The organism is Duganella aquatilis, from assembly GCF_009674565.1.
In the GTDB taxonomy this organism is placed as follows: domain Bacteria; phylum Pseudomonadota; class Gammaproteobacteria; order Burkholderiales; family Burkholderiaceae_D; genus Rugamonas; species Rugamonas aquatilis.
On record NZ_WKJL01000024.1, the window covers coordinates 1 to 93,572 of the forward strand.

91 protein-coding genes and 1 other RNA gene are annotated in these 93,572 nt (G+C 64.0%); 40 read left to right on the forward strand and 52 right to left on the reverse strand.

The genetic code is table 11. The features are described from left to right. The 4 genes from GJ698_RS24250 to GJ698_RS24265 all read left to right on the forward strand — a co-directional run. On the forward strand, positions 1 to 524 hold a 524-nt coding region (locus tag GJ698_RS24250), incomplete at its 5' end, for a DUF58 domain-containing protein (protein ID WP_154360441.1). Next, positions 521 to 2,530 (forward strand): transglutaminase TgpA family protein, encoded by a 2,010-nt coding sequence (locus GJ698_RS24255; protein WP_154360442.1) that lies wholly within the window; start codon positions 521 to 523, stop codon positions 2,528 to 2,530. The genes GJ698_RS24250 and GJ698_RS24255, both read left to right, overlap by 4 nt. After that, entirely contained in the window at positions 2,521 to 3,672 is a 1,152-nt protein-coding gene (gene mltB / locus GJ698_RS24260; RefSeq protein ID WP_154360443.1) for a lytic murein transglycosylase B, read from the forward strand. Before GJ698_RS24255 ends, mltB begins: the two co-directional genes overlap by 10 nt. A 420-nt stretch (positions 3,673 to 4,092) precedes the next feature. Continuing rightward, complete coding sequence (locus tag GJ698_RS24265; protein WP_154360444.1) at positions 4,093 to 4,440, forward strand: hypothetical protein; 348 nt, start codon at positions 4,093 to 4,095, stop codon at positions 4,438 to 4,440. Positions 4,441 to 4,589: 149 nt separating this feature from the next. Here GJ698_RS24265 and cysM read toward each other — a convergent pair whose 3' ends face one another. Then, positions 4,590 to 5,492 (reverse strand): cysteine synthase CysM, encoded by a 903-nt coding sequence (gene cysM / locus GJ698_RS24270; RefSeq protein ID WP_154360445.1) that lies wholly within the window; start codon positions 5,490 to 5,492, stop codon positions 4,590 to 4,592. 147 nt (positions 5,493 to 5,639) lie between these two features. Here cysM and GJ698_RS24275 point away from each other — a divergent pair, with 147 nt between their 5' ends. Further along, positions 5,640 to 7,415: an FAD-dependent oxidoreductase gene (locus GJ698_RS24275; RefSeq protein ID WP_154360446.1), complete on the forward strand. Its 1,776-nt coding sequence runs from the start codon at positions 5,640 to 5,642 to the stop codon at positions 7,413 to 7,415. On the opposite strand, the gene GJ698_RS24280 is transcribed toward GJ698_RS24275, so the two are convergent. Continuing rightward, entirely contained in the window at positions 7,401 to 8,678 is a 1,278-nt protein-coding gene (locus GJ698_RS24280) for a hypothetical protein (RefSeq protein ID WP_154360447.1), read from the reverse strand. The genes GJ698_RS24275 and GJ698_RS24280 overlap by 15 nt on opposite strands. Before the next feature lie 242 nt (positions 8,679 to 8,920). On the opposite strand from GJ698_RS24280, the gene GJ698_RS24285 reads away from it, so the two are divergent. Next, positions 8,921 to 9,526, forward strand: a complete 606-nt coding sequence (locus tag GJ698_RS24285; RefSeq protein ID WP_154360448.1) for a hypothetical protein — start codon at positions 8,921 to 8,923, stop codon at positions 9,524 to 9,526. 2 nt (positions 9,527 to 9,528) lie between these two features. Here the strand turns inward: GJ698_RS24285 and GJ698_RS24290 are convergent, their stop codons facing one another. The 19 genes from GJ698_RS24290 to gyrA all read right to left on the reverse strand — a co-directional run bounded on the left by GJ698_RS24290 (position 9,529) and on the right by gyrA (position 29,838). Next, positions 9,529 to 10,440 (reverse strand): polysaccharide deacetylase family protein, encoded by a 912-nt coding sequence (locus GJ698_RS24290; RefSeq protein WP_154360449.1) that lies wholly within the window; start codon positions 10,438 to 10,440, stop codon positions 9,529 to 9,531. After that, positions 10,437 to 11,747: an MBL fold metallo-hydrolase gene (locus GJ698_RS24295; protein WP_154360450.1), complete on the reverse strand. Its 1,311-nt coding sequence runs from the start codon at positions 11,745 to 11,747 to the stop codon at positions 10,437 to 10,439. Before GJ698_RS24295 ends, GJ698_RS24290 begins: the two co-directional genes overlap by 4 nt. Before the next feature lie 173 nt (positions 11,748 to 11,920). Continuing rightward, entirely contained in the window at positions 11,921 to 12,901 is a 981-nt protein-coding gene (locus GJ698_RS24300) for a hypothetical protein (RefSeq protein WP_154360451.1), read from the reverse strand. Positions 12,902 to 12,995: 94 nt separating this feature from the next. Continuing rightward, positions 12,996 to 13,655 carry a hypothetical protein gene (locus GJ698_RS24305; RefSeq protein ID WP_154360452.1) on the reverse strand — a complete coding sequence of 220 codons (660 nt, stop codon included), beginning with the start codon at positions 13,653 to 13,655 and terminating at the stop codon, positions 12,996 to 12,998. Between the two features lie 69 nt (positions 13,656 to 13,724). After that, positions 13,725 to 14,021, reverse strand: a complete 297-nt coding sequence (locus tag GJ698_RS24310; protein ID WP_154360453.1) for a ComEA family DNA-binding protein — start codon at positions 14,019 to 14,021, stop codon at positions 13,725 to 13,727. Positions 14,022 to 14,258: 237 nt separating this feature from the next. After that, on the reverse strand, positions 14,259 to 15,182 hold the full coding sequence (gene rfaE1, locus GJ698_RS24315) for a D-glycero-beta-D-manno-heptose-7-phosphate kinase (protein WP_371865430.1): 924 nt from the start codon (positions 15,180 to 15,182) through the stop codon (positions 14,259 to 14,261). 10 nt (positions 15,183 to 15,192) lie between these two features. Next, on the reverse strand, positions 15,193 to 16,560 hold the full coding sequence (locus tag GJ698_RS24320) for a UDP-glucose dehydrogenase family protein (protein WP_154360454.1): 1,368 nt from the start codon (positions 16,558 to 16,560) through the stop codon (positions 15,193 to 15,195). A 15-nt stretch (positions 16,561 to 16,575) separates the two neighbouring features. Then, the gene (gene lapB / locus GJ698_RS24325) at positions 16,576 to 17,751 is read right to left on the reverse strand and encodes a lipopolysaccharide assembly protein LapB (RefSeq protein ID WP_154360455.1); all 1,176 of its coding nucleotides are present in this window, start codon (positions 17,749 to 17,751) and stop codon (positions 16,576 to 16,578) included. Between the two features lie 14 nt (positions 17,752 to 17,765). After that, complete coding sequence (locus GJ698_RS24330; RefSeq protein ID WP_154360456.1) at positions 17,766 to 18,068, reverse strand: LapA family protein; 303 nt, start codon at positions 18,066 to 18,068, stop codon at positions 17,766 to 17,768. 108 nt (positions 18,069 to 18,176) lie between these two features. Next, on the reverse strand, positions 18,177 to 18,482 hold the full coding sequence (locus GJ698_RS24335) for an integration host factor subunit beta (protein ID WP_072787195.1): 306 nt from the start codon (positions 18,480 to 18,482) through the stop codon (positions 18,177 to 18,179). 10 nt (positions 18,483 to 18,492) lie between these two features. Next, complete coding sequence (rpsA, locus tag GJ698_RS24340; protein ID WP_267874839.1) at positions 18,493 to 20,271, reverse strand: 30S ribosomal protein S1; 1,779 nt, start codon at positions 20,269 to 20,271, stop codon at positions 18,493 to 18,495. Continuing rightward, entirely contained in the window at positions 20,247 to 20,915 is a 669-nt protein-coding gene (cmk, locus tag GJ698_RS24345; RefSeq protein ID WP_154360458.1) for a (d)CMP kinase, read from the reverse strand. The genes rpsA and cmk overlap by 25 nt, the downstream gene beginning before the upstream one ends. Positions 20,916 to 20,920: 5 nt before the next feature. Continuing rightward, on the reverse strand, positions 20,921 to 22,234 hold the full coding sequence (gene aroA / locus GJ698_RS24350) for a 3-phosphoshikimate 1-carboxyvinyltransferase (RefSeq protein WP_154360459.1): 1,314 nt from the start codon (positions 22,232 to 22,234) through the stop codon (positions 20,921 to 20,923). A gap of 105 nt (positions 22,235 to 22,339) precedes the next feature. Next, a complete protein-coding gene (locus tag GJ698_RS24355; RefSeq protein WP_208023877.1) occupies positions 22,340 to 23,257 on the reverse strand; it encodes a prephenate dehydrogenase in 918 nt (305 codons plus the stop codon). Continuing rightward, the gene (hisC, locus tag GJ698_RS24360; RefSeq protein ID WP_154360460.1) at positions 23,258 to 24,367 is read right to left on the reverse strand and encodes a histidinol-phosphate transaminase; all 1,110 of its coding nucleotides are present in this window, start codon (positions 24,365 to 24,367) and stop codon (positions 23,258 to 23,260) included. 19 nt (positions 24,368 to 24,386) lie between these two features. Next, positions 24,387 to 25,460, reverse strand: coding sequence for a prephenate dehydratase (gene pheA / locus GJ698_RS24365; RefSeq protein WP_154360461.1), 1,074 nt, complete (start codon positions 25,458 to 25,460; stop codon positions 24,387 to 24,389). 3 nt (positions 25,461 to 25,463) lie between these two features. Next, entirely contained in the window at positions 25,464 to 26,561 is a 1,098-nt protein-coding gene (gene serC, locus GJ698_RS24370; protein ID WP_154360462.1) for a 3-phosphoserine/phosphohydroxythreonine transaminase, read from the reverse strand. 22 nt (positions 26,562 to 26,583) lie between these two features. Further along, positions 26,584 to 27,126, reverse strand: a complete 543-nt coding sequence (locus tag GJ698_RS24375) for a DUF2059 domain-containing protein (protein ID WP_154360463.1) — start codon at positions 27,124 to 27,126, stop codon at positions 26,584 to 26,586. A gap of 81 nt (positions 27,127 to 27,207) precedes the next feature. Next, positions 27,208 to 29,838 carry a DNA gyrase subunit A gene (gene gyrA / locus GJ698_RS24380; RefSeq protein ID WP_154360464.1) on the reverse strand — a complete coding sequence of 877 codons (2,631 nt, stop codon included), beginning with the start codon at positions 29,836 to 29,838 and terminating at the stop codon, positions 27,208 to 27,210. Positions 29,839 to 30,241: 403 nt separating this feature from the next. On the opposite strand from gyrA, the gene ompA reads away from it, so the two are divergent. The 5 genes from ompA to GJ698_RS24405 all read left to right on the forward strand — a co-directional run bounded on the left by ompA (position 30,242) and on the right by GJ698_RS24405 (position 34,845). Continuing rightward, on the forward strand, positions 30,242 to 30,955 hold the full coding sequence (gene ompA / locus GJ698_RS24385) for an outer membrane protein OmpA (RefSeq protein ID WP_154360465.1): 714 nt from the start codon (positions 30,242 to 30,244) through the stop codon (positions 30,953 to 30,955). Positions 30,956 to 31,048: 93 nt separating this feature from the next. Then, entirely contained in the window at positions 31,049 to 31,750 is a 702-nt protein-coding gene (ubiG, locus tag GJ698_RS24390; protein ID WP_154360466.1) for a bifunctional 2-polyprenyl-6-hydroxyphenol methylase/3-demethylubiquinol 3-O-methyltransferase UbiG, read from the forward strand. Further along, complete coding sequence (locus GJ698_RS24395; protein ID WP_154360467.1) at positions 31,747 to 32,436, forward strand: HAD family hydrolase; 690 nt, start codon at positions 31,747 to 31,749, stop codon at positions 32,434 to 32,436. Before ubiG ends, GJ698_RS24395 begins: the two co-directional genes overlap by 4 nt. A 179-nt stretch (positions 32,437 to 32,615) precedes the next feature. Further along, positions 32,616 to 33,644, forward strand: coding sequence for a hypothetical protein (locus GJ698_RS24400; protein WP_154360468.1), 1,029 nt, complete (start codon positions 32,616 to 32,618; stop codon positions 33,642 to 33,644). Between the two features lie 106 nt (positions 33,645 to 33,750). Next, on the forward strand, positions 33,751 to 34,845 hold the full coding sequence (locus GJ698_RS24405) for a hypothetical protein (protein ID WP_154360469.1): 1,095 nt from the start codon (positions 33,751 to 33,753) through the stop codon (positions 34,843 to 34,845). On the opposite strand, the gene GJ698_RS24410 is transcribed toward GJ698_RS24405, so the two are convergent. Beyond that, positions 34,842 to 36,113 (reverse strand): O-acetylhomoserine aminocarboxypropyltransferase/cysteine synthase family protein, encoded by a 1,272-nt coding sequence (locus GJ698_RS24410; RefSeq protein ID WP_154360470.1) that lies wholly within the window; start codon positions 36,111 to 36,113, stop codon positions 34,842 to 34,844. The two genes, GJ698_RS24405 and GJ698_RS24410, sit on opposite strands and share 4 nt — an antisense overlap. 141 nt (positions 36,114 to 36,254) lie before the next feature. On the opposite strand from GJ698_RS24410, the gene GJ698_RS24415 reads away from it, so the two are divergent. The 4 genes from GJ698_RS24415 to GJ698_RS24430 all read left to right on the forward strand — a co-directional run bounded on the left by GJ698_RS24415 (position 36,255) and on the right by GJ698_RS24430 (position 38,395). Next, complete coding sequence (locus GJ698_RS24415) at positions 36,255 to 37,127, forward strand: RNA polymerase sigma-70 factor (RefSeq protein WP_154360525.1); 873 nt, start codon at positions 36,255 to 36,257, stop codon at positions 37,125 to 37,127. An 87-nt stretch (positions 37,128 to 37,214) separates the two neighbouring features. Further along, entirely contained in the window at positions 37,215 to 37,679 is a 465-nt protein-coding gene (locus GJ698_RS24420; RefSeq protein WP_154360471.1) for a carboxymuconolactone decarboxylase family protein, read from the forward strand. Positions 37,680 to 37,930: 251 nt separating this feature from the next. Further along, positions 37,931 to 38,176 (forward strand): hypothetical protein, encoded by a 246-nt coding sequence (locus GJ698_RS24425; protein WP_154360472.1) that lies wholly within the window; start codon positions 37,931 to 37,933, stop codon positions 38,174 to 38,176. After that, entirely contained in the window at positions 38,177 to 38,395 is a 219-nt protein-coding gene (locus GJ698_RS24430; protein ID WP_154360473.1) for a hypothetical protein, read from the forward strand. Positions 38,396 to 38,458: 63 nt separating this feature from the next. Here GJ698_RS24430 and ssrA read toward each other — a convergent pair. Together ssrA and GJ698_RS24440 are read right to left on the reverse strand one after the other, a co-directional pair. Next, positions 38,459 to 38,819: a transfer-messenger RNA gene (ssrA, locus tag GJ698_RS24435) on the reverse strand. 170 nt (positions 38,820 to 38,989) lie between these two features. Next, positions 38,990 to 39,619 (reverse strand): hypothetical protein, encoded by a 630-nt coding sequence (locus tag GJ698_RS24440; RefSeq protein WP_154360474.1) that lies wholly within the window; start codon positions 39,617 to 39,619, stop codon positions 38,990 to 38,992. 170 nt (positions 39,620 to 39,789) lie between these two features. Here GJ698_RS24440 and GJ698_RS24445 point away from each other — a divergent pair, with 170 nt between their 5' ends. Genes GJ698_RS24445 through GJ698_RS24455 form a run of 3 tightly spaced genes read left to right on the forward strand, consistent with a single transcriptional unit; the run spans position 39,790 to position 41,108 of the window. Continuing rightward, positions 39,790 to 40,434, forward strand: a complete 645-nt coding sequence (locus GJ698_RS24445) for a TetR/AcrR family transcriptional regulator (RefSeq protein ID WP_154360475.1) — start codon at positions 39,790 to 39,792, stop codon at positions 40,432 to 40,434. Between the two features lie 27 nt (positions 40,435 to 40,461). After that, a complete protein-coding gene (locus tag GJ698_RS24450) occupies positions 40,462 to 40,761 on the forward strand; it encodes an antibiotic biosynthesis monooxygenase family protein (protein WP_154360476.1) in 300 nt (99 codons plus the stop codon). A gap of 44 nt (positions 40,762 to 40,805) precedes the next feature. Continuing rightward, entirely contained in the window at positions 40,806 to 41,108 is a 303-nt protein-coding gene (locus GJ698_RS24455) for a hypothetical protein (RefSeq protein WP_154360477.1), read from the forward strand. Positions 41,109 to 41,114: 6 nt separating this feature from the next. On the opposite strand, the gene pncB is transcribed toward GJ698_RS24455, so the two are convergent. The 3 genes from pncB to GJ698_RS24470 form a co-directional block, all read right to left on the reverse strand. Next, positions 41,115 to 42,308: a nicotinate phosphoribosyltransferase gene (gene pncB / locus GJ698_RS24460; RefSeq protein WP_154360478.1), complete on the reverse strand. Its 1,194-nt coding sequence runs from the start codon at positions 42,306 to 42,308 to the stop codon at positions 41,115 to 41,117. Further along, positions 42,305 to 43,210: a cysteine hydrolase family protein gene (locus tag GJ698_RS24465; RefSeq protein ID WP_154360479.1), complete on the reverse strand. Its 906-nt coding sequence runs from the start codon at positions 43,208 to 43,210 to the stop codon at positions 42,305 to 42,307. Before GJ698_RS24465 ends, pncB begins: the two co-directional genes overlap by 4 nt. A gap of 68 nt (positions 43,211 to 43,278) precedes the next feature. Continuing rightward, entirely contained in the window at positions 43,279 to 43,890 is a 612-nt protein-coding gene (locus tag GJ698_RS24470; RefSeq protein ID WP_154360480.1) for an FMN-dependent NADH-azoreductase, read from the reverse strand. Positions 43,891 to 43,990: 100 nt separating this feature from the next. Between GJ698_RS24470 and GJ698_RS31450 the strand changes: the two genes are divergently transcribed. Genes GJ698_RS31450 through GJ698_RS24500 form a run of 6 tightly spaced genes read left to right on the forward strand, consistent with a single transcriptional unit; the run spans position 43,991 to position 49,132 of the window. Next, positions 43,991 to 45,406, forward strand: coding sequence for a LysR substrate-binding domain-containing protein (locus GJ698_RS31450; protein WP_154360481.1), 1,416 nt, complete (start codon positions 43,991 to 43,993; stop codon positions 45,404 to 45,406). 11 nt (positions 45,407 to 45,417) lie between these two features. Beyond that, the gene (locus tag GJ698_RS24480; protein ID WP_154360482.1) at positions 45,418 to 46,083 is read left to right on the forward strand and encodes a thiol:disulfide interchange protein DsbA/DsbL; all 666 of its coding nucleotides are present in this window, start codon (positions 45,418 to 45,420) and stop codon (positions 46,081 to 46,083) included. A gap of 2 nt (positions 46,084 to 46,085) precedes the next feature. Next, a complete protein-coding gene (locus GJ698_RS24485) occupies positions 46,086 to 46,883 on the forward strand; it encodes an SDR family oxidoreductase (RefSeq protein ID WP_154360483.1) in 798 nt (265 codons plus the stop codon). A gap of 8 nt (positions 46,884 to 46,891) precedes the next feature. Then, entirely contained in the window at positions 46,892 to 47,689 is a 798-nt protein-coding gene (locus GJ698_RS24490; RefSeq protein ID WP_154360484.1) for a biotin--[acetyl-CoA-carboxylase] ligase, read from the forward strand. Then, on the forward strand, positions 47,686 to 48,435 hold the full coding sequence (locus GJ698_RS24495) for a type III pantothenate kinase (RefSeq protein WP_154360485.1): 750 nt from the start codon (positions 47,686 to 47,688) through the stop codon (positions 48,433 to 48,435). The genes GJ698_RS24490 and GJ698_RS24495 overlap by 4 nt, the downstream gene beginning before the upstream one ends. A 10-nt stretch (positions 48,436 to 48,445) precedes the next feature. Continuing rightward, a complete protein-coding gene (locus tag GJ698_RS24500; RefSeq protein ID WP_371865431.1) occupies positions 48,446 to 49,132 on the forward strand; it encodes an SPOR domain-containing protein in 687 nt (228 codons plus the stop codon). Between the two features lie 9 nt (positions 49,133 to 49,141). Here the strand turns inward: GJ698_RS24500 and GJ698_RS24505 are convergent, their stop codons facing one another. The 8 genes from GJ698_RS24505 to GJ698_RS24540 all read right to left on the reverse strand — a co-directional run bounded on the left by GJ698_RS24505 (position 49,142) and on the right by GJ698_RS24540 (position 59,301). Then, a complete protein-coding gene (locus GJ698_RS24505; RefSeq protein WP_154360486.1) occupies positions 49,142 to 50,311 on the reverse strand; it encodes a septal ring lytic transglycosylase RlpA family protein in 1,170 nt (389 codons plus the stop codon). Beyond that, on the reverse strand, positions 50,295 to 52,214 hold the full coding sequence (mrdA, locus tag GJ698_RS24510) for a penicillin-binding protein 2 (protein WP_154360487.1): 1,920 nt from the start codon (positions 52,212 to 52,214) through the stop codon (positions 50,295 to 50,297). The genes GJ698_RS24505 and mrdA (GJ698_RS24510) overlap by 17 nt, the downstream gene beginning before the upstream one ends. After that, positions 52,211 to 53,323, reverse strand: coding sequence for a rod shape-determining protein RodA (rodA, locus tag GJ698_RS24515; RefSeq protein ID WP_154360488.1), 1,113 nt, complete (start codon positions 53,321 to 53,323; stop codon positions 52,211 to 52,213). Before rodA (GJ698_RS24515) ends, mrdA (GJ698_RS24510) begins: the two co-directional genes overlap by 4 nt. Further along, a complete protein-coding gene (rodA, locus tag GJ698_RS24520) occupies positions 53,323 to 54,438 on the reverse strand; it encodes a rod shape-determining protein RodA (RefSeq protein ID WP_154360489.1) in 1,116 nt (371 codons plus the stop codon). The genes rodA (GJ698_RS24515) and rodA (GJ698_RS24520) overlap by 1 nt, the downstream gene beginning before the upstream one ends. A gap of 13 nt (positions 54,439 to 54,451) precedes the next feature. Further along, positions 54,452 to 56,500, reverse strand: coding sequence for a penicillin-binding protein 2 (gene mrdA / locus GJ698_RS24525; protein WP_154360490.1), 2,049 nt, complete (start codon positions 56,498 to 56,500; stop codon positions 54,452 to 54,454). A gap of 15 nt (positions 56,501 to 56,515) precedes the next feature. Beyond that, complete coding sequence (mreD, locus tag GJ698_RS24530) at positions 56,516 to 57,028, reverse strand: rod shape-determining protein MreD (RefSeq protein WP_154360491.1); 513 nt, start codon at positions 57,026 to 57,028, stop codon at positions 56,516 to 56,518. Continuing rightward, the gene (gene mreC / locus GJ698_RS24535) at positions 57,025 to 58,164 is read right to left on the reverse strand and encodes a rod shape-determining protein MreC (RefSeq protein ID WP_154360492.1); all 1,140 of its coding nucleotides are present in this window, start codon (positions 58,162 to 58,164) and stop codon (positions 57,025 to 57,027) included. Before mreC ends, mreD begins: the two co-directional genes overlap by 4 nt. 93 nt (positions 58,165 to 58,257) lie before the next feature. Then, the gene (locus GJ698_RS24540) at positions 58,258 to 59,301 is read right to left on the reverse strand and encodes a rod shape-determining protein (protein WP_072789105.1); all 1,044 of its coding nucleotides are present in this window, start codon (positions 59,299 to 59,301) and stop codon (positions 58,258 to 58,260) included. 255 nt (positions 59,302 to 59,556) lie between these two features. Here GJ698_RS24540 and gatC point away from each other — a divergent pair, with 255 nt between their 5' ends. The 9 genes from gatC (at position 59,557) to GJ698_RS24585 (ending at position 66,352) form a co-directional block, all read left to right on the forward strand. Then, complete coding sequence (gene gatC, locus GJ698_RS24545; protein ID WP_154360493.1) at positions 59,557 to 59,859, forward strand: Asp-tRNA(Asn)/Glu-tRNA(Gln) amidotransferase subunit GatC; 303 nt, start codon at positions 59,557 to 59,559, stop codon at positions 59,857 to 59,859. A gap of 54 nt (positions 59,860 to 59,913) precedes the next feature. Then, entirely contained in the window at positions 59,914 to 61,386 is a 1,473-nt protein-coding gene (gene gatA / locus GJ698_RS24550; RefSeq protein ID WP_154360494.1) for an Asp-tRNA(Asn)/Glu-tRNA(Gln) amidotransferase subunit GatA, read from the forward strand. A gap of 91 nt (positions 61,387 to 61,477) precedes the next feature. Then, a complete protein-coding gene (gene gatB / locus GJ698_RS24555) occupies positions 61,478 to 62,938 on the forward strand; it encodes an Asp-tRNA(Asn)/Glu-tRNA(Gln) amidotransferase subunit GatB (protein ID WP_154360495.1) in 1,461 nt (486 codons plus the stop codon). A gap of 97 nt (positions 62,939 to 63,035) precedes the next feature. Continuing rightward, on the forward strand, positions 63,036 to 63,398 hold the full coding sequence (locus tag GJ698_RS24560) for a hypothetical protein (protein WP_154360496.1): 363 nt from the start codon (positions 63,036 to 63,038) through the stop codon (positions 63,396 to 63,398). A 19-nt stretch (positions 63,399 to 63,417) separates the two neighbouring features. Next, on the forward strand, positions 63,418 to 63,795 hold the full coding sequence (locus GJ698_RS24565) for a hypothetical protein (RefSeq protein ID WP_154360497.1): 378 nt from the start codon (positions 63,418 to 63,420) through the stop codon (positions 63,793 to 63,795). A gap of 83 nt (positions 63,796 to 63,878) precedes the next feature. Beyond that, positions 63,879 to 64,274 carry a DNA-binding protein gene (locus tag GJ698_RS24570; protein WP_154360498.1) on the forward strand — a complete coding sequence of 132 codons (396 nt, stop codon included), beginning with the start codon at positions 63,879 to 63,881 and terminating at the stop codon, positions 64,272 to 64,274. Then, a complete protein-coding gene (locus GJ698_RS24575; RefSeq protein WP_154360499.1) occupies positions 64,271 to 64,669 on the forward strand; it encodes a hypothetical protein in 399 nt (132 codons plus the stop codon). Before GJ698_RS24570 ends, GJ698_RS24575 begins: the two co-directional genes overlap by 4 nt. Before the next feature lie 58 nt (positions 64,670 to 64,727). Continuing rightward, positions 64,728 to 65,099, forward strand: coding sequence for a BlaI/MecI/CopY family transcriptional regulator (locus tag GJ698_RS24580; RefSeq protein WP_154360500.1), 372 nt, complete (start codon positions 64,728 to 64,730; stop codon positions 65,097 to 65,099). After that, positions 65,096 to 66,352 carry a M56 family metallopeptidase gene (locus GJ698_RS24585; RefSeq protein WP_154360501.1) on the forward strand — a complete coding sequence of 419 codons (1,257 nt, stop codon included), beginning with the start codon at positions 65,096 to 65,098 and terminating at the stop codon, positions 66,350 to 66,352. The genes GJ698_RS24580 and GJ698_RS24585 overlap by 4 nt, the downstream gene beginning before the upstream one ends. A 12-nt stretch (positions 66,353 to 66,364) precedes the next feature. Here the strand turns inward: GJ698_RS24585 and GJ698_RS24590 are convergent, their stop codons facing one another. The 3 genes from GJ698_RS24590 to pyrE all read right to left on the reverse strand — a co-directional run bounded on the left by GJ698_RS24590 (position 66,365) and on the right by pyrE (position 68,332). Further along, a complete protein-coding gene (locus GJ698_RS24590; protein WP_154360502.1) occupies positions 66,365 to 67,210 on the reverse strand; it encodes an alpha/beta fold hydrolase in 846 nt (281 codons plus the stop codon). Continuing rightward, entirely contained in the window at positions 67,210 to 67,581 is a 372-nt protein-coding gene (locus GJ698_RS24595; protein WP_154360503.1) for a hypothetical protein, read from the reverse strand. The genes GJ698_RS24590 and GJ698_RS24595 overlap by 1 nt, the downstream gene beginning before the upstream one ends. Before the next feature lie 73 nt (positions 67,582 to 67,654). Continuing rightward, a complete protein-coding gene (gene pyrE, locus GJ698_RS24600; RefSeq protein ID WP_229260153.1) occupies positions 67,655 to 68,332 on the reverse strand; it encodes an orotate phosphoribosyltransferase in 678 nt (225 codons plus the stop codon). A 76-nt stretch (positions 68,333 to 68,408) separates the two neighbouring features. Between pyrE and GJ698_RS24605 the strand changes: the two genes are divergently transcribed. Continuing rightward, the gene (locus tag GJ698_RS24605; RefSeq protein ID WP_154360504.1) at positions 68,409 to 69,182 is read left to right on the forward strand and encodes an exodeoxyribonuclease III; all 774 of its coding nucleotides are present in this window, start codon (positions 68,409 to 68,411) and stop codon (positions 69,180 to 69,182) included. A gap of 143 nt (positions 69,183 to 69,325) precedes the next feature. Next, positions 69,326 to 72,136 (forward strand): beta strand repeat-containing protein, encoded by a 2,811-nt coding sequence (locus GJ698_RS24610; protein WP_154360505.1) that lies wholly within the window; start codon positions 69,326 to 69,328, stop codon positions 72,134 to 72,136. 6 nt (positions 72,137 to 72,142) lie between these two features. On the opposite strand, the gene GJ698_RS24615 is transcribed toward GJ698_RS24610, so the two are convergent. The 13 genes from GJ698_RS24615 to GJ698_RS24675 all read right to left on the reverse strand — a co-directional run bounded on the left by GJ698_RS24615 (position 72,143) and on the right by GJ698_RS24675 (position 84,623). Beyond that, positions 72,143 to 73,033, reverse strand: coding sequence for a pseudouridine synthase (locus tag GJ698_RS24615; protein ID WP_154360506.1), 891 nt, complete (start codon positions 73,031 to 73,033; stop codon positions 72,143 to 72,145). Position 73,034: 1 nt separating this feature from the next. After that, positions 73,035 to 73,916: a M48 family metallopeptidase gene (locus GJ698_RS24620; RefSeq protein WP_154360507.1), complete on the reverse strand. Its 882-nt coding sequence runs from the start codon at positions 73,914 to 73,916 to the stop codon at positions 73,035 to 73,037. Next, positions 73,903 to 75,147, reverse strand: coding sequence for an AmpG family muropeptide MFS transporter (locus GJ698_RS24625; protein ID WP_154360508.1), 1,245 nt, complete (start codon positions 75,145 to 75,147; stop codon positions 73,903 to 73,905). The genes GJ698_RS24620 and GJ698_RS24625 overlap by 14 nt, the downstream gene beginning before the upstream one ends. Then, positions 75,147 to 75,755: a methionine biosynthesis protein MetW gene (metW, locus tag GJ698_RS24630; protein ID WP_154360509.1), complete on the reverse strand. Its 609-nt coding sequence runs from the start codon at positions 75,753 to 75,755 to the stop codon at positions 75,147 to 75,149. The genes GJ698_RS24625 and metW overlap by 1 nt, the downstream gene beginning before the upstream one ends. Further along, on the reverse strand, positions 75,752 to 76,900 hold the full coding sequence (gene metX, locus GJ698_RS24635; RefSeq protein ID WP_154360510.1) for a homoserine O-succinyltransferase MetX: 1,149 nt from the start codon (positions 76,898 to 76,900) through the stop codon (positions 75,752 to 75,754). The genes metW and metX overlap by 4 nt, the downstream gene beginning before the upstream one ends. Before the next feature lie 77 nt (positions 76,901 to 76,977). After that, positions 76,978 to 78,726 carry a phosphoenolpyruvate--protein phosphotransferase gene (ptsP, locus tag GJ698_RS24640; protein WP_154360528.1) on the reverse strand — a complete coding sequence of 583 codons (1,749 nt, stop codon included), beginning with the start codon at positions 78,724 to 78,726 and terminating at the stop codon, positions 76,978 to 76,980. A 44-nt stretch (positions 78,727 to 78,770) separates the two neighbouring features. Next, positions 78,771 to 79,040 (reverse strand): HPr family phosphocarrier protein, encoded by a 270-nt coding sequence (locus GJ698_RS24645; RefSeq protein WP_154360511.1) that lies wholly within the window; start codon positions 79,038 to 79,040, stop codon positions 78,771 to 78,773. 42 nt (positions 79,041 to 79,082) lie between these two features. Then, positions 79,083 to 79,490, reverse strand: coding sequence for a PTS sugar transporter subunit IIA (locus GJ698_RS24650; protein WP_110847503.1), 408 nt, complete (start codon positions 79,488 to 79,490; stop codon positions 79,083 to 79,085). 46 nt (positions 79,491 to 79,536) lie between these two features. Beyond that, positions 79,537 to 80,481, reverse strand: a complete 945-nt coding sequence (gshB, locus tag GJ698_RS24655; RefSeq protein WP_154360512.1) for a glutathione synthase — start codon at positions 80,479 to 80,481, stop codon at positions 79,537 to 79,539. Positions 80,482 to 80,532: 51 nt separating this feature from the next. Then, positions 80,533 to 81,834, reverse strand: a complete 1,302-nt coding sequence (gene gshA / locus GJ698_RS24660) for a glutamate--cysteine ligase (RefSeq protein ID WP_154360513.1) — start codon at positions 81,832 to 81,834, stop codon at positions 80,533 to 80,535. 128 nt (positions 81,835 to 81,962) lie between these two features. Next, entirely contained in the window at positions 81,963 to 83,513 is a 1,551-nt protein-coding gene (locus GJ698_RS24665) for an ammonium transporter (RefSeq protein ID WP_154360514.1), read from the reverse strand. 13 nt (positions 83,514 to 83,526) lie between these two features. Beyond that, a complete protein-coding gene (locus tag GJ698_RS24670) occupies positions 83,527 to 83,865 on the reverse strand; it encodes a P-II family nitrogen regulator (protein WP_154360515.1) in 339 nt (112 codons plus the stop codon). An 11-nt stretch (positions 83,866 to 83,876) separates the two neighbouring features. Next, on the reverse strand, positions 83,877 to 84,623 hold the full coding sequence (locus tag GJ698_RS24675; protein ID WP_154360516.1) for a TorF family putative porin: 747 nt from the start codon (positions 84,621 to 84,623) through the stop codon (positions 83,877 to 83,879). A gap of 276 nt (positions 84,624 to 84,899) precedes the next feature. Here GJ698_RS24675 and GJ698_RS24680 point away from each other — a divergent pair, with 276 nt between their 5' ends. The 5 genes from GJ698_RS24680 to GJ698_RS24700 all read left to right on the forward strand — a co-directional run bounded on the left by GJ698_RS24680 (position 84,900) and on the right by GJ698_RS24700 (position 89,543). Next, entirely contained in the window at positions 84,900 to 85,139 is a 240-nt protein-coding gene (locus GJ698_RS24680) for an accessory factor UbiK family protein (protein ID WP_154360517.1), read from the forward strand. 96 nt (positions 85,140 to 85,235) lie between these two features. Continuing rightward, complete coding sequence (locus tag GJ698_RS24685) at positions 85,236 to 86,744, forward strand: YifB family Mg chelatase-like AAA ATPase (RefSeq protein WP_154360518.1); 1,509 nt, start codon at positions 85,236 to 85,238, stop codon at positions 86,742 to 86,744. A gap of 121 nt (positions 86,745 to 86,865) precedes the next feature. Beyond that, entirely contained in the window at positions 86,866 to 88,566 is a 1,701-nt protein-coding gene (locus GJ698_RS24690; protein ID WP_154360519.1) for a M1 family metallopeptidase, read from the forward strand. Continuing rightward, on the forward strand, positions 88,563 to 89,048 hold the full coding sequence (locus GJ698_RS24695; protein ID WP_154360520.1) for a hypothetical protein: 486 nt from the start codon (positions 88,563 to 88,565) through the stop codon (positions 89,046 to 89,048). The genes GJ698_RS24690 and GJ698_RS24695 overlap by 4 nt, the downstream gene beginning before the upstream one ends. 153 nt (positions 89,049 to 89,201) lie before the next feature. Beyond that, positions 89,202 to 89,543, forward strand: a complete 342-nt coding sequence (locus GJ698_RS24700) for a DUF1840 domain-containing protein (RefSeq protein WP_154360521.1) — start codon at positions 89,202 to 89,204, stop codon at positions 89,541 to 89,543. Here the strand turns inward: GJ698_RS24700 and GJ698_RS24705 are convergent. Next, positions 89,540 to 93,427 (reverse strand): two-component regulator propeller domain-containing protein, encoded by a 3,888-nt coding sequence (locus GJ698_RS24705; protein WP_154360522.1) that lies wholly within the window; start codon positions 93,425 to 93,427, stop codon positions 89,540 to 89,542. The two genes, GJ698_RS24700 and GJ698_RS24705, sit on opposite strands and share 4 nt — an antisense overlap. Between the last annotated feature and the right edge of the window lie 145 nt (positions 93,428 to 93,572).

Sequence of the window (93,572 nt, forward strand, 5' to 3'; positions counted from 1 at the left end):
GGCTGGCGGCGCCGCGCGTGCGGCTGGTGACGCGCTTTCCGCTCGGGCTGTTCCGCGCCTGGAGTTACTGGCAGCCGGATGCGCGGGTGCTGGTGTATCCGGCGCCGGAGCTGCCGGCGCCGCCGCTGCCCGCCGCCGGCGCGGCCAGCGAGGATGGGCATGGCACGGTGGGGCTGGATAATTTCGCCGGCATCCGCAGTTATCAGGCCGGCGATCCGCTGCGGCATCTGGCTTGGCGGCAGATCGCGCGACTCGATCCGGCGCTGGGCGGGCAGCTGGTGACCAAGCATTTCGAGGGCGGTGCGGTGGCCGAGCTGACGCTGGATTTCGCCGCGCTGCCCTTGCAGCTGGACCTGGAGCGCAAGCTGGCGCGCCTGGCGCGCTGGGTGCTGGAGGCCGAGCAGCGCGCGCTGCCCTACCGCTTCCGCCTGGCGCAGCACGACTACGGCCCGGCCCTCGGCGACGCCCACCGCGCCGCCTGCCTGCGCGCACTGGCCCTGTTCGGCCAGCCGGAGCAGCCATGAGCGCCACGCCGCTGGCGCAAGGGCTGACGCGCGACAAGGCCGACACGCTGCTGTTGCTGGCCGCCGCGCTGATGGTGCTGGCGCCGCATTTCGGCCATCTGCCGCCGTGGATCGGCGCGCTGGCCTGCGCCACGCTGCTGTGGCGCGCCGCCCTCACCTGGCTGGGCAAGCGCCTGCCGCCGGTGTGGCTGCTGCTGCCGATCGCGCTGGCCGCCATGGCCGGCGTCTACCGCAGCTACCACACGCTGCTGGGCCGCGACGCCGGCGTCGCCATGCTGGTGCTGCTGCTGGCCTTCAAGCTGCTGGAGATGCACGCCAAGCGCGACCTGTTCGTGGTCACCTTCCTCGGCTTCTTCGTGCTGCTGACCAGCTTTTTCTATTCGCAGTCGATCCCGGCCGCGCTGTGGGTGGCGCTGACGCTGGTGCTGCTGCTGACGGCCCAGCAGTCGTTCCAGTACACCGGCGCCGTGCCGCCGCTGGCGCGCCGCCTGCGCGCCACGGCCAGGCTGGCGGCGCTGGCCACGCCGCTGGCGCTGCTGCTGTTTGTCGGCTTCCCGCGCATCCAGGGCCCGCTGTGGGGCCTGCCGGGCGACGCCGCCGGCGCCAGGACCGGTCTGTCCGACAGCATGGCGCCCGGCACGCTGTCGTCGCTGGCGCAGTCCGACGAAGTGGCGTTCCGCGTGCGCTTCTTCGGCGCCGTGCCGGCGCAATCGCAGCTGTACTGGCGCAGCATCGTGCTGGGCGACTACGACGGCCGCACCTGGACCCGCGTGCCGCGCAAGCGCGGCCTGCAGCGGCTCGACGTGGCGGTCAGCGCGCGCGGGGCGCCGCTGCGCTACGAAACCACGGTGGAGGCCAGCAATACGCGCTGGCTGGCGCTGCTGGAGCTGGCCGGCCCCACGCTGCAAGTGCCCGGCCACCGGCTGCGCGATTCCGACGAGATGGAGCAGTTCACCGCCGATCCCATCACGCGCCGGGTGCGCTTCGAGGCCAGCGCCTACCTGGATTTCACGCTGCAGGCCGGCGAGCGGCCGCAGCGCATGACGCACTGGCTGGAGCTGCCGGCCGGCTTCAATCCGCGCACGCTGGCGCTGGCGCAGCAGCTGCGCGCAGCCGCCGCCGGCGCCGACGCGCCGCAGCAACTGAGCAACGCCGTGTTGCAACGCTTCCGCCGCGACGGCTACCGCTACACGCTGGAGCCGCCGCTGACCGGCGCCAACGCGGTCGACGATTTCCTGTTCGGCAGCAAGGCCGGCTTCTGCGAACACTACGCCGGCGCCTACGTGGTGCTGATGCGCGCCATGGGCGTGCCGGCGCGGGTGGTCACCGGCTACCAGGGCGGCGAGCGCAATCCGGTCGACGGCTATCTGACCGTGCGCCAGTCCGACGCCCACGCCTGGGCCGAGATCTGGACCGCGGCCGGCGGCTGGCGGCGCGTCGATCCCACCGCCGCGGTCGCCCCCGAGCGCGTCGAGCGCAACCTGGCGCGCGCGCTGCCGCGCCCCGCCGCCTTCGGCCTGGCGCCGCTGCTCGACCTGCAGAACGATGCGGATTCGTGGCTGGCGCAACTCAGATTTGCCTATGCCGCGTTGAATAATTCTTGGAATCAATGGGTACTCGATTACAATCCTGAGAGGCAGCGAAGTTTCCTTGAAGAACTAGGCGCGGCGGTCGGCACCTGGCGCACGGCACTCGGTGCGGCGCTGGTCGCCGGGCTGCTGTGGCTATTACGCTGGCAGCGCCGGCGCCAGCCGGCCGATGCGCTGGCGGCGCTGTACGCGGCGTTTGGCCGGCAGCAGGCCCGTCACGGCTACGCGCGCGGGGCGGCCGAGGGGCCGCGCGACTACGCGGCGCGGCTGCGGACGATGCCGGCCAGCGCGGAAAAACACGCTGCCATGGACCAGTTTTTGCACCTGTACGGCCAGCTGATGTACGGCGCCGGCGGGACCGAATCACGCAAGGCGTCGCTGGCGACGCTGAAAACCTTGTTATCCTTATGCCGATGAAGACTTTGATCACCGCCCTGCTGCTCAGCGCAGCCACCGTCAGCCACGCCGCGCCGGTCGACCCGTACGGCTACAAGCTGCCGCCAAGCATGCAGAAAAAGAAAAAGGCCGCGCCGCCCAAGAAGAAAGCCGCGCCGGCCGTCGACTATGTCGGCGAGTTCGTCAACTTCGGCGACTGGAAAGAGGTGCGCGCCTTTCTGGACGACCTGGCCGCGCGCGACGGCTTCGACCGCGCCGAGCTGGGCGCGCTGATCAACCAGGTGCGTTATGTCGACGCCGCCGTGCAGCTGGTCAAGCCGGCGCCGCCCGGCAAGCCGAAGAACTGGCAGGCCTACAGCAAGCTGATGATCGATCCGGTGCGCATCGACGCCGGCGTCAAGTTCTGGAACGATAACGCCGAAGCGCTGGCGCGCGCCGAGTCGCTGTACGGCGTGCCGGCCGAAGTGCTGGTCGGCATCATCGGCATCGAGACCGTGTACGGCCGCAACACCGGCCGCTTCCGCGTGCTGGACGCCATCACCACGCTGGCGTTTTCCTATCCGGAGGCGCCGCAGCGGCGCGAGCGCATGGAGTTCTTCCGCGGCGAGCTGGAGGCGACCTTGCTGTTCGCGCGCCAGGACGGCGTCGACCCGCTGTCGCTGAAAGGCTCGTTTGCCGGCGCCATCGGCATGCCGCAGTTCATGCCGAGCAGCCTGATGAAATATGCGGTGGACTTCGACGGCAGCGGCAAGATCGACCTGCAGAATTCCGCCAGCGACGCCATCGGCAGCGTGGCGGCCTTCCTGGCCGGTCACGGCTGGCAGCGCGACGTCGGCGGGCCGGTGGTGTACGCGGCGGCGGTGTCGCCCAACCGCGCCTGGGAGGGCATGCTGAACCAGGGACTGGCGGCCAAGTACCGCAGCGCCGAACTGGCCACGGCCGGCGTCACCAGCGCCGTGCCGGCGCCGGATCAGTTGTACGGCCTGGTGGATTTGCAGAACGGCGCCGAGCCGACCGAGTACTGGCTGGCCAACAACAACTTCTTTGCCATCACGCAATACAACCGCAGCTACTTCTATGCGATGTCGGTGGTGGAACTGGGACGGGCCGTGCGCCTGGCCAGGGCGCCGAATCCGGCGTCAATATCCGCTTCAGGGATGTAAGCAAGCGTAAATCGGCTTGTACCGTGCGGTCCGACACGGTATTGTTTTGTTGACACTTGGAAATATTTTGTACACACTTGCGGCAGCAGCTCAATTAAATAGGCTGCTTTACAACGCAATTGTTATACAACTAACTTTAATCGTTACACAAAGTGCGCACGAATGAGGTTAGCACAAAAGTCGGTGTATAATTCTCACACAATGTTGCAGACCGACAACAATACCCTGCGGGAAGAGCTTTTTTGTATTGCTGCTGAGTATTAGATTGCGGAGTGTTGTACAATTGTGTATATATTATGAAACTTGTTATCCTGGAATCCGTGTCCGTGTGTGACTTCTCCTGTTAAGGATTGGACATTGGCGCAGCAAAGCTCCGAGTGTTGTACTTTGCAGGACAACTTTACAGAAGGAAAAGACGACATGACAAACCAAGTCGGCATAGACATGAACAACGATGCGGATGGCGATGATCTGCTGCAGTACAATCCCAACCGCCTGCTCGATACCCTGATCGAGAACCTGCGCCTGAAAAACGACGCAGCCCTGTCGCGCGCGCTGGAAGTGGCGCCGCCGGTGATCAGCAAAATCCGTCACCACCGCCTGCCGGTGGGCGCCTCGCTGCTGATCCGCATGCACGAAGTGAGCGACCTGAGCATCCGCGACCTGCGTTACTTGATGGGCGACCGCCGCAACAAGTTCCGCATCAGCGACAAGCAGTTCAAGCCTAAAGAAGGCGAAACCCCAGGCGGCGGCAGCAACCAGGGCTGATCCAGCCCCTGTTGTACCGCCCTGACGCAGCGCCCTCCTCCCTTTGACCAGGGGATGAGGGCGTTGTTGTTTTAAACCGGGGTCAGTGCCGACATTCGGACATTTCGCTCGCGAAATGTCCGAATGTCGGCACTGACCCCGGTTGGGGTTTACGCCGGGAACACGCCGGTCGACAGGTAACGGTCGCCGCGGTCGCAGACGATGAATACGATGGTGGCGTTTTCCACCGTCTGCGAAATGCGCAGCGCGATCTCGCAGGCGCCGGCCGCCGAAATGCCGCAGAAGATGCCTTCCTCGGCCGCCATGCGGCGCGCCATCCTTTCGGCCGCCGCCTGCGACACCGATTCCACGCGGTCGACGCGCGAACGGTCGTAGATCTTCGGCAAATACGCCTCCGGCCACTTGCGGATGCCGGGAATCGACGAGCCTTCCTCCGGCTCGGCGCCGATGATCTGGATCGCCGGATTCTGTTCTTTTAAATAGCGCGAGGTGCCCATGATGGTGCCGGTGGTGCCCATGGCGCTGACGAAGTGGGTCACGCGGCCCTCGGTGTCGCGCCAGATCTCCGGCCCGGTGCCCTCGTAGTGGGCGCGGGCGTTGTCCTGGTTGGCGAACTGGTCGAGGATGATGCCCTTGCCGTCCTTTTGCAACTGCTCGGCCATGTCGCGCGCGTACTCCATGCCGCCGGTTTTCGGCGTCAGCAGGATCTGGGCGCCGTAGGCGGCCATGCTCTGGCGCCGCTCGACCGACAGGTTTTCCGGCATCAGCAGCAGCATCTTGTAGCCGCGGATGGTGGCTGCCATCGCCAGCGCGATGCCGGTGTTGCCGCTGGTGGCCTCGATCAGCGTGTCGCCCGGCTTGATGTCGCCGCGCTCCTCGGCGCGCAGCAGCATCGACAGCGCGGCGCGGTCCTTGACCGAGCCGGCCGGATTGTTGCCTTCCAGCTTGCCGAGGATGATGTTGTTGCGGGCGGCGGCATCGGCGCCAGGCAGGCGCGTCAGCTGCACCAGCGGCGTGTTGCCGATCGTATCTTGCAGGGTCTTGTAAGCCATCGTCTTCTTGTTTGAGGTCGCCAAAACAACCATTTTAGCCGAGTTGCCGCAAAGCGGCCCGCTACCCCCTAAGACTTTGGACGGGCGGCCCGGCTTGCGCTAGACTGGCAACATTCGTGCAACCAGCTTCATTACCCCGAAACCGCCATGGCTACCCCCTCCTCCGAACTGCTGCCGGAAGAAACCCCGGACGAACCGACGCCGTCCAGCGACGTCTTCAACCTGGAGCAGCGTCGCCACCAGATGTTCCCGACCCTGAGCGCGGCCGACATCCGCCACATGCACCGCTTCGGCCATGTGGTGTGCTTCAAGAACGGCGAAATGATCTTCGAGGCCGGCAAGACCAGCTTCGGCCTGATGCTGGTGCTCCAGGGCGGCATCGAAGTCAACCGCTATGACGGCCTCGGCAACACCTCCTACGTGACCACCCACCAGCGCGGCCAGTTCAGCGGCGAGGTGGCGCAGCTGTCGGGCCGCCCGGCGCTGGGCAATGGCCACGCCGTCGGCGATGTCGAGGTGCTGGTGGTGCCGTCCGATTCGCTGCGCCAGCTGCTGGTGGCGCACGCCGAGCTGGGCGAACGCATCGTGCGCGCGCTGATCCTGCGCCGCGTCGGCTTGATCGAGCACGCCTCGGGCGGCCCGGTGATCGTCGGCCCGCGCGGCCACGGCCGCATCCACACGCTGCAAACTTTCCTGCAGGCTAACGGCTATCCGCACCTGGTGCTCGATCCGGAACATAACCAGCAGGCCGCCGACCTGATGCAGCACTATCAGCCGGTGGCCGATGAGCTGCCGCTGGTGGTGTGCCCGGACGGCGCCGTCAAGAAGAATCCGAGCGTGGTCGAGATCGGCCGCTGCCTGGGCATGCTGCCGCCGCTCGACACCGACAAGGTGTGGGACGTGATCGTGGTGGGCGCCGGTCCGGCCGGGCTGGCGACGGCGGTGTATGCGGCCTCGGAAGGCTTGTCGGTGCTGGCGCTGGAAACGCGCGCCTACGGCGGCCAGGCCGGCGCCAGCGCACGCATCGAAAACTACCTGGGCTTCCCGACCGGCGTCTCGGGCCGCGCGCTGGCCGGCCGCGCCTACGTGCAGGCGATGAAGTTCGGCGTCGAGGTGGCGATACCGGCGCCGGCCGGCCGCCTGGTGTGCGACACCTATCCGCTGCAGGTGGAAATGTGCGGCAGCCTGCAAATGCTCAAGGCCAAGACCGTGGTGCTGTCCTGCGGCGCGCGCTACCGCCGGCCGTCGCTGGCCAACCTGAAGCAGTTCGAGGGCAAGGGCGTGTACTACTGGGCCTCGCCGGTCGAGGCCAAGCTGTGCAAGACGGAAGAGATCATCCTGGTTGGCGGCGGCAACTCGGCCGGCCAGGCGGCGGTGTTCCTGTCGGGCTACGCGTCCAAGGTGCACATGCTGATCCGCAAGGAGAGCCTGTCGTCCACCATGTCCAGCTACCTGATCGAGCGCATCCAGGCCACGCCGAATATCGAACTGCATACCTGCACCGAAATCATCGCGCTGGAAGGCGACGAGGACGGCCTCAAGCAGGTGCGCGTGCGCAACGCCAAGACCGACGAGGAATGCGATTACGACGTCTGCCGCGTATTCCTGTTCATCGGCGCCGATCCGAACACCGGCTGGCTGGCCGACTGCGGCGTCGATGTCGACGCCAATGGCTTTATCCGCACCGGCTTCGATGTCACCAAGTCGCAGTGCAAGGCCAACTTTGCCAACGGCGTCTATCCGCGCGATCTGCCGTCGCGGGCGGCGCTGGAGACCAGCGTGCCGGGCGTGTTTGCCATCGGCGACGTGCGCGCCACCTCCACCAAGCGCGTGGCGGCGGCGGTGGGCGAAGGAGCGGCGGTGGTGTCGCAGATCCACCAGTTCCTGGCCAACCTGCCGGCGGACAAGCTAGTCAAGGTGTAACTGCTGGCGCAGGAAAGCCAGGCGCTGCGCCGGCAGCAGTTGGCTGAAGACGTTCATCACCGGCGCCGACGCCAGGAACGCGTGCTGTTCCGGCGCCGGATTCACATGCCAGTCCGTGGCCTTCGTCCATGTGAGCAGCGCCGCGGGCAGTTCCAGCCGGCGCGCCTCCTCGACACCGCGTTGCAACACCACGCGCGCGACGCCTTCCAGCCAGTGCCATTTATTGCCCTCGGCCAGCCGCAGCACGAACAGCACATCATCGCTGGCTGACAGGCGTTGCAGGATGACGGCGAACGGCACGTAAGCGCCATGCCGGTGCACCAGCTGCACGGCGAACTTGCGCACGCGCGGCGAGGCGTCGTCCATGGCGGCCAGCGCAATCTGGTCCTTGTCCTGTTCGGCCAGCTTGAACCACAGCGCCAGCGCCGTCGCGCGCAGCACCGGATATTCGCTGCTGCGGAAAGACTGGATCAGCGGCAGGTCGGCCCTGTCGCACAGGGACGCCAACATGGTCAGGCAGATGCGCGTGCGCAGCACCGCATGCGGCCCCTGCGCCAGCACCTCGCGGTAGTAGCCGCCCACATCGACGCCGTTTGCCTGCAGGTAGCCGACGGCGGTCTGGCGCGCCGATGACTGCACATCTTCCAGCGCCGCCGTGGCCAGTTCTGTGCGCGCCTGGTCCGGCATCGCCAGCAAGGCTTTCAGGGCCAGCGTTCTGACCGCGCCAAAGTGCGAGCGCGCTGCGGCGCGATAGGCCATGCCCTGCTCCGCCGGCGCCAGTTTCGCGCACAGTTCAACGGCGCGCCGTGCCAGCACGATGTCGTCGTGGCGCGCCAGGATCAGCGCAATCAGGGCGGCTGGCGCCAGCAGGCGGTGCGTGTCGAGCACCGACACGATCGCGCGCGCCACCTTGATCTCGGCCTCGCGCGCCGCTGCGCACAGTTCGTCGACCGACATCCTGCGAATCAGCAGCTGCTCGAATTCCGCCAGCCAGCTGGCATAGTCGCCCCGGCCCTGGCGCAGGACCTGCGGCGCCAGCGCCAGCAGCTCGTCCACCGGCACCAATGGCAACAGCCTCAGCAAGGTATCGCGCGCTGCCTGCCGCACCTCCGGCACCCAGTCGTCGAGGCGCGCGGCGACTTCCGGCAGCAGCGCCGGCAACGCCAGTTCGGCGCATCGTCTCAGCACCGCCTCGCGCACATAGCCGGACGAACACGCCGCGTACTCGCGCAACACGTCCTCCGAGTCGGTGGCAACGACCATCCGCAACACAAGATCAAAATAATTCATGGAGTAAGTATGCCACCCGCCCGCAGCCGCGCCAACTTGCCCAAAAACAAGCCGAGGATATGCACAGGGGGTAGATATTCCGCCTCCTTCTGGAGACGTCTCTATTTCGGTGTTCTGCTTTTGTCTGCTTTTATATATTTTGAACTCCCCGCCCTGCGGACGGTCTAACAGACAGAAACAGAAAACAATAGAACAAACCAGAAAGGAGAACCAGCATGAATGCCGCAGGGACCCGCAACCTACCACCCCCACCTATACTCCCGGCAATAGTTTATGACGAGCTCCGCAGTTATCTGCGCGAGAGCGGCAGCACACTATCGGCCAGCGAAGCGCTGATCAAAGCCGTGCAGTTCTGGATCGCCAAGGGCCGCGCGGACGCCATCCCGTCGCGTGGCTATCAATGGAAACAGCTGTTCCTGCCGGAGGGCACACGCCTGCGGATGCGCTTCAACGAACGCTGGTACACCGCCGCCATCGCTGGCGACAACCTTGTTTATAACGGCAAGTCCGTCTCGCCCAACCAGATGGCGGTCAAGGTGGCGGGCGACGGCCGCAATGCCTGGCATGAAATCTGGGTACTATTGCCCGGCCACAAGCAGTGGGCCAACGCCGCCATGCTGCGCGCGCAGCTAATGAAGCAGAGCGTGAAAGTCCCGCCTACCGCAGCCGAAGCCATGACCATCGCCGCCAAGGCCATGAGCGACGCCCTCAGCACCGCGCTGACGCTGGTGGCGCACGCCAACGATCAGGCGCAAAACACGCTGGAACGCCGCCTGCCCAAATACCGCCGCGCCTGGGACCAGCTGGAAGATGTGGAGTAGCGCTACAGCCCCTGCTGCTTCAGCGCCTCGATGTCGACATCGCCGTCGTCGACGAGCCGCTCCCAGCCGGGAAACTTGCCCAGTCCCTGGCTGCGGGCAATCGACAGCAGCAGGCTCTGCCCCGCCACCGATTTCTCCGGCGGCTGCTGGTACACCGGATCGGCAAACGCCAGCGCCGGCGTGGTGATGGTCCAGCCCATGTCCTTGAACTGCTGGATCGCGTCCTTCAGCCACAGCGCGTTGATCAGATTATGGTGCATCAGGATCACCTGCGGAATGTCGCGCCCCTCCAGATGCCGCGACAAATCGCGATAGGCCAGCGCGCGCTGGCGGATGTGCGACAGATACACCTGCCGGATCGGCGCCAGGTCGGCCTGCGGATTCTTCTCCAGCACCTGCACCAGTTTCTCGTCCAGCCGCCAGTCGCTGGTGTCCAGGCTGACGTAGGCGTTGCGGTAGCCGGTCTGCTTGAGGAAGGCGCGCATGCCGTCGCGCTTCTCCGGCGTGTTCCCTTCGCGCAGGAAGGTGAAGCGGAACCACTTCTGGTAGCCCGGCAGCGTCGACGTGATCTTGTCGCAGTCGGTGATCTCCTGCTGGTACTGCGCCAGCGTGACCTTGGCGCTGTTCAGGTCCAGGTGCGTCATCGTATGGTTGCCGACCGCATGCCCGGCGCGGCCCCACGCCTGCGCCAGCGCATAGCCGGCCGGCTGGTTCGCGCCGTTGTCGCAGGTGACGAACAACGCCGCCGACACCTGCTGCGCCGCCAGCGCATCGAGCAAGGCCTGGTTGCGCTGCTGCGGCGACAGCAGCGGCGTCTGCGCCACGCGCGGGCCGTCGTCAAAGGTGAAGGCGACCGATTGCGCCTGCGCGCCGGCGCTCAACACTACAAGCAGCGCACCGAGGATGCTTTTCATACCGTGACTCCCAGGCGCCGCAGCTGCGCGGCCTGATAAGCGCCGAAGGCGTCGTTGAACAGGCAGCGGATAAGCGGATCGTCGACGATGTCGGCATCGGCCGGCGCGCCGTCGATGCGCATGTACATGGAGGTCAGCGACTCGCCCAGCGCCAGCCCGGCATACAGCTTCGCCAGCGGAATCTCGGTGGTCCAGGTGGGCGCTTCCTCGTCGTCGCTCAGCGCGATGCTGTCGCCGTGGATGCGGTAGCGGAACTGCCGCACAGCGCCAGCGTGGTCGTACACCGACAGCTGCCACACGCACGGCGTGGCGAAGTAGCTGTCTTCCGGCAGCTCCATGTCTTCATAGCGTTCCAGCAGGCCGCCGCGGCAGAAGTCCAAAGCCAGCGCCGCCTGCTCCGCCGTCAGCGGCGCGAAGTGGCGCGCGATGTCGGCAGTGGGCGGCGGCACGATGTCGGCGTCGTATTCGTAGTCAACATCCTGCGGGCCGGCCGGCAGCACCCACGGCAGCGGCGCGGCCGGCGTCAGCGCGTCGGCCGTCAGCAGCACCGACACCGACGGATTCAGACGCACCACCTGCGCCGACGGCAGCCACGCGCCGATCGCCTGCGCAAACTGGCGATAGGTGATCGGAAACATGGCGTGGTTGTACCACGACCACGGCTCCTGCCGGAACTGGCAGGAACTCGGCACCACGTAGCGCGGCGCCAGCGCCTGCAGCTGCTCCGGCCATTCCTCCGGCAGCGCCACCGGCCCGCGCTCGGCGCGCGACGGCGCGATCACATCCACCTCGCGCATGGTCTGAAATGGCCACAGCACCATGTCCCACGGCGCGTAAGGCTTGAGCTGCTCCAGCGTCTCCGGGTCCATCCATGCATCGACTACGTTCAGCACATTCAGGCCTTCGGCGCGGATCTGAAACATGGAATCGACGTCCGCCTCCAGCGCGCGGCGCGGAATCACCTCGAAGGCGCCGACCGTCACCGGCGCATCCACCGCCAGCGCCTGCACGTTGGCAAAGCCCAGCGCGCGCAACATGGCGAACAGTTCGTCGAACAGGCAATACAGATAAACCGGCGTGGTGCGGTCCAGCAGGTCCAGGCTCTCCATCGAGCAGTGGTCGTCGTGGAAGTGCGAGATGAACACGGCGTCCGGCCGCAGCGCGCGGATCTGCACCGGATCGAAGCGCGCATCCGGGAAGGCGTGGCAGTTCCGGCTGAACGGATTTTCGAAGACCGGGTCGAACAGGATCTGCGTGGCGCCACTTTCAAAGACGTAGCCGGCGTGAAGGATGCGGGAGATTTTCATAGACCGCATCATCTCATGCCAGGGCATGCCGCGTCATCTGATGCGGTCGCACGGCGGATGCTTGCCAGCGCATTTCATCGTGCGCACACGGCTTCCGCCACCGACAGCACCGGCAAGCCTATTTTGCTGGCCGCGGGAAATCAGGATCATAGGTTCAGTTTTCCGGTGTTAGTTCAGTCGATGGATTCCACGTAAGGCTGGTAGATCGCAACCAGGCGCCGCATGCGCGGCAGATGGAAACGCAACTCCAGTTCCATGGCCCGTTGCCCCATCAGTGCCTGCGTGAAGAAGCGCTTGCCGATGACGCTGTGAAACAGCACCTGCGCATCCTTGAGCTTTTTGCCGGCGGCCCGGTCGATCAGGATCAATTGCGGCGGATATCTGAACATCGCCGCGCCATCGGTCTTGTCGATCAGTACCGCCCAGGCCTGCGGGCTATCGCCCTGCTGCACAAACACCAGACGTTTGGCGCTGCTCAGCGCTGCGCTGTAGGGAAAGTCGGGCGCCAGCTCGGCCATCAGCGCCAGATTCACCGCCGGCGTCAACATGCCGTTATGGTCGCCGTCCAGCACGATGCGATGCTCGGGTTGGCACAATGCCCACCAATAGCTGTTGTCGTAGGCCAGCGGCACGCTCTGGTCGCGCACCGCCGGCAGCGCCTCTTTCGGCCACAGCAGCAATGGCGGCGTCAATGTACATTGCTCGCACGCCGCCACATACCAGTTCAGTTCATTGCGCGCAATCTCGAAGGCAGCATGCCGCTGCTCGGTGTCAAGCAGCCGGGTGGCGACCGCATCGGCTGTCAAATCCCATGGCGCCGCCGACGATCGCTGAAACACCGATAACTGTCCGGTCTCCAGATAGTTTCGGTAGGCCTGCGTCCCGGCCGGCGGCACCGCCGGCGCATCCGGCAACCACGCCTCACCAAAGCGCAATTGCAGGCGCCGTTGTAATTCCTCGATCATATAAGCCCGCCCCGCCTCGTTGATCAGCGGCGGCGGCAGCTGATCCCGCAACCACAGTTCGCGCGCATAAAAGGCGGACCACCCTTCGGCGATTTCCTGCTCCATCAGCGCCAGCCAGGCGTCGAACAGCGCCGCCGCCGACGCCGTTAATGTCGCGCACAATCGGGTCGCGAAATCAGCTTGTTGCAATTACCGTCTCCTCTCATCATTTAAAACCAGCTCTGGAACCAGGAAATCGTCCCGTCCAGCCAGCGGCCATTGTTCCAAATCGACCTGAAGTCCGTCATCGGGCACACACGGCCTGCGCCACCGATTGCACCGGCAAGCTCAGCTTTTTCCCGCAATACTGCACTTGCAGGAACTGCACGACCTTGCTGCGCTCCGGCTTGCCGACCTGGAGCAGCGTATCGAAGCCGTCGTGCCAGCGGTAGACCACCACGTCCTCGGCTGTGGCGTCAAGCACATCCTGGGAGATGGAAATGGTCGCCACATACGGCCGTGGCTCATCCTTGGCATAAATCAACAGCGGGCTGACGAACGCGCTCACCTCAAATTCCCCATCATACGGCGGAGGCTGGTCAAAATGCTGCTGGTCGTAGAAGGAGCGGATGGCTTGCTGATTGCCGAAACGGCGCCAGCCGCTCTTGCTCCCCAAGAAGATAAAATCCTTCAGCCGCGGCTGTTCCAGCGCAACGCCATCGCGATGCGGCGGTTGCGCCGCCGTACTGACCCAGTCGCACCAGCCGTCGCCATTGATGTCCAGCTGATGACTGAATGGCGCATTGCCGGCCGTGCTTGCGTTCGGATAAACCTGATTGAGCAGCTTGCCCGGGTTGCCGGGAGGCGCCAGGCAGGCGCGCGCGGGCGTCAGTGACAGCTCAGCCACCGGCGTGGCGTGGACCGGCGCGCCGCTGATGGCAATGGAGAAAAACAATAATTTCATGTACCCCTCAATGGTGACCAGGTAAATAAACAGCCCCGCGAAGCAAGGCTGTTATAGGAAGGCCACCGCTTATTTGGCGGCCTTGGCGGGGGCGCCGTCCTTGGACTTGCCGTTCACCTGCAAGCCGGCTTCGGAGAGGCGGGTGGCGTTCTTGGGACCGATGCCCTTGACGCGCGTTTCAAGATCGGACCAGTCCTTGAACTCGCCCTTCTTGCGTTCTTCCAGGATGGCCTTGGTCTTGGCCGGTCCCAGACCGCGCACGCTGTCCAGCGCGGCCTCGTCGGCCTTGTTGACGTCCACCTGCGCCCAGGCCAGCGTCATGCTGGCCACCAGCGCGGCCACTACCAGCAATAGTTTCTTGATCATGATGTCTCCTTGGTTGTCGGCAAGGGCGACCATCGCACCTTGCGTCCTCCATAACGGCCCCTGCATGTCCACGTTGACCCGTCCGCCTGAGCCAGATCAAGCCGCTTATTTCTCGCAGGTGTAGCCGCTACCGCATATGGTCCGCGCCATGTCATTATTAAATAATTATCACGTTAAACATAAAAAAGCCCCGCACGGTTCGCACCGGTGCGGGGCCTTGCAAGCTCAAAAGCGCGCTCAGGACGGGAACAATTCCTCGCGCGTGACGGTGGCCGTGCCCAGCTTGCCGACCACGATGCCGCCGGCGCGGTTGGCGGTTTCCACCGCCTCCTGCCAGCCGGCGCCTGCGCCCAGCATGCAGGCCATGGTGGCGATCACGGTATCGCCGGCGCCGGAGACGTCGAACACCTCGCGCGCCTGCGCCGGCATGTGGAACTGGGCGCCGTCGGTGTACAGGGTCATGCCCTCTTCCGAGCGGGTCAGCAGCAGCGCGTCGAGCCGGAGCTGAGTGCGCAGCGCCTGCGCCTTGGCGGTCAGCTGCTCCTCGCTGCTCCACGAACCGACGATGTGCTTGAACTCCGACTTGTTCGGCGTCAGCATGGTGGCGCCGCTGTAGCGCGTGAAGTCGTCGCCTTTCGGATCGACCATCACCACCTTGCCGGCCGCGCGCGCCGCCGCGACCATGTCGGCCACCGCCACCAGGCTGCCCTTGGCGTAGTCCGACAGCACGATGACGTCGTAGTCGGCCAGCAGCGCCTTGAACTGCAGCAGCTTGTCGCGCAACACGGTGTCGGTCGGCGCTTCCTCGAAATCGATGCGCACCATCTGCTGCTGGCGGCCGATCACGCGCAGCTTGATGATGGTGGAGATGGCCTCGTCGCGCTTCAGGTAGCTGCGGATGCCGTCGCCTTCCAGCAGCCGCTGCACCTCGTCGCCCGCCTCGTCGTTGCCGACGATGCCCAGCAGGCCGGCCTGCGCGCCCAGCGCGGCGGCGTTGCGCGCCACGTTGGCGGCGCCGCCCAGGCGCGCCTCGCGCCGCTCGATGCGCACCACCGGCACCGGCGCTTCCGGCGAAATGCGGCTGACATCGCCGAACCAGTAACGGTCCAGCATCACGTCGCCGACCACCAGGATGCGTACTTTGTCCAGATTCGTCGTCACGGTCGCCTCGTCAGCTGCGGGTCAGGATGGAACGGCCGATGCCGTGGTACTCAAAGCCGGCCTGCGCCATCACCTCCGGTTCGAACAGGTTGCGGCCGTCGAAGATCACGGCCTGCTTCAGCGCCGCCTTGATCCGGTCGAAGTCCGGCGCGCGGAACGCCTTCCATTCGGTGACGATGACCAGCGCCTCGGCGCCGTCCAGCGTGTCCATGGCGCTGGCGGCGAAGCGCACGCGCGCCAGTTCCTCGGCGCTCAGGTCCAGCGCCAGCACGCGCTGCGCCTCGGTCATGGCGACCGGATCGTACACCGCCACGGTGGCGCCGGCGTCCAGCAGCTGGCGCACCAGCACGCGGGCCGGCGCTTCGCGCATGTCGTCGGTGTTCGGCTTGAAGGCCAGGCCCCAGATGGCGAAGTGCTTGCCCGCCAGGTCCGCGCCGAAGCGCTGCACCACCTTGCGGCCCAGCACCAGCTTCTGCTTGTCGTTGACCGCCTCCACCGCGCGCAGGATCAGCAGGTCCTGCTGGTACTGGCGCGCCGTGCGTTCCAGCGCCTGCACGTCTTTCGGGAAGCACGAGCCGCCGTAGCCGGCGCCGGCGTACAGGAAGCTGTGGCCGATGCGCGGATCGGAGCCGATGCCGTGACGCACCGCCTCGATGTCGACGCCGACGCGGTCGGCCAGGTTGGCCAGTTCGTTCATGAACGAGATGCGGGTGGCCAGCATGGCGTTGGCGGCGTACTTGGTGAACTCGGCCGAGCGCACGTCCATCCAGAAGGTGCGCTCGTGGTTGCGGTTGAACGGCGCGTACAGCTTCTTCATCAGCGCCGCCGCCTGCAGGCCTTCGGCGCTGCTGTCATGGCCGATGACGATGCGGTCCGGGCGCATGAAGTCTTCCACCGCCGCGCCCTCTTTCAGGAATTCGGGATTCGACACCACCGAGAAGCCGGCGTCGACGCCGCGCGCGGCCAGCTCTTCCCGCAGCGCCGTTTTCACGCGGTCGCCGGTGCCGACCGGCACCGTGGACTTGTCGACGATGACCTTGAAGCCGGTCATGTGCTTGCCGATGTTGCGGGCGGCGGCCAGCACGTATTGCAGGTCGGCCGAGCCGTCTTCGTCGGGCGGCGTGCCGACCGCGATGAACTGCACCTCGCCGTGCGCCACCGAGGCGGCGACGTCGGTCGAGAACTGGATCCGGCCGGCGGCGCGGTTGCGCGCGACCACTTCTTCCAGGCCCGGCTCGTGGATCGGGATGCCGCCGTTGTTCAGCAGGTCGATTTTCTTCTGGTCGACGTCGAGGCAGAACACGTCGTTGCCCAGCTCCGCCAGGCAGGCGCCGGTGACCAGGCCAACGTAGCCGGTGCCGATAATGGTGATTTTCATGGTGTGTGTAAGCCTTTAATTCATGACATTCAATTCTTCGGTGCGGCGCGGCGGGTAGGTCTCCCAGCGGCTGCAGCCGGGGCACTGCCAGTAGAACTGGCGCGCCTTGAAGCCGCAGTGGCTGCACTGGTAGCGCGCCAGCTTCTGGGTGTAGCTGTGCACCAGGTTCTTCACCATCGACAGCTCCGACACCAGGTTCGGCGGGGCGTCCATCAGGCGCGCTTCCAGCAGCTTGTCGAGGCCCAGCAGGGTCGGCGTGCGGCGCAGCTCATTCGAGATCAGCTGCTTGGCCGCGTCCATGCCGTCCAGCTCCAGCACCGCCTTGTAGACCACTTCGATCAGATCGATCGACGAGGCCTGTTCCAGGTAGGATTTCAGCAGGTTGACGCCCTCCTGCGGCCGGCCCACCTTGCGGTAGCCGTCCATCAGCCGCTGCGCCACCAGCGCCACGTGCGGCACGCTGATCTGCTCGACGCGGCGCCAGGTCATCAGCGCGCCTTCGACATCGCCCAGCGCCAGCTGGGCGTCGCCGGTCAGCATGGTGGCGCGCACGTTGACGCGGTCGGCCAGCAGCGACTTGTCCAGCAGCTCCAGCGCCTGTTGCGGATGCAGGTGCACCAGCGCGTCCTGCGCCAGTTCGCAGTAGAACTGCGCGATCTGCTTCTGGCGCGAGCCGGCGCCGGCTTCCTGCAGGCCGATGGCGGCCTCGATCGCGCGCGGCCACTCCTTCTCGCGCTGGAAGATCTCCAGCAGCGCGCGGCGCGCCTGCACCGCGTACTGGCCGTGCAGCATGGTGTTGAAGGTTTCCTCGGCGCGGTCCAGCAGGCCGGCCTTCAGGTAGTCCATGCCCAGTTCATACTGCGCGTGCTCCTTCTGCTCCTGCGGCAGATCCGGGCGCGCCAGCAGGTTCTGGTGCACGCGGATGGCGCGTTCGGTCTCGCCGCGGCGGCGGAACAGGTTGCCGAGCGCGAAGTGCATATCGGCCGATTCCGGGTCCAGCTGGAGGATTTCAATGAAGGCGTCGACCGCCTTGTCCTGCTGGTCGTTGAGCAGGAAATTCAGGCCCTTGTAATAGCCGCGCGGCAGCGTGCGCGACTCGGACAGCAGTTGACGGATGTCGACGCGCGCGGCGAGCCATCCCAGGCCGAACAGGATAGGGATGCCCAGTAACCACCAGAGTTCTAATTCCATGTGTGTCTATTTTTTTATTGTGGGGTGACGCTGTCGGGCTGCGGCTGGCGCGTGGCCTGCTGCGCCGAGGTTTGCAGCGTGTGGATGGTGGTCTTGTGCTTGTTCGTTTCGCGGCGGTGGCGGAACACGGTGGGCGTCAGCGCCAGCACGCCCAGCACGGCGCCAGCGACGAAAAAGCCCAGCAGCATCAGCACCAGCGGGCCGCGCAGCTCGTAGTGCAGGAACAGATGCAGGTCGACTTCCTGCGAGTTTTTCAGCGCGAAGCCGAAAAACAAGACGAATATAACGAAGCCTATAAGGGTGGAGATGAATTTCATCAGCCGGTGTCCTGTGGTGTTAGTTCCGAGAGCGCCAGTATCGCACTAGCGCCCGCAAAAAAAAAGCGGCCTCCCGAGGGATGCCGCTTTTTATTTCCAGCGTATGCTTCAGTCCTCGATGATCGGTTGCCCAACCATCGCGTCAACCCGCTCGCGCAATTGCTTGCCCGGCTTGAAGTGAGGCACCCGTTTTTCGGGCACCATCACCTTGTCGCCCGACTTCGGATTACGTCCGATGCGTGGCGGCCGGCTGTTGAGGGCAAAGCTGCCAAAACCGCGGATCTCGATGCGCTGACCAGTCGACAAGGCGTTGGTCATCGCATCCAGTATGGTCTTGACGGCATATTCCGCATCCTTGGCCACCAGCTGAGAATAACGCTCAGCCAGGCGGTTGATGAGCTCGGACTTAGTCATCGACTAGTTCTTAGTTTTTGTTGTCCAGCTTGGCTTTCAGCAGTGCGCCCAGGCTGGTGGTGCCCGAAGCGGCGCTGCTGTCCGAAGCGATGTTTTTCATCGCTTCAGCGGTGTCAGCCGAGTCTTTCGCTTTGATCGACAGCTGGATCGAACGTGCTTTACGGTCGATGTTGATCACCAGAGCTTCGACGGAATCGCCGACTTTCAGGTGGGTGCCAGCATCTTCCACGCGGTCACGCGAGATTTCCGAAGCGCGCAGGTAGCCTTCAACTTCTTCCGACAGTTGGATCACGGCGCCTTTAGGCTCCACCGATTTCACGGTGCCGGTTACCAGCGAACCTTTGTCGTTCATGGCGGCGAAGTTGTTGAATGGGTCACCTTCCAGTTGCTTGACGCCCAGGGACACGCGCTCGCGCTCAACGTCGATCGCCAGAACGATGGCTTCCAGTTCGTCGCCTTTCTTGAACTTGCGCACGGCTTCTTCGCCGGACTCGGTCCACGACAGGTCGGACAGGTGCACCAGGCCGTCGATGTTGCCAGCCAGACCGATGAACACGCCGAAGTCGGTGATCGATTTGATCGCGCCTTTGACTTTGTCACCTTTCTTATGGGTCACGCCGAAGTCGTCCCATGGGTTGGCTTTGCACTGTTTCATGCCCAGCGAAATACGACGACGCTCTTCGTCGATTTCCAGAACCATCACTTCTACTTCGTCGCCCAGTTGGACAACTTTGTTTGGAGCGACGTTTTTGTTGGTCCAGTCCATTTCCGACACGTGCACCAGGCCTTCGATGCCTTGCTCAACTTCGACGAACGCGCCGTAGTCGGTCAGGTTGGTGACTTTACCGAACAGACGGGTGCCTTGTGGGTAACGACGGGACAGACCGGTCCAAGGATCGTCGCCCAGTTGTTTCACGCCCAGCGAAACACGGTTTTTCTCTTGATCGTATTTCAGGACTTTGGCGGTGATCTCTTGACCCACGGTCAGCACTTCCGATGGGTGACGCACACGACGCCATGCCAGGTCGGTGATGTGCAGCAGGCCGTCGATGCCGCCCAGGTCCACGAACGCGCCGTAGTCGGTGATGTTTTTCACAACGCCGGTCACCACGGTGCCTTCTTTCAGCGTTTCCATCAGTTTCTGACGCTCTTCGCCCATCGAAGCTTCGATGACGGCGCGACGCGACAGAACCACGTTGTTACGCTTGCGGTCCAGTTTGATGACTTTGAATTCGAGGGTTTTGCCTTCGAACGGGGTGGTGTCTTTGACCGGACGGGTGTCGACCAGCGAACCTGGCAGGAAGGCACGGATGCCGTTGGTCAGAACGGTCAGACCGCCCTTGACTTTGCCGTTCACGGTACCGACGACGATCTCGCCCGATTCCATTGCTTTTTCCAGTGCCAGCCACGAAGCCAGACGCTTGGCTTTGTCGCGCGACAGGATGGTATCGCCGAAACCATTTTCCAGCGATTCGATGGCCACGGAAACGAAGTCGCCTACTTTGACTTCCAGTTCGCCTTGGTCATTTTTGAATTCTTCAACAGGGATGAATGCTTCCGATTTCAGGCCGGCGTTGACGATCACGAAGTTGTGATCCAGACGAACGACTTCAGCCGAGATCACTTCGCCCGAACGCATGTCTTGACGCGACAGGGATTCTTCGAAGAGGGCTGCAAAACTTTCCATATTAGACATTGTTGCTTCCAGGTTACCAGTAAGGCTCGCGGTATGCGTCTTCAACTGGGTTAGGTTGATAAAAGATGCTACTTGGTGATACTGGCGTACCATTTCAAGACCTGGTCGACTGCTTCGTCAGCATTCATTTCCGAGGTATCGAGCACATGCGCCCCCTCTGCGGGGACCAGCGGCGCGATGGTCCGGTGTGTATCCCGGTCGTCCCGCGCCTGCAAATCCATCAGTAGGTCTTCCATCTTAGCAGAAAAACCCTTGTCTATCAATTGCTTATATCGGCGCCCCGCGCGCGCCGCCACGGAGGCGGTCAAAAACACCTTCAGCGGGGCGTGCGGGAAGATCACCGAGCCCATGTCGCGGCCGTCCGCCACCAGCCCCGGCGCCTTGCGGAAGCCCAGCTGCAGCCCCACCAGCGCGTGGCGCACCGCCGGGAAGGTGGCGATCTTGGAAGCCGTGTTGCCGACCTCTTCGGCCCGGATGGCGTCGCTGACGTTTTCATGCGACAAAATGATGTCGCCGCCCTGGAAACTGCAGTGCAGGTGCTCGGCCAGCTTGGCCAGCGCGTGCTCGTCGGCCAGGTCGGTGCCGCGGCGCAGCGCCGACAGCGCAGTCAGGCGGTACAGCGCGCCCGAGTCCAGGTAATGGAAACCGAGCTTGTCGGCGACGCGATGCGCGACCGTGCCCTTGCCGGAAGCGGTCGGGCCGTCGATGGTGATGACTGGAATCTGGGAAGTTGGCATATCGGTTATCGTGCTATTTTGGCAAAGGCGGTGAAGTAGTCGGGGAAGGTCTTGTTCACGCACTTCGGATCATTGATGCGCACCGCCGCGCCCTGGCGCAGCGCGCCGTCCAGCGCGGCCAGCGAGAAGCACATCGCCATGCGGTGGTCGTCGTAGGTATCAATGGTAGCAGGGCTGAGCGCGGCCGGCGGCGTGACCTGGATGTAGTCCGCGCCCTCCTCCACCGTGGCGCCCAGCTTGCGCAGCTCGGTCGCCATGGCGGCGATGCGGTCGGTTTCCTTGACGCGCCAGCTGGCGATGTTGCGCAGCGTGCTGGTGCCGTCGGCGTACAGCGCGGCGATGGCGATGGTCATGGCGGCGTCGGGAATGTGGTTGAAGTCGGCGTCGATGGCTTTCAGCGGGCCGTTGGCGCGCGCCTCGATCCAGTTGTCGCCCATGGTGATCTGCACGCCCATCTGTTCCAGCGCGGCGGCGAAGCGCACGTCGCCCTGAATGCTGTCCTTGCCCACGCCCTCGACCCGCACCGGACCGCCGGCAATCGCGCCGGCCGCCAGGAAGTAGGACGCCGACGAAGCGTCGCCCTCGACGTGGATGGTGCCCGGCGACTGGTAGACCTGGCCCGGCTGGATGGTGAACGAGGCCCAGCCGTTCTGCTCGACCTTGACGCCGAAGCGGCGGATCAGGTTCAGCGTGATCTCGATATACGGCTTGGAGATCAGTTCGCCGACGACGTCGATGGTGATCGCATGCTCCTTGGCCATCAGCGGCGCCACCATCAGCAGCGCGGTCAGGAACTGGCTCGACACATCGCCGCGCACCGACAGGCGCTCGGTGGTGATCCTGCCCTGCTTGATGTGCAGCGGCGGGAAGCCCGGATTGCCGGTGTACCCGACGTTGGTGCCGGCGGCGTTGAGCGCGTCGACCAGATCGCCGATCGGGCGTTCATGCATGCGCGGCACGCCGTGCAGCGTGTAATCGCCGCCGATGACGGCCAACGCGGCGGTCAGCGGGCGGATCGCCGTGCCGGCGTTGCCCATGAACAGATCGGCCGATCTATTCGGCAGCACGCCGGCCACGCCGGTGACGTGGTGGACGGTGCCGGTGGCGGTCTTCTCCTCGGTCCACTGCACGCCGAGCGAGCGCAGCGCCGCCAGCATGACGGCGGTGTCGTCCGACGCCAGCAGATCGACAATCGCCACCTGCCCCTGCGACAGCGCCGCCAGCAGCAGGATGCGGTTGGAAATCGATTTCGAGCCAGGCAGGCGCACAACGCCCTGCACGTGAGAGACCGTTTGCAGGTCGAGATATTCGTGAGTCATTTTATTCCTTCAACTTCGGGGTCAGGTCCCTCATTTCTACACGAGCCCTACCGTAACAGCCGCTACGGCCGAGGCCGTGTAGAAATGAGGGACCTGACCCCGGGTTTAATCTGCTTTATCCTGCGACGCCGGCGCTTCGGCCGTTTCGATCGCGGTGATCCATTGGTGGCGGGCGTGCTGGGCGTTGCTGTAGACGCTTTCCAGCGCCGCGCCGTCGCCGGCCGCCAGTTGCGCGCGCAGCTGCGTCAATTGTGCCATGTACGCGTCCAGCTCGGCCAACAGCGCCGGCTGGTTGGCCAGGCTGATGTCGCGCCACATCTCCGGCGACGAGCCGGCAATCCGCGTGAAATCGCGGAAGCCGCTGGCCGCATACTGGAACAGCAAGTCCGCATGCGGCTTGCGGGCGATGTCGTCCACCAGCGCATAGGCCAGCAAATGCGGCAGATGGCTGACCGCCGCAAACACCTTGTCGTGCTCCTGCGGCGTCAAACGGTGGATGATGGCGCCGCAGGCGCGCCATGCGGCCGCCACGCGTTCGATATCGGCCGCCGCGTTGTCGTCCAGCGCCGTCAGCACCACCTTCTTGCCGATGTACAGATGGTCGATCGCCGCATCCGGCCCGTTGGTCTCGCGGCCCGCGATCGGATGGCCCGGCACGAACTGCGCCACCTTGCCGCCCAGCGCGCGGCGCGCCGCTGCCACCACGTCCGACTTGGTGCTGCCGGCGTCGGTGACCACGGTGCCGGCGTCCAGATGCGGCGCGATCGCCGCCAGGATCGCCTCGGTCTGCGCCACCGGCGCCGCCAGCAGCACCAGGTCGGCGCCGCGCAGCGCTTCGGCCAGCGAGGCCGGTTCGCCGGCCACGCCGATGGCGTCGATGATGCCCAGCTCCAGCGCGCGCGCCATCGACGCGGCGGAACGGCCCACGCCGACGATGCTCCGCACCGCGCCTGCCTTCTTCAGCGCCCGCGCAAACGAGCCGCCGATCAGGCCTACGCCAAAAATAACGACTTTGTTCAGCATTTACTCCGCCAATGCTTTCGACAGCGCCGCGATGAAGACGGCGTTTTCCTGCGGCAGGCCGATGGAAATGCGCAGCCATTCAGGCAGGCCGTAGTTGCCGACCGGGCGCACAATCACGCCCTGCTTCAGCAACGACAAATTCACGCGCGCGCCGGCGCCGGCATCGCTGCCGACTTTCACCAGCACGAAGTTGCCGAACGACGGCACGTACTCCAGCCCCAGCTTCTCGAACGCTTCGACAAACTGCCGGTAGCCGGCGGCGTTGTTGGCCGCGCCCTGCTCCAGGAAGGCCTTGTCGTTGAGCGCCGCGATGGCCGCCGCCTGCGCCAGCGAGTTGACATTGAACGGCTGGCGGATGCGGTTCATCAGATCGGTCAGCGCCGGCTGCGCAATCGCGAAGCCCACGCGCAGGCCCGCCAGGCCATAGGCCTTGGAGAAGGTGCGCGACACCAGCAGGTTGGGATACTTCTTCACCCATTCGGCCGATTCGAACTGGTGTTCGGCGGCCAGGAATTCGTTGTAGGCCTCGTCCAGCACCACCACGACGTGAGCCGGCACCTTGTCCAGAAAGGCCTGGATCTCGGCCGCCGGAATAAAGGTGCCGGTCGGGTTGTTGGGATTGGCGATGAATACCAGGCGCGTGTCGTCGCGGATCGCCGCCAGCATCGCCGGCAGGTCGTGGCCGTGAGCCTTGGCCGGCACCACGATGTGCTGCGCGCCCACGCCCTGCGTCGCCAGCGCGTAGACGGCAAACGAATACTGCGAATACACGATCGACTGGCCGCGCTCCACAAACGCGTGGGCGGCGATTTCCAGGATGTCGTTGGAGCCGTTGCCCAGCGTGATCCAGTCGGCCGGCACGTTATAACGCCTGGACAGCGCGCCTTTCAGGTCGAAGCCGTTCGCATCGGGGTAGCGGCCCAGTTCCGCCACGGCGGCGGCCATGGCCTGCTGCGCCGATGCCGGCACGCCGAACGGATTTTCGTTGGACGCCAGTTTGACGATGTTGGCTTCATCCAGGCCGAATTCACGCGCGACTTCCGCGATCGGTTTGCCGGCCTGGTAGGGGGCGATGGCGCGGACGTATTCCGGGCCGTAGTGCTTGCTCATGTCTGGTCTCTCTTTGTTATCAGGTCAGGCTCACCGGGTAGGAACCCAGCACCTTGAAGAATGCGGCGTTGCCGCGCAGCTCATCGAGCGCCTTGGCCACCGCTGGATTCTGCACATGGCCTTCGACGTCGACGTAGAAATAATATTCCCACGTGCCGGTGCGGGCCGGACGCGATTCGAAGCGCGTCATCGACACGCCGTGCTGCGCCAGCGATCCCAGCAGGCGGTAGATCGAACCGGCCTTGTGCGGCGCCGCCAGCGCCAGCGAGGTGCGGTCTTCGCCCGACGGGCCGGCCTGCAGCTGGCCGATGACGGCGAAGCGCGTGCGGTTGTGCGGGTCGTCCTGGATGTTGGCCTTGACCGTGCCCAGGCTGTAGCGCACGCCGGCGCGCTCGCCGGCAATCGCGGCGATGCCATGGTCGTCGCGCGCCATGCGTGCCGCTTCGGCGTTGGAGGAGACGGCGATGCGCTCGATCTCCGGGTAGTTATTGTTCAACCAGATCTGGCACTGCGCCAGCGCCTGCGCGTGGGCGCAGATGGCGGTGATGCCGTCCATATTGCCGCTGCCGGTCAGCAGGCTGTGGCGCACGGCCAGCGACACTTCGCCGCTGATGGTCAGCGGCGTATGCAGCAGCAGGTCCAGCGTGCGGCCGATGGCGCCTTCGGTCGAGTTCTCGACCGGCACCACGCCGAATTCGGCGGTGCCGGCTTCGGTGGCGCGGAACACTTCGTCGATCGACGAGCAAGGCAGCACGTCGACGGCGGTGCCGAACTGCTCGTACACCGCCTGTTCGCTGTAGGTGCCGGCCGGGCCGAGGAAGGCCACGGTGACGCGCTTTTCCAGCGAGCGGCAGGCGGACATGATCTCGCGCCAGATGGTTTGCAGCTCGGCGTTGCCCATCGGGCCGGGATTGCGTTCGGCCACGCCGCGCAGCACCTGCGCCTCGCGCTCGGGACGGAACACCGGCGCGCCGGTTTCCGCTTTCACATGGCCCACTTCCTGCGCCACCTTGGCGCGCTGGTTCAGCAGGTCGAGGATTTGCGCGTCGATCGAGTCGATCCGCTCGCGCAAGGGTTTGAGTTTGTCGTTCATAGTTTATCGGCCAGCGAATTCGTTCAAGTAGTCTACGAGCGCTTGCACGCCCTCGATAGGCATCGCGTTATAGATCGATGCGCGCATACCGCCGACGGACTTGTGGCCCTTCAGTTGCAGCAGGCCGCGCGCCTTGGCGCCGGCCAGGAATGCTTCGTTCCTGCTTTCGTCCTTCAGGTAGAAGGGCACGTTCATGCGCGAGCGGTTGGCTGGCGCCACGCGGTTCTGGTAAAAGTCGTCGACGTCCAGCGCGGCGTACAGCAGTTCGGCCTTGACCCTGGCGCGGCGCTCCATCTCGGCCACGCCGCCCTGCGCCTTCAGCCACTGGAACACCAGGCCGGCGATGTAGATGCCGTAGGTCGGCGGCGTGTTGTACATCGATTCGTTGTCAGCCACCAGCTTGAAGTCGAACGCCGACGGACACGCCGGCAGCGCCTGGCCCAGCAGATCGTCGCGGATGATGACGATGGTGACGCCGGCCGGGCCGATGTTCTTCTGCGCGCCGGCGAAGATCACGCCGTACCGCGACACGTCGATCGCGCGCGACAGGATGTGCGAGGACATGTCAGCCACCAGCGGCACGCCGTCCAGGCGCGGATCGGCGGCATCCGGCACGCCGCCGTCGAAATCGTATTCGACGCCGTCGATGGTCTCGTTGGTGCACATGTGCAGATAGGCCGCGCCGGGCGTCAGCCGCCACTCGCGCTGCGGCGGCACCGCTGTCGTGCACGAGGCGGCGATGTTCACGTTGGCGTATTTGCCGGCTTCCTTGATGGATTTGGCCGACCACGAACCGGTGTGGATGAAATCGATGGTTGCGCCGGCGGGCTTGTGGCCCAGCAGGTTCAACGGCACGAGGGCGTTCTGCGACAGGCCGCCCCCCTGCATGAACAAAATCTTGTAATTGTCCGGTACTGCCAGCAGCTCGCGCAGATCGCGCTCGGCCGCCTTGTAAATCGACATAAACTCCGGTCCGCGGTGGCTCATCTCCATCACCGACATGCCGCTGCCGTGCCAGTCCAGCATTTCGGCGGCAGCTTGCGTCAGCACTTCCTTCGGCAGTACGGCAGGGCCGGCGGAAAAATTGTAGATGTGCGTCATTACGTTCCTTTAAATGATTACTCTAGTCCTGCATCGCCTCGATCAGCTTCTGCATCATCGACTGCGTGCGCTTGATCATCAGCTGCTGGCTCGACTGCATGCTCTCGGCGGCCAGTTTGGGCATGACAGCCAGCATCTTAGCGCCTACCGGCGTGCGGTAGAAAGCGGCAATCTGGCGGATCTCGTCGGCGGTGAAATTACGGGCGTACAACGGCACCGCTTGCGCCATCATCTCGTCCACCAGCGTCGGATCGTTCAGGAACTCGGCCATCACCTGATTGATCTGCGGCAGCTTGCTGTCGATCTTGCCCAGCGCCAGCTTGCGCTGTTCGGCGCTCAGCGTTTTGTCGTTATTGATCGCCGCTTCCAGCATCGGACGGATGGTCTGGGACAGGTTTTGCGACATCTGACGCATCATGTCCACCATCAGCGAGCGGTAATGCATCGACTCGAACAACTCCTGGGCGGCGGCGGTGGCAGCGGCATCGGGCGCCTGCGCGTGCACCACGACCGGGGCGCCGAGCAATGCCAGCGAGGCGGTCAGGCATGCTACGAATTTCTTCATGTCGTGTCCTTAAAATAAAAACGGGGCCAGTTCTATTGTCGCGCAATAGTCTTGGCCCCGCTGGCTCAACGGCGTTGAACGTTACTCGGCGGCTGAATCCGGGCCCGGTTCCAGTTCGACTTCGTCAATGTCCGTCTCCACCACGCGCTGCAGGCCGGACAGCTTGGTGCCGTCCTCCACCGCGATCAGGGTCACGCCCTGGGTCGCGCGGCCCATCTCGCGGATCTCCGACACGCGGGTGCGGATCAGCACACCGCCGGTGGTGATCAGCATGATCTCGTCGGTCGAATCGACCAGCGTCGCGGCCACCACGCGGCCGTTACGCTCGGAGGTCTGGATCGCGATCATGCCCTTGGTGCCACGGCCGTGACGGGTGTACTCGGTGATCGGCGTACGCTTGCCGAAGCCGTTCTCGGTCGCGGTCAGCACCGACTGCTGCTCGTTTTCCGCCACCAGCAGCGCGATCACGCGCTGGCCGTCGTCGAGGTTCATGCCGCGCACGCCGCGGGCGTTGCGGCCCATCGGACGCACGTCGTTCTCGTCGAAGCGCACCGCCTTGCCGGCGTCGGAGAACAGCATCACATCGTGTTCGCCGTCGGTCAGCGCGGCGCCGATCAGGAAATCGCCCTCGTCCAGGTCGACCGCGATGATGCCGGCCTTGCGTGGATTGCTGAAGTCCTTCAGCGGCGTTTTCTTCACGGTGCCCAGGCTGGTCGACATGAAGACGTAGTGGTCTTCCGGGAAGGTGCGGTTTTCGCCCGACAGCGGCAGGATGACCGTGATCTTCTCGTTGTCCGCCAATGGGAACATGTTGACGATCGGCTTGCCGCGCGAGTTGCGCGAGCCTTGCGGCACTTCCCACACCTTCAGCCAGTACAGCCGGCCGCGGTTGGAGAAGCACAGGATGTAGTCGTGCGTGTTGGCGATGAACAGCTGGTCGATCCAGTCCTCATCCTTGGTCGCCATGGCCTGCTTGCCGCGGCCGCCGCGTTTCTGCGCGCGGTACTCGGAAATCGGCTGCGCCTTCATGTAACCGGTGTGCGACAGGGTCACCACCATGTCCTGCGGCGTGATCAGGTCTTCGGTGTTCAGGTCGCTGGCGTTGTGCTCGATGTTGGAACGGCGCGGATCCTTGGCCGGGTCGCCGAACTCGGTCACCACCGAGGTCATTTCCTCGGTGATGATGGTGGTCACGCGCGACGGCGTGGCCAGGATGTCCAGCAGGTCGGCGATTTCCGCCATCACGTCCTTGTACTCGTTGACGATCTTGTCCTGTTCCAGGCCGGTCAGGCGTTGCAGGCGCATCTGCAGAATCTCTTGCGCCTGGTCGTCCGACAGGCGGTACATGCCGTCGGCCTGGATGCCGTAGTGCTTCGGCAGGTGCTCGGGACGGAACGCCTCGATGCCGCCGATGGTGCTGCCTTCGCTGGTACGGGCCAGCATTTCGCGCACCAGCGACGAATCCCACGAACGGTCCATCAGGGCCGCTTTCGCCACCGGCGGCGTCGGCGCCGCCTTGATCAGGGCGATGAATTCATCGATGTTGGCCAGCGCCACCGCCAGGCCTTCCAGCACGTGGCCGCGCTCGCGCGCCTTGCGCAGCTCGAACACGGTGCGGCGGGTGACCACTTCGCGGCGGTGCGACAGGAAGCACGACAGCATTTCCTTCAGGTTCAGCAGCTTCGGCTGGCCGTCGACCAGCGCCACCATGTTCATGCCGAAGGTGTCTTGCAGCTGGGTCTGTTTGTACAGGTTGTTCAGCACCACTTCCGGCACTTCGCCGCGTTTCAGCTCGATCACCACGCGCATGCCCGACTTGTCGGACTCGTCGCGGATGTCGGAGATGCCGTCCAGCTTCTTGTCGCGGACGTTTTCGGCGATGCGTTCCAGCAGCGATTTCTTGTTGACCTGGTACGGCAGCTCGTCAACGATGATGGCCGTGCGGCCGCCGTCCTTGCCGTACTCTTCGTAGTGGGTCTTGGCGCGCATCACCACACGGCCGCGGCCGGTGCGGTAGCCGTCGCGCACGCCGGAGACGCCGTAGATGGTGCCGCCGGTCGGGAAGTCCGGCGCCGGGATCAGTTCGATCAGCTCGTCGATCGAGCAGTCGGGATTGTTCAGCACGTGCAGCGCGCCGGCGATCACTTCATGCAGGTTGTGCGGCGGAATATTGGTCGCCATGCCCACCGCGATACCGGACGAGCCGTTGATCAGCAGGTTGGGGATGCGGGTCGGCAGCACCGTCGGTTCTTTTTCCTTGCCATCGTAGTTGGGCTGGAAGTCGACCGTGTCCTTGTCGATGTCGGCCAGCAGTTCGCTGGAAATCTTGTCGAGGCGGCACTCGGTGTAACGCATGGCTGCCGCGCCGTCGCCGTCGACCGAGCCGAAGTTGCCCTGGCCGTCGACCAGCATGTAGCGCAGCGAGAAGTCCTGCGCCATGCGCACCAGCGTGTCGTAGATCGAGGCGTCACCGTGCGGGTGGTATTTACCCATGGTGTCGCCGACCACGCGCGCGCATTTGACGTAAGCGCGGTTCCAGACGTAATTCGATTCGTGCATCGAGTACAAGACCCGGCGGTGCACAGGCTTGAGGCCGTCACGCACATCCGGCAAGGCGCGGCCGACGATCACGCTCATGGCGTAATCGAGGTAGCTCTTGCGCATCTCTTCTTCGAGTGAAATAGGGATTGTTTCTTTTGCGAATTGATCCATTGGCCGGTCGTTTTACTGTGGTTTATTAAGCCTCTCCCAAGAGACAGGCAAGCGGTCGATTTTAGCATGCGCGCAAGGCAACTAGCGGATTTCCGCGTCGGGCCTGCAATCATGCGGTATTGCAACATGCTGCGCACGGTAACAAGTTGTAATATTCATGACACATTACTCAATTATTATCGACAATCACGTTGCAACAAAACAACATTTTGGTTGAACGCGAAATGGCGCCATGTTGGAGCTTTTTTATCGATGTGGATTGCTTGTGGCAAAATGGACGAGAAGTCAATTGCTTGATTCGCAAGCGGGAAACGAGTGTGACGCCCCTGCGTGGTAGAATTCGCTCACGCAACATACGTCGCGCAGTTATTCTGCGGATATCACCCCCGAAAGGAACAAAAATATGAAAAAACTGATTTCGATGCTGGCTATTACCGCTGCATTCGCTGGTTCGGCTATTGCGCAGACTGCGCCGACCGCCCCTCCATATGCTCCCGTCACCCAGGACATCAAGGCGTCGACGCCTAAGAGCGCCTACGTGCAAGATGCACGCGGCATCATCGCCCGTGACCCGTTCGGCCTGTGCTGGCGCACCGGCTACTGGACCCCGGCTGACGCCGTGCCAGGTTGCGATCTGCCGATCTGCGTCGAGCCAGAGAAGCTGGAAAACGGCAAATGCGTCGCACCGCCGCCACCACCGCCAGTTGCTCCGGCACCAGCCCCGGCACCTGCGCCAGCACCGGCTCCAGTACCAATGCCAACCGCACAAAAAGTAAGCTTCGCCGCTGACGCCTTCTTCGACTTCGACAAGGCCGTGCTGAAACCAGAAGGCAAAGCCAAGCTGGACGACCTGACCTCGAAACTGGGTTCGATCAACCTGGAAGTGATCATCGCTGTCGGCCACACCGACTCCGTGGGCACCGACGAGTACAACCAGAAGCTGTCGGTACGCCGCGCTGAAGCTGTCAAGGCCTACATCATCTCCAAAGGCGTTGAAGCCAACCGCGTGTACACCGAAGGCAAAGGCGAGAAACAACCTGTAGCGGACAACAAAACCGCCGAAGGCCGCGCCAAAAACCGTCGCGTAGAAATCGAAGTAGTCGGCACCAGCAAGTAATTCGCTGCGTTCCACACAGGAAGCCCCGCTCTGCGGGGCTTTTTTTTATCCGCTGCTTTAGAATAGCGGGATTAGTCTTTTTAAATCGTTGCCATGAACGCTGATCCATTAGAACTGCAAAAATTCGCCGAACTCGCCCACCGCTGGTGGGACCCGACCTCGGAATTCCGCCCGCTGCACGAAATCAACCCGCTGCGCCTGGAATGGATCAACGCCCGCGCCCCGCTGGCCGGCAAGAACGTGATCGACATCGGCTGCGGCGGCGGCATCCTGTCGGAATCGATGGCGCGCAAGGGCGCCACCGTCACCGGCATCGACCTCGGCGAAAAAGCGCTGAAAGTGGCCGACCTGCACTCGCTGGAATCCGGCGTGCAGGTGCGCTACAAGCTGATCGCCGCCGAAGACATGGCGGCGCAGGAAGCCGGCCAGTACGACGTCGTGACCTGCATGGAAATGCTGGAACACGTGCCGGACCCGGGCGCCATCGTGCGCGCCGCCGCCACGCTGGTGAAGCCGGGCGGCCACGTGTTCTTCTCGACGCTGAACCGCAATCCGAAAGCCTATCTGTTTGCCGTGATCGGCGCCGAATACCTGCTGCGCATGCTGCCGAAAGGCACCCACGACTACGACAAGTTCATCACCCCGTCCGAGCTGTCGCAGTACATCCGCAGCGCCGGCCTGGACGTGGCCGGCTTCAAGGGCATGGGCTACAACCCGCTGACCAAGATCTACTCGCTCAACGACGACACCAGCGTCAACTACCTGGTGGCCGCGCGCCGCCCGCTGGAATCATGAGCACGCCCGCCGCCCCACGCGCCATCCTGTTCGACCTGGACGGCACCCTGGCCGACACCGCGCCCGACCTGGCCGCCGCCGTCAACCTGCTGCGCAGCGCGCGCGGCCTGGCGCCGACCGCCTACGAGATCCTGCGCCCGACCGCCTCGGCCGGCGCGCGCGGCATGATCGGCGCTTCGTTCGGCCTGACGCCGGACGACGACGGCTACCTGGCACTGCGCGACGGCTTCTTCAGCAACTACGAAGCGGCCATGGCGGTGCACAGCCGCCTGTTCGACGGCATCCCCGAGCTGCTGGCCGGCATCGAGGCGGCCGGGCTGCAATGGGGCATCGTCACCAACAAGTCGCAGCGCTTCACCGACCCGCTGCTGCCGCAGATCGGCCTGGGCCACGCGGCCTGCGCGATTTCGGGCGACACCACGGCGCACGCCAAGCCGCACCCGGCGCCGCTGCTGGAAGCGGCCAGCCGCCTCAAGCTGGCGCCCGGCCAGTGCTGGTATGTCGGCGACGACCTGCGCGACATCCAGGCCGGCAAGGCGGCCGGCATGCTGACCATCGCCTGCGGCTGGGGCTATTGCGGCGCCACCGAACCGCAGCACTGGGAAGCCGATTACCTGTTCCAGCAGCCGGCCGAACTGCTGGCGTTGCTGCAAGCCGCGCTGGCGGCCGGGGCGCTGGCGGCATAGCACTATGCCAACTTTGTTGTTTTAAGGAATCAAACTCGCAATTCCTGTTGCCGCACGGATATATTCAGCGTAGTCTCCCGCAGGACTGCGTAGCATTACTTATTTCCTGCAAGCCAAACCCTCGCTGATAGGAAAGCAAGGCAGTCATCCCGACACCCAACTTTCCTACCAGGACCATCATGAATACTCCTGAGCAGGCTGCCCAAAACCCGCAGCCGTACTCTGATTCATTTGCCTCCTTGCCGCAGCGCACGACCGCGCCGCAGAGCTGGATGGTGCGCGTCAGCGATGCCAAATACCATTGGTACGACCTGATCGCCGGCTTCGCCGAAAAACCCGACATCCGCGACCCGATCGGCCGCTACATGCGGCGCATGCAGTTCGAGCTGGAGGCGACGGCGGAAAAGCGCCACCTGTTCCTCGCCGTCACCCGGCCGCGGGTGCGCTTCGACATCACCGGCGTGGTGCAATGGGGCTTTTTCTCGCTCAGGCTGACGCTGCCGCTGCTGCTGGGCGCCGAGGCGCGCAAGGACAGCATCACGGTCGAGCTCAAGGTGCCGTTCGCGGCCACCATGAAAAAGCCGACCGTGATCCTGACCGAGAACTTCATCAGCCTCAACTGGGGCGGCCTGGTCGAGGTGTTCTCGGTCCACGACCTGCTGCAACGCTATGCCCACACCCTCAAGCTGCCCAGCAAGGTGGCGTATGTCGGCCAGACGCGCGACCCGGAAGGCCGGCTCGGCAAGGGCCGGCTGAACGCCATGCACAAGCTGCGCGCGCAGTTCGGCATGGACTACGACACGCTGATCCTGGTGCTGGGCCTGGAGGTTGAAGTCCATTGCGCCGAGGGCGACGCCGCGGCGCTGGCGCACAACGAGCATCCGCTGGTGGCCGACATCCTGCAGGCCGAACGCATGGACGCCATCGAGGCGGCGCTGATCCGTTACTTCGAAGGCAGCAATCCGCGCTGGCGCCAGGCCGACGAGCGCAAGGCGCGCAGCGAGCGCCTGACCGCGGTGCAGGCCAACAACCACCTGGTGCAGTACACCATCGACCTGGAACTGCCCGGCACCGGCTGCTATAACTACCTGTGCTCGGAGTCGGTCGACGCCGCCAAACGCCATCTTTTGAGCTGCTTCGTGGCCGACGGCCAGGCCCAGGTTGCGCCAATGCCACTGCCGCCACCGGTCAAGGGCGGCAAGGCCTGAGTAGTGTTACATTGGGTGGGTTCTTGATGCCCGGCATATTTCCCCATGGAAATAACACGGTGGAAGCACTATAATCACCAGACTATGACACACTTGGAGCGCGCACATGAGCAATGACGACGACGATTATCCAGATCCGTCGCCGGAAGAGCTGGGCATCGGCGCGCTGTTCGACGAGGGGCCGGAGCCCTTCCTCGATCTGGTGGCGCCGCCGCCGGACGAAATGGAAGAGCTGCTGCCCCTGATGCCGCAGCGCACCGCCGCGCCGCAGACCTGGGTGGTCACCGTGGCCGACGCCAAATTCCACTGGTACGACCTGATCGCCGGTTTTCCGGAAGTGCCGGACATCCGCGATCCGGTCGGCCGCCATTTGCGCCGCATGCAGTTCGACCTGGAAGCGACCAGCGAGAAGCGGCTGATCTATTTCGCCGTCAACCGCCCGCGGGTGCGCTTCGACACGACGCGCAACACCAGCTGGGCCTTCTTCTCGCTGAAGCTGACCGTGCCGCTGCTGGTGGGGCCGGAGGAGAAGAAGGAATCGCTGACCATCGAGCTGGAAGTGCCGTTTGCCGCCACGCTGAAAAAGCCGTCGGTGGTGATGACCGACCGCTTCATCACGCTCAACTGGGGCGGCCTGGTCGAGGCGCTGTCGATCCACGACGTGCTGCAGCGCTACGAGAACAATCTGAACTACGCCACCGAGGTGCAGTACGTCGGCCAGACCAAGGACCCGCGCGGCCGCCTGGCGCGCGCGCGCCTGATGCCGGTGCAGCGCGTGCACCAGAAGTTCAGCGAAGACAACGACATGCTGCTGCTGATCCAGCGCATGAACGTCGAGGTGATGTCGGCCGACGGCGATCCGGCCGAGCTGGAAGTGAACCAGAATCCGGTGGCGGCCGACGTGCTGCTGAAGGACCGCATCGACGTCATCGAGTGCGCGCTGATCCGCTATTTCGAAGGCCCGGAAATGCACGGCCGCACCGACAAGGAAGCCGACGTGCGCCGCCAGCGCGTGGCCGAGGTGGCGCTGACCAACAACCTGGAAAGCTTCCGCATCGACCTGCGCCTGGAGGAATCGGGCAAGTACCACGACCTGTATTCGCGCCACGCCGGCACCTCGCGCAGCCACATCATCGACTGCACCATCGTCAACGGCAATGTGCTGATCACGCGCGTGCCGGACAAGACCGCCAAGTCCTAGACCGCCGCCAGCGCCTGCTCCAGGTCGGCCAGCAGATCGTCGCTGTGCTCGATGCCGATCGACAGCCGCACGGTATCCACCGTCACGCCCGCCCTGGCCAGCTCTTCCTCGTTGAGCTGGCGGTGGGTGGTCGACGCCGGATGGCAGGCCAGCGACTTGGCGTCGCCGATGTTGACCAGGCGCGTGAACAGCTGCAGCGCGTCCTGGAAGCGCGCGCCGCCCTCCACGCCCCCTTCCACGCCGAAGGTCAGCACGCCGGACGGCCGGCCGCCCAGGTATTTGACCGCCAGCGCGTAATCCTGGTGGTCGTCCAGCCCGGCGTAATTGACCCACTTGACCTTGGCGTGGCGGCGCAGGTAGTGCGCCACCTTCAGCGTGTTGTCGACGATGCGCTCCATGCGCAGCGCCAGCGTTTCTATCCCCTGCAGCAGCAGGAAGGCGTTGAACGGCGACAGCGCCGCGCCGGTGTTCCGCAACGGCACCACGCGCGCGCGGCCGATGTAGGCGGCCGGGCCCAGCGCCTCGGTGTAGACCACGCCGTGGTACGACACGTCCGGTTCGTTGAGGCGCTTGAAGCGCTGCTTGTGCTCGGCCCATGGGAACTTGCCGGAATCGACGATGGCGCCGCCGATCGAATTGCCGTGGCCGCCCAGGTACTTGGTCAGCGAATGGACGACGATGTCGGCGCCATGCTCGATCGGGCGCAGCAGATACGGCGTGGCGACGGTGTTGTCGACGATCAGCGGCACGCCGTGCGCGTGGGCCACGGCGGCAAGCGCGGCGATGTCGGTGACGTTGCCCAGCGGGTTGCCGATCGATTCGATGAACACCGCCTTGGTGCGCTCGTCGATCAGCGCGGCGAACGAGCCCGGGTCGCGCGGATCGGCAAAGCGGGTGCTGATGCCGAACTGCGGCAGCGTGTGGGCGAACAGATTGTAGGTGCCGCCGTACAAGGTGGAGGCGGAAACGATGTTGTCGCCGGCCTCGGCGATGGTCTGGATGGCGTAGGTGACGGCGGCCTGGCCGGACGCCAGCGCCAGCGCGGCCACGCCGCCTTCCAGTGCGGCGACGCGCTGTTCCAGCACGTTCTGCGTCGGATTCATGATGCGCGTGTAGATGTTGCCCTGCACTTTCAGGTCGAACAGGTCGGCGCCGTGCTGGGTGTCGTCGAAGGCGTAGGCGACGGTCTGGTAGATTGGCACGGCGACCGCGCGCGTGGTCGGGTCCGGGCTGTAGCCGCCGTGCACGGCAATGGTTTCCAGTTTCATGCTGTCTCCTTGGTCGGTGGTGGATGAAAAGGTAGCGGGAATCGGCGGCCGGGGCCACGAATGATTCCAAAAAAGCAAATGCGCAATCTGGATAAGCTATGCTTGTCACAAACTGACCGGCTGGCACGTCTAAAGTTCATGATGACCGACACCCCCACCTTTGCGGCCCTGCGGCCGCGCCTGTTCTCGATCGCCTACCGCATGCTGGGCACCCGCGCCGACGCCGAAGACGTGGTGCAGGACGCCTGGCTGCGCTGGCACGGCAGCGCGCAGAACGCGGTGCAGTCGGCCGAGGCCTGGCTGGTGACCATCACCACCCGGCTGGCGATTGACCGCCTGCGCTCGCGGCTGGCCGAGCGCGAGGCCTATGTCGGCTGGTGGCTGCCGGAACCGATCGTCGAGCTGGACGAACACACGCCGGAAAGCCATGCGGAAATGGCCAGCGAGGTGTCGATGGCGCTGCTGTGGGTGCTGGAGCGGCTGTCGCCCGAGGAGCGGGCGGCGTTCCTGATGCGCCAGGTGTTCGAGCAGGACTACGGCGAGATCGCCAGCGTGCTGGGCAAGAGCGAAGCGGCGTGCCGGCAGATGGTGCACCGGGCGCAGGAGCGCGTGCAGCAGCAGAAACCGCGCTTCGCCGTGCCGAAGGCGCAGCACCACGCGCTGCTGGGCCGCTTCATCGCCGCCGCCCAGGTCGGCGACCGCGACGCCATGAAATCGATGCTGGCCGACGATGTGCAGCTGGTGGCCGACGGCGGCGGCAAGGTCAACTCTTACCTGCGCGTGCTGCACGGCGCCGGCCGCGTGGCCGGATCGTTCTGGTCGCTGGAGCACCAGTATCCGCAGCAGGTGGCATACCGCGCCGCCCGCGTCAACGGCGGGCCGGGGCTGGTGCGCTATGTCGGCGGCAAGCTGGAATCGGCGCAGTCGTTCCTGATCGAGGACGGCCGCATCGTGGCCGTGTTCATCGTCCGCAACCCGGACAAGCTGACGGGTGTGCCGCAAACTATTTTCTGAAAGCTGTCACAGCAAGCCTAGCCGCCCCGTCTTACAGGGTATAGAGGGCGCAATGGTGTGCCCTCCACTTCTGTGAAAGACACCATCATGAACCAAGCTGCCCGTATTCCACTGTTCCAACTCGCCCCTGCGAATTTGCAGGCGATGATCGCGCTGTCCGCCTCGGTCAAGAAAAGCTCGCTTGGCGTGCGGCTGGTGGAACTGATCAACCTGCGCGTGTCGCAAATCAACGGCTGCGGCGTCTGCGTCGACATGCACTGGCGCGACCTGATCAAGCAAGGCGCCGAACCGCGCCACCTGAACGCCATCGCCGGCTGGCGCGAAGCGCCGTTCTTCAGCGCCCTGGAGCGCGCCGCGCTGAACTGGGCCGAAGCCGTCAACGCCCTGCCCCACACACACCCGACCGACGATGATTTCGCGCAGCTGAAAGAACACTTCACCGACAACGAAATCGCCGAACTGAGCTACGCCATTGCCGTGATCCGCGGTTGGAACGTCATCAACGCCAGCCTGCACAACCAGATCCCGGAAGTGCCGGCGCCGGGCTTCTAAGCTAACAAGTGACGGGCCTGCAAAGGCCCGGTCTGCGTTTAGTCAAAGCGATCCATATTCGAGGATTTACCATGTGACCGACATGGCAACGATTCTTTCCTTTCGGTTTTGAACATGCAAAATTCATGGGATTTTTCAGTTTACGATCCAAACTACCCTCGTGTTAGTCCTGATATTTCCACGCCCGTTCGTTTAGCTGCTGTGAAATTTGAAGAAAACATCCGCAACGACTCTAATGAGAATGGCGCATTTTGCTTGAATTACGCGCCGTCGCTCCTCGCTGGCGCTATATCATGCATTCAGGCGAAGCATGGCCTGCATGGCCAATCATCGAACAATCGATCAAAGACGAAACGCCTTTCGCGATTGACGAAATCAACGCTATGCTCAAAGCTAATCAGCTTCAACTGCAATATCTGAACATTGAACTATTTCACCATCTCTGGATACGTGTTTCCAAGAGCCTCAACTTCCATTACCATCGGGAGGCATCCTAAATGAACACACCTATCATGGCTCCAACCGCTGCCGAGTTTCTAGCTCGAATCATGCCGCCCACGGGCTACGAAAATCATTTGGTCGTGAAAAGATGCGGCGTGCTCGTCTGGGCGCGGCGCGAGGAACTGCTGGCTGATGACGAAATTTGCTTCTACGACGGCGACTGCCGCGAAGTCTTCAGACCTGATGATCCAAGACTTCAATCATTGATGCGCTAACGATAGCGTGTAAAACAAAGGCCCCCGGCGCTTGCGCGCAGGGGGCCTTTGTTTTGAATCCAGTGGTGGAGACGGCGGGAATCGAACCCGCGTCCGCAAGCACTCCACAGACAGTTCTACATACTTAGCACTATCATTTAATTTAACCGGTATGGCACGGATGTGCACGTTACATACAAGCGATTCACCTTAAATTTAGCGCGGCTTCAAGTGACCCGTTGCAGCGCGATTCCCTGTAAATGACTCCTTGACTTTTAACGGTCCGCCCCAGGGAAGAAGCGTTTAGGAGCTAACAGCCCTTAGGCTGCCAGTGCGTACGAGTTATCGTTTGCAGTTATTGATTTTCTGGGTGTATTTACGAGGTAACCAGCCCTCGGTATGCCCTGCTCTGCTTTGCAACCCACGTCGAAACCAGGTCGTCCCCACAGAACTTCTATTCTACAGTACTTTGCACGCCCCCGCCACGCACGTCAAACGCCCGTCATATTCGGGCGTTATGATAGCTGCAGTTCTCACATGGAACCACCAATTAGCGCCCCTCGGGGCGGCTACTACCGGCGCCGGCGGTCGGGAAATATACCGGCACCAATTCCCTCACATGAGCTTGATCAGCAGCCCGGCGATGCCGAGGATGCTGGTCAGCATCATGCCGATCATCCAGCGTAACTGGTGATCCAGGCCGTCCAGACGGGCGGCTGTTTCCTTGCGCAATTGCTCGATTTTGGCCTCCACCAAGCGGAAGTTTTCCTGTGTCTCCTTGCGCAACTCGTCGATACGGGCATCGACACGGTCGATCCGGGCCGTAACCTCCCTGCGCAGTTCGGTGATGCTTTCGTCAGTGCGGTCGATTCTGGCGTTCACTTCCCTACGCAGCTCGGCGATGCTTTCGTCAGTGCGGTCGATTCTGGCGTTCACTTCCCTACGCAGCTCGGTGATGCTTTCGTCAGTGCGGTCGATTCTGGCGTTCACTTCCCTGCGCAGCTCGGCGATGCTTGCGTCAGTGCGGCCGATTTTGGCGCTCACTTCCCTGTGCAACTCGGAAATGTTGCCATTGACCTCACGACGCAACAAATCCATCCGCTCGCTGGATTCGCGGTACATCATGTCGATCCGGGCATTGGTCTCGCGGAAGCCGCTGCCCATCTCGGTCAGTAGTCGGTCGGTGTCCATATTCTCATCCTCGTGAGCACGATAGCGGTTGTCAAGCTGAGCGGGTGCGTGCATGGCGGTATCCCCCTGTCCTAGCGCCGAGCTTAGGAGGGCGATCTGCGCCGCGCATGATCTGGCACAAAGGTGTGGCTGTTGTTGCGCCGCAGCACACTGTTTCAGGTTTTGTGAATTTGGCGCAATCCGGCATTAGAATGACAGTGTCATCACTTCAGCAACCGACCGCCATGCCCGATGCTGCCGCCCCTGCCGTCCAGCGCCCGAAAAAACGCGGGCGGCCCCAGAAAGGGGAAAGCGGCGGCTTGCGCGCCGAGCTGATCGAGAAGTCGGCCCAGCTGTTCCGCACCAAGGGCTATGACAACACCACGGTGCGCGACATCGCCGCCGCCGCCGGCATCCAGGCCGGCAGCTGGTTTTACCATTTCAAGACCAAGCAGGAGATCCTGGCGGCGATCATGGAGCAAGGCATGCAGCGCTCGCTGGCCGAGGTCGAGGCCATCGCCGCCCTGCCGCTGGCGCCCAGCGCCATGCTGCACCGGCTGGTCGAGGCCCATCTGCACACGCTGCTGGCGCCCGACCACCATTTCATCGCCGTGCTGCTGTACGAGTGGCGTTCGCTGGACGAGGACTCGCGCGAACGCATCACCGCGCTGAAGGACCGCTACGAGGCGGTGTGGGACCGCGCCATCGCCGCCCTGCACCATTCCGGCGACTGGCTCATGCCGTCGCAGTTCGACCGCCTGCTGATCTTCGGCGCGCTGAACTGGACCGTGCAGTGGTACAAACCCGGCAGCGGCGCCGACGTGCGCGAGCTGGCGCACCAAGCGATGCGTTTCATCCTGCGCACGCCTGCCGCAGTTGAGGCACAATAGGGCCTTACTTCACTGCCAGGATCGCCCATGATTTACGAGATCGCCGCCATTACCATCAAGCCCGACACCCACGCCGCCTTCGAGGCCGCCGTCACCCAGGCGGTACCGCTATTCCGCGCCGCCACCGGCTGCCTGTCGATGCGCCTGGAGCGCGCCATCGAAACGCCGGACACCTATCATCTGGTGATCGGATGGTCGACCCTGGAAAACCATACGGTCGATTTCCGCGGCAGCGCCGCCTTCCAGGACTGGCGCGCGCTGGTCGGCGGTTTCTTCGCCGGGCCGCCGAACGTGGTGCATTTCGATCCCGTCGTCACCGGCTTTTAAGCGCCACCATAAAACCTAATAAAAATCTGCAACAGGAGGCCATCATGTCCCGTACCATCCACCGCAATTTCCCGCAGCTGTCGGACGCCGAGAGCGCCCGCAGCGCGCTGCTGGCCAGCGGCTTTCCGCAGTCCAGCGTGCAGCTGACCAAGCACACCACCCTGCCGTCGGATGTGGCCACCAGCACCGTCGGCAATCTGCTGGACGCGCTGACGCCCGGCGGTCCGGCCGCCGCGGCCGCCGCCCGCCACCGCGCCGGCGCCATGCTGTCGATCGATGTCTACGATGAGGACGACAGCGCCAAGGCCGACGCCATCATCGGCAGCTACGGCGCCAGCGAAGCCTGACGCGTCTTACGGCGCCGGGTGGTTGAACACCTGGCGCAGATAGGCCAGGAAAGTCTCGTCCTTGCACAGCGTCTTGCCGGGCGAATCGGACAGCTTGGCCACCGACTGGCCGTTGCAGCACACCAGCTTCATGACGATGTTCAGCGGCGCCAGGCCGACATCGTTGGTCAGGTGCGTGCCGATGCCGAAGCCGGTCATGATGCGGTCGGCGAAGTGGCGGTACAGCGCGATGGCGCTGTCGAGGTTGAGGCCGTCCGAGAACACCAGCCGCTTGGTCTTGGCGTCGATGCGCAGCGCGGCGTAGTGGGCGATGGCTTTCTCGCCCCACACCACCGGGTCGCCGGAATCGTGGCGCAGGCCGTCGAACAGCTTGGCGAAGTACAGGTCGAAGTCGTCGAGGAAGGCGTCCATCCCCACCACGTCCGTCAGGGCGACGCCGAGGTCGCCACGGTATTCCTGCACCCACGCCTCCAGCGAGGCTTTCTGGAAATCGCGCAGGCGCACGCCGAAGGCCTGGAACGATTGCATGTATTCATGCGCCATGGTGCCGATCGGGATCAGGCCGAACTTCATGGCCTGGTAGACGTTGGAGGTGCCCTTGAAGTATTCCGGCACCTCGCGCGCCAGCCGCTGCACCACTTCGTCATGCCACGCGCCCGAGAAGCGGCGGCGGGTGCCGAAGTCGGACACCTCGAACGGATACAGCCGCGCCGGCTCGGCGCCGAAGGCTTTCAGCCTGGCGATCTTGGCGCTCAGGCGCGCGCGGCCCTCGGCCAGTGCGGCGGCCTGGTCGAAGCGGCGGAAGTACAGTTCGTTGACGATGTACAGCACGTAGATTTCAAAGCCCATCACGTGCACCTGCGGCCCGGTGGCGTGGATCACCAGCGTGTCGCCGTCGGCGCGCACCTCGATGAACTTGCGCTGGAAGCGGAACACCGTCAGGAAGTCGACGAAGTCGCTCTTCATGTAGCGCAGCGAGCGCAGGTAGCTCAGTTCCTCGTCGGTGAAGCTCATCGAGCACAGGTGGTCCAGCTCGCGCTCGACCTCGGGCAGCAGCTCGGTCAGCGGGAAGGCCGGCGTGTTGCGGCAGACGAATTCATACTCGGTGTGGGCGTGCGGATGGCCATGCAGCAGCGCCTGCCACATGGTGAATTTGTAGAGGTCCGTCTCCAGCAGGCTGCGGACGATGGGCTGTTTCATGCGGGCTCCACGGCATCGTCAGCGCTGGCGGCGTTCTCCAGCAGTTCCGGCAGCACGTCGGCGGCCTGCATCAGCTGCACGCCGCGCGCGGCCATCGCCTGCAGGAAGGCCTGGTACGGGGCCTCGAAGCCGGTCACCGGGCTGATGCAGTCGGTGACCAGCACCAGCTTGCCCAGCGAGGCCGGGCCGTACTGCTCGGCGAAGTAGTCGGCGATGTGTTCCACCGTCGCCTTGACGCAGTGGCTGCCGGCCTCGCCGGCCACGTAGATGCGGTCGGCCTCGGCCAGCGTACGCACGAATTTGGTGTTGAACTGGGTGTCCGGGTCGTCGGCGTCCGGCACTTCGGCCTGCACGGCGGAATAGTGCTCGGTCCACGGATTGGAGCCCTTGGCCAGCTTGGCGACGATGCCCAGCGACGCTTCTTCCCAGTGGCCGTAGGCGGCGCGCACGTCGGCGTGGACGTTGTGGCCCCAGCTGCCGATCTCGCAGTGCACCGGCCACACCATCAGCGTGTAGCGGCCGGCCGCTTCCAGCCGGTCCAGGTAGTTCAGCGCGATGGCCAGCGCGGCGGCGTGGCGCGGCGCATATTTCCGGGCGCGCACCTCGGCGGCGGTGATTTCGGTGAACGGTGCGACCGGCGCGCCGTCGGCGGCGATCCAGAAGGTCGGGTGGGCGATGTCGAAGCGGTGGTGCGAGTCGAGCGTCACGCTCATGGCGCTGATGCCGGCGCGGCCGCGGTTGATCAGGCCAGCCAGGCGCAGCATGTCCTGGTGGGCGCCCGGCACCGGCAGCGACGGCAGCAGCGGCTGGCGGGTGACCGGATCGGTCGGGCGGTAAGTTTCCGGCAGGTCGCAAAAATCGTTTTGCGGGTCTATCATCAACAGATGAAGATTCCGTTTCATGTCAGGCTCCATGGAGTGAAGCCTGCATGATACCGCAGCCCCGGCATGGCGGCTGCGGCGTGCCGGCTTCAGGCAGCGATCGCGTCGATCTGCGACTGGCCCTTGGCGACGGCGGCAGCCACCGCTTCTTCGCCCATCGCCACGCCTTCGGCCAGGATGAAGGTAACGTCGGTCATGCCCAGGAAGCCCAGCACCGAACGCAGGTAGGTGGTGATGTGGTCGTAGCCGGCGGCCGGGCCGGTGCTGTAGACGCCGCCGCTGGCGACGAAGACGTAGACTTTCTTGCCGGTGACCAGGCCTTCAGGGCCGTTGGCGCCGTACTGGAAGGTGCGGCCGGCACGGGCCACGTGGTCGATCCAGGCTTTCAGGCCGGAGGTGACCGAGAAGTTGTACATCGGCGCGCCGATGACGATGGTGTCGGCGGCCAGCAGTTCGTCAACCAGGGTGTCCGAGGTCTTGATGGTGTGGGCCTGGTCGGCGTTGCGCTTGTCAGCCGGCGTGAAGTAGGCGCCAATCATTTGCTCGGTCAGGTGCGGCACGGGCGAGTTGGCCAGGTCGCGGGTGACCACGGTGGCGCCTGGATTGGCGGCTTTCAGTTTGGCGATCAGTTCGCCGCCCAGCTGGCGGGTCAGGGAACCGGTGCTGCGCACGCTGCTGTCGATGTGGAGGATGTTTGCCATGATGCTGTTTCCTTTCGGTTAGGGATGCAGCGATCATAAAACGATTATAATATCGATGAAATGCAGTTTATTTCTATCCTACTTATCGAGAATATCGATTATGCGTGATCCCGGCCTCCCCTCCCTCGACCAGCTGCGCGTCTTCATCGCCGTCATCGACCATGGCGGTTTTGCCCATGCGGCGCGGGCCTTGCACCGTACCCAGTCGGTCATCAGTTATACCATTGCCAACCTGGAAGAGCAGCTGAATGTCGAGCTGCTCGACCGCAGCAAGCGCAAGCCGACCCTGACCGAGGCCGGCAAGGCGCTGCTGGCCGACGCCCGCGCCGTCTCGCTCAAGGTGGACGGCATGCGCGCCCGCGCCAAGGCGCTGTCGGCCGGGCTGGAGGCCGAGGTGTCGCTGGTGGTCGACGTGATGTTCTCGACCTGCAAGCTGGTGCGCATCCTGCACGCCTTCCAGAAGGAGTTCCCGACCGTGTCGATGCGGCTGCGCATCGAGGCGCTGGGCGCGGTGACGCAGCTGGTGGCCGACGGCACCTGCCGCATCGGCATCAGCGGCTGGATGCCGGGCACCCAGGATGTGATCGAGCGCCAGGCCTGCGGTTTCGTCACCATGGTGCCGGTGGTGGCGCCCGACCATCCGCTGGCGCAGATCGACGGCATCATTCCCAGCGCCGTGCTGCGCGAGCACACGCAGCTGGTGCTGACCGACCGCAGCACGCTGACCAAGGGCCAGGATTTCGGCGTGCTGGCGCTGCGCGACTGGCGCCTGGGCGACCTCAGCTCCAAGCACGCGCTGCTGCGCAACGGCATCGGCTGGGGCAATATGCCGCTGGAATTCGTGCAGTGGGATCTGGACGCGGGCCGCCTGGTGCAGCTGGAGATCGCCGAGGGCAGTTCGTTCAGCTTCCCGCTGTTCGTGATCCGCCGCGGCGACGAGGAGCCGGGGCCGGCCACGCGCTGGCTGATCCAGCAGTTCCTCGATCTGGACCAGCCCGGCATCCCGACGCCGCTCAACGCGCGCGAGGAAAGCGAACTGGCGGCCCATCTCGCCCAGGCCCACGCCTATCACGGGCTGAGCGACCGCCCGCCGGCCGCTCAGCCGGACGGCGCGCAGGCGCCCGCCGCGCCGGCCGCGCACGCGGCCGACCCGCTGCAGGCGGTGGTCGACAAGATCCAGGCCACGCCGGCAGCGGCCAAGGCGGCGCCGAACGCCGCCAACGTCACGCCGCAGCCGGTGGCAAAACCTGCCGCCGCCGACACCGCCGGCGGCGACGACAAATTCATCTACTACCTGCAGGCCGGCGCCTTCCGCGAAGTGGCCGACGCCGAGAACGCGCGCGCCAAGCTGGCCCTGCTCGGCTTCGAGGCCACCATCTCGGACCGCTCCACCGACACCGGCGTGCTGCATCGCGTGCGCATGGGCCCATACAACCAGGTCGAGGCGATGAACAAGGCACGCAGCAAACTGTCCGAAAACGGCGTCGACGTCGCCGTTGTGCGCAACCAGAAATAAGAGGAGTAACGATGCAATTCCTGAAGTTCATCCTGACCGCAGTCACCCTGAGCGCCGTGGCGTTCACCGCTTCCGCATCCCCGGCCAATCCGAAGGACGGCGTCGAATACAAAACCCTGGTTGCGCCGCAGCCCGTCGACAGCGGCAAGAAAGTCGAGATCATCGAATTCTTCGACTACGCCTGCCCGCACTGCGCCGGCTTCGACGCCACGCTCAACGCCTGGGTGAAAAAACAGGGCGACAACATCGCCTTCAAGCGCGTGCACATCGGCCGCCAGGGCGCCGACCTGCCGCAGCAGAAAATGTTCTACACGCTGCAGGCCATGGGTGTGCTGACGCCTGAGCTGCACACTAAAATCTTCAACGAAATCCACGTCAACCACAATCGCATGAACCGCGACGAGCTGGCGTTCGACTTCATCGCCAAACAGGGCATCGACAAGCAGAAATTCATCGACACCTATCGCGGCTTCGGCGTAGCAGCCTACGTGCGCAAGACCGCGTCGATGATGGATGCCTATGGCGTCGAATTCTGGCCGATGCTGGCGGTGGACGGCAAATACATCACGGCGCCGTCGATGGCTGAAGCCAACGCCACCAGCGAAGCGCAGCTGAACGAAGCGGTGACGCAGGTGCTGGACGTGCTGGTCACCAAAGCCAAAGCAGAGAAGAAGTAAGCATGGCGCCTTTGCGCGTCTTCATCACCGGCGCCTCCAGCGGCCTTGGCGCCGCGCTGGCCCGCGAGTATGCGGCGCAAGGCGCCACCCTGGGCCTGCTGGCCCGGCGTGGCGACACCCTCGCCGCGCTGATCGCCACGCTCCCCAACGCCGAACGCCACCGCCACTACGCGGCCGATGTGCGCGACCACGCGGCGATCGCCGCCGCCGCGCAGTCCTTCCTCGCGCATGCCGGCGGCGTTGACGTGGTGATCGCCAACGCCGGCATCTCGGTCGGCACCCTGACCGAGCATGCCGAAGACATTCCCGTATTCGCCGAAGTCATCGCCACCAACGTCGTGGCCACCGCAGCCACCTTTGCGCCCTTCATCGGCGCCATGCGCGCGCAGCGCACGCCGGGCCGGCTGGTGGGCATCGGCAGCGTCGCCGGCATCCGCGGGCTGCCGGGCGCCGAAGCCTACAGCGCCTCCAAGGCCGCCGTCATCAGCTACTGCGAATCGCTGCGGCTGGAGATGAAACCGCACGGCATCCGCGTGGTCACGCTCTGTCCCGGCTACATCGACACGCCGATGACGCAGGTGAATCCGTATCCGATGCCGTTCCTGATGGCGCCCGACAAATTCGCCGCCCGCGCCGCGCAGGTGATCGCCGCCGGCGACAGCTACGCCGTGATCCCGTGGCAAATGGGCGTCGTCGCCAAGGTGCTGCGCCTGCTGCCGAACGCCGTCTACGACTGGGCCTTCAGCAAGGCGCCGCACAAACCACGCAAAGCCGCCAGCCCGGCCGCGCCGCCTCAATGAGCATCGCCATGAACCAAGCCGCCGCGCTGTCCGCGCCCGCCATCGCCGCCCACTGCGCCACCTCCGCCACCCACGTGGCAATCGAGGTGGTTGCCGAAACCGGCTCCACCAACGCCGACCTGCTGGCGCGCATCGACAGCCTACAGGGCCCGGTGTTGCGCATCGCCGAAAACCAGACCGCCGGCCGTGGCCGCGCCGGCCGCTCCTGGCTGTCGCGGCCCGGCGCCGCGCTGATGTTCTCGCTGGCCTGGCGCTTCAAGGGGCCGCTGCACAAGCTATCCGGCCTGCCGATGGCGGTAGGCGTGGCGCTGGCCGAAACCATCGCCGCGCTGGGCGTGCCGGTGCAGATCAAATGGCCGAACGACCTGCTGCGCGACGGCGCCAAGCTGGCTGGCATCCTGGTCGAAACGCAAAAGACCGACGACGCCATCTGGGCCGTCATCGGCTGCGGCATCAACCTGCTGATGCCGGACGAACTGGAAGCGGCCATCGGCCGCGAAGTCGCCAGCGCACCGTGGCTGGCGCAAATGGACCGTAACCAATTGATGGCCGCCCTACTGAGCCGTCTCGCCGCCGTATTGGATGAATTCGACGACACCGGTTTCGCACCTTTCGTCGAACGCTGGAACGCACTGCACGCCTGGCAGGGCAAGGACGTGGTCCTGCTCGACGACGGCGCCGTGGTCCAGCAAGGCCGCGCCGCCGGCGTCGACGCCATCGGCCGCCTGCTGCTCGACACCGGCAACGGCCGCGTGGAAATCCTGTCCGGCGATGTCTCGCTGCGCTTATCCGGAGTACCAACATGATTTTACTGATCGACGCCGGCAACACCCGCGTCAAATGGGCGCTGGTGCAGGCCGACGGCGCACTGGGCGCCTGGATTGCCCACGGCGCCGCCACCCACGCCGACACGCCGCAGCTGGAACTGTCGTGGTGCGAAGCGGCGGCCAGCCATGGCGTGTCGCGCATCGTCATCGCCAACGTCGCCGGCAACGCCCTGCGCGTGCAGCTGGAATACGTGCTGCAACGCTGCCTGCCCGCTATCCAGCCGGAGTGGTTCGCCTCGCTGCCGGCGCTGGCCGGCGTCACCAACGGCTACCGCAATCCGGCGCAGCTGGGCTGCGACCGCTTTGCCGCCGCCATCGCCGGCCACACGCTGGAACCTGGCCTGCCGGTGGTGGTGGTCAACTGCGGCACCGCCACCACCATCGACGCCGTGACGGCGGACGGCGTGTTCCTGGGCGGGATGATCCTGCCGGGACTGGGCCTGATGGCCAGCTCGCTGGCGCGCAACACCGCGCAGTTGCCGCAGATCGCGCAAGACGGTAAGCTGCCGGACGGATTCGCCGACAATACCGACGACGCCATCCTGAGCGGCATCCTGGCCGCGCAGAGCGGCGCCATCGAGCATGCCTGCGCCGCGCACAAGGCCGAGGCGTGCATCATCTCCGGCGGCGCCGCGCCGTTCATTGCGCCGATGCTGAAAGTACCGTACCGTATCGTTGAAAACATTGTGCTGATCGGCCTCCACGCCGCCGTCCGCACCGAATAAGGAACGCTCCGTGCTGAAGTTTATTTTCTGGTCCCTGCTTGCCGTGAATGCCGCGCTGTTCGCGTATGGACGCGGCTATCTGGGCCATTTCAGCGGCAACGAGCACGAACCGGAGCGCCTGCTCAACCAGCTCAACGCCAACAAGCTGGCCATCATCTCGGCCGACCAGGCCAACAAGGCGGCGGCCACCGTCGCCGCCGCAAGCGCCGACGCCAAGCCGGCGCCTGCGCCGGTGCAGGCCTGCCTGGAAATCTCCAGCTTCGTGCTGGCCGACGCGCGCCGCTTCGAAACCCAGCTGGCCGCGCTGGACCTGGGCGACCGCCAGTCGCGCCACAACCTGCCGGGCACCGAGGTATCGAGCTATATCGTTTATATTCCGCCGCAAGGCAGCAAGGAAGCCGCCGACAAGAAGGCCGGCGAACTGCGCGGCCTGGGCGTGACCAACTACTTCATCATGTCCGACAATTCGCCGCTGCGCTGGGGGATTTCGCTGGGCGTGTTCAAGACCGAAGGCGCGGCGCAGAATCAGCTGGCGGCCCTGATGAAGCAGGGCGTGCGCACCGCGCGCGTGGCGCCGCGCATGAGCGGCAGCAAGCTGCTGGCCTTCCAGTTCCGCGATGTGGATGCGGACCTGAAAGCCAGGCTGGAAAAGATCCGCGCCGGCTTCCCGAACACCGAAACCCGCAGCTGCAAATAGCGTTACGAATCAGCGCTGAACGACGATGGGCTTGAGGCCCAGCGACGACGGCAGCCCTTGCGCTGCCTGCTGCGCTTCCTGGCGGGTGGCGAACGGCCCGCCGAACAGGCGGAACACCGCGCCGCCCTGCACCACTTCCAGCGCCTCGAATTTCCCGGACAGCTTGCCGCGTACCGTCTCCGCATTTTCCGCCCGCGAGTAGGCGCCCAGTTGCAGATAGAAGCCGCCGGCGGCAGCTGGCGGGTTCGGCGCCGCGTAGCCGGCCGGCGCGCGGTCGGCCAGCATCAGCGCCTCGATATCCTTGGGCGGCGCGCTGGCCGGCATGCTGGTCGGCGCTGCGGCGCCGGCCGGCGCGGCCGGCGTCAGCACCAGCGGCGTGTCGATCATCTTCGCGGTCACCGTTGGCGTAGGAGCCGGCGCCGGTGCGCCCGGTTGCGACGATGGCAAGCGGTCCTTGGACGGCGGCGTCAGGCGCGGCTTGGCGCCGCCCGACATGCCTTCGCGCGTGGCCAGGATGCGGTCCACCTCTTCCGGCAGGATGCGTTCGATCTTCAGTTCGTGGCTGCCCTTGCCCAGCAGGCCCAGTTTCAGCGCGGCGGTGTACGAGACGTCGATGGCGCGATTCGAATGGAACGGCCCACGGTCGTTGATGCGCACGATGACGGTGGCGCCGCTCACCATATTGGTCAGGCGCGCATATGAAGGAATCGGCAGCGTCGGATGCGCGGCCGTCATCTTGTACATGTCATACAGTTCGCCGGACGAGGTGCGCTGGCCGTGGAACTTCTTGCCATACCAGCTGCCGACGCCGATCTGCGTGTACGGCTGGTCGTCGGTGATCGGCGTATAGGTCTTGCCGAACACCACGTAGGGACGGTTGGAGCGCGGCAGCAGCGGATCGTTGCGCACGTCCGCATCCGGCGTGTCCATCAGATTGGGCGGCGGCGCATCGCCGGGGCCATCGTCCTGGTAGTAGCCGCCGCGCCCCGAGTTCGCCGGCGGCAGCACCGGCAGCGACGGATCGGCCTTGCTGGCGGACGGCGACTTGATCACCGGCCCCGTCGATTGCACGGGACGGGGCGCCGGCTGGGTCGCCACCGGCGCCGTGCCGCAACCGACCAGCGCCAGCGCCGCCGCCATCGCGGTCAGGTGCAGGAGAGGATTACCTTGCAGGCGCATCGCCGGTCTCCACGTCTTCGTTTTCCACTTTGCTCTTGTCCTTCTCCACCGGGCGCTTGCCCAGCAGGTAATAATCCAGCGCCTTGCGCGCAATCGGCGCGGCGGCTTCGCCGCCATGGCCGGCGTTTTCCACCACCATGGCCAGCACGATGCGCGGCTTGTCCACCGGCGCAAACGCGGTGAACAGCGCATTGTCGCGCAGGCGTTCGGCCAGGCGGGCGGCGTTGTACTTCTCGCCTTTTTTAATCGTGATCACCTGCGCGGTGCCGGTCTTGCCGCCCACCGTGTAGCCGGCGTTGGCGAACACGCGGTAGCCGGTGCCACCCGGCTCGCTGGTCACGCCCACCATCGCGTTCTTGATGAAGTCTATGTTCTCCTGCTTGAGCGGGATGCGATAGCTTTGCTGCGCCACCGTCAGCTTGCGCGCGCGGGTGGTGCTGTCTTCGACGATTTTCACCAGGTGCGGCTTCATCACCACGCCGTTGTTTGCCAGATTGGCCACAGCGTGCGCAATCTGCAAAGGCGTGTAGGCATTGAGGCCGGAACCATTGCTGACCGAGATAGTATCACCACCGACCCAGCGTCCCGCCGCACCTTTGAAGCGACGGCTCTTCCACTCCGGCGACGGCAGCACGCCGGTCTTTTCGTTATCCAGGTCGATGCCGGTCTTTTCGCCGAAGCCGAACGGCTGCATGAAGTCGTGAATGGCGTTGATGCCCATGTCGTGACCCAGCTCGTAGTAATAGGTATTGCAGGAGACGATGATGGACTTGCGCATGTCGACCGAGCCATGCCCGCCCGGCACGTCGTCGTTGAAGCGGTGGCCGCCCAGCATGTAGAAGCCGGGATCGTAGGTCACCTGCGCCGGCGTGCGCTTGCCCAGCTCCAGCGCGGCCAGGGCCATGAAGGGCTTGAAGGTGGAACCCGGCGCGTAGGTGCCGGACAGCGGGCGGTTGATCATCGGCTTGTCCGGCGAGTTATTCAGCTCGTCCCAGCTTTGCGTGTCGATGCCGTCGACGAACAGGTTGGGATCGTAGCCGGGCCGCGAGACGTAGGCCAGGATGTCGCCAGTCTCCGGCTCGATCGCCACCAGCGCGCCACGGCGCTCGCCGAAAGCTTCCTCCACGATCTTTTGCAGTTCGATGTCAATCGACAGTATCAGGTTGCTGCCTGCCTTGGCCGGAGTGCTGGATAGCGTGCGCACCGCGCGGCCGCCCGAGGTCTTTTCCACTTCCTCGAAACCGGCCTGGCCGTGCAGCAGTTTCTCGTAGCTTTTCTCCAGGCCTTCCTTGCCGATATGGTCGGTGCCGCGATAGTTGGCGGCGTCGTCGCCGTCGTCCAGCGCATCGGCTTCGGCGCGGCTGACGCGGCCGATGTAGCCGATCACGTGCGACGCCGTTTCGCCCAGCGGATACTGGCGGAACAGGCGCGCCTGCACTTCCACGCCGGGGAAGCGGAAATGCTGGGCGGCGAAGCGCGCCACTTCTTCATCGGTCAGGCGGGTGCGCAGCGGCACGCTCTCGAAGCCCTTGGAGTCTTCCAGCAGCTTCTTGAAGCGGCGGCGGTCCTTCAGATCCACCGTCACCACCTTGGACAGTTCGTCGATGGTTTCATCCAGCGGCGCCTCCAGCCTGGATGGCGTGATCTCCAGCGTGTAGGCCGAGTAATTGCGCGCCAGGACCACGCCGTTGCGGTCCAAAATCAGGCCGCGATTCGGCACGATGGGCACCAGCGAAATGCGGTTCTCTTCCGCCTTCACGGCGAAGTCCTGGTACTTCATGATCTGCAGCCAGACAAAGCGCGCCAGCAGCAGGAAGAAGCACAGGAACACGACGCCGCCCAGCACCGTTACGCGCAGGCGGAACTCGCGCATTTCCACTTCGTTGTCCTTGAATTCGGTCATCCGCGCACCTCCCTGCTGTGACGCTGAATGCTCATCAAGATGCCGCCGCCCAGGCCCAGCGTCATCAAGGCGGTGCCGCCGTAGCTCATGAACGGCAACGGCACGCCCACCACCGGGATGATGCCGCTGACCATGCCCATGTTGACGAAGGCGTAGGTAAAGTAAATCATGGTGATGGCGCCTGCCAGCAGGCGCGAAAACAGCGTCGGCGCGTTGATCGTGATGTTCAGGCCGCGCCAGATCAGCAGCAGATACAGCACCATCAGCACCATAATCCCCAGCAGCCCGAACTCCTCGGAAAACACGGCAAAGATAAAGTCGGTGGTGCGTTCCGGGATGAATTCAAGGTGGGCCTGCGTGCCGTGCGTCCAGCCCTTGCCGGTCACGCCGCCGGAGCCGATCGCGATCATCGACTGGATGATGTGGAAGCCCTTGCCCAGCGGGTCGTGATACGGATCGATCAGCGTCAGCACGCGGTCGCGCTGGTAATCGTGCATGAAGGTCCACAGCACCGGCAGGCTGGCGGCGCCGGCGGCCAGCAGCGCACCGAGCGCCTTCCACGACAGGCCGCCGAGGAAGATCACGCAGGCGCCGGCCGCCGTCACCAGCATCGCCGTGCCGAGGTCCGGCTGGCGCGCGATCAGGCCGGCCGGTATCGCCAGCAGCACCGCCGCGATCAGATAGGAGCGCCAGCTCAGGTGGCCCTGCTCGCGCTGGAAGAACCACGCCAGCATCAGCGGCATGGCGATCTTCATCAATTCGGAAGGCTGGATCTGCGTGCCGACGTACAGCCAGCGGCGCGAACCGCCCTTGATGACGCCGAACAGCGCCACCGCCACCAGCAGCGCCACGCCGACGGCATACGCCGGCACGGCCAGCCGCATCATCATCTGCGGCGTGATGTTCGCCACAAACCACAGCACCAGCACCGCCGCCGCGATATTGCGCAGCTGGTCCCACACCTTGCCGGGAATGGCGAGACCGGCCGAATACAGCGTGACCAGGCCCACCGACAGCAGCGCCGTGATAATCAACGCCAGCGGCAGGTCAAACACCATCACGTGGGGGCGCAGGCGCAGCCACCACGTGGGTCCATCGGCAAGGCCCATCAGGTCTGCACCAGTTTGCGGTGCCGCTGGATACTCATCAGAATGCCGGCGCCCAGGCCCAGCGTCAGCAGCGCGGTGCCGCCGTAGCTCATGAACGGCAGCGGCACGCCCACCACCGGCAGGATGCCGCTGACCATGCCCATGTTGACGAAGGCATAGGTGAAGTAAATCATGGTGACCGCACCGGCCATCAGGCGGGTGAAGAAGTTGGGCGCGTTCCCGGCGATCATCAGGCCACGGCCGATCAGCATCAGGTACAGCACCATCAGGATCAGGTTACCGATCAGGCCAAACTCCTCCGAGTAGACGGCGAAGATAAAGTCGGTGGTGCGCTCGGGGATGAACTCCAGGTGAGCCTGGGTGCCGTGGGTCCAGCCCTTGCCGGTGACGCCGCCCGACCCCACCGCGATGGTGGACTGGATGATGTGGAAGCCTTTGCCCAGCGGGTCGGTGGTCGGATCGATCAGCGTCATCACGCGTTCGCGCTGGTAGTCGTGCAGCACCGACCAGATCACCGGCAGCGCGGCGGCGCCGGCCAGGAAGAGTCCCGCCAGCGCCTTCCACGACAGGCCGGCCAGGAAGATCACGCAGAAGCCGGCAGCCACCACCAGCAGCGCCGTGCCGAGGTCGGGCTGGCGCACGATCAGGCCCACCGGCACCATCAGCAGCAGCGCCGCGATCAGGTAGGAATGCCAGGTCAGGTGGCCGGCGCGGCTCTGGAAGAACCACGCCAGCATCAGCGGCGTGACGATCTTCATCAGCTCGGACGGCTGGATGTCGGTGACGCCGATGTGCAGCCAGCGCCGCGCCCCCAGCTTGATGGTGCCGACCAGCGCCACGCACACCAATAGAAACACGCCGATCGCATACGCCGGCACGGCGATCCGCATCATCATCTGCGGCGTGATGTTCGCCACCAGCCACATGACGAAGAAGAACAGCACGATGTTGCGGAAGTGGTCCTCGATCTTGCCGGGGATGCCGATGCTGGCTGAGTACAGGGTAATCGTGCTGACCGTCAGCAGCATGATGATGATGATGGTCAGCGGGACGTCGAAGACGGTGAAGTATGGCCGCATACGACGCCATAGCGAACGTCTTTCATGGATGCGCATGATGTGGTGGTCCTTATTGTTTCTTCCGTGCCGGCGCGAGCGGCTGCGGCGCCGGTACGGCGGCGGGCGTTGGCGGCGGCGCTGGCGGCGGCGCCGGTTCGCGGCGCGATTCAGCCGCCGCGGCGGCGGCTTCGGCCGCTTCCGGATCTTCGATCGGCACGATTTCCGCCGCGTCTTCCTTCGGCACCTTGGTGGTTTCCTTGTCGGCCGGGCGTTTGCCCAGCAGGTAGAAGTCCAGCGCCTTGCGCGCGATCGGCGCGGCGATCTCCGCGCCCCAGCCGGCGTTTTCCACCACCATGGCGATCACGATCTTCGGCTTGTCGGCCGGCGCAAAGGCGGTGTACAGCGCGTTGTCGCGCAGGCGTTCGGCCAGTGCCGAGGCGTTGTACTTCTCGTTGGCCTTGATGCCCACCACCTGCGCCGTACCGGTCTTGCCGCCCGAGGTGTAGCCGGCGTTGCCGAAGGCGCGGAAGGCGGTGCCGCCCTGTTCACTGTTCACGCCGACCATCGCGCTTTTCACGATGTCGATGTTTTCCTGCTTGAGCGGGATGCGGTAGCTTTCGGTCGGCACGGTGAGCTTGCGCGCACGCGTGCCGCCGTCTTCGACGATCTTCACCAGGTGCGGCTTCATCACCACGCCGTTGTTGGCCAGGTTGGCCATGGCGTGGGCGATCTGCAGCGGCGTGTACGAGTTGTAGCCGGAGCCGTTGGACACCGAGATGGTGTCGCCGCCGACCCACTTGCCCGCATTGCCCTTGAAGCGCTTGCGCTTCCACTCCTTGGACGGCAGCACGCCGGTCTTTTCGTTATCCAGGTCGATGCCGGTTTTCTGGCCGAAGCCGAACGGCTGCATGAACTGGGTGATCGCGTCGATCCCCATGTCGTTGCCGAGCTGGTAGTAGTAGGTGTTGCAGGAGACGATGATCGAGCGGCGCAGATCGACGTTGCCGTGACCGCCCACTTTATCGTCGCGGAATTTGTGGCCGCCCAGGTAGAAGTAGCCCGGATCGGGATAGGCGGTGGCGGGATTGCGCTTGTTCAGTTCCAGCGCGGCCAGCGCCATGAATGGCTTGAAGGTGGAACCCGGCGCGTAGGTGCCGGACAGCGGACGGTTGACCATCGGCCGGTCCAGCGAGGTATTCAGGTCGCTCCAGCTTTGCGCGTCGATGCCGTCGACGAACAGGTTCGGATCGTAGCCGGGACGCGAGACGTAGGCCAGGATGTCACCGGTCTCCGGCTCGATGGCGACAAACGCGCCGCGCCATTCGCCGAAGGCTTCTTCCACCACCTTCTGCAATTCGATGTCGATCGACAGGATCAGGTTATTGCCTGGCGTGGCGGGCGTGCGCGACAGGGTGCGCACGGCGCGGCCGCCGGCCGACACTTCCACTTCCTGGTAACCGGTCTGGCCGTGCAGCTGCTTCTCGTAGCTTTTCTCCAGGCCTTCCTTGCCGATATGGTCGGTACCCTTGTAATTCGGACCGTCGTCGGTGGCTTCGATGGCTTTGACTTCGGACTGGTTGATGCGGCCGATGAAACCGATCACGTGCGACGCCGTTTCGCCCAGCGGATACTGGCGGAACAAACGCGCCTGTACTTCCACGCCGGGAAAGCGGAAACGCTGCGCGGTGAAGCGCGCCACTTCCTCGTCGGTCAGGCGGGTGCGCAGCGGCACGCTTTCGAAATTCTTCGACTCGTCCAGCAGCTTCTTGAAGCGCTTGCGGTCCTTGATGTCGACTTCCACCAGCTTGGACAGCTCGTCGATCGCTTCGTCCAGCGTGGTATTCAGCTTGGACGGCGTGATCTCCAGCGTGAAGGCGGAGTAATTGCGCGCCAGGACCACGCCGTTGCGGTCCAGGATCAGGCCGCGGTTCGGCACGATGGGGACGATGGCGATGCGGTTCTCTTCCGCCTTGACGGCGAAGTCGCTGTACTTCACCACCTGCAGCCACAGGAAACGCAACAGCAGCAGCGCGAAGCAGACGAACACCATCCCGCCCAGCACCGTCAGGCGCAGGCGGAACTGCTGGAGTTCGCGCTGGTTGTCCTTGATTTCAGTCATGCCGGAGCCGCAGCGTCAGATGGGGCGCGTGTGATCGCGGTCGACCGCGCGGCGCTGGGGCGCCAGCAGCATCCAGGTCACCAGCGGCCACAGGACCACGGCGATCACGCTTTCAACGAAGTAGAACCAGCCCGGCGTTTTGCCGGAGACGCAGAAGCGCACCAGCAGCTGCACCGACTGCGCCATGATCAGCAGCGGCAGCACATGGATGGCCTGGGTCCAGATCGGGAACCACAGCACCCGGCGGTGCAGCATGATGGCGAAGTAGGACAGCAGCGTGTAGGCCAGCGCGTTCTCGCCCAGCAGCGTGGAGTCGTGGACGTCCATCAGCAGGCCAAGGAAGAAGGCGGTGCCGATGCCGACCTTGCGCGGCTGGTGCACGCCCCAGAACACCAGCAGCAGCGCCACGAAGTCCGGCACGCCGACGAACTGGCCCCATGGCAGGAGATTCAGCAGGAAGGCGCAGAACAGGCTGAAGGCGATGAACAGCGGGCTGACCGGCAGCAGGATATAGTGCGGACGATTCATCGTGCCGGCTCCTTAGGTTTGGTGGCGGCGGCCGGCGCAGCCGTTGCCGCTGGCGTGGCCGTGGCGCCCGCAGGGGCAGCGGCAGCGTCGGCGACCGGTGCTGGCGTCGCCGGCTTTGGCGCCGGCGGCAGCACCGGAATCAATCCTGGCGCGCCATTGACCGCAGGCGCAGCGCCGGCAGCGGCGCCGGCGACAGGCTGGCCCTCGCCCTCTTTCGGCGCAGGCGCCTCCTTGATCGGCGCCATCTTGTTATTGTGCTTGCGCGGCGCGCGCTGCTCTTCATCCGGCGGACGCGGCGGCATTTCCGGCGTCGACATCAGGATCAGCAACTGCGTATTGTTGGCGATGCCGGCCAGCGGCTGGCAGATCACGCCGCCGAACGAACCGCCGGCGCTGTTCTCCACCTGCGTCACGCGCGCCACCGCCAGCCCGGCCGGATACACGCCGTCCAGGCCCGAGGTGACGACGATATCGCCCACCTGGATATCCGCATTCGGCGCCGTGAAGCGCAATTCCAGGTTGCCCGCCTTGCCGCGACCATAGGCCACGCTGCGCAAGCCATTGCGCAGCAGCTGCACCGGAATCGCCTGCTCCTTGTCGGACAGCAGCGTCACTTCGGACGTAAACGGGAACACGCGCGTGACCTGGCCGACCACGCCCTGGTTATCGATGACCGGCAGGCCAAGCGTCACATCCTGGTGGGTGCCGCGGTCGAGAATGATCTTGCGGCTGTTGGCGTCGCGCGCGTCGTACAGCACTTCGGCCAGCATCGACTTGACCGGCACGCGCTCGCGCGCGTCCATCAGCTTGCGCAGCTGGGCGTTTTCCGCCGACTGGAGCTGCGCCTGCTGCAAGGCCTGCGAGCCGAGGATCTGCTGACGCTTCAACTCGCGCACCTGCTTTTCCAGCGACGACAAGGTAGAGAAATAATCGCCGACGCCGTAGATGGCGTCGCGCGGCAGCAAGGCCACCTTCTGCACCGGCGACAGCACCGCGCCGGCATAGTAACGCACCGTTTCCAGACTGCGCATGTGCGAGTCGACCAGCAGCAGTGCAATCGATATGCACGCGAACACCGTCATCTTGACCCGCGCCGAAGCGCCTTGCTTGAAAAGTGGCGGAGGACTGTATTCCATGACTTCCAATAATCCGGCGCTCGCGCGCCAACGAGACTGTCAACTCACTCTAATGCATCGGGGCCGCTGTTTCGCGGCCCCGTTTTATTCAGATCATTCGTAGGAGAAGATCGAGCCCAGTTGGTCCATGCGTTCCAGCGCCATGCCCGAGCCGCGCACCACGCAGGTCAGCGGATCTTCGGCCACCAGCACCGGCAGACCGGTTTCTTCCATCAGCAGGCGGTCCAGGTCGCGCAGCAGCGCGCCGCCACCGGTCAGCATCATGCCTTTTTCGGCGATGTCGGCGCCCAGTTCCGGCGGCGTCTGTTCCAGCGCGTTCTTGACGGCGGAGACGATGTTGTTCAGCGGGTCGGTCAGCGCTTCCAGGATCTCGTTGGACGAAATCGTGAACGAGCGTGGAATGCCTTCGGACAGGTTGCGGCCCTTGACTTCCATTTCCTTGACTTCGGAGCCAGGGAAGGCCGAACCGATGGCCTTCTTGATCGCCTCGGCGGTCTGCTCGCCGATCAGCATGCCGTAGTTGCGGCGGATGTAGTTGACGATCGCTTCGTCGAACTTGTCGCCGCCCACGCGCACCGAACCTTTGTAGACCATGCCGCCCAGCGAAATGATGCCCACCTCGGTGGTGCCGCCGCCGATGTCGACCACCATCGAGCCGGTGGCGTCCGACACCGGCAGGCCGGCGCCGATGGCCGCTGCCATTGGTTCTTCAATCAGGTACACCTGCGAGGCGCCGGCGCCGAGCGCCGATTCGCGGATCGCGCGGCGTTCCACCTGGGTCGAGCCGCATGGCACGCAGATGATGATGCGTGGCGAAGGACGGAAGAATTTGGAGTCGTGCACCATGCGGATGAACTGTTTCAGCATCTGCTCGGTGACGGTGAAGTCGGCGATCACGCCGTCTTTCATCGGGCGGATCGCCTCGATGTTGCCAGGCACCTTGCCCAGCATTTGCTTTGCTTCTTTACCAACTGCCTGGATCGTTTTCTTGCCATTCGGGCCGCCTTCCTGGCGGATCGCGACGACCGAAGGTTCATCCAGAACGATGCCCTGGCCGCGAACGTAGATCAGAGTATTGGCCGTGCCCAAGTCGATGGCCAGATCAGAGGAAATATACCGACGTAAAAAACCAAACATTAAAGTGTCCTGTGGCGCTACCGATGTGCGCGTAAACCGTTGAGTGAGAAATCCTGTCCGGATGCGGCGGCAGCAATGATTCAGCGCCGACAACGCATCAACCCGCCATTCTACCTTATAATTTGACTGCGATTTATCGAAAATCCACCCAAAAGTGTGACGCCTGAGACCGCTGTTTAAGCGGCATTCACCGGTGAATATCGGTGAATAGGCAGAATTTCAAGTTTTTTATCAATATCACAACCAACCCGTGCCATGTCCCTGACCCTATCCGACGTAACCCGCATTGCCAAACTGGCCCAACTTGAGATGAGCGAACAGCAAAGCGCCACCGCGCTGGAGCAGCTGAACGGCATTTTCGCCCTGGCCGAACAGATGCAGGCGGTTGATACCGAAGGCGTCGCCCCGCTGAGCCATCCGCTGGCGGCGCACATGAATAACATCGCCCTGCGCCTGCGCGACGACGTGGCCAGCGAACCGAATCGCCGCGACGCCTATCAAACGGTAGCGCCCAAGACCCAGGACGGCCTGTACCTGGTGCCGAAAGTGATCGAATAAGCCGCTTTAGCGCCCTGCCTTTTTGCACCGATCACGAATCTGAATTGAAACGCCATGCATACCAAAACCATTAAAGAGCTGTCCGCCCTCCTGCAAAGCAAGACGATTACCGCCACCGAACTGGCCACCCAGTTCCTCGACCGCATCGAGAAAAGCGACCTGAACGCCTTCCTGCACGTGGACCGCGCGCTGACCCTGGCGCAAGCGGCCGAAGCGGACGCCCGCCTCGCCGCCGGCACCGCCACGCCGCTGACCGGCGTGCCGATCGCCCACAAGGACATCTTCGTCACCAAGGACTGGCGCTCGACCGCCGGCTCCAAGATGCTGGCCAACTACGTCAGCCCGTTCGACGCCACCGTGGTGGAGAAGTTCCGCGCGGCCGGCATGGTCACGCTGGGCAAGCTGAATTGCGACGAATTCGCCATGGGTTCGGCCAATGAAAACTCGGCCTTCGGTCCGGTGAAAAATCCGTGGGACAAAAGCGCCGTGCCGGGCGGCTCGTCGGGCGGTTCCGCCGCCGCCGTGGCCGCGCGCCTGGCGCCGGGCGTCACCGGCACCGACACCGGCGGCTCGATCCGCCAGCCGGCCGCCTTCTGCGGCATCACCGGCATCAAGCCGACCTACGGCCGCGTGTCGCGCTACGGCATGATCGCGTTTGCCTCGTCGCTGGACCAGGGCGGCCCGATGGCGCAGACCGCCGAAGACTGCGCGCTGCTGCTCAACGCCATGGCCGGCTTCGACGAACGCGACTCGACCTCGCTGACGCCGGAACTGGGCGGCGTGGACGAAGACTTCACCCGCGAACTGGGCCAGCCGCTGACCGGCCTGCGCATCGGCGTGCCGAAAGAGTACTTCGGCGAAGGCCTGGCAAAAGACGTGGAAGACGCCGTGCGCGCCGCGCTGGCCAAGTACGTGGAGCTGGGCGCGACCCTGGTCGACATCTCGCTGCCGAACACCGCGCTGTCGATCCCGGCCTACTACATGATCGCGCCGGCGGAAGCCTCGTCCAACCTGTCGCGCTTTGACGGCGTGCGCTTCGGCCATCGCGCCGACGGCTACAAGGATCTGCAGGACATGTACCGCAAGACCCGCGCCGAAGGCTTCGGCGCCGAGGTCAAACGCCGCATCATGGTCGGCACCTATGTGCTGTGCCACGGCTACTACGACGCCTACTACCTCAAGGCGCAGAAGATCCGCCGCCTGATCGCGCAGGATTTCGAAAAAGTGCTGAACGGCCCGGACGCCGTCTGCGACGTCATCATGGGGCCGGTGGCGCCAACTGTGGCCTGGGATCTGGGCGACAAATCGGACGATCCGGTGGCCGCCTACCTGGCCGACATCTACACGCTGTCGACCAGCCTGGCCGGTCTGCCTGGCATGTCGATCCCGGTCGGCTTCGGCGCGAAAGATCGCCCGGTCGGCCTGCAGATCATCGGCAAGCACTTTGGTGAAGCCAAGCTGCTGAACGTCGCCCACGCTTACCAGCAGGCGACCGACTGGCACACCCGCGCTCCGGCCGGCATCTAAGAACAACCGTCATTCCCGCGCAGGCGGGAATCCATGCTGAGTATGGGTCCCCGCCTACGCGGGGACGACAAGCTAACTAAGCGAGAATCATATGGAATGGGAAGTCGTCATCGGTATTGAGAACCACGTGCAGCTCACTACCGCATCAAAAATCTTCAGCGGCTCGCCGACCACCTTCGGCGCCGAGCCGAACACGCAAGCCAGCCCGGTGGACCTGGCGCTGCCTGGCGTGCTGCCGGTCATGAACAAGCAGGCGGTCGACCGCGCCATCCGCTTCGGCCTGGCCGTTGGCGCCAAGATCGCGCCGGCGTCGATCTTCGCCCGCAAAAACTACTTCTACCCTGACCTGCCGAAGGGCTACCAGATCAGCCAGTTCGAAGACCCTGTGGTCATCGGCGGCGCGGTCACCTTCGGCTACGAGAAGGATGGCGAATTCGTCACCCGCACCGTCAACCTGACGCGCGCGCACCTGGAAGAAGACGCCGGCAAGTCGCTGCACGAAGACTATGCGGGCATGTCGGGCATCGACCTGAATCGCGCCGGCACGCCCCTGCTGGAAATCGTCTCCGAGCCGGAAATCCGCAGCGCCGCCGAAGCGGTCGCCTACTGCAAGGCGCTGCACTCGCTGGTGATGTGGCTGGGCGTCTGCGACGGCAATATGCAGGAAGGCTCGTTCCGCTGCGACATCAACGTCTCCGTGCGTCCGAAAGGCCAGAAGGAATTCGGCACCCGCTGCGAGATCAAGAACCTGAACTCCTTCCGCTTCATCGAAGAAGCCGTGCACGTGGAAGTGCGCCGCCAGATCGAGCTGATTGAAGACGGCGGCAAAGTGGTGCAGGCGACCCGCCTGTACGATCCGGACCGCAAGGAAACGCGCGAAATGCGCAGCAAGGAAGACGCCCAGGACTACCGCTACTTCCCTGATCCGGACCTGCCGCCGCTGGTCATCTCCAGCGCCTGGATCGATCAGGTGAAAGCGGCGATGCCGGAACTGCCGGCCGCCATGCGCGCGCGCTTCGTCAGCGAATACGCGCTGCCGGACTACGACTCGCTGGTGCTGACGCAATCGAAAGCCATGGCGACCTACTTCGTCGCCGTGGTGGACGCCGCCGGCAAGGAGAACGCCAAGTCCGCCGCCAACTGGCTGATGGGCGACGTCTCGTCGACCCTGAACCGCGAAGGCGTGGACATCGCCGATGCGCCGGTCAAGCCTGCGCAGCTGGCGCTGATGCTGAAGCGGATCGCCGACGGCACCATCAACAACAAGACCGCCAAGGAACTGTTCGGCGACATGTGGGCCGCCAAGTCGGACGACGACAACCTGGTCGACGCGCTGATCGAGTCGAAAGGCCTGAAGCAGATCTCCGACACCGGCGCGCTGGAAGCCATCGTCAACGAGGTCATTGCCAACAACGAGAAATCGGTGGAGCAGTACCGCGCCGGCAAGGAAGCGGCGATCAACTCGCTGATCGGCCAGGCGATGAAAGCCTCGCGCGGCAAAGCCAATCCGGCGCAGCTGACCGAGCTGCTGAAAGCCAAGCTGGCCGGCTAACCGCCGCCGCCCCGGCAACGCCCCGCCAGCGCAAGCTCGCGGGGCGTTTTTACGTCGTCATGCTATGCTGGATCACCATCCACGGACGCCAATCGCCATGACGGTTTTCCGCCTGCTGTTCCGCACTGCGGTGCTGTGCGTCATCCCGCTATCCTCCGCGCGCGCCGACAGCGGCTGGGATGGACTCGGCATGTTTCTCTACTTCGGCGTTATTCCTTTGCTGGCTTTACTGGCGGCCTTCCTGCTCAGCCTTGTCATCTCCAAAGCCCCGTGGCTGCACAAGTTGTGGGCAGCCATCGCGATTGCCGCCAGCCTGCTGCTTCTGATCATCCTGTCAGCCTCGCATACCTTGAATCCACCACCCTTTCTCTTTTGGCTGCTCCCCGCTGCGGCATGGTGGGCAACGGCGCAAGGCTTACTCAGATTTACACGGCGGCGCGATGCGACGCGGCGTTATTGACGCATAATGGAAAACGATTATGCGTACCCTGCTCACACTCCTCCTTATCGCCTGCTCCGCCGCGGCCCTGGCTGATCCGGTCGACGTCGACCAGATCAAGAAAGACCTGGCGAAGATCGACCGCGAGCTGCGCGCCGACACGCCGGCGGTGCCGGACTTCGGCAAGGACAAGCCGTTCGGCCGCGAGATCACCGAAATTGCCGACGCCTATATCGGCACCGGCGACGATTCGCGCGGCGTCTACGAATCGCCGGACGGCACCACCTACTACACCGAAACCATTCGCGGCAAAACCTCCTGCTCGATGACCGGCGCGGTCGGCAACCCCGCCGGCAAAGGCGGTGGCGCTACCAGGATCGAATGCCCAGCGTCGATGGCCAACTTCAAAAAGTATTGATACAGATCAGCCAACCTCCAGCACACGCTTGGTAATCCATCGGGCACAAACCAGAATGAACGCTAGCCCAACAGGAGGCTTTCGTGCTGAGCATTTTCGATCTGGAAGCCATCTCTGCCGCGCGCCTGCAGGACGCCCGCGTGTTGTATGCCGCACGTCGTTTTGACGGGGCATATTATTTGGCGGGCTATTCTGTCGAACTGGCACTGAAGGCCAGAATCTGCAAGACATTGAACTGGGCTGACTTCCCAGTAACCAACAAAGAATTTGAACGTTTTCGCTCATTCAAGGTCCATGATCTTGAGGTGTTGCTGAAATTGAGCGGACTTGAATCAGTCATCAAAGACAAACAACTCGCGGAATGGGGGACTGTCAAGGCCTGGCAGCCCGAAGTACGCTACCGCCGGGTAGGCTTTAGCGATGAGATTGCAACAACCGCCATGCTGGATGCCGTCCTGTCCCTGATGGGAGAACTATGAAAAATTTCATTGAAAAAATGAAGCAGATCGAATTGCAAATCTCAAATGAACACGGGCCATTTGAATTGTTTGCACTGTTTCGTCCAGACACAACGCTCAAGTTGTGGGATGTGCTGGTCTCAGCAAAATGGATGGGGCAGAGCGAGCTGGATTCGATGCGTATCGTCGCAAAGCCAATGAACCGGGCATTTTCCGCTCAGGAAATCGTTCAGTTCTCAGGAATTGTGATTATCCCCGCCGATGACGAAGCATTAAGGAAATTTCAAACTGAAGTGCAGGTCGAGCACGGGCTAAGGGAGTTCCGCAACGTCACCTTCTTCGACGTGCCAATACTGCACGCCTACGTCATCACTTCACACCATACCCAAGCCGGGAATACGTTGGCAGAAAATTAAAGTATACATTTTTGTCTAGAATGGCTATTCTACATCTATCGATCGATGTGGAGACGCCATGAGCATTCCCAAACCTACCGCCGGCGAGCTGGAACTGTTGCAAGCCCTGTGGCCACTCGGCCCGTCCACCGCCAAGCAGGTGCACGAGGCCATGCTGGCCGATAAGCCCGAGCTGGCCTACGGCACCGTGCTGCGCCTGATGCAGATCATGCACACCAAGGGCATCCTGACCCGCGACGAAAGCCAGCGCTCCCACATCTACGCCCCCGCGCAGGCGCAGGACACGCTGCAAAACAGCCTGCTCAAGGACTTGATGCAGAAAGCCTTCGCCGGCTCCGCCAAGGCGCTGGTGCTGGCCGCGCTGCGCACCGGCATCTCCAAAAAAGAACGCGACGAAATCGAAAAACTGCTCAAGGAAGACAAGCAATGAGCGCCTTCATCTTCGCCCTCGGCCTGACGCTGATGCACTTCCTGTGGCAAGGCCTGCTGCTCGGCTGCGCCACCGCCGTGGCACTCACGCTGCTGCGCAACAGCCGCGCCGAATACCGCTACCTGGTCGCCTGCTGCGCGCTGTTGGCCTGCCTCGGCTGGCCAGCGCTGGAACTGTGGCAGCGCCTGAGCGGCGACGCCGCGCCGGCCAGCGCCAGCTTCCACGGACTGCAATGGGCCGCCGCCATCGCCAGCGAGGAAAGCTGGTTCGACCTGCACACTTCGGTGCGCGGCATCGTCAGCCTGTGGGCGCTGTGCGCCACCGTGCTGGCGCTGCGCATGCTGGCCGGCATGCTGTGGATCGACCGCGTCAGCCGCCGGCAGGCCAAGCACCCGCAGCAGCAGCGCTGGGAAGCCGAACTGGCGCGCCTGGCGCAGCGCTTCGGCATCCGCCGCGAGATCGGCCTGCGCGTGGTCGACACGCTGGCCAGCCCGGTCACCGCCGGCTGGTGGCGGCCGGTGGTGCTGGTGCCGGCGGCGCTGATCAGCGGCATGCCGCCCGACCTGCTGCAAGCCTTGCTGGCACACGAAATGGCGCACATCCAGCGCCACGATTACCTGATTAACCTGCTGCAGAACGTGATCGAAACGCTGCTGTTCTACCACCCTGCGGTCTGGTGGATGTCGAACCGCATCCGCGTCGAGCGCGAACTGATCGCAGACGATGTCGCTGCAAGGCAGCTGGGCGAACCGCGGCGCCTGGCCCTTGCGTTATCGGAACTGGAGCGGCTCCGGTTCTCCAATCATCAACTGGCCCAAGCGGCCAATGGAGGAGATTTAGTCATGCGTATTCAACACCTGCTGCGTCCTGCCCCGCAGTCCCTGAACTGGAAAACCGCGATCGCCATGCTCGGCGTGGCCGCAGCCTGCGTATCGGTCTATGCGGAAGCCACGGCCGCCGACAAGAGCGCATCCGCCGACCGGGCCGCAGTGGTCGACTTCAACACCTGTGCCAAGCCGGTCTGGCCGCAAGCCGCGCTGGCGGACAAACGCACCGGTACCGTCCAGCTGAACTTCCTGGTCGGCACCGACGGCAAGACCAAGGAATCCAAGGTCAGCCGCTCCAGCGGCCATGCAGACCTGGACGAAGCAGCCCGCACCGGCATCGAAAAATGCCAGTTCCACCCGGCGATCAAGGCCGGCAAGGCGATTGAAACATGGCAGAAGATGCAGTACGTCTGGACGCTGGAGTAACCCGCCGGCGGATTAGCGGTCGATCCACGCCAGGATGTCGGCAAAGATCTGCTCGCGATTGAGTTCGTTGAAGTTTTCGTGGAAGTTGCGCGGGTGGCGCTGATAGGTCAGCAGCGCCGCCGGCACGGATTTGAGCATGGCTTCGGCGGCGTCGGCATCGGCCAGCTTGTCGTCGCCGGCCACCACCGCGAACAGCGGCTGCGTCCACGATGCCATGCGCGCGGCCAGGCCCTGCTGGGCCGCGGTCAGCGCGTTGCCGAAGCGGACCGTGATTTCGGTGGCGCGGATGCCGTCGCGCTCATCCTCGTAGTGGCGCGCGGTGATGGCGGTGTCGTGCGTCAGCTGGTGGGTGAGCGAGGCCAGCGGCACCTTCATGCGCGGCGCCAGGGCGCCCAGCACGCCGGCCAGCGCCAGCAGCACCGGAGACACCTTGATCGCGTTCACGTAGTACGGCGAGGACAGAATAAAGCCCTTGATGGCGGCATCGCCGGCAAAGTGGCCCAGGCCAAGATGGGTGGCGATCAGCGCGCCCATCGAGTGGCCCATCACGTACACCGGCAAGCCCGGATACTGCTGCTTGACCCAGGCCAGGAACAGCACGCTGTCATCGAGGAAGACGTGGAAACCGGGAATATCGACGCGGCGCGCATCCTGGTGGCCGCACAGGTCGTAGGCCACGGTGGCAATGCCGTGCTGGCGGAACCAGCGCGCCGGCGTGACGTAATCGCCGCCGTGCGCCATGCCGCCGTGTATGGCGAGAATCACCGCGCGCGGCGCAACCGGCTCCCACACGTGGACACGGCGCTGCACGCCCTGCCCCGCGCTGAACTGGGCCAGCCGGTCCTCGGCAAAGCGCATCAGGCGGTGATGCTGAGATTGATGCCCATTTCCACCAGCGTGGTCATGTCGGCCAGCGACAGGTCCAGCGACGGCGTGGCGACGCCCGGTTCGCAAGGGAAGGAGATGCGCAGTTCGGCGTCGACGTCGGAGCGTTCGAAATGGATGCCGCGCGCGCGGCATTCGCTGAGGTAAAAACGGATCTGCTTGAGCAGTTCGTCCGGACTCTTTTCGGTGCCGATGGCAACGTAGAAGCCCGAGTCGATGCGCACCCGGCCGTCAGGCTTGACGTCGCCCTTTTGCCAGTCGCCGTGCGGCTCGCTGGGCAGGCCGTCGCGGACGTCTGCCAAGCCCTCGGGATGGCCGTGCACCTTCAGTGTTGCGATATTCATGGTCTGCCTTATGTGGTCTCCTACCTCAATAAGGTTACACCATAGAAATATCAAAGTCTAGCAAGATAGCTATTTATGCAATGCCGTAGCGGGTGCGATAGCCGGCCACCGCTTCCTTGTATTGCGCAAGCTGCGGATCGGCGGCGGCGCCGTTCAGGTAGCCGAACAAATCGTCCAGATTGCCGATCGAAATCACCGGGATGCCGTACTTCTCGGTCACTTCCTGCACCGCCGACAGCTCGGACAATTGGCCGTCCTTGCCGGCGCGCTCCATGCGGTCCAGCGCGATCAGCACGGCGCACGGCTCGGCGCCGGCGGCGCGGATCATGTCCACCGATTCGCGCACCGAGGTGCCGGCCGAGATCACGTCGTCGATGATGACGACCTTGCCTTGCAGCTTGGCGCCGACGATGGTGCCGCCTTCGCCGTGGTCCTTGGCTTCCTTGCGGTTGAAGGCGAACGAGGTGTTGCGGCCCTTGCCGGCCAGCGCCACGGCGGTGGCCGAGGCCAGCGTGATGCCCTTGTAGGCCGGGCCGAACAGCATGTCGAATTCGACGCCGGAATCGAGCAGCGTCTGCGCGTAGAACTGCGCCAGCTGCGCCAGCGTGGCGCCGTCATGGAACAGGCCGGCGTTGAAGAAGTACGGCGACTGGCGGCCGGCCTTGGTGGTGAATTCGCCGAAGCGCAGCACACCGGTCTGGACCGAAAACGCGATAAATTCCTGACGTAACGAAGTGGTATTGCCCATCATAGTGCCTCATTTCTTTAAAGTGCCGGTATTTTACCGCTACACTAGCGCATTCCGTACTTTCTGCCTCGAATCTTCTATGCCAAAAATCATCTCCGCCAACCTGAACGGCATCCGTTCCGCCTCCAGCAAAGGCTTCTTCACCTGGCTGGCCAAGCAGGACGCCGACTTCGTCTGCGTGCAGGAACTCAAGGCGCAAGCGCCGGACATGACGCCGGAATTCCTCAACCCGGGCGGCTACCACGGCCACTTCCACTACGCCGAGAAAAAGGGCTATTCCGGCACCGGCGTCTACAGCAAGATCGAGCCGGACCGCGTGGTGATCGGCTTTGGCTCGCCCGAGTTCGACGCCGAGGGCCGCTACGTGCGCTGCGACTTCGGCAAGCTGACGGTGATTTCGGTCTACTGCCCGTCCGGCTCGTCGGGCCCGGAGCGCCAGGAAGCCAAGTTCCGCTTCATGGACCTGTTCATGGTGCACCTGCAGCAGCTGCACGCCGAAGGCCGCGAAATCGTCATCTGCGGCGACTGGAACATCGCCCACAAGGAAATCGACCTGAAGAACTGGAAGGGCAACAAGAAGAATTCCGGCTTCCTGCCGGAAGAGCGCGAGTGGATGACCCGCCTGTTCGACGAAGTCGGCTATGTCGACGTCCATCGCGGCCTCGACCCGCGCGAAGAGCAGTACACCTGGTGGAGCAACCGCGGCCAGGCCTACGCCAAGAACGTCGGCTGGCGCATCGATTACCACGTGGCCACCCCGGGCATCGCCGCCAAGGCCACCACGGTGGCTGTCTACAAGGAAGAAAAGTTCTCCGATCACGCCCCGCTGACCATCGAATACGACGCGTTGTAAGCACCCACTCCGGCCATGTTGCGCAGGAACATGGCCGGAGCGTTGTATCGCCGCACAAAGTGTGGCCCATGAAATTTACTAATTAGAAATAACTATGTTTCGTTGTTATCATGGAGGCTTCCTCCAGATAACATTGAGCTCCCATGGCCTTCTCTCAGCCTGCCGTTACCGTTGCGCCCAAGCTGGTCAGCGTCTCGTACAATAACAACGACAACACCATCACTCTGCTATTCGACCATAAGGTCGCCGCCGGCAGCGGCAACCTGGTGATCAGCAACGGCCACAGCCAGTCTTACGTGGGCGCCAACGGTTTGTCGAGCCGGATTGTCGGCGCCACCGACACCCGCACGCTGGACGGCGGCGACGGCCAGATCAGCTACAGCACCACTGACGGCACCGTCACGATCCATCTGAGCAGCGCGCTGCACAGCGGCGAGAACTACAGCGTCACCATGGATGCGGGCGCGGTGCACGACTTCGACACCAACGGCGGCGTCGGCCGCATCAGCTCCACCACGCTGTTCAATTTCACCGCCAGCGGCAACGTCAGCCTGCCGCCCACGCCGCTTGCCGCCGTGGGCGCGACGATCCACTTTACCGACACCGGCGCCAGCAACAGCGATTACATCACCGCCTCGCAGGAACAGCAGGTCAGCGGCACCTATAGCGGCAGCCTGGGCGTCAACGAATTCATCCAGGTGTCGCTGGACAACGGCGCCAGCTGGCACCAGGCGATTGCCAACTCCGACAACCACACATGGAGCTATAACGGCTCCATCGACACCGGCAATTTGGCCAGCGGCGCCAATGACAATCTGAATGGCGCCTTGCTGGCGCGCGTCACCAATACCGACGGCGGCAGCAGCGCCACCGCCAGCCAGGCGTATGTGTACAGCAACCACCCGATCGAGGTGAGTGTCAATTCCACGGTCAGCTTTTCCACCGATAGCGGCACCAGCCGCACCGACCTGATGACCAATACCGCCAGCCAGACCATCAGCGGTAACTACGAGGGCCTGCTGCACAGCGGCCAGACGCTGCAGATCTCGGTGGACGGCGGCACCACCTGGCTCAATGCCAATGCCAGCGACGGCAGCTGGCAAGCCAACGACGTCACGCTGCTCGAAGGCAAGCACGGGATGCAGATGCGGGTCACGGATGCCTTCGGCAACGCCAGCAGCACTGCCTACAACGAATACACGCTGATCAGCAACGCCACCGGCCTGACCGGTCGCGCGCTGACGCTGGCCAGCGACAATGGCGCTTCCAACGCCGACGGCGTCACCAACGCCATCAGCAGCGTCTCGCTGAATGTCAGCAATCTGCACGGCTTGCACGCGGGCGACGTGTTCCAGGTCATCGATACCAGCAATGACACGGTCGTCGGCAGCTACACGATCCAGTCCGGCGACCTGTTCTACGGCACCGGCGACTATCTGTCCAAGAACCAGTTCGACGAGAGTCCGCGCACCGCGCTCAACATCAACGTCGACGGCACCTTCAGCGATGGCGCGCAGCACCTGGCGGTGCGCCTGGTCGATATCGCCGGCAACGTGGGCACGTCCAGCAGCATCGTCGACGTTACGCTCGACGCCACGCCGCCAGTAGTGCAGTCGGGCGCGATATCGGGCAGCATCATTACCCTGACCTTCAGCGAAGCGGTCAACCTGAGCGGCGACCTGAGTTTCCAGGTCAGCGATGGCAACGACACCAGCGCCGGCACCCAGATCCTGACCGTGGAAGCCAGCCAGGTCAGCGTCAGCAACAATATCGTGACGCTGAACCTGTCCTCCAGCCTGGATCCGAACAGCCACTACTCTGTCACACTGCAATCCGGCGCCATCTCCGACAGTGCAGGCAACAGCGCCTACCCGGTCGACAGCACCCTGATGCAATTCACGACTGAGGGCACGCCGCCGCAGTTGTCCGGTATCGCCCTGTCAAACGACAGCGGTGTGACGGGCGACTACGTGACCAACGTTGCCGAGCAGACGCTCAACGGCGTGTACTCCGGCACGCTGGGTGCGGGCGATCACATCGAGGTATCGCTGGACGGCGGCGCCTGGACCGCGGCCAGCATCGACAGCAGCACCTGGAGCCTGGCCACAACACTGACCGAAGGCGCTCACACGGTCGAGGTGCGCGTGGCCAGCAACCATGCGACCGTCATTTCGCAGGCCATCACGCTCGACACCACACCGCCGGCGGCGCAGATCGTGCCGTCCGCCACCAGCTTCCCCTACACCAGCGCGGTGCAGACCATCACCGGCCAGTACAGCTCGGCGACCGGGCTGCTCGATGAAATCGTCCTGGTCAGCCTGGACAACGGCGCCACCTACCAGAAAGCCACCCTGGCCAATGTCAGCACCGGCATCAGTTCCTGGAGCGTGACGGGCGTCGTGCTCAACGGACTGATCGACGTGCAGATCAGCGACGCTGCCGGCAACCTGAGCAATTACTCCGACAGCGGCCGCAACGTCATCGTCATCGAGTCCAATGCCGGCACCTCGTTCGACACCAGCAGCGGCAGCGCGCCGGTCTTCGGCGGCAGCAGCAACAATGCCTTCAACCTGCTGGACCCGAATCACAACATCCTGTCCGGCGGCGCCGGCGTCGATACGGTAACGCTGCGGTTCAACAACGCCACCTTGCCGCTGGCCAAGCTGTTCGGCATCGAGGTGATCAACATGTCGCCCACCTACCAGTCGGTCATCTACGGCAGCAATACCATCTCAGGCATCAATCCCGCCAACGTGACGGCGATGACGGATCTGAACGCAGGTGTGCACAAGTTGCAAATCGACGGCAACGCCACGAGTAACGTTTACCTGGGAACCGGCTGGGGCGTGGACAATATCAGTGAAAACTCCGGCTACCACACCTATCATGCGACCAGTGACAGCAGCATCGTGCTGCTGATCGGTAACGCGATCAACGTCCAGACGTCGGCTTGACGATCTTTACAGGCTGCGGCGCGAGCGGAACTCGCGCCATTCGCCGCTGAGCGGATCGATGAAGGATATGGCGCGCGCCAGCAGCTGCAAGGGCTGCGACACGTCGTCCTGCTTGCACGGCAGCGCCACCGGGTAGAAAGCGTCGTTGACGATCGGGATGCCGAGCGACGACAGGTGCAGCCGCAGCTGGTGCTTGCGGCCCGTGTGCGGGAACAGGCGGTACAAGGTCAGCTCGCCGCGCTGCTCGATCACCTCGATCAGCGTTTCCGAATTCGGCTCGCCCGCCTCCTCCTTCATGATGAAGAACTTGTCGCCGTCGACCATGCGGCTGCGATAGGTGAAGGGATACTGCACGTCCACCAGGCGCGGCGCCAGCGCCTCGTATTCCTTGACGATCACGCGCTTCTGGAACATCGACTGGTAGGTGCCGCGGCTGGCCGCGTTGCGCGAAAAAATCACCACGCCGGCGGTCTCGCGATCCAGCCGGTGGATCGGCGTCAGGTCGGCCTCGCCCAGCGTTTTCTTCAGGCGCACCAGCAGCGTTTCGTGCAGGAAGCGGCCGCCCGGCGTCATCGGCAGGAAGTGCGGCTTGTCGACCACCACCAGGTGCTCGTCCATGTGCAGGATCTCTTCCTTGAACGGAATCGGCGTCTCCGGCGCATCCAGTTCGCGGTAGTAGAAGATGCGCAGGCCGCGCTTGAAGCGGCTCGACGGCTGCAGCGGCTGGCCGTCGCCGTCCACCACCTCGCGGCGCGCCATGCGGTCGCGCCAGGCGGCTTCCGGCACGTCCGGAAAACGTTCGACCAGGAAGCTGATCATGTCCGGCCAGTCGCCTTCCGGCAGGTACAGGTAACTGGGCGCGACACCGTCGCGCATGGGCAGCGGATAACGCGACATATCAGGAACGCGGCAAGGCAATCGAGTGGTAAGGAGGCAGCTGGTTGGCATCGAGGCCCTTGGCGCGCGCGTACACCGGCAGCACCAGGTGCATATTCTTGTTCATGTTGTCGATGCGGTCCTTGCCCGTCGGGTGGGTGGACAGGAAACCGATCGGCTGCCGCTGGTTGATCGCGCTCATTTTCTGCCACAGCGCCACGCCGGCGCGCGGGTCGTAGCCGGCGCGCGCCGCCAGGTCCATGCCGATCAGGTCGGCCTCGCTTTCGTCGCCGCGCGAGAACTTCAGCGCCGCCACATGCGCGGCGCCGCTGCCGACCGCGTCGCCGAGGCGCGGGTCGAAACCGAAGTAAGCCGCGGCGCCGGCGCCGGCCAGGCGCGCGAACAGCGAGGTGGCGGTGTTCTTGCCGGCCTGCTCGCGCGCATGCTCGCGTAGCGCGTGGGCGATTTCATGGCCCATCACCATCGCCACTTCGTCGTCGGTGAGATTGAGCTTGGTCAGGATGCCGTTGTAGAAGGCGATACGGCCGCCCGGCATGCAGAAGGCGTTGACCGTCGGTGAGTTGAGCAGGTTGACCTGCCAGTCCCACTTGGCGGCGTCCGGATTCCAGCGCGTGGTGAACGGAATCAGCCGCCTGGAGATGGCGCGCAGGCGTATCAGCTGCGGATTGCGGTCGGTGGCGACGGCGTCCTTCTTGTGCGCCTCGGCCAGCATCTGGTTGTACTGAAGCCGGGACTGTTCGTCGAACTGGCGCGCGTCGCCGCCGATATTGCGCATGGGTGACATGCTGGTGACCGGAATGCCGTCATTCTGCGCGTGCAGCGACAGCGCGCTGGTACAGAGCACCAGCGCCAGCAAGGCGTTCTTCAATTCAGGTTTTTTCATGACCACTGTTCCACGGAGCTATTTTCGGCAGCATCATCATCGCAGGAAACGCCAGGATAAAGCACACGATAAAGAACCAGAACCACCCGGTTTCAGCAACAATATACCCTACCGAGGAATTGATGAAGGTGCGCGGCACCGCCGCCAGGCTGGAAAACAGCGCGTACTGGGTGGCGGTATAACGCGGATCGGTGGCGCGCGACATGAAGGCCACCAGCGCCGCCGCGCCCAGGCCCGGACTGGCGAACGCCTCGAAGCCGTAGACAGCGCTCAGCAGCAGCGGATCCGGCCCGACCTTTGCCAGCCACACGAAGCCCAGGATCGCCAGCGCCTGCAGCACGCCGAACACCCACAGCGCGCGGTTGATCCCCAGCCGTATCATCCAGATGCCCGCCACCGCGCCGCCGGCCAGCGCCGCCCACCAGCCGGTGGCGTTGGCCGCCAGGCCGATCTGCTTGGTGGTGAAGCCGATGTCGAGGAAGAACTTGGTCGCCAGCGCGGTCGACATGGTGTCGCCTATCTTGTACAGCAGGATGAAGGCGATGATGAACAGCGCCTGCTTCCAGCCGTCGCGCAGAACGAACTCGCGGAACGGCAGCACCACCGCCTCTTGCAGGTTCTTCGGCGGCGAACCGTACACCACCGGCTCTTTGGCCAGCAGCGTGCAGACAAAGCCCGGCAGCATGAACGCCGCCACCGCCCAGAAGACGATCTGCCACGGCTGGCTGTCCGCCATCACCAGTCCCAGCGCGCTGGGGATCAGGCTGGACGCCTTGTAGGCGTTGACGATGATGGCCGCGCCCAGGCCCTGCTCTTCCTCGGCCAGAATCTCGCGCCGGTAGGCGTCGATCACCACGTCCTGGCTGGCCGACAGGAAGGCGATCACGAACACCGCCACCACGATCAGCTGCAGCTCCAGCTTGGGATCGAGCATGCCCATGCCGCCGATGAACAGGAACAGCGCCAGCTGCGTCAGCGCCATCCAGCCGCGCCGCCGGCCCAGCGGCAGCACGGTGTAGCGGTCCATCAGCGGCGCCCACAGGAACTTGAAGGTATAGGGGAACATCGCCAGGCCGAACAGGCCCAGCGCCTTCACATCGAGTCCAGCCTTGGCCAGCCACGCCTGCATCAGGTAGATCAGCGTGTACAGCGGCAGGCCGGAGCTGAAGCCCAGGAACAGAATGGAAACGGTGCGTCCGTTGAGGTAGCTGTACCAGGGCTTTGCGGTCATCAATGGGCTTTCTTGCGGAGTCGGAACACGGCGAGGTCGCCGCGCAGGTTGGGCAGGAAGGAGACGCGCTTGCCCTCGGCCAGCGCGACGCATTCGATCACCTCCAGGCCGCACTCCTCGGCCAGGTCGCGGAAGTCGGTGATGGTGGCGCAACGCACGTTGGGCGTGTCGTACCACTCGTACGGCAGCGATTCCGACACCGGCATGCGGCCCTTCAGCAAGGCCACGCGGTGCGGCCAGTAGGCGAAGTTGGGGAACGAAACGATCGCCTCCTTGCCGACGCGGACGATGTCGCGCAACAGCGCTTCGACATGCTTCATCATCTGCAGCGACGACAGGCACAGCACCGTGTCGAACGAATTGTCGCCGAACAGACCGAGGCCGTTCTCCATGTCCTGCTGGATCACCTGCACGCCGCGCTGGGTGCTGGCCAGCACCTTGTCGTCGGCGATTTCGATGCCGTAGCCGCTACACTGCTTGTCGCTCTGCAGGTAGTCCATCATCACGCCGTCGCCGCAGCCGACGTCCAGCACGTGCGCCTGGCTGTCCACCCAGTGCGCGATGAAGGCCAGGTCCGGCCGCGCGCTGCTCAAATCGTTGAAGTTCATACCGTTCCCTCTATCTCGTTCCACACCTGGCCGTAGTAGGCGCGCACCATGTTCATGTAGCGCTCATCTTCCAGCAGGAAGGCGTCGTGGCCGTGCGGCGCATCGATTTCCGCATAGGTGACGCGGCGGCGGTTGCCGATCAGCGCCTGCACGATCTCGCGGCTGCGCTCCGGCGAGAAGCGCCAGTCGGTGGTGAAGGACGCCAGGAAGAATTTGGCCTTGGTCGACGCCAGCGTTTTCGCCAGATCGCCGCCATGCTTGCGCGCCGGGTCGAAGTAATCCAGCGCCTTGGTGATCAGCAGGTAGGTGTTGGCGTCGAAGTATTCGCTGAACTTGTCGCCCTGATAGCGCAGGTAGGATTCGATTTCGAAGTCGACGCCGAAGCCGAACTTGTAGTCGCCGCTCTCCGCGATGTCGCGCAGCTTGCGGCCGAACTTTTCGGCCATGTCGTCGTCGGACAGGTAGGTGATGTGGCCGACCATGCGCGCCACGCGCAGGCCGTTTTTCGGCACCACGCCGTGTTCGTAGAAATCGCCGCCGTGGTAGTCCGGATCGGACAGGATGGCCTGGCGCGCCACGTCGTTGAAGGCGATGTTCTGCGCCGACAGCTTGGCGGTCGAGGCAATCACCACGCAGTGGCGCAGGCGGTCCGGGTACATGATGGACCAGGCCAGCGCCTGCATGCCGCCCAGCGAGCCGCCCATGACGGCGGCGAACTGCGTGATGCCCAGCTGGTCGGCCAGGCGCGCCTGCGCGGCGACCCAGTCTTCCACCGTCACCACCGGGAAGGCGGCGCCGTAGGGCTTGCCGGTGGCCGGATTGGTGTGCATCGGGCCGGTGGAGCCGAAGCAGGAGCCGAGGTTGTTAATCCCGATCACGAAGAACTTGTCGGTGTCCAGCGGCTTGCCGGGACCGACCATATTGTCCCACCAGCCGGTGCTTTTCGGCTGGCCTTCGTATTCGCCGGCCACGTGGTGCGAGGCGTTCAGCGCGTGGCACACCAGCACCGCGTTGGACTTGTCGGCGTTCAGCGTGCCGTAGGTTTCGTACATCAGCATATAGTCGCGCAGCGACGCGCCGCTTTGCAGGAGCAAGGGCTCTGCAAAATGCATGGTTTGCGGCTTAACGTATCCGAGGGATGACATCGTTGGTTTTAGTTTTTTGGGGGCGGCCCCACGGGCCATCTATCAGGGCGGGACCGCGAATGGTGGGTCCCGCCAACCTACATCAACTGCAATTGTTCGACCGCGTCTGCAATTACGTTGGGTTCCATCGAGCGCATGATCTTGCGGGTTTGCGGCATGATGCGCGCAAGGTCGCTGTTCAGGATTTCCTGCTTGACCGACAGCAGTTGGGCCGGGTGCATCGAGAATTCCCGCAGCCCCATGCCCAGCAGCAGGCGCGTCAGCTTGACATCGCCCGCCATTTCGCCGCACACGGCGACGTCGATCCCGGCTTTATGCCCGGCCGCAATCGTCATCGAGATCAATTGCAGCACAGCCGGATGCAGCGGATTGTAAAGGTGTGCGACTTCATAATCAACCCGGTCGATCGCCAGCGTGTACTGGATCAGGTCGTTGGTGCCGATCGACAGGAAGTCCATGCGCTTGACGAACATCGGCAGCGCCAGCGCCGCCGCCGGGATTTCGATCATGGCGCCGACGTCGACGTCGTTGTCGAACTTGACGCCGCGCTCGCGCAGCTCGGCCTTGGCTTGCGCCACCATCGCCAGCGACTGGTCGATCTCGAACGCGTGCGCCAGCATCGGAATCAGGATGCGCACCTTGCCGAACGCCGACGCGCGCAGGATGGCGCGCAGCTGCGTCAGGAAGATCTGCGGCTCGGCCAGGCAGTAGCGGATGGCGCGCAGGCCCAGCGCCGGATTCAGCGCCGTCTGCTCGCTCTGGTCGAGCGGCTTGTCGGCGCCGATGTCGAGCGTGCGGATGGTGACCGGGCGCCCCTTCATCAACACCACGGCGCGCTTGTACTGCTCGAACTGCTCGTCTTCCGACGGAATCTTGCTGTTGCGGCCCATGAACAGGAATTCGGAGCGGAACAGGCCGACGCCGTTGGCGCCCGCCTCCATCGCTGCCGGGCAATCGTCCGGCAGCTCGATATTGGCCAGCAGCGTGATCTCGGTGCCATCCTTGGTGATGGCCGGGGTTTTCTTCAGCTTCTGCAGCTTCTTGCGGGCACGGGCGGCGGCGCCCTGGCGTTCGCGGTACTGCTCCAGCACCAGCGCGCTCGGGTTGGCGATCACCACGCCGGCGTCGCCGTCGATGATCAGCCAGTCGTCCTGCTCGATCAGGGTGGAGGCGCCGGACATGCCGACCGCCGCCGGAATATCCAGAGAACGGGCGACGATGGCGGTGTGCGAGTTCTGGCCGCCGACGTCGGTGACGAAGCCGATGAAGGAGCGGTCGCGGAACTGCAGCATGTCGGCCGGCGAGATGTCGTGCGCGACGATGATCATCTGCGGCTGGAACTCATCTTCGCCGCCATCGGTTTTCGGCGGCAGGATCTGCTCGGTGCCCATCAGCACCTTCAGCACGCGCTCGGCCACCTGCTGGATGTCGGCCTTGCGCTCGCGCAGGTACAGGTCTTCGATTTCGTCGAACTGCGCCGACAGCTCATCGATCTGCGTCAGCAGCGCCCATTCGGCGTTGTAGTGGCGCGCGCGGATGATGTCCAGCGGCGCTTCGGAAATCATGGGGTCGGACAGGATCAGCGCGTGGACGTCGATGAAGGCGCCCAGTTCGGTCGGCGCATCCTTGGGCAGCTCGTTCCACAGCGTTTGCAGTTCCTTGTGGACGGCGGCCAGCGCCTGCTGCAGCCGGGTCACTTCGGCCTCGACCTGTTCTTCGGCCACCAGGTAGTGCTTGACGTCCAGCGCGGCGGGCGCCAGCAGGTGGGCGCGGCCGATGGCGATGCCGCGCGAGACCGGAATGCCGTGCAGCGTGAACGAGGCCATCGGCGGGCCTGCGGGGAAACGGGGGCGGCTGCGCTCTGCCGCCATTACTCGCCTTCGCCGAACTTGTCGTTGACCAGCGCGGTCAGGGCAGCGACGCAATCGCCTTCGTCGTCGCCGTCGGCTTCCAGCAGCACCTTGGCGCCCTTGCCGGCGGCCAGCATCATCACGCCCATGATGGACTTGGCGTTGATGCGGCGCGCGTTACGCGTCAGCCAGACATCGCTTTTGTATTTTGCTGCCAGTTGGGTAAATTTGGCGGAAGCACGCGCATGCAAACCAAGCTTGTTGATAATTTCAAGTTCTTGCTGAATCATTTTTATTTTGTCTCAATCAGATTGCGCATTGCTAAAAAATCGTCAGGTTTCCCCGACGCGTATCCGGTTGTCGACGCGCACCGCGCCGCTCTGCGCGCCCGCCAGGGCCATCTCGACCACCACGTCCAGCGTATCGCGGCGGTAGGTGATGGCGCGCAGCAGCATCGGCAAGCTGATGCCGGCAATGACTTCCACCCGGCCCGCGTCGGCCAGCCGGTTGCAGCAGTTGGCGGGCGTGCCGCCCTTGACGTCGGTGATGACCAGCACGCCGTCGCCGTCGTCGAGACGCTTGATCGCCGCCGCCGCCAGATCCTGCACTTCGCCGAGGTCCTGGTCGGCGATCACGTCGATCGCTTCCAGGTGCTCGGTGGGACCGCGAAACACGTGGGCGCAGGCCGCAAGAAAGGCCTGTCCCAGTGGTGCATGCGTCATAAGTAGTATGCCTACCATATTGTTAAACCGCCAGTGAGGAATAAAGTTTTCTTGTCATCGGGGACTATTTCGCCGCTGCCGCTTCCAGCGCGTCGATGAAGGTCGCCGCCACCGGGAAACCGGCTTGCTGCGTGATCTCCTGGAAGCAGGTCGGGCTGGTGACGTTAACTTCCGTGAGGAAATCACCGATAACATCTAATCCTACCAGCAACAGGCCGCGGGCGGCCAGAATCGGACCCAGGGCGTTGGCGATCTCGAAGTCGCGCTCGGTCAGCGGCTGCGCCACGCCGAGGCCGCCGGCGGCCAGGTTGCCGCGCACTTCGCCGTTCTGCGGAATGCGCGCCAGCGCGAACGGCACCGGTTTGCCGCCGATCACCAGGATGCGCTTGTCGCCCTTTTCGATGGCCGGGATGAAGCGCTGGACCATGATGGTGTACTGGCCGTTGCCGGTCAGCGTCTCGATAATGGCGCCCAGGTTCATGCCGTCCGCCTTGACGCGGAAGATGCCGGTGCCGCCCATGCCGTCCAGCGGCTTGAGGATGATGTCGCCGTGCAGCTTCTGGAAGGCGCGGATGCGCGCCTCGTCGCCGGTCACCAGGGTCGGCGAGGTGAACTCGCTGAACTGGGTGATGGCGACTTTTTCATTGTGGTCGCGGATCGCCGACGGCTTGTTGAACACCTTGGCGCCCTGCTTTTCGGCCAGTTCCAGCAGGTAGGTGCTGTAGACGTATTCCATGTCGAACGGCGGATCCTTGCGCTGCAGGATGGCGTCGAACTCGCCGAGATTGGTTTCGACCGGATCGGCGGCGCGGTACCAGTCTTGCGGATCGCCGGTGAAGCTGATGCGCTGCACGTGCGCGGTGACCACGCCCTGCTCGACCGCCATGTCCTTCTGCTGGAAGGCGTAGACCTCGTGGCCGCGCTTGTTCGCCTCCACCATCATGGCGTAAGTGGAGTCCTTGTAGGTCTTGAAGGTCGACAGCGGGTCGGCGAGGAAAGCGATTTTCATGGTGCGTCCAGTAGAGGTAATGCCTGATTTTAGCCGAGATCCGGAAGTCGCTCAGTAGACCTCGGGATTTGGATCGGTGCGCTCCATTTCCAGCGACGCCGCCAGCAGCGCCAGGCGCGCCACCACGCCATACACGTAGAAGCGGTTTGGCGCCGCCGTACCCGGCTTGGCCTTCAGATCCGGCACCGCGTGCTGCTGGGCAAACGCCAGCGGCACGTACTGCGAACCGGGCGCGTTCAGGTTCTGGTCGACGCCCTTCTCGGCATGCACGCGGTAGAAGCCGCCCACCACGTAGCGGTCGATCATGTACACCACCGGTTCGGCCACCGCGCTCTCGATGCTCTCGAAGGTCGGCACGCCTTCCTGGATGATGAAGTCGGTCACTTCCTTGCCATCCTTGATGACGATCATCTTGTCGCGCTGGGCCTGGGTCAGATCCTTGATCTCGCTGGAATCCTTGATGGTCAGGATGCTGGTGCCATAGGTGCCGGCGTCCGGCTTGACGATCACGAACGGCTTGTGGTCCTTGATGCCGTATTCCTTGTACTTCTTCTTGATCTTGGCCAGCAGCGTGTCGATGTTGGCGGCCAGGCATTCGTAGCCCTCGCCGGTGCGGAAGTTGACCGCATCGCACTTGGCGTGGAACGGATTCAGCATCCATGGATCGACGCCGATCAGCTTGCCGAACTTCTTGACCACCTCGTCATAGGCGTTCAGGTGGTTGCTCTTGCGGCGCAGCGCCCAGCCGGCGTGCAGCGGCGGCAGCAGGCTCTGCTCGTGGATGTTTTGCAGGATGTCCGGAATGCCGGCCGACAGGTCGTTATTCAGCAGGATGGTGCAGGGATCGAAGTCTTTCAGGCCGACGCGGCGGCCGTTCGGCGAGCGCACCAGCGGCTCGACCACCAGCATATTGCCGTCCGGCAGAGCGATCGGCGTCGGCTGCGTCACGTCCGGCGACAGCGAGCCGAGGCGCACGTGCAGGCCGGTCTGGCGGAAGATCTGCATCAGACGGGCGACGTTCTGCCAGTAGGTGGGATGGCGCTGGGTCACTTCCGGGATCAGCAGCAGGTTGCGCGCGTCCGGACAATACTTGTCGATCGCGGCCATGGCGGCCTGCACCGACAGCGGCAGCATTTCCGTGGCCAGCATGTTGAAGCCGCCCGGGAACAGATTGGTATCCACCGGCGCCAGCTTGTAGCCGGCGTTCCGCATATCCACAGAGCAATAAAATGGCGGCGTGTGTTCCTGCCACTCAAGGCGGAACCAGCGCTCAATGGCGGGCGTGGCGGCCAGGATCTTTTCTTCCAGGTCGAGCAGGGGTCCGCTCAGGGCCGTGACGAGGTGGGGAACCATGTTATTACTTCCTTATTACCATGCGGACTATGCCAAATGAGGGCAAAAACGTCATTTTAAAGGCTGGAAATAAAAAAAGCGCCCCAAGGGGCGCTTTTCTGATGAAACCTTGTTAATTAGGAATCGGTTCAGGAGTGATAAGCCGACTCGCCGTGGGTGGTGATGTCCAGACCTTCGCGCTCTTCTTCTTCCGGAACGCGCAGGCCGATGACGATGTCCACCAGCTTGAAGGCGATGATGGCGACGATGCCCGACCACAGGATGGTGGTGCCGACAGCGGTAGCCTGGATGGTCACCTGGCCGGCGATCGAGTAGTCAGCCGATGCTTTGTTGGCAACGTAGTCGAAGATGCCCTGGCCGCCCAGCGACGGTGCAGCGAACACACCGGTCAGGATCGCGCCCAGGATGCCGCCGACGCCGTGCACGCCGAACACGTCCAGCGAGTCATCCGCGCCCAGCAGGCGTTTCAGGCCGTTCACGCCCCACAGGCAGATCACGCCAGCCAGCAGGCCCATGATCAGCGCGCCCATCGGACCGACGAAGCCGCAGGCCGGGGTGATCGCCACCAGGCCCGAAACCGCGCCCGAAGCGCCGCCCAGCATCGATGGCTTGCCTTTGAAGATCCACTCGGCGAAGACCCACGACACGGTGGCGGCAGCGGTGGCCAGCAGGGTGTTGATGAAGGCCAGCGCGGCGATGTCGCCGGCTTCCAGCGGCGAACCGGCGTTGAAACCGAACCAGCCGACCCACAGCAGCGACGCGCCGATCATGGTCATGGTGACCGAGTGCGGCGCCATCGATTCGCGGCCGTAGCCGACGCGTTTGCCGATCATGTAGGCGCCCACCAGGCCGGCCACTGCGGCATTGATGTGCACCACGGTGCCGCCGGCGGTGTCCAGCGCGCCTTTTTGGAACAGGAAGCCGCCTTTCAGGGTTTCGGTGGCCAGGGTGGCCGCGTCCTTGATCGCGTCAGGGCCGGTCCAGAACCAGACCATGTGGGCGATCGGCAGGTAGGCGAAGGTGAACCAGATCACGATGAACGCCAGCACCGCGGTGAACTTGGCGCGCTCGGCGAAGGCGCCGACGATCAGGCCGCAGGTGATGGCCGCGAAGGTCGCCTGGAAGGCCACGAAGATGAACTCAGGGATCACCACGCCTTTGCTGAAGGTGGCGGCGTAGGCAAACGTGCCTTTGACCGGATCGAAGATGCCGTTCAGGAAGGTGCGGTCATGCAGGTTGCCGAAGAACGCATTGCCCTCGGTGAACGCCAGCGAGTAACCGTAGATGCACCACAGCACCACGATCAGCGCGAAGATCATGAACACCTGCATCAGGATCGACAGCATGTTCTTGGAACGGACCAGGCCGCCGTAGAACAGCGCCAGGCCAGGAATCGTCATCAGGATCACCAGCAGCGTGGCCACCATCATCCAGGCGGTGTCGCCCTTCTGTGGCGTCGGCGCGGCGGCCGGTGCGGCTTCGGCTGGCGCGGCGGCCGCAGGTGCGGCAGCGGCAGGTGCGGCGGCGGCCGGCGCCGGAGCAGCGGCAGGCGCCGGGGCGGAAGCGGCAGCGGCAGCCGGCGTTTCAGCGGCCGGCTTGGCGTCTTGCGCATACACGGGTGCTGCCAGCGCAAACAGGATGGAGACCCCAGCCAGCAAGCTTGTTATAGTTTTCTTCATTCTCATCGTCCTCTTAGAGAGCTTCGTTGCCGGTTTCACCGGTACGAATGCGGATCACTTGTTCCAGGTTGTACACGAAGATTTTGCCGTCACCGATTTTGCCGGTACGGGCAGCGCCTTCGATGGCTTCGATGGCCTGTTCGACGATGGCGTCGTCCACTGCCGCTTCGATCTTGGTCTTCGGCAGGAAGTCCACAACATACTCCGCACCGCGGTACAGCTCGGTGTGGCCCTTCTGGCGACCGAAGCCTTTCACTTCGGTCACGGTAATGCCCTGCACGTTAATCGCCGACAGGGCTTCACGCACCTCGTCAAGCTTGAACGGCTTGATAATGGCGGTAATCATTTTCATACTGGCCTCGCTTAGAAGGTTTTGGAAATGGTCAGGACAGCACCGGTTTTACCCAGGTTCTTCCCTTTTCCGACGTAGGCTTCGGTGTCGGCATAGACCGCCGCCAATGCCACACTGACCACGCCGAAATCTTTGGTGACGCCCACCTTGTAGTCGGTATAGCTGGCGGCGCCGTTGTTCTTCACATTCTGGTGACCCACGTGCAGGTTGAGGACGTAGCCGTCATACACTTCGTTGTTGAACTGGCCGTCCAGGTAACCGGAATTTTTACTGTCGACAAAGCCGAACAGATTGGTGGTCGAATGCGAATACTTGACCGAGAACGGGCCGGCCGTGATCTGGCCATACAGCTCGAAGGTGTTGGCGCTTGGGCTCAGCTTGTTCGACGGATAGTAGTAGTACAGGCCGCCGACGTCGTAGCTGATGTCGGCGGTGATGTTGCCGCGCTTGCCGGCGTACAGATCCCATTCAACTTCGCCGTCGCCGCCGCCGTCCTTGACCCATTTGATGGTCGACAGCCAGGTGCCCACGTACAGGCCAGTAGGGTTATTCACGTAATCCGCGCCGCCCTGTAAGGCTGGCTTGAGTCGGGTTTGCGATACGCCGCGATAGCGGTAGTCGCTGACAACGGCAGCGTTATAGCTGACTTCGTTGTCTGGTTTTGCTTCAGGAGCGGGTGTCGCTTCTTCGGCGCGCGCCATGGACGCGAATGCTAAGGTCAACGCAGCAATCAGGGTAAAGTTCTTGGTCATTTTCATAATTGTTTTCCTAGTGAGTTGAACTTGATTAGCAGATGCGGTTTAAAATCCTTTTATGTGAAGCGATGAAAAGCATTCAACAGCTTCTTTAGCAGAATGTGTGCCAGCTAATGTTGTTCAGCAAACAGGTGGCGTATCATGGTTGACAACGGCCCGGCTGAGACCAAAGTGAGAACGACGGGGAGAGCACAGCGGGATTTCGGCGGATTCGCACCACATTAACGCCGACACGCACCCTAATGGTGCAATGATGGACCAACCAGATCAAGGAATATTATGGATATGAACACTTTTTTTAATGACTTGCAAAACAAGATCAGCCAAGCCATCGAAAATTCACCAGCAAAGGACATCGAGAAGAACGTCAAGTCCATGATGACGCAGGGATTCGCCAAACTGGACCTGGTCACGCGCGAGGAATTCGACATCCAGACCCAGGTGCTGGCCAAGACCCGCGCCAAGCTGGAAGCCCTGGAAACCCGCCTGGCCGAGCTGGAAAGCAAGGTTAATCAATAATCATCCATTTGTGCCGGGCCGTTTGGCCTGGCGCAAAGCGACGCGACAGGCTTGGGCTACGCTGGCAGCTGGTCCCTTTTGCCTGTCCGTCCAGCCATGTCTCTCGCCGTACTCAAAAGCCGCGCCCTGGCGGGCATGGAAGCGCAGGAAGTCAGCGTGGAAGTGCATCTGGCGAATGGATTGCCGTCCTTCGCCATCGTCGGCCTGGCCGATACCGAAGTCAAGGAAGCCAAGGACCGCGTCCGCGCCGCCATCCAGAATGGCGGCTTTGAATTCCCCGCCCAACGCATCACCGTCAACCTCGCGCCTGCCGATCTGCCGAAAGAGTCGGGACGCTTCGATTTGCCGATCGCGCTTGGCATCCTGGCCGCCTCCAAACAAATTCCGGCACGCCGTCTGCATCAATATGAGTTTGCCGGCGAACTGTCGCTGTCCGGCGAGTTGCGCCCGATACGCGGCGCACTGGCGATGTCGCTGGCCACGCGCCGCAATGGCGGCTGCCTTGCTTTCATCCTGCCGTTGGCGAATGCCGACGAGGCGGCGCTGGTTTCCACCGCGGCGATTTATCCGGCCGACTCGCTGCTGCAAGTGTGTCGCCACTTCGCCGGCAAATCGGTCGAGTCCATGCTGTCGCGCCACGAAGCCGCGCCGCTGGCCGCCGCGCCGGAGTATCCCGACTTCGCCGACGTCAAAGGGCAACTGCTGGTCAAACGCGCGCTGGAAGTGGCTGCGGCGGGCAACCACTCGGTTCTGCTGGTGGGCCCGCCCGGTTCCGGCAAGACCATGCTGGCTTCGCGCTTTCCCGGCCTGCTGCCGCAGATGACCGATGAGGAAGCGCTGGAAGCGGCCGCCGTGCAATCGCTGACCGGCGCGTTTCGCATTGAGAACTGGAAGCGCCGCCCGTTCCGTTCGCCGCACCATACTTCCTCCGGCGCAGCGCTGGTGGGCGGCGGCAGCGTGCCGCGTCCAGGCGAGATTTCGCTGGCACACCGCGGCGTCCTGTTCCTTGACGAATTTCCGGAATTCGATCGCCGTGTGCTGGACGTGTTACGCGAGCCGATGGAATCCGGTCACATCACCATCTCGCGCGCCGCACGGCAGGCCGACTTTCCTGCGCACTTCCAACTGATCGCCGCCATGAACCCGTGCCCCTGCGGTTACACCGGCCACAAGAGCATCGCCTGCCGCTGCACGCCGGACGTGCGCCTGCGCTACCAGAGCCGCATCTCCGGCCCGCTGCTGGATCGCATCGACATTCAAATGGAAGTCGGCGCCATCGATCCCCACGTCCTCGCGGCATCGGCGGACGGCGAACCATCTGCCGTCATCGCCCTCCGCGTGCAGGCTGCGGCGGACCTGCAAGTGCTACGCCAGGGCAAGCGCAACCAGTTTTTGACCCCGCGTGAAATTGACCGTTACTGCAAGCTGGACAAGCCAGCCAAGGCCTACCTGCGCTGGACCATGGAGCGCTTTCACTGGTCCGGCCGCGCCTATCACCGCATCCTGCGCGTCGCCCGCACCATCGCCGACCTGGCCCGCTCCGACACCATCCACGAACCACACGTGGCGGAGGCCGTGCAGTACCGCCGTGCGCTACACGCGTGACGCAACGCGCTGAGCCGTCATCGCTGCCAATATAAAAAGCGGTCCAACCGCGCCATCAACATACCAAGTCTTGCCCGCTTGCTGCTATATTTGCTCGCAGCTAACTCACGCCAGGACCACAATGACCCGTTTGCCCCTCTACCTCGCCGCCGGCGCGCTGCTGACCGGCTGCGCCGCCACCCGCCCGCCCGCCACCGATTTCACCCTCAACTCCGGCAGCCCGCGCGCGCCCGAGCAACTGGCGGTGACGTTTGAAAAAGTCGACCTGGCGCTGCGCGTCGATCCGGCCACCAAGAGCATCAGCGGCGACGCCGCCCTCACCTTCCTGCTGAAAGAACCGCTGACCCGCATCGCCGTCGAACTCGACCGCAACCTGCCGGTCGACAGCGCCAGCATCGACGGCGTCGCGCTGGCGCCGGCCGCGATCAGCAATCCCGACGGCCGCCTGTACCTGACCCTGCCGTCGCCGCTGCCGGCCGGTGCCCGCACCACCGTGCGCATCCAGTACCACGGCACGCCGCAGGTCGCCAAGCGCGCGCCGTGGGATGGCGGCTTCACCTGGAGCCAGACCGCCGACGGCCAGCCATGGATCGCCACCACCGTCGAAGGCGAAGGCTGCGATCTGTTCTGGCCCTGCATCGATCATCCGATGGGCAAGCCGCAACTGATCGATCTGCACATCAGCGTACCGGCGCCGCTGGTGGTGGCCGGCAACGGCGTCGCCACCGGCATGGACGAGAAGGACGGCTGGCGCACCTACAACTGGCACGCCAAGAATCCCAGCACCTACGGCGTCGCCCTCAACATCGGGCCGTACGAAACGCTGTCCGGCGACTACGCCAGCCGCTTCGGCAACACCATTCCGCTGCGCATGTGGTACCTGAAGGGCCACGACAAGGAAGCCCAGGGCCTGTTCACCGAATTCACGCCGATGCTGGATTTCTTTGAATATCGCGTCGGCCCGTATCCGTTCGGCGATGAAAAAATGGGCGTGGTCGAAACGCCGCACCTGGGCATGGAACACCAGACCATCAACGCCTACGGCAACGGCTACGCCAAGTCCGCCTACGGCTACGACTGGCTGCTGCACCACGAGCTGTCGCACGAGTGGTTCGGCAACCAGATGACCAACGCCGACTGGGACGACATGTGGCTGCACGAAGGCTTCGGTTCCTATATGCAGCCGCTGTACCTGGAGTCGATGCGCGGCGAGCGCGAGTTCCAGGCCGAGCTGTTCAACTTCCGCAAGTCGCTGATGAACAAGGCGCCGGTGGTCAGCGGCAAGACCCAGCGCATCGAAGACATCTATGAAGACGCGCGCGGCGGTCCGGGCAACGATATCTACACCAAGGGCGCGCTGATCCTGCACACGCTGCGCAACCTGATCGGCGACGACGCCTTCTTCACCGCCACCCGCCGCATGGTCTACGGCACCGCGGCGCCGACGCCGGGCCACTTCCAGCCGCGCTGGAGCAGCACCAAGGAATTCGTCCAGTTCACCAACGAAGCCAGCGGCCGCGACCTCAACTGGTTCTTCAACGCCTACCTCTACCACGCGGCGCTGCCGGAACTGGTGGAAGAGCGCAGCGGCGGCAAGCTCAAGCTGCACTGGAAGCTGGCGGACGGCGGCGCCTTCCCGATGCCGGTCGAAGTGCGCATCAACGAGCGCATCGAGAAACTGCCGATGACCGACGGCACCGGCGAACTGAGCCTGCCGGCGCACGCGCAAGTGACCATCGACCCGATGTCGCGCGTGCTGCGTCAGCAAGCCTGGATCGATGAATGGAAAGCCGCCGACGCCAAGAAGAAATCCAAGCGATGAAAGGCACGCTGGCGCTTTTGCTGCTGGCCGCGCTCCTGGCCGGATGCAGCCCCAAGTACGACTGGCGCGACTACCGCAGTCCGGACGCGCCATACGCCGTGCTGTTCCCCGGCAAGCCGGCGACGCAGACCCGCGCCATCAAGCTCGATCAACTGGCCGTCAGCATGACCATGGCGGCCACCGAGATCGATGGCGTGGTGTTTGCCATCGGCAGCGCGCAACTGGCCGACGCCGCGCAGGCGGCGGACGCCCTCGCGGCGATGCAGAGCGCCATGGTCAGCAATATTGGCGGCACGGTGAGCAGCCGCAGGACGCTGGCCGGCGGCGCCGTCGAAGTGGAAGCCAGCGGCGGGAATATGCGCCTGAGCGGCCGTTTCCTGGCCCAAGGCCGGCAAATTTATCAAATCGTCGTGGTCGGCCCGCCGCAGAAAATCGACGCCGAAACGCTGGAAACATTCTTCAGTTCTTTCAAACCTCAGTAAAAACTGAATTATTCGCTTAGAAAATACTTAATCCGGTGCGCCAGCGCCCAAACAGCGAGTCCAAGGTCTTGTAAAGTTTCAGGTATGTATTAAAGTCTAAGTGACTGGCGTTTTACCGCCTTTTTACTCTACAAGATCAAGAAAGCGTTGCTTATGTTAATCGCATTCAAATCGAAATCCAGCCCGGAAGTCCTGATGTACCAGGAACACGCCCAGCGCATCCTGGACCTGCTGCACAAAAATCCTACGCGCGGTGTGATCACCGCCGCCGAAGCCGCGCAGGCGCTGTCGGTGCTGGAACATGAAGTTGCCGAGACCAAGCTGCATCCGGAAAACGACGTCGAGCACGACGTGCACGCCCACGAGCAGGAAGAAGGCGAAACCAAGGAACACGCCGCCGCACAACGCGTCGGCTTCTCCGCGCGCGCCTACCCGCTGCTGGAAATGCTGCGCACCGCCAAGGCGGAAAACGAGCACATCATCTGGGGCATTTAATCCCCCGCCAGGGACGCTTTCAACGGTAAATCCATCGTGAAGCGCGTCCCGACGCCCACCGCACTGTCCACCCGTATCGAGCCATCCAGCAGCGACGTCACGATGTTGTAGGTGACGCTCAGGCCGAGGCCGTTGCCGCCCTGCCCCAGCTTGGTGGTAAAGAACGGATCGAAGATGCGCGCCTGATGTTCCAGCGGAATTCCCTTGCCGTCGTCCTGGAACACGATGCGCACGCGGTCCGCGCCCAGCGGCACGGCCCACATGCGGATCTCGCCGTCCTCGCGGTCTTCAAACGCATGCAGCAGCGCGTTGTTGATCAGGTTGATGATGACCTGGCCGTACGGACCGGGGAAGCTGTCCATCACGATCTCTTCCGGCATCTCCAGCACGATGTGATGGCCGGCCTTGCGCACCTGGTTCTTCATCGTCATGACGATCTCGTGGCTGGCCTGGTGCAGATTGAACACGCGCCGCTTGGCGCTGGCCTGGTCCACCGCCACCTGCTTGAAACTGTTCACCAGCTCGGCCGCATTGCGCAGGCTGCGCATCAGCAGCGTCGAGGCTTCGCGCGCCGCGTCCAGGAAACCGCTCAGGTCGGAACGGCGCAGCGTATTGCCGGCGTTGAGGACTTCCATTTCCGTGGTCTTGTCTTCCAGCGTGCTGGCGATCACCAGGCTGTTGCCGATCGGCGTATTCAATTCGTGCGCCACGCCGGCCACCAGCGAACCGAGCGCCGCCAGCTTCTCGCGCTCCACCAGCTGCTGCTGCGCATCGCGCAACTGGCGGTAGGAATCGGCATTGGCGAACGCCACCGCCACGTAGGACGCCAGCGTGGTCAGCATGTCGAGATCGATGCGCTGGTAGGCGTGCGTGCGGTAGCTGTGCACGGTGATCACGCCGCGCACCTGGCCGCCGACCGAAATCGGCACATAGATCAGCGAACGCGGCTCGGTGGGAATCGAACCATCTTCCAGCGTGCCCATGTTCTCGGCGCCGGACACCAGGTCCAGGCTGTCGATATAGCGCCCGTACTCCTGCTCCAGGTCGTTGATGAAGACTTCCTGCGCATGCAGGATGCACCACACCGCCAGCTGGTTCGGCTCGCGCATGCTGCGCGTGTACGGCGTGTAGCGCTTGCCGCGCTCCATCGCGAACGGATACTCGATCAGCTCCTGTTCCGGCCGGTAAATGCCGATGCCGAACACGCTGGCGTCCATCAGCGTATGCACCTGCTGGTACAGCAGCGACATGATGGCTTCGCTGTCGAGATTGGCGGTGATGCGGCGGCCGATGTCGGACAGCAGCGAAATATTGCGGTGCGCCTGTTCGACGTTTTCCTTCTCGCGCTCGATGGACTCCTTCTGCTGCACCAGCTCGCGCGTGCGGCTGCCGACTTCCTGTTCCAGATCCTGCTTCTGCAGCACCAGCAGGCGGATGCGGATGCGGAACAGCAGGTAGGCGCTGCCCAGCACCAGGCAGGCCGCCAGCAGGCGGAACCACCATGTCTTCCACACCGGCGGCGCAATCGTGATCATCATCGACACCGGCTCGGCGCTCCACAGGCCGTCCTTGTTGGCCGCCTTCACGCGGAACACATAGTTGCCGGGATCGAGATTGGTGTAGGTGGCGAAGCGCTTGCCGGCATCGGTGGTCACCCAGTTCGGATCGAAGCCTTCCAGCTGATAGGCGTAGCGGTTGCGCTGCGGATCGGCATAGTGCATGGCGGCGAATTCAAACGAAAACACCGCATCGCGATACGACAGCGCCAATGCCCTGGCCTGGTCCAGCGGCCCGCGCGCCAGCACATCCGGGCGCCCGGCGCCGCCCAGGATCGATTGATTGAAAATGGAAAAATCCGTGATCGACACCGGGGCCGCGTGCGGGTTGTCATGGATGCGCGAGGGCTGGAACGCGGTCACGCCTTCCAGGCCGCCGAAGTACAGCGTGCCATCCGGCCCGCGATAGCCGGAGCCGATGAAATACGAACCGTCGATCAGGCCATCCTTCGAGGTGTAATTCCTGAACTGGCCGGTGGCCGGATTAAACAGCGAAATCCCCGCCGTCGAACTGATCCACAAACGGCCCTGCTCGTCCGGCAGAATCGCGCCGATGGGGTCGGGCGAGCGGCCGTTGGCCGGCGGATAGAAGTGGAAACTCAGCTTGCCATCCTTCCCCATGCGCCCCACGCTCAGGCCGGCCGCGGTGCCGATCCAGATGCGCTCCTGTTCATCCTGGTACAGGTAATGCACGCGGTTGTGGCCCAGGCTGTCCGGCCTGGCCGGATCATGGCGATAGTGTTCGAATTTGCCGGTGGCGCGGTCCAGCCGGTCGATGCCGTTCTCGGTGCCCAGCCAGAAATTGCCGCGCTTGTCCTCCAGCAGCGCATACACGCGGCCAGACAGCTTGTCGGGATCGGACACATCGGCCTGGAAGGTTTGCATGGCCAGCGTCTGCGGGTCGATGCGGTACAGCGACATGCGCGAGCCGGCCCAGATCACACCGTCCCTGGTCACCAGAATGCGCTGAATGGAGCGCGCCAGCGGATCGCTGGGCAGCGGTATTTCAACATAGCGGTCGCTGCCGGCGGCGCGCCAGAACAAGCCGTTCAGCGTGCCCACCCACAGGCGGCCTTGCTGATCGGTCGCCAGCGAAGCCAGCGGATCGCTCGGCAGCGCGCCGGGCCGCCGCACCGCGTTCGAGGTGAACTCGACCTCGCCTTGCACCGGGTCCAGCAAGGCCAGGCCAGCCGCCGATCCCAGCCACATCTTGCCGCCGGACGCGGGCGCGATGGCGCGCACCTTGTTGCTGCCGATGCCGGGCAGTACGCCGTTCTGCTCGCTGTAGCGCTCGAAGCCGCCGCTGCTCAGATCGACATGGTCGACGCCGCCATACCAGTTGCCTATCCACAGCGTGCCGGTGCGGTCCTGGTACAGGGCGCTGGTCTGGTTGTCGGTCAGGCTGTGCTGATTCAAGTTGTCGCGCGCGTAGCGGTAGAAACGGCCGCTGGCCGGATCGCGCCGCCGCACGCCGTCGGTGAAGGTGGCCAGCCACAAGGTGCCGTCGCTGTCATGCAGCAGCTTGACCACGCGCAGCCTGGCCAGGTCGGCCGGCACCGCGGGCGCCAGCCGCTCGGCCGATTCGCCCTTGATCTGCCAGGCCTGCAGGCCTTTCATGGCGCCAGCCCACAACACGCCGTCGCGGCCGATGGACAAGGACAGAATATTGTTTTCGGCCGTGCTTTCCTGGCTGCCGAAATGAAGGAAGCGGGTGCTGTCGGCCGCCAGCATGTCCAGTCCGCGCGCGGTGCCAACCCACAGATTGCCTTGCTTGTCGCGCGCCAGCGCGCCGACGCGATCGTCATTGATGCTGTCCGGGTCGGCCTCGGCATGGCGCAGGATCATCAACTGTCCGCTGGCGGTATCCAGGTGCTGCAAGCCGTCGCCGGTGGCCAGCCACAAGCCGTGCTTGCCGTCGCCCACGATGCCGACCACCGCGACCTTGTTCAACATATGGACGAAGTTTTGCGTGACCGGATCGTAACGGTCCAGGCCGCCTTTGCTGCCGACCCACAGCTGGCCGGCGCCATCCTCATACAGGGCCTGGACGTAGTTGTCCTGCAAGCTCTGCGGATTGGCGGGATCGTTTTTGAAGGTGGTGACGCGGTAGCCGTCGTAGCGGTTCAGGCCGGCTTGAGTGCCGAGCCACATATAACCCTGGCGGTCTTGAAGAATGCTGGCGACCGATTCCTGCGTCAGCCCCTGCTCCACGCCCAAATGCTCAAAGCGCAGCGTCAGCGGCGCCGCGCGGGCCACTGAAAACAGCGCCAGCAGGACGCAGGCGAAGAAGACACGTAGTGCGGAAACTGGCTGGAGTTTGGGGCGCATATCGCCCCATTTTAATGCACAAAAGCAAAAAAGCCCCAACCAGATTTTCTCCGGAAGGGGCTTTTTCTAATAACTAGCTTGACGATAACCTACTTTCACACTGGTTGCAGCACTATCATCGGCGTAGAGTCGTTTCACGGTCCTG

Excerpts from the sequence above, each read along its gene's own strand:
- GJ698_RS24485 (WP_154360483.1), top strand. The coding sequence starts at position 46,086 with ATGGCGCCTTTGCGCGTCTTCATCACCGGCGCCTCCAGCGGCCTTGGC.
- metX (WP_154360510.1), bottom strand. The coding sequence starts at position 76,900 with ATGTCATCCCTCGGATACGTTAAGCCGCAAACCATGCATTTTGCAGAG.
- GJ698_RS24440 (WP_154360474.1), bottom strand. The coding sequence starts at position 39,619 with ATGCACGCACCCGCTCAGCTTGACAACCGCTATCGTGCTCACGAGGAT.
- GJ698_RS24305 (WP_154360452.1), bottom strand. The coding sequence starts at position 13,655 with ATGAAATTATTGTTTTTCTCCATTGCCATCAGCGGCGCGCCGGTCCAC.
- lapB (WP_154360455.1), bottom strand. The coding sequence starts at position 17,751 with ATGGAATTAGAACTCTGGTGGTTACTGGGCATCCCTATCCTGTTCGGC.
- GJ698_RS24580 (WP_154360500.1), top strand. The coding sequence starts at position 64,728 with ATGAGCATTCCCAAACCTACCGCCGGCGAGCTGGAACTGTTGCAAGCC.
- GJ698_RS24255 (WP_154360442.1), top strand. The coding sequence starts at position 521 with ATGAGCGCCACGCCGCTGGCGCAAGGGCTGACGCGCGACAAGGCCGAC.
- cmk (WP_154360458.1), bottom strand. The coding sequence starts at position 20,915 with ATGCCAACTTCCCAGATTCCAGTCATCACCATCGACGGCCCGACCGCT.
- GJ698_RS24310 (WP_154360453.1), bottom strand. The coding sequence starts at position 14,021 with ATGATCAAGAAACTATTGCTGGTAGTGGCCGCGCTGGTGGCCAGCATG.
- mreD (WP_154360491.1), bottom strand. The coding sequence starts at position 57,028 with ATGAATCGTCCGCACTATATCCTGCTGCCGGTCAGCCCGCTGTTCATC.
- pheA (WP_154360461.1), bottom strand. The coding sequence starts at position 25,460 with ATGAACGACAAACTCAAACCCTTGCGCGAGCGGATCGACTCGATCGAC.
- GJ698_RS24375 (WP_154360463.1), bottom strand. The coding sequence starts at position 27,126 with ATGAAGAAATTCGTAGCATGCCTGACCGCCTCGCTGGCATTGCTCGGC.
- GJ698_RS24595 (WP_154360503.1), bottom strand. The coding sequence starts at position 67,581 with ATGAATATCGCAACACTGAAGGTGCACGGCCATCCCGAGGGCTTGGCA.
- rodA (WP_154360488.1), bottom strand. The coding sequence starts at position 53,323 with ATGGGCCTTGCCGATGGACCCACGTGGTGGCTGCGCCTGCGCCCCCAC.
- GJ698_RS24625 (WP_154360508.1), bottom strand. The coding sequence starts at position 75,147 with ATGACCGCAAAGCCCTGGTACAGCTACCTCAACGGACGCACCGTTTCC.
- GJ698_RS24280 (WP_154360447.1), bottom strand. The coding sequence starts at position 8,678 with ATGGTCGTTGCCACCGACTCGGAGGACGTGTTGCGCGAGTACGCGGCG.
- pncB (WP_154360478.1), bottom strand. The coding sequence starts at position 42,308 with ATGAAACAGCCCATCGTCCGCAGCCTGCTGGAGACGGACCTCTACAAA.
- cysM (WP_154360445.1), bottom strand. The coding sequence starts at position 5,492 with ATGGCTTACAAGACCCTGCAAGATACGATCGGCAACACGCCGCTGGTG.
- GJ698_RS24295 (WP_154360450.1), bottom strand. The coding sequence starts at position 11,747 with ATGAAAATCTCCCGCATCCTTCACGCCGGCTACGTCTTTGAAAGTGGC.
- GJ698_RS24705 (WP_154360522.1), bottom strand. The coding sequence starts at position 93,427 with ATGCGCCCCAAACTCCAGCCAGTTTCCGCACTACGTGTCTTCTTCGCC.
- GJ698_RS24565 (WP_154360497.1), top strand. The coding sequence starts at position 63,418 with ATGCGTACCCTGCTCACACTCCTCCTTATCGCCTGCTCCGCCGCGGCC.
- GJ698_RS24465 (WP_154360479.1), bottom strand. The coding sequence starts at position 43,210 with ATGAAACGGAATCTTCATCTGTTGATGATAGACCCGCAAAACGATTTT.
- gatB (WP_154360495.1), top strand. The coding sequence starts at position 61,478 with ATGGAATGGGAAGTCGTCATCGGTATTGAGAACCACGTGCAGCTCACT.
- GJ698_RS24665 (WP_154360514.1), bottom strand. The coding sequence starts at position 83,513 with ATGAAGAAAACTATAACAAGCTTGCTGGCTGGGGTCTCCATCCTGTTT.
- GJ698_RS24560 (WP_154360496.1), top strand. The coding sequence starts at position 63,036 with ATGACGGTTTTCCGCCTGCTGTTCCGCACTGCGGTGCTGTGCGTCATC.
- GJ698_RS24615 (WP_154360506.1), bottom strand. The coding sequence starts at position 73,033 with ATGTCGCGTTATCCGCTGCCCATGCGCGACGGTGTCGCGCCCAGTTAC.
- GJ698_RS24480 (WP_154360482.1), top strand. The coding sequence starts at position 45,418 with ATGCAATTCCTGAAGTTCATCCTGACCGCAGTCACCCTGAGCGCCGTG.
- GJ698_RS24410 (WP_154360470.1), bottom strand. The coding sequence starts at position 36,113 with ATGAAACTGGAAACCATTGCCGTGCACGGCGGCTACAGCCCGGACCCG.
- GJ698_RS24405 (WP_154360469.1), top strand. The coding sequence starts at position 33,751 with ATGAGCAATGACGACGACGATTATCCAGATCCGTCGCCGGAAGAGCTG.
- ompA (WP_154360465.1), top strand. The coding sequence starts at position 30,242 with ATGAAAAAACTGATTTCGATGCTGGCTATTACCGCTGCATTCGCTGGT.
- GJ698_RS24495 (WP_154360485.1), top strand. The coding sequence starts at position 47,686 with ATGATTTTACTGATCGACGCCGGCAACACCCGCGTCAAATGGGCGCTG.
- GJ698_RS24620 (WP_154360507.1), bottom strand. The coding sequence starts at position 73,916 with ATGAAAAAACCTGAATTGAAGAACGCCTTGCTGGCGCTGGTGCTCTGT.
- GJ698_RS24490 (WP_154360484.1), top strand. The coding sequence starts at position 46,892 with ATGAACCAAGCCGCCGCGCTGTCCGCGCCCGCCATCGCCGCCCACTGC.
- gatC (WP_154360493.1), top strand. The coding sequence starts at position 59,557 with ATGTCCCTGACCCTATCCGACGTAACCCGCATTGCCAAACTGGCCCAA.
- GJ698_RS24540 (WP_072789105.1), bottom strand. The coding sequence starts at position 59,301 with ATGTTTGGTTTTTTACGTCGGTATATTTCCTCTGATCTGGCCATCGAC.
- GJ698_RS24355 (WP_208023877.1), bottom strand. The coding sequence starts at position 23,257 with ATGCTGAACAAAGTCGTTATTTTTGGCGTAGGCCTGATCGGCGGCTCG.
- GJ698_RS24680 (WP_154360517.1), top strand. The coding sequence starts at position 84,900 with ATGGATATGAACACTTTTTTTAATGACTTGCAAAACAAGATCAGCCAA.
- GJ698_RS24610 (WP_154360505.1), top strand. The coding sequence starts at position 69,326 with ATGGCCTTCTCTCAGCCTGCCGTTACCGTTGCGCCCAAGCTGGTCAGC.
- ubiG (WP_154360466.1), top strand. The coding sequence starts at position 31,049 with ATGAACGCTGATCCATTAGAACTGCAAAAATTCGCCGAACTCGCCCAC.
- gshB (WP_154360512.1), bottom strand. The coding sequence starts at position 80,481 with ATGAAAATCGCTTTCCTCGCCGACCCGCTGTCGACCTTCAAGACCTAC.
- serC (WP_154360462.1), bottom strand. The coding sequence starts at position 26,561 with ATGACGCACATCTACAATTTTTCCGCCGGCCCTGCCGTACTGCCGAAG.
- GJ698_RS24695 (WP_154360520.1), top strand. The coding sequence starts at position 88,563 with ATGAAAGGCACGCTGGCGCTTTTGCTGCTGGCCGCGCTCCTGGCCGGA.
- pyrE (WP_229260153.1), bottom strand. The coding sequence starts at position 68,332 with ATGATGGGCAATACCACTTCGTTACGTCAGGAATTTATCGCGTTTTCG.
- GJ698_RS24575 (WP_154360499.1), top strand. The coding sequence starts at position 64,271 with ATGAAAAATTTCATTGAAAAAATGAAGCAGATCGAATTGCAAATCTCA.
- rpsA (WP_267874839.1), bottom strand. The coding sequence starts at position 20,271 with ATGGTACGCCAGTATCACCAAGTAGCATCTTTTATCAACCTAACCCAG.
- GJ698_RS24420 (WP_154360471.1), top strand. The coding sequence starts at position 37,215 with ATGAACCAAGCTGCCCGTATTCCACTGTTCCAACTCGCCCCTGCGAAT.
- GJ698_RS24675 (WP_154360516.1), bottom strand. The coding sequence starts at position 84,623 with ATGAAAATGACCAAGAACTTTACCCTGATTGCTGCGTTGACCTTAGCA.
- GJ698_RS24690 (WP_154360519.1), top strand. The coding sequence starts at position 86,866 with ATGACCCGTTTGCCCCTCTACCTCGCCGCCGGCGCGCTGCTGACCGGC.
- GJ698_RS24335 (WP_072787195.1), bottom strand. The coding sequence starts at position 18,482 with ATGACTAAGTCCGAGCTCATCAACCGCCTGGCTGAGCGTTATTCTCAG.
- aroA (WP_154360459.1), bottom strand. The coding sequence starts at position 22,234 with ATGACTCACGAATATCTCGACCTGCAAACGGTCTCTCACGTGCAGGGC.
- GJ698_RS24395 (WP_154360467.1), top strand. The coding sequence starts at position 31,747 with ATGAGCACGCCCGCCGCCCCACGCGCCATCCTGTTCGACCTGGACGGC.
- GJ698_RS31450 (WP_154360481.1), top strand. The coding sequence starts at position 43,991 with ATGCGTGATCCCGGCCTCCCCTCCCTCGACCAGCTGCGCGTCTTCATC.
- GJ698_RS24275 (WP_154360446.1), top strand. The coding sequence starts at position 5,640 with ATGGCTACCCCCTCCTCCGAACTGCTGCCGGAAGAAACCCCGGACGAA.
- GJ698_RS24450 (WP_154360476.1), top strand. The coding sequence starts at position 40,462 with ATGATTTACGAGATCGCCGCCATTACCATCAAGCCCGACACCCACGCC.
- GJ698_RS24645 (WP_154360511.1), bottom strand. The coding sequence starts at position 79,040 with ATGATTCAGCAAGAACTTGAAATTATCAACAAGCTTGGTTTGCATGCG.
- GJ698_RS24415 (WP_154360525.1), top strand. The coding sequence starts at position 36,255 with ATGACCGACACCCCCACCTTTGCGGCCCTGCGGCCGCGCCTGTTCTCG.
- GJ698_RS24585 (WP_154360501.1), top strand. The coding sequence starts at position 65,096 with ATGAGCGCCTTCATCTTCGCCCTCGGCCTGACGCTGATGCACTTCCTG.
- GJ698_RS24400 (WP_154360468.1), top strand. The coding sequence starts at position 32,616 with ATGAATACTCCTGAGCAGGCTGCCCAAAACCCGCAGCCGTACTCTGAT.
- gatA (WP_154360494.1), top strand. The coding sequence starts at position 59,914 with ATGCATACCAAAACCATTAAAGAGCTGTCCGCCCTCCTGCAAAGCAAG.
- GJ698_RS24265 (WP_154360444.1), top strand. The coding sequence starts at position 4,093 with ATGACAAACCAAGTCGGCATAGACATGAACAACGATGCGGATGGCGAT.
- GJ698_RS24670 (WP_154360515.1), bottom strand. The coding sequence starts at position 83,865 with ATGAAAATGATTACCGCCATTATCAAGCCGTTCAAGCTTGACGAGGTG.
- GJ698_RS24650 (WP_110847503.1), bottom strand. The coding sequence starts at position 79,490 with ATGGTAGGCATACTACTTATGACGCATGCACCACTGGGACAGGCCTTT.
- rodA (WP_154360489.1), bottom strand. The coding sequence starts at position 54,438 with ATGCGCATCCATGAAAGACGTTCGCTATGGCGTCGTATGCGGCCATAC.
- ptsP (WP_154360528.1), bottom strand. The coding sequence starts at position 78,726 with ATGGCCTCGTTCACGCTGCACGGCATTCCGGTCTCGCGCGGCATCGCC.
- gshA (WP_154360513.1), bottom strand. The coding sequence starts at position 81,834 with ATGGTTCCCCACCTCGTCACGGCCCTGAGCGGACCCCTGCTCGACCTG.
- mrdA (WP_154360490.1), bottom strand. The coding sequence starts at position 56,500 with ATGACTGAAATCAAGGACAACCAGCGCGAACTCCAGCAGTTCCGCCTG.
- GJ698_RS24505 (WP_154360486.1), bottom strand. The coding sequence starts at position 50,311 with ATGCGCCTGCAAGGTAATCCTCTCCTGCACCTGACCGCGATGGCGGCG.
- GJ698_RS24290 (WP_154360449.1), bottom strand. The coding sequence starts at position 10,440 with ATGAAAAGCATCCTCGGTGCGCTGCTTGTAGTGTTGAGCGCCGGCGCG.
- GJ698_RS24330 (WP_154360456.1), bottom strand. The coding sequence starts at position 18,068 with ATGAAATTCATCTCCACCCTTATAGGCTTCGTTATATTCGTCTTGTTT.
- gyrA (WP_154360464.1), bottom strand. The coding sequence starts at position 29,838 with ATGGATCAATTCGCAAAAGAAACAATCCCTATTTCACTCGAAGAAGAG.
- mltB (WP_154360443.1), top strand. The coding sequence starts at position 2,521 with ATGCCGATGAAGACTTTGATCACCGCCCTGCTGCTCAGCGCAGCCACC.
- GJ698_RS24470 (WP_154360480.1), bottom strand. The coding sequence starts at position 43,890 with ATGGCAAACATCCTCCACATCGACAGCAGCGTGCGCAGCACCGGTTCC.
- mrdA (WP_154360487.1), bottom strand. The coding sequence starts at position 52,214 with ATGACCGAATTCAAGGACAACGAAGTGGAAATGCGCGAGTTCCGCCTG.
- GJ698_RS24320 (WP_154360454.1), bottom strand. The coding sequence starts at position 16,560 with ATGAAAATCACCATTATCGGCACCGGCTACGTTGGCCTGGTCACCGGC.
- mreC (WP_154360492.1), bottom strand. The coding sequence starts at position 58,164 with ATGGAATACAGTCCTCCGCCACTTTTCAAGCAAGGCGCTTCGGCGCGG.
- metW (WP_154360509.1), bottom strand. The coding sequence starts at position 75,755 with ATGAACTTCAACGATTTGAGCAGCGCGCGGCCGGACCTGGCCTTCATC.
- GJ698_RS24430 (WP_154360473.1), top strand. The coding sequence starts at position 38,177 with ATGAACACACCTATCATGGCTCCAACCGCTGCCGAGTTTCTAGCTCGA.
- GJ698_RS24605 (WP_154360504.1), top strand. The coding sequence starts at position 68,409 with ATGCCAAAAATCATCTCCGCCAACCTGAACGGCATCCGTTCCGCCTCC.
- GJ698_RS24685 (WP_154360518.1), top strand. The coding sequence starts at position 85,236 with ATGTCTCTCGCCGTACTCAAAAGCCGCGCCCTGGCGGGCATGGAAGCG.
- GJ698_RS24455 (WP_154360477.1), top strand. The coding sequence starts at position 40,806 with ATGTCCCGTACCATCCACCGCAATTTCCCGCAGCTGTCGGACGCCGAG.
- GJ698_RS24700 (WP_154360521.1), top strand. The coding sequence starts at position 89,202 with ATGTTAATCGCATTCAAATCGAAATCCAGCCCGGAAGTCCTGATGTAC.
- hisC (WP_154360460.1), bottom strand. The coding sequence starts at position 24,367 with ATGAGCAAGCACTACGGCCCGGAATACGTCCGCGCCATCGCCCCCTAC.
- GJ698_RS24590 (WP_154360502.1), bottom strand. The coding sequence starts at position 67,210 with ATGCGCTTTGCCGAGGACCGGCTGGCCCAGTTCAGCGCGGGGCAGGGC.
- GJ698_RS24445 (WP_154360475.1), top strand. The coding sequence starts at position 39,790 with ATGCCCGATGCTGCCGCCCCTGCCGTCCAGCGCCCGAAAAAACGCGGG.
- GJ698_RS24285 (WP_154360448.1), top strand. The coding sequence starts at position 8,921 with ATGAATGCCGCAGGGACCCGCAACCTACCACCCCCACCTATACTCCCG.